Genomic DNA, 106,310 nt, shown 5'->3' on the forward strand with positions numbered 1-106,310 from the left:
CGTCTTTCTTATTCTCTTTCTTTTTTTACTATTAATTACCATAATTTTAAAAAAATAAGCAAAAATTATTTATTATGTGCCTATGCTCTATACCATTATTTTATTTTTTTGCGTAAATACCATTGTAAAGTGGCATTTCATCATTTTTTATTCGATGAGTTGGCATTTTTTCAGTAAGACTCGATACCAATCAACTAAGTTTTATCAGTGATGATATAAAAAATAATGGGCTATGGTCATGGTATTAATAATTGTTTTTTGTTAAAAAATATAGAGTATTGGGAATATGTATGATTTAAATCTATTCATGCTTTACTTATGATTCATGCTGCGGAAATTATATTTTTAATGTTTCTATGGAGCGTTAGTTGTGAATTTTTATTGTTGCTGCTTTTAATTTAATCTTAATATATATAGTTGTTATATAAGGAATTAATGCAAATATCCTATCGAGCCACAGGATGCCAAAGATTGGTTTTTTCTAACTTACCGGCTGCGATCGTATTTTCAATGGAAAAATTAAGGGGTAGTGAACTATGTTTTTATCACGAAAGTTAGAGGCATTTATGGCCGTTGTTGAGTATGGTTCATTAAGTAAGGCTGCCAGAGTCATGAATCGAACCACTCCCCCGGTAGCTAAATCAATTAAAGATTTTGAAAGTATTATAGGTAAGAAACTTTTCAAGAGAGAGAAGTTTGGCATGAGTTTAACTCATGATGGTGAAATCCTGTATAACGACCTTAAAAATCTGCACCAACAAGATAAAGATATTACCAATAAACATTTAACGGGTCATGTTTCAAATGCTGTAAATATATATTATGATTGGGGTAAAGTTGATAGCTTAACGAAAATATGGGAAGCGGCAGAAAAAAATAATATCCATGCAAGTATTATAAGGTTTAACCATGAAACGGTTGATGATATATCAGATTTTGACGGGAATACGCTAATCATCTCATCCGAAAAAATACTTTGCGATAGATTTTCATTAATAAAAGAAGTGTGTGATGCAACATTTGGTATCTACGCCAGAAAAGAAATAATAAATACAAGTTCAGATATTATTAATCTTCTTCATAGTAATATATGGTTGTGTAACCCCGTATTGTATAAAAGTGATTTTATAAAGTCATTAGAAGAAGAAGTAAAAAAGTACGTTGGTAAAGTCAGTGTTAGACAGGTTGATGATTTTAATTGCTGTCTGAAATTTATTAACTCAGGGAGATATGTATGTATCACCGACTCTATCATCGATGGATTTAACACATCCGATAAATTAGATTTTGTTAATTTAAAAGATCAGTTTGGCGATAATAAATTTTATTTCTATAAATCCAGATCTCACTCTAGTGTTTTAAACGGATTGATAGATTTTGTTAACACAATAAATTAATGATACTAGCCTAACTGGAAGAAATTGAAAAAATATGTATTAACACCTTTAATACAACTCCTCGCAGGGGGAGTTTCTTATAAGATGCTAGATAAAGAGAAAAATTATTCTGACAGCTGAAGCACTTCTGAAGCTTTACTTTTATTCGCCTTGCATGACAACCGTAAATGGCATAACCATTGGCGATTGACTTGTCTATAACCGAAAACGTTTTTTTAATCTGCCTATTAGGACTAACAATAAGGGAATCGTGAGAATGGGTAAAGTTTGGGATTGGTATGAGTTTATGAGAATGGGCGGGGTAATGATTTATTGAGATAACAAGAGTCTTAGGAAAGATGGTGGTGGGGGAAGGATAATTCGTCACTGCGTTCCTCACCCTGCGGGCCAACGCGCTGCGTTGTTGTCTCGCTGCGCTCGGCGCGAACCTTGCCGAAGGTTCTCACCTTCCCCTATGGTTACAGATGGGATAATGACTTATTGAAATTATTTGGAGTCTTAGGAAAGATGGTGGTGGGGGAAGGATTCGAACCTTCGAAGTCGATGACGGCAGATTTACAGTCTGCTCCCTTTGGCCGCTCGGGAACCCCACCACTGGCCTAACTGCTTAGAGACGGCGTCTCGGTAAGCGGGGCGCATCATATCAAATGAAACGCCACTGTAAAGACTTGATCTGAAAAAAAAGATTTGTTTGTCGTTTTTTTGCTCGCAGAGGTGTTTCTTCAAACAAAAAATAACGATTTATTGAGCAGTTACAGAATGACGGTACGATTTCCGTAAACAAAAACACGCTGCGCTAAAACACGGTAAAGAGCGCGACTCAAGACGTTTTTCTCAACATCACGACCCGCACGCATCATATCTTCTGCCGTATATGAATGATCCACGTGAATAACATCCTGCATAATGATAGGGCCTTCATCCAAACTGTCATTGACATAGTGAGCTGTAGCACCAATGATTTTCACGCCGCGTTCATAAGCTTGATGATATGGGCGTGCACCAATAAACGCCGGCAGGAATGAATGATGAATATTGATAATCTGGTACGGATAATGTTGCACAAAGGCTGGAGTCAGTACTCGCATATATTTGGCCAAGACCACATAGTCAGGCTGGTATTGATCAATTTGCGCGATAAGTTGCTGATCGTGCTGATCCCGAGTTAGGCCTTCATGGCTGATTAGGTGGAAAGGAATATCAAAACGTTCCACCAAATTTTGCAACGAATCATGGTTGCCAATGACCGCTGCAATTTCGACATCCAGCCCACCGTATGCGCTTTTCATTAACAAATCGCCAAGACAGTGAGCTTCTTTGGTGACCATGATGACAATGCGGCGACGCCCAGCAGTATGAAGTTCTCTGTTTGTCCCCTCAGGCAGAGCGTCGTCTAAATCAGCCAGTAATGTTGTGTCATTGAAAATACCTTCCAGCTCGGTACGCATAAAAAAGCGACCAGTCAGGTGGTCAACAAATTCATTGTTTTGTACGATATTCAATTGGTGTTTGTAGCAAATGTTGGTGATCTTGGCGATTAACCCCTTCGCGTCAGGACAAATGGTACGTAACACTTTTCTTTGTATATTCTGATGTGGCATTGGTAAATCCTGTCTGAAGGTTTTTCTATGTTGTGTATCAATATGATATTGCGTAATTAATGGCGTTTTACGCGCCGATTATCCGCAACATTTCTTATATTTTTTTCCTGAACTGCAAGGGCAGGGATCGTTTCTGCCAACCTGAGGACGGATTCCATCAATATAGTACCAGTGTTCATTTAAACGAAGAAAGCGAGAACGTTCATGTAATACCGAAATGTTCGTATTTTCTCCCTCGTAAAAACGAGCAATAAATTCCACGAATCCCTCATCAGGGTGTCTGCCTGGCGCTTCAGTTACGATCGTCAGACTTTTCCATCGGGTACCGATAAAGCCTTGAAGGATGTTGTCACGCCATTCTTCTGCATGGCAATCCGGATGCCAGGTATTAATCAGGTAATCGACATTTTCTTTCACGTAAGCGCTGTAGCGAGAGCGCATTAGGATACCGGGTGCCGTGGCGTATTTTGCAGAAAGAATATAAGGTTCACAGCACTGGCCGTAATACAAGCTACTTCCACATGGACAAGATTCGGACAAAATATCTCCCGGAAACATAAAGTAAGGCCATATTGAATGATAGGATGCGCGAAAAATTCAGGTTGCTAGTGGCCTGCCAACAACGATATTCGGGCATCGAAGGCAGTCAGTCTACCTAATCACCCATGGTGGTTCAAAATGGTTACTGCAAAACAGTCGTTGAAATTGTCGGTTTGTTTTGTGATAAAGATAACAAAAAATCTTGACCGCCGTTTCAGTTTAAAATAAATCATGTTTTTTGATGAAGGTCACATTAAACCATGGGAATTAAAGGATCTAAAACATAACGCTAATTAATAAAATTATTATTATGCTTGAAAGAGGCCTATCGCTTTTAGTGCATTTAATGCTTGGCTTTCACTTCTCCATAGGCAATAAAACTTTGGATATGAGATGACACAAGCTACGCAGCAATAGCCACACAAGCTAACTCCCCGATGCCTTTCGCACATCTTGCTCTTCTTTCTTGTGGTTTGCCTTATCCATATGTCTTTATATCGAGAATCCTCGTAGCTTTTTTTCTTTTTTGTAGCGATCCCATAAATTGCGTGTGAGGTGGTACGCAAATTAAGGGATGAATAGACCCGGGTTTCGTAGACACTTTTTTGCCTCATAATGGAGGCCTAATGAAGGAGTGTTTATGTCAGTCAAAACGTTCACTGAAGAATTCAAAATTGAAGCTGTAAAACAGATTAACGAGCAGGGATACCCTGTTTCTGAGGTTGCGGCACGACTTGGTGTTTCCACCAATAGCCTTTACGCATGGATCAAGCGTTACCAAAAACCCGAACCACAGCGCAAGCAGGACGATGCCCTCCAGCACGAAGTAAAGCGCCTCAGGCAAGAACTTAAGCGGGTGACTGAAGAGCGAGATATTTTAAAAAAGGCCGCCGCGTACTTTGCAAGAACGTCAGGCTGAAGTACGCCTTCATTAAAAAAATGTCGACCTTTTATGCGGTACGCCGGTTGTGTCTGGTTCTTGGCCTCCATTACAGCGGTTATTACCAGTGGCTAAAACGGCCTCAATCTCTGCGCGCCAGGCAAGATGAGCGCCAAACAGGCCTCATTAAACAACTGTGGCTTGAAAGTGGTACGGTTTATGGTTATCGAAAAATCTGGCTCGACATGAAAGACTTGGGTGAGCGAGCTGGGCGTAACAGGATCGCGCGCCTAATGAGGCTTGCAGAGTTGGCTTCTCAAACCGGATATCGGAAACGCCGCTATTACGGCGGCGGAAAAACATCAGTTGCCAACCCTAATTACCTTGAACGCCAGTTCATTGTTCCTACCCCCAATACGCATTGGGTGAGTGACATGACCTATATCAGAACGCATGAGGGATGGTTGTATCTGGCCGTTGTTCTCGATCTTTTCTCGCGTCGGGTTATCGGCTGGAGTATGGGGGGGCGAATGACAGCAGAGCTGGTGATGGACGCGTTGTTGATGGCAGTGTGGCGACGTAAACCAACGGCAAAAGTACTAATCCATTCGGATCAGGGCTCGCAATATACGAGCGAAAGATGTCAGCATTTTATGACCGCTCACAATTTAAAAAGCAGCATGAGTCGCCGAGGTAATTGCCATGATAACGCGGTGGCTGAAAGCTTTTTTCAGTTGCTAAAACGAGAACGCATAAAGAAACGGATCTATAAAAATAGAGAAGAAGCGAAGGCGGATATCTTCGATTATGTAGAGATGTTTTATAATGCTAAACGGCGTCACAGTGCCTGTGAAGATCAACCACCTGCAGTTTATGAAAGTGCCTGGTTCATGAGGCACGCAACCGTCTAGGAAACTGGGGTCTATTCAGGCGTTGTTGTTAGCAAATGGCCGTGTAGCAGAAAAATAGTGTATTAATTTGTGATCGCAATCACACTCTTAGTGAAAATAAAACTAAAAAAAGCGTGTATTTCAAGGGGATTAGCGAGCAACATAACAACTATGTAACCTGTGGAAACGCGGTTATAACCTGTATCAAATACTCAATTTTACGCCAGATTAGGTGACACAGGCTCTTGATAATGGAAGAGAAGGGATGCGAAAAATAAAAGTAGGCTTGGCCCTCGGTGCTGGTGCGGCAAAAGGTTGGGCTCATATCGGGGTGATCAATGCACTGAAAAAAATGGAGGTGGAGATCGATGTGGTTGCGGGTTGCTCAGTGGGAGCTTTAGTCGGCGCAGTACATGCAACTCAACATCTGTCGGAATTAGAACGCTGGGTAAGATCCTTTGGCTATTGGGACGTGATTAAACTCATGGATTTTTCGTGGCAAAGAGGAGGGCTTTTACGCGGTGAGAGAGTGTTTAATGCTGTCGGTCAAATCATTGGCATCCAGTCAATGGACGAGTGTTCATTGCCTTTTGGTGCGGTCGTTACCAATCTCAGTACTGGACGGGAATTGTGGTTGACGGAAGGCGATATTAATCAGGCAATTCGTGCCTCATGTAGCATGCCGGGATTATTTTCACCGGTGTTACTCGATGGATATTGGCTGGTAGATGGCGCAATAGTCAATCCTGTGCCCATCTCTCTTACCCGAGCAATGGGAGCTGATGTGGTGATTGCCGTGGATTTGCAACATGATGCGCACTTGATGCAGCAGGATCTTTTGTCCATCAGTATGCCGATTGATGAAACTCCCTCAGATGTGCGCCAAAACTGGCGTAGTAGGTTGCGCGAACGGATATCTTACCTTTCTGGTAAGCATCCGAATGCACCACCCAGTGCGATGGAAATAATGTCTACATCGATCCAGGTATTAGAGAATCGATTAAAGCGTAATCGTATGGCTGGTGACCCACCGGATGTATTAATTCAACCATATTGTCCACAAATTTCCACGCTGGATTTTCATCGCGCAGATGAGGCTATCGCCGCTGGTGAGCTAGCGGTTGAACAAAAACGTGAACAGTTATTACTGTTGGCGAAAAGAAGAGGGAAAACACAGAGTGAGATTAAATTTTGAGCAACATTCATTTCTGACAAGCACAAGTGCCCTTTTTGAGCCACTATTAGCACAACGATAGCCAAGAGATATGCTGCATGGACAAACCGTTTACAGGTAAGAACATTTTAATTGTTGAGGATGAAATGGTCTTCCGTACGCTGCTGAATAATTATCTGAGTTCTCAAGGGGCTTCGATATTACAGGCATCAAACGGTCTTGAAGCACTGGATTTATTGAAAACGAATACCCCCGATTTAATTTTGTGTGATCTGGCGATGCCAAAGATGGGCGGGATAGAATTGGTTGAACAACTGTTGTTACTGGGAGTAAAAGTGCCGGTTCTTGTGATTTCAGCGACAGATAAAATGACCGATATTGCCCAGGTGTTACGTTTGGGGGTGAAGGATGTGTTACTGAAACCGATAGAAGACTTAACTCGCTTGCGGGAAACGGTACTAGCCTGCCTGTATCCTTCGTTATTCACTTCTCCGGCTATAGAAGAGACAGAACTGATTCAGGATTGGGATGCCCTGAAGAAGAACCCATCTGAAGCTGCGCAATTACTTCACCAATTACAGCCTCCGGCACAGCAAACCCTTGCTCATTGCCGAATTAATTACCGGCAATTAACCGGGATTGAGCAGCAAGGGTTAGTATTAGATATTGCTGCACTGTCAGATAATGACCTTGCCTTCTATTGTCTTGACGTTACTCGTGCGGGAGATAATGGCGTTCTGGCGGCTTTACTGCTGCGCGTGTTATTCAACGGGATCTTGCAAGAGCATTTAGCCAGTCAGCATCAGCGGTTACCGCAAATGTCAGCTTTATTGAAACAGGTTAATCAACTATTGAGGCGCACCCATCTCGATGGGCAATTCCCTTTGTTAGTCGGTTACTACAATACGGAGTTTAAAAATCTGATTCTGGTTTCTGCTGGGTTACATGCTAATGTCAGTGCGGGGAAAAATAGAATTCAACTTAGCAATGGGGTGCCCTTGGGGACGCTGAAAACAGCGTATTTGAATCAGATAAGTCAACGTTGCGAGGCATGGCAGTGTCAAGTCTGGGGCGGTGGCAGCCAACTTCGGCTTATGCTCTCTGCCGAGTAAGTGATGGCTCTTCTCTTTTACTCTTGCTCTTAATTCTCCTTGGTTCGTAGATTATCCAACTGATAATTAATTTGTATTAAATTATATCTATTATTTACACTCATCTATTCCCGTATCTTAAGGTTTTATTAATCCTTATCTTTTAGACTATTTTTATTTTAGTCGGCTGTAAAAAAGAAAAAAACTATTTGTTAAAAATTATCGATTGTGCCGGCCGAATTTTTATCGGATTAAAAAGACAGCCAGTTCGCGTATTTAATCAGCAATGTGTTACTGAAAAACTGACAGGTGGTTGATAAGCCATTCATGCAGCTTATGCGATCATTGTGCTATGGGCATCACGACACAGCTATAGGCTACCGATTAATAATACTTACTATCTGATTTCTATCTAAAATCAAGGGTACATTTTGTAAATCGGTTTCTTTTACTGTCGAACCTATCAATGTAGCAAATATTAAGGGTGCATTACTGAATATTTGATTACCAGAGTTAATGAATTTACGCGGCTAATCGTGGATTTTGGATTGAACTAATTAGGATAAATAGTATGAAAGTGACCGTATTTGGGATTGGCTATGTTGGGTTGGTTCAGGCTGCTGTCCTAGCTGAAGTCGGGCATGATGTGCTTTGTATCGATATTGACGCGAAGAAAGTCGAAAATTTGCAAAAAGGGCATATTCCCATTTTTGAGCCGGGATTATCTCTTTTGGTAAAGGAAAATGCTGATACGGGCCGATTGATTTTTTCGACAGATGCCGAGGCTGGTGTCTCTCACGGCCAAATTCAATTTATCGCAGTAGGAACCCCGCCAGATGAAGAAGGGGCAGCAGACCTGCAATACGTACTCCGTGTTGGGGAAACTATTGCTAAATATATGCTTGAGCCAAAAATCGTTATTGATAAATCTACTGTCCCTGTAGGAACTGCGGATAAAGTTCGCGAGGCGATGGCCAAGGTTCTACAGCAGAGAAATGTCGATATCAGTTTTGACGTCATATCAAATCCCGAGTTTTTAAAAGAAGGCGCGGCGGTGGCAGACTGTAAGCGTCCAGAGCGCATCGTAATCGGTACTGATAATCCTGATGTCATTCCATTAATCAGTGAGCTGTATGAGCCGTTTAACCGCAATCATGACAGAATATTGGTGATGGATGTGCGGAGTGCTGAACTGACTAAGTATGCCGCAAACTGTATGCTGGCGACCAAAATCAGTTTTATGAATGAGATTGCCAACCTAGCCGAGTTATTAGGGGCTGATATAGAAAAGGTTCGACAGGGAATTGGGTCTGATGCACGTATCGGCTATCACTTTATATATCCAGGTTGTGGGTATGGTGGCTCGTGTTTTCCAAAGGATGTACAGGCATTAATTCGCACTGCTGAGCATATTGGTTATCAACCCAAACTGTTACAGGCAGTAGAACAAGTTAACATCCAGCAGAAATATAAACTCACCCAATTTATTAAAAAACACTACGGTAATCAGATAGTGGGAAAAACCTTTGCGGTATGGGGATTGGCTTTTAAACCGAATACTGACGATATGCGTGAGGCACCGAGCCGGATTTTGATTGAAAGCCTCTGGCAGGCTGGCGCGATTATTCAGGCTTATGATCCTGAAGCTATGGATGAGGCGCAGCGCATTTATGGGTCGAGAGAAGACCTGAGATTAATGGGAACAAAAGAATCTGCCCTTCAGGGAGCCGATGCACTGATTATTTGTACTGAATGGCAAAACTTCCGTGCACCCGATTTTGATGTTATCAAGTCAACTCTTAAAGATGCAGTTATTTTTGATGGACGTAATTTGTACGACCCAGAACGATTAAAGAGTCGCGGTTTTACTTATTATGCAATTGGTCGCGGATCATCGGTTAATCATGCTCACTCATGCGAGTAAGTGCTTCCTGAGTAGCAGTATGTTTTACAACAGCGTGCTGCTACATCATCTACTTTTCTATCCAGTGTTAAAAATGTAAATCCTTTTTTGAATAAACTCGACATGAGTAAAATCCGAACGGTGGATGTCTTAAATTCAGAATCAACTATTAAGATTGTTATAAATTAGCAGAGTATTCTTATGGATTTGCTATGTAAATGATAACGGATAGTAATTGATAGAGAAGTGTAATGAATAGTAAAGTTTCCGGGAAATCACCCGTAAATGAGGTTCATTTCTAAAGCTTAATAAAAAATACCCTCAACATAAGAAGAGGGTATTTCTCGGATAATAGTAAATAACTTAATACTATTACAGCAGGAAATCGTCCAGCGATTTACCTTGCTCTTCTATAGCTTTCTTAATCACTGCTGGAGTACGGCCTTGGCCTGTCCAGGTTTTCAGTTCGCCATTTTCATCTGTATATTGATATTTAGCCGGACGAGCGGCACGCTTGGCTTTGCTTGCAACTTTAGCCGGTGCAGCGTTCAACAGTTCATTTGGATCGATACCGTCTGCAATAAGCATTTCACGGTATTGCTTCAGTTTACGTGCACGTTCTTCAGTTTCCGCTTGTGCTTGGGAATCTTCTTCGCGGCGTTCGTTTACGACCACTTCAAGTTTCTCAAGCATCTCTTCTAATGTTTCAAGGGTGCATTCGCGTGCTTGAGCACGTAGAGTACGGATGTTGTTTAGAATCTTTAACGCTTCGCTCATTGTCCTGGTCTCAATTATAATGGTGGGGGGCGTCTGGATAATAATAGAGTGCTATTTTAATTTCTGCAATAGCCAATTTGATTAGCCCTGTGGAATTTACTCTTTTTAAAACCTAAAAGTTGTCTGTCGATACTAATAAGTGATGTATATGCTCAAATATCTTGTACAGTTCTAAGACAAATCCTCTATGCGGAGCTATAAAATGTCAATTTTGAAACATGCTTTTCTCACTAAGTTATAAGTCCGCTTTATATCAATAAAGTAAAAATAGTCAATTCTTGATCGCGTCGGTATGTTTACCTGCGTCGTGAAAAATGTAGATATAAATGTAAAAAACAGCGCGTCACTGGTTCCTTTTAAGCCAATAAAATCACTTATGCAACAAAAAATAGGTCTGACAGATATTCAATGTTAATTTTTGTTGCGGGCATTATGCGACAGATTAATGAGTAATTTGTATCTGGAGTCAGTTTGATGCTGTTGCCTTTTCTATGCCAGAGAAACGGCTCAATGTTCAAGTGAAACTTTGAGCTGCAATGATCACTGTGAACTGAATCAAGAAAATAGGGGTAATAATCTATTTTCTGTTCTGCTAAAAGAAGGTAGGGATGCTTTCACAGCATGACTCTCGTTATTAAACTTATTAATCGGTCTCATCCGACATAAACCCGCGTATAGAGTTTGTGTTACACTATGGCATACCGTTAATTTGCGTGTTTATTATACCAGTGGAGTGACGAGCCCATGGCTCAGCTTTATTTTTATTATTCTGCGATGAATGCAGGAAAGTCTACGGCTTTACTTCAGTCTTCCTACAACTATCAAGAGCGCGGCATGCGTACCTTGGTTTTCACTGCGGAGATTGATAACCGCTTTGGCGTGGGGAAGGTCAGTTCACGGATCGGGTTAACCTCTCAGGCTCAGCTTTATAATAAAGAAACTCAATTATCCAACATTATAGAAGCAGAGCATCAGGACAAAACAGTACATTGTGTATTGCTGGATGAATGTCAGTTTTTGACTAAAGAGCAGGTCAGGCAGTTATGCCACGTAGTGGATGAATATCATATTCCGGTACTTTGTTATGGTTTACGTACGGATTTTCTGGGTGAATTGTTTACCGGCAGTCAATATTTATTGTCTTGGGCGGATAAATTGGTCGAATTGAAAACCATCTGCCATTGTGGTCGCAAAGCCAATATGGTGCTGCGCCTGGATTCTCAGGGTCGAGCCGTGCATGACGGCGAACAAGTGGTTATTGGCGGAAATGAAAGTTATGTATCGGTTTGCCGCCGTCACTATAAAGAAGCGATTAATACTGCCATGACACTTCAGGCAGAATAACCCACGATTAATCCACTTTAAACGCCCCATAGGCTTATTTTCCCTGTCTGTGGGGTTGTCTCCTTCCCAACCGTTCTATTACCCCTTACTGGCTGTTTGGCGCTTATATCTCGTTATACAACACACTATTCGTTAGCCTTGAGTGCCGATGGTTATGCATTGGCAGCTTCAACTTGCCGTTGGCGATTCTGAACACGGTCAAATCGATGGGGGACACAAAAAGAAACCCCCTCAATCAGGAAGGCTGATTGAGGGGGTGGATAATCTACCTATTACCCGCCATCAGACGGGTAGGGACACTAGATTATGATCATTTCTTGGCTTTTTTTTCCACTTTGGCAACATCTTTTGCCGCAGCTTCTTCACGGTCAAACTCTTCGATATATTCGCGACCGTAGTATGTATCCATCAGAATCTGTTTCAGCTCAGAGATCAATGGGTAACGTGGGTTAGCACCAGTACACTGATCATCGAACGCATCTTCAGACAGTTTGTCAACTTTCGCCAGGAAGTCAGCTTCCTGCACACCCGCTTCGCGGATAGATGCCGGAATGCCCAACTCAGCTTTGATTTCGTCTAACCAAGTCAACAATTTCTGAATTTTCTGAGCGGTACGGTCGCCCACAGCACTCAGACCCAGATGATCGGCAACTTCAGCGTAACGGCGACGCGCTTGTGGGCGGTCATATTGGCTGAATGCAGTCTGCTTGGTTGGGTTGTCGTTCGCGTTATAGCGGATAACGTTCGAGATCAACATGGCGTTAGCCAAGCCGTGTGGGATGTGGAACTCTGAACCCAGTTTGTGGGCCATTGAGTGACAGACACCCAGGAAGGCGTTGGCAAACGCGATACCAGCGATAGTCGCGGCGTTGTGCACACGTTCACGAGCAACCGGGTTTTTCGCCCCGTCTTTGTAGCTTGCTGGCAGGTTTTCTTTCAACAGTTTCAACGCTTGCAACGCCTGGCCGTCGGAATATTCGTTAGCCAGTACAGAAACATAGGCTTCCAAGGCATGAGTTACCGCATCCAGGCCACCGAAGGCGCACAGAGATTTAGGCATATTCATCACCAGGTTGGCATCAACAATAGCCATATCTGGAGTTAATGCGTAGTCAGCCAATGGATATTTCTGACCTGTTGCATCGTCGGTCACTACCGCAAACGGCGTCACTTCTGAACCGGTACCTGAAGTGGTAGTGACAGCGATCATTTTCGCTTTCACACCCATTTTTGGGAACTTGTGGATACGTTTACGGATATCCATAAAACGCAGCGCCAGTTCTTCGAAGTGAGTTTCCGGATGTTCGTACATCACCCACATAATTTTGGCGGCATCCATCGGTGAACCCCCACCCAGCGCGATAATCACGTCTGGTTTGAAGGAATTCATCTGCTCTGCGCCTTTACGCACGATGCTCAACGTTGGGTCAGCTTCAACTTCAAAGAAGACTTCGGTTTCGATACCGTGAGATTTCAACACGCTGGTGATTTGGTCAGCATAGCCGTTGTTGAATAGGTAGCGGTCAGTCACGATGAAGGCACGTTTTGCACCGTCAGTAGCCACTTCTTCCAACGCGATAGGCAGAGACCCACGGCGGAAGTAAATAGATTTCGGTAGTTTATGCCACAACATGTTTTCTGCTCGCTTAGCCACAGTTTTCTTGTTGATCAAGTGTTTCGGACCGACGTTTTCAGAGATGGAGTTACCACCCCATGAACCACAACCCAGCGTCAATGATGGCGCTACTTTGAAGTTATACAGGTCACCGATACCACCATGAGAGGCAGGGGTGTTGATGAGAATTCGGGCGGTTTTCATTTTATCGCCAAAATACTTAACGCGTGCAGGTTGGTTATCTTGGTCGGTGTACAGACAAGAGGTGTGACCAATCCCGCCCATTTCAACCAGTTTCTCTGCTTTTTCGACGGCTTCTTCGAAGCTTTTCGCCCGATACATGGCCAAAGTTGGCGACAGTTTTTCGTGCGCGAATGGCTCGGAATCATCAACAACTTTCACTTCACCGATCAGAATTTTGGTGTTGCTTGGCACTTTAATCCCGGCCATTTCAGCAATTTTGGTTGCTGGCTGACCAACGATAGCCGCATTCAGGCCACCATTTTTCAGGATGATATCCTGAACAGCTTTCAATTCTTTACCCTGTAACAGGTAGCCACCGTGGGAAGAGAAACGTTCACGAACTGCGTCGTAGACGGAGTCAACCACGATAATGGACTGTTCAGATGCACAAATAACACCATTATCAAAGGTTTTGGACATCAGAATAGATGCCACAACGCGTTTGATATCGGCGGTTTCGTCAACAACCACAGGGGTATTGCCAGCACCGACACCGATAGCGGGTTTACCGGAACTGTATGCTGCTTTAACCATGCCTGGACCACCGGTAGCCAGAATCAGGTTAATATCTGGGTGGTGCATCAGTTGGTTAGACAACTCAACCGTAGGGGCATCAATCCAACCAATAATATCTGCTGGCGCACCTGCTGCGATAGCGGCTTGAAGCACGATATCAGCGGCTTTGTTGGTTGCGTCTTTAGCACGTGGATGTGGAGAGAAAATGATACCGTTACGCGTTTTCAGGCTGATTAATGCCTTGAAGATCGCCGTTGAGGTTGGGTTAGTCGTCGGTACAATACCGCAGATTAAACCGATAGGTTCTGCAATGGTGATGGTGCCGAAGGTTTTGTCTTCACACAAGATACCGCAAGTCTTTTCATCTTTGTAAGCGTTATAGATATACTCAGATGCAAAGTGGTTTTTGATCACTTTATCTTCCACAATCCCCATGCCTGATTCCGCAACGGCCAGTTTGGCCAGAGGGATACGGGCATCAGCGGCAGCCAGTGCAGCAGCGCGGAAAATTTTATCAACTTGCTCTTGAGTAAAGTTGGCATACTCGCGCTGGGCTTTTTTGACGCGTGCTACTAGCTCGTTAAGTTCAGCGACATTCGTTACAGCCATAATGCTCTCCTGATAATGTTAAACTCTTTTAGTAAATAAGCTGCTGAAGCAACTAGTATAGACAGGCTATCACTCGCTGCACGGCCGAATAAGAAAGACATGTTGCTCAATGTCCGGCCATCACTACCGCTGATTGACTGAAAGAGCTTCAAATACACCACTAAACATTGCGGGATATTATTAACCACTCTGGCGTTCTCAACTGTTTCACTCTTTTTCTATGTTCAGAGCTTAACTATTATTAGGTATGAATTTCGTGACTTAAATCACAAAAACATCAAGCTGACACCTTTCAGCCGTAGTGCTATAAGAATAAAAATCATTAAGTTCATAAAAACGACAGTTTGTGACGTTAAAACAGCATCAAACCCACAGTTTATTAACAATAAACCCTCAATTATACGTAAATAGTCTTGGCACACGAAAATGCTGCGTTCATCCATAGATTCCCCAGACCAATTCCATTACATTAGCGCGCATAGAGAGGCAGGCGGCAAGTCGTGTCAGTACCTTAGCGCCATAAGTTGCGGGTGTGACCGTATATTGTGCTTTCTCTATGAGTGTGGTGGCTAACGTCAGAATACGGTTATCGGCAACCAGCAACCAGTAAAACGATGGGCAATGGTCAATGATGTAGACCAACATCCCAAGATATTTTATTAGTCATTGTGCGGAGTGATGTGTGAGTCAATCACTGTTGGACCTTTCGGGTTACATCAAGTTTTTTGTTGGCTTATTTGCGCTGGTTAACCCGGTAGGAATATTGCCTGTTTTTATTAGTATGACGAGCTATCAGGCGGCGGCGGGGCGGAATAAGACAAACCTGACAGCGAATCTTTCAGTTGCAATCATCCTATGGATAGCTTTGTTTTTGGGTGATGTGATCCTGAAGATTTTCGGCATTTCTATTGATTCCTTCCGTATTGCTGGCGGTATTCTGGTAGTGAGTATTGCCATGTCGATGATCAGCGGCAAACTCGGCGAAGATAAGCAGAATAAGCAGGAAAAATCAGAAACGGCAGTGCGCGAAAGCATTGGCGTGGTTCCGCTGGCGTTGCCATTGATGGCGGGGCCGGGGGCGATTAGCTCGACGATTGTCTGGAGTTCCCGTTATCACAGTTGGCCTAATTTACTGGGTTTGACCGTGGCCATTGCCTTGTTTGCTTTCTGCTGTTGGTTACTCTTCCGCGCCGCGCCATTACTGGTTCGTTTATTAGGCCAGACCGGTATTAACGTCATTACCCGTATTATGGGTTTATTGCTGATGGCGTTAGGTATCGAGTTTATTGTTACCGGAATTAAGGCCATATTCCCCGGTCTACTTTAACCATTCATTATACCGGTCAGCGGATGATTGCTGCGCTGGCCGGTTTTTTACTTGTGCATCTTTCCACTTATTTCCCCGTTTGATTGAATTGTGCTGTTCTGCATTAACTTGGTGCAACTAACGTATGCATTTTAATCAGTTGCACTTTAATATGGCATAAATAGCTCTTTGCCTGACCTCATCATCTCTATGACCTGTTTTATCAGGTTTTCTCGCTATATTCATCTCTGTTCGCTTAAATCGAATCCATCATTCGTTGTTAAATTGTTCACATGATTCTGTAATGCTTGTATGGAATTTATCTAGATGTTATTAGTGATTAAGGCAACATACTCAGGTGTTTATTCTAGTAACAACAAAATTGTTAATTTTATGTTTCTTTGATGGGTGTTTTAATGCATCCATGCTGCTGTCTGATTTTTAATTTGTCATTTTTGTGTTTAAAATCAATTGATTATATTTGCACCTCTGAGGGTTAGTATCAGCGTTATGTAACGCCACTGACCAAGGAAAAGAGAATTGCTTAACATTTCCGTAAAATTTATTGGCGTGTATTTTCGGCTTCTGTTAGCTTTCGAATGGATTGCTAATAAAAATCTTATGCTCGTTCTACTTAACATGAGTATGAATCTTGCTGGTAAATGGATATCGCAACGCAATGTTGGCAGCAGATTGACCCTACCCATTGAAATAAACATCAAAAAATTGGCATAAGGACGGTTGAAAATGCAAATAAAGTTGAAAAGGAAGCCATTAGCATTACTCAGCACTCTTCTGGGTTTATCATTTTCAGGTATTACCGTTGCAGCAACGGTGCCAGCAACGGTTGAATTAGCCGCTACACAATCCATCACCATTAATAATGGCGCAGAGGTTTCATCACTCGATCCGCATAAAGTGGAGGGCGTAGCAGAAACCAATGTCATTTTAAATTTACTCGAAGGATTGGTCAGTAATGACGCCGAGGGGCATATTATTCCGGCTGTGGCAACGCATTGGGAAAATAACGATTTTAAAGTATGGACCTTCCATTTACGTGATGATGCCGTCTGGAGCGATGGTACACCGGTTACTGCAGAAGATTTTGTGTATAGCTGGCAACGTCTGGTCGATCCAAAGGTTGGTTCGCCCTATGCCAGCTACCTGCAATATGCTCGGATTGATAATGTTGACGATGTACTGAAAGGTATCAAAAAACCAGAAACTCTGGGTGTCAAAGCGTTGGACGCCAAAACATTGCAGGTGACTCTGAGTCAACCGGTGCCTTACTTTATCAGCATGCTTTCTCATACTTCGATGAAACCGGTTAATCGCGAAGTCGTAGAAAAATTCGGCGATAAATGGACATTACCGGGTAATTTTGTCGGTAATGGAGCCTATAATCTGAAAGATTGGGTGGTTAACGAGCGTATTGTTATTGCGCGCAATCCAACTTATTGGAATAACCAAGCCACCGTGGTCAATCAGGCCACGTTCTTGCCAATTGCTTCTGAAGTCAGCGCGGTTAACCGTTATCGCAGTGGTGAAATCGATCTGACCGGCGGAGCTATCCCGCCAAATCTGTTCGCCAAGATGAAACAAGATATTCCGCAAGAGGTGCATGTTAGTCCCTATTTATGCACCTTCTACTATGAAATAAATAACGCCAAAGCCCCGTTTACTGATGTACGCGTCAGAACAGCCATCAAGATGACGCTGGATCGCGATATCATTGCCAACAAAATCATGGGGCAAGGGCAGATACCGGCTTACGGGTTTACACCCAACTTTATGGCTGGCGCGAATTTCACACCGCCTGAATGGGCTGGTTGGACGCAGGAAAAACGTAATGAAGTGGCGAAGAAACTGTTGGCTGAAGCCGGTTATCACGATAAAAACCCACTGAAATTCAGTTTGCTGTACAACACATCGGATCAAAATAAACAGCAGGCGATTGCCGCCGCCTCTATGTGGCAAAAAAATCTGGGTGCGCAGGTCACATTACAAAATCAAGAGTGGAAAACCTCACTGGAAAGCCGCCATCAAGGGCAATTTGATGTAGCCAGAGCAACTTGGTGTGCCGATTATAACGAACCCAGTGCCTTCCTTAATATGCTGCTGTCAGACAGCAGCAATAATACCTTCTTCTATAAAAGCCCTGAATTTGACGCCATTCTGGCCAAGACATTAACCGTTGCGGATGAGAAATCCCGAGCAGCGTTATATCAACAGGCTGAGAATTTACTGGATAAAAACTCGGTAATGGTACCGGTGTATTACCGCGTGAGCGTACGCCTGATCCGGCCAACAGTTGGTGGATTTACCGGTAAAGACCCGCAAGACGCTACCGATATTAAAAATCTGTACATTCGCAAGCTGTAGTTAGCGCGAAATAGTGGTAGATATAATAATGACATGTAATAGGGGTGTATGACACAGCGCTTGGCTCCGTGTTAATGCATAAGGTGTAATTTCCGGCTGAGTCGTTCCTCTGTTGGAAATTAATAAAAAATGCCTTTTAAAAGGTGAGGCGTATTCAGTTATTGAATAACGCAATAATAAAAAATGGAGTAGAGATAAGTATGACCAACATCACGAAGAAGAGTCTCCTGGCTGTCGGTATTATCACCGCTTTGGCTATGGCGTCGGTTGGCAGCAGCTTTGCCGCTGTCGTACCAGCAGGTGTTCAATTGGCTGAAAAACAGGTTTTAGTCCGTAACAACGGTTCTGAACCTCAGTCTTTAGACCCGCATAAAATTGAAGGCGTGCCAGAGTCGAACCTATCCCGCGATCTGCTGGAAGGGGTAGTCATCAGTAGCCCTAATGGTGATATCGTTCCGGGCGTTGCAGCCAGTTGGGATAACAAAGACTTTAAAGTCTGGACCTTCCATTTGCGTAAAGATGCCAAATGGTCAAACGGTGACCCTGTCACGGCTCAGGACTTCGTATACAGCTGGCAACGTCTGGCTGATCCAAAAACCGCTTCTCCGTATGAAAGTTATGTGCAATACGCCCATATTGCCAATATCGACGACATCATTACCGGTAAAAAACCGGCTAACACTCTGGGGGTAAAAGCGCTGGATGATCATACCCTGGAAGTGACGTTAAGTGAGCCCGTGCCTTATCTGGTCAAGCTGCTGGCACATCCATCGATGTCTCCGGTGAATAAATCTGTGGTAGAAAAGTTTGGCGAAAAATGGACCCAGCCACAAAACTTCGTCGGTAATGGCGCATATAAACTAAAAAACTGGGTGGTCAACGAACGTATCGTGCTGGAGCGCAGCCCAACGTATTGGGATAACGCCAATACAGTGATTAATCAGGTTACTTATCTGCCAATTTCTTCAGAAGTCACCGATGTTAACCGCTACCGTACCGGTGAAATCGACATGACTTACAACAACATGCCGATTGAATTGTTCCAAAAACTGAAAAAAGACATTCCTGATCAGGTGCATGTTGATCCGTACCTGTGTACCTATTACTACGAAATTAATAATGTTAAAGCGCCATTTACTGATGCGCGCGTACGTGAAGCGTTAAAATTGGGTATGGATCGCGATGTTATCGTGAATAAAGTCAAAAACCAGGGCGATCTGCCAGCCTTCGGTTTCACTCCGCCTTATACCAGCGGCGCTAAAATGACTCAACCAGAGTGGGCCAATTGGACCCAGGAAAAACGCAATCAAGAAGCGAAAAAACTGTTGGCCGAAGCGGGTTATACTAAAGACAAGCCGCTGACATTCAGCCTGCTGTACAACACTTCCGATCTGCATAAGAAACTGGCGATTGCAGCCGCCTCTATCTGGAAGAAAAATCTGGGGGTGGATGTAAAACTGGAGAACCAGGAGTGGAAAACCTTCCTGGATAGCCGCCATCAGGGCAACTTCGATGTGGCGCGTGCTGGCTGGTGTGCTGACTATAACGAACCGTCTTCATTCCTGAACATCATGCTATCTAACAGCAGCAACAATACCTCACATTATAAGAGCCCTGCGTTCGACAAGCTGATTTCTGATACCTTGAAAGTAAAAACTGACGACGAACGTGCAGCACTGTATCAACAGGCTGAAATGCAGTTGGATAAAGACTCTGCCATCGTTCCGGTTTATTACTACGTGAATGCTCGTTTGGTGAAACCTTACGTCGGTGGTTACACCGGTAAAGATCCACTGGATAACTTGCACGTTAAAGATCTGTATATTATCAAGCACTAATCATCTTGAGGGCAGTTTCCTACGGGAAGCTGCCTTTATTATATCGATAATATAAAGCCGTAGTGAAAGGCTAAAGACACAGGTACGGGCAATGTTAAAGTTTATTTTTCGTCGCTGTTTGGAAGCGATTCCGACGTTATTAATTCTGATCACCATTTCATTCTTTATGATGCGTCTCGCGCCGGGAAGCCCATTTACCGGTGAGCGTAATCTTCCGCCAGAAGTGATGGCCAACATTGAGGCGAAATATCACCTCAACGATCCTATTTACAAACAGTATTTCAATTACCTTGGTCAATTGGCACAAGGAGATTTGGGGCCTTCATTCAAATATAAAGATTATACCGTTAATGATCTGGTGGCCGCGTCTTTCCCCGTTTCTGCCAAACTCGGTTTTGCGGCCTTTATTCTGGCAGTGGTGTTGGGTGTCAGTGCGGGTGTGATTGCCGCTTTGAATCAGAATACCAAATGGGACTACACCGTCATGGGGTTTGCCATGACCGGGGTGGTTATCCCCAGTTTTGTGGTCGCTCCGCTATTGGTCTTGGTTTTTGCCATCTTACTGAAATGGTTACCGGGCGGCGGTTGGAATGGGGGGGCGCTGAAATTCATGATTTTACCGATGGTCGCGCTTTCTCTGGCTTATATTGCCAGTATTGCGCGTATTACCCGCGGCTCGATGATTGAAGTTTTACACTCTAATTTTATTCGCACAGCCCGCGCCAAAGGCTTACCTCTGCGGACTATTGTATTCCGCCATGCGTTAAAACCGGCCTTGTTACCAGTGCTTTCCTATATGGGACCTGCATTCGTCGGTATTATTACCGGTTCAATGGTGATCGAAACCATCTTTGGTCTGCCGGGTATTGGTCAGTTGTTCGTAAACGGTGCGTTAAACCGCGATTATTCTCTGGTATTAAGTTTGACGATACTGGTGGGCGCGTTAACCATTTTATTTAATGCGATTGTTGACGTGTTATATGCCGTTATCGATCCGAAAATCCGTTACTGACACTGGAGCTGGCTAATTATGTTGAGCAAAAGAAATAGCGAAACGCTGGACGCTTTCAGTGAAAAGCTGGAAGTCGAGGGGCGTAGCCTGTGGCAGGATGCCCGCCGCCGTTTTATTCATAACCGCGCGGCGATCACCAGCTTGGTGATCTTATTATTTATTACCTTGTTTGTGATCCTGGCACCGATGTTGTCGCCGTTTGCCTACGATGACACGGATTGGGCCATGATGTCAGCTGCGCCAAGCTTTGAGTCCGGCCACTATTTCGGCACTGACTCTTCCGGCCGTGATTTGTTGGTTCGTGTTGCCATTGGTGGCCGAATCTCGCTGATGGTCGGTGTTGCCGCCGCGCTGGTGGCGGTCGTGGTTGGAACCTTATACGGTTCCCTTTCCGGTTATTTGGGTGGAAAAACCGACTCCCTGATGATGCGTCTGTTGGAAATCCTGAACTCCTTTCCGTTTATGTTCTTCGTCATTTTACTGGTGACCTTCTTCGGACAGAACATTTTGCTGATTTTTGTCGCGATCGGCATGGTTTCCTGGCTGGATATGGCGCGTATTGTGCGTGGACAGACGCTTAGCCTAAAGCGTAAAGAGTTTATCGAAGCCGCGTTGGTCGGTGGCGTCTCGACTCGTAACATCGTGGTGCGCCATATTGTACCGAACGTGTTGGGGGTAGTGGTGGTTTACGCTTCGCTGCTGGTACCCAGCATGATTCTGTTTGAATCATTCCTGAGCTTCCTCGGTTTGGGGACTCAAGAACCTTTGAGTAGTTGGGGCGCATTACTGAGTGACGGAGCCAACTCGATGGAGGTTTCACCCTGGTTGTTAATGTTTCCGGCTGGCTTCCTGGTGATTACGCTGTTTTGTTTCAACTTTATCGGCGATGGCCTGCGTGATGCCCTCGACCCGAAAGATCGCTGAGGAATATTGTCATGTCGATTACAAGTAATCAGTCTGCCAACCCGCAATCCGTATTGTTGGATGTAAAAGACCTCAGTGTGACCTTCTCAACGCCGGACGGTGATGTGACGGCGGTTAACCATCTGAATTTTGACCTGCGTGCTGGCGAAACGCTGGGTATTGTCGGTGAGTCAGGCTCCGGTAAGTCACAAACGGCCTTTGCATTGATGGGATTGCTGGCGAGTAACGGTCGAATTGGTGGTTCCGCCAAATTTAACGGTCGGGAAATTCTCAATCTACCAGAGAAGCAGCTAAACCGCCTACGGGCCGAGGAAATCTCTATGATTTTCCAAGATCCGATGACCTCGCTCAATCCTTATATGCGTGTGGGTGAGCAGTTAATGGAAGTGCTGCAACTGCATAAAAAAATGAGTAAAAGCGAAGCATTTGAGGAATCAGTTCGTATGCTGGATGCGGTAAAAATGCCAGAAGCCCGCAAACGTATGAGAATGTATCCTCATGAATTTTCTGGAGGAATGCGCCAGCGAGTGATGATTGCGATGGCGTTGCTATGCCGACCAAAATTACTGATTGCCGATGAGCCGACTACGGCACTAGACGTTACCGTTCAGGCACAAATCATGACATTGCTAAATGAACTTAAAAATGAGTTCAACACGGCGATAATCATGATTACCCACGATCTGGGCGTAGTGGCCGGTATCTGTAATAAAGTACTGGTGATGTATGCCGGCAGAACCATGGAGTATGGCAAAGCCCGCGACGTGTTTTATCATCCAAGTCACCCATATTCTATTGGTTTACTGAATGCTGTTCCGCGTTTAGATGCGGAGGGTGAATCCCTGATGACTATTCCTGGCAATCCGCCTAACCTGCTTCGGCTACCTAAGGGTTGCCCATTCCAGCCACGCTGCCAATACGCTATGGATCGCTGTTCAACAGCACCGGTATTGGAACATTTTGGTGAAGGCCGTTTACGTGCCTGCTTTAAGTCGGTGGGGGAATTAGTATGAATAGCGTGACAGATAAACGTGTTCTGCTCGAAGTCGCCGATCTGAAGGTACATTTTGATATTCAGGACGGTAAACAATGGTTCTGGCAGCCGTCGAAAACCTTAAAAGCCGTTGATGGCGTGACACTACGTTTATACGAAGGGGAAACGCTCGGCGTCGTGGGGGAGTCCGGTTGTGGGAAATCGACGTTTGCCCGGGCGATAATCGGCCTGGTCAAAGCGACCAGCGGCAGCGTTGCTTGGTTAGGAAAAGATTTGTTGAATATGAGTGATGCGGAGTGGCGTACGACTCGCAGCGATATTCAGATGATTTTCCAGGATCCATTAGCCTCACTGAATCCACGTATGACCATCGGTGAAATCATTGCCGAGCCATTACGCACTTACTATCCGAAAATGTCCCGGCAGGATGTACGAGATAAAGTGAAGGCGATGATGTTGAAGGTCGGCTTGTTGCCTAACTTGATCAACCGTTATCCGCACGAGTTTTCCGGCGGACAGTGCCAGCGCATTGGGATTGCCCGCGCGCTTATCCTTGAGCCGAAACTGATTATTTGTGATGAGCCGGTCTCTGCGCTGGATGTGTCTATTCAGGCTCAGGTCGTTAATCTGTTACAACAATTACAGCGTGAAATGGGCTTGTCGCTGATCTTTATCGCGCACGATTTGGCAGTGGTAAAACATATCTCCGATCGTGTATTGGTCATGTATTTGGGTCATGCCGTGGAACTTGGGACTTACGATGAGGTGTACCATCATCCTCAGCACCCTTATACCAAAGCGCTGATGTCGGCAGTACCGATCCCCGATCCGGATAAAGAACGTGAGAAAGTGATTCAGTTACTTGAAGGGGAGTTGCCTTCGCCGATCAACCCACCTTCGGGGTGTGTATTCCGCACCCGTTGCCCCATCGCCGGGCCAGAATGTGCGAAAACCCGGCCATTACTGGAAGGCAGTTTCCGCCATGCAGTTTCCTGCCTGAAGGTTGATCCACTGTAATTGTCTATGGATTTAATGGCAAAAAAGCCCCGCCATTTTGCACTGGCAGGGCTTTTTTCTTATTTTTCTCCAAGCATACCGCGTCAAACTTGTCGCATCGCCGTTAATTCATTCTTTCCACAAAATATGGCACAGCTTATGGTCTTTCTCACGGCATAGCAGCACGCGAGCAAAGACATCGTTAACCGGCTCGCCTTCGCTTTCTGCCAGCCCGATAACCACTTCGGCAAAGAAATCAGGATTCAAATCAAAATCAACGTGTTCGCTCCAATCTTCGGCTGGATCGAACAACTCTGCGGCACCGCGTTCTTCAAATTGCAGATTGAAAAGCAAAATATCTGCCGGATCCAGATTGTCACCAGCCAACTCAAGGAAAATATCGTAAGCCTGCTCCAGTGTCTCATCTTCAGTCAGGCGATTGTTGAGATCCATTATTGTCTGGTCCATTTGCGGGTTCCTATGATCGTGTTCGCGGTATGGCGCACATTAAAACATTCTATTCGCGTTTTTTACACAATTTATGGCGCTTATGGTCAATAACTAAGAACTTCTACATAAGGTCATTATTGTTAAGTAATATTATTACAGGAACGGACTGAAGAAATAGAACAAGCGCTCCATAATACGGTGCCAGAGAGGGCGTTTGGCCCAAGCATCACCATCCAATAGTACCGATCGCGCAATATAATCATTTTGCACTTGCGCCAAATCGCCACCGAAACCGTCATCATCAATGACCAAGGTAATTTCAAAATTTAGCCACAGACTGCGCATATCCAGGTTCACGGTGCCGACCAGACTCAACTGGCCATCAACCAACACGCTTTTACTGTGTAATAAACCCCCTTCAAATTGATGGATCTTGACGCCAGCCTCCAGCAATTCGGCGAAAAACGCGCGACTAGCCCAACGTACCATCATGGAGTCATTATTTTTCGGCACAATGATACTGACATCTACGCCTCTTTGTGCGGCGGTACAAATAGCGTGCAGCAAATCATCACTGGGAACAAAGTAGGGCGTGGTCATGATCAGTTGTTCGCGAGCGGCATAAACCGCCGTCAACAAGGCCTGATGAATCATTTCCTCCGGGAATCCAGGGCCGGAAGCAATGACTTGAATCGTATGCCCCGATTCCTGTTCGAACGGCATGATATTGGCATCAGGCGGCGGTGGCAGCAGGCGTTTACCGGTTTCCATTTCCCAGTCACAGGCGTAGACAATGCCCATTGTGGTGGCCACCGGGCCTTCCATCCGCGCCATCATATCGATCCATTGACCGACGCCGGCATCCTGTTTAAAGAAACGGGGGTCAACCATATTCATGCTACCGGTATAGGCGACAAAATTATCAATCAGCACTACTTTACGGTGCTGACGCAAATCCATCCGCCGTAAGAATACTCGGAACAGGTTTACTTTCAGTGCTTCTACAACCTCGATCCCAGCGTTACGCATCATGGCTGGATAAGGGCTACGGAAGAAGGTGACACTGCCAGCCGAATCCAGCATCAATCGGCAATGTACACCGCGACGAGCGGCGGCCATCAAAGATTCGGCCACCTGATCGACCAGCCCACCGGGTTGCCAGATATAAAACACCATCTCAATATTATGACGTGCCAGTTCAATATCTCTGATCAGCGCTTTTAACGTGTCATCGGTGGTGGTTAATAGTTGCAGTTGATTGCCTTTCACACCGCTAATACCCTGGCGACGTTCGCACAGTTGGAACAGCGGCTTGGCAACTTCGCTATTTTCAGTGGTGAAAATATGCTGGCATTCTTTCAGCTCGGTCAGCCAGTTGGCGGTAGAAGGCCACATGGCTTTGGCCCGTTTGGCTCGTCGTTCGCCCAGATGAAGTTCACCGAACGAGAGATAAGCGATAATTCCCACCAATGGCAGGATATAAATGATAAGTAACCAAGCCATTGCCGAAGGTACCGCTCGTCGTTTCATTAGAATGCGCAAAGTCACCCCGGCAATCAGCAACCAATAGCCGAATACGGAGAGCCAACTTATTACGGTATAAAATGTTGTCATAAAGGCGAAAAGTCCTGTTCGCTAGCGGTCATCACCGAGTGTACGCACAGTAATGAAAAGGGGAAACCTTTAACTCAATATATTCAGCTATAAATTCTATGAGAAAAAAAGGCTTATACCCAAAATATCTTTATAAGACTAGCTTGCTTCTTTCATTAAGTGAATAAAATATAGGCGGAATGGGATTAATTCCATGCCTTATTGAGCAGACGGGTACTTGGCTAGCAGGATGAAAGGTCTATAATGGCGGGGTTCTCAGCTTTGGAAGACGATTTTCATGCGACGTAGTAAAAATGAAGTTGGTCGTTGGCGGATGCTCCGCCAGAATCAACGGCGACGAAATCGCTGGTTAGAAGGGCAATCGCGACGTTATCGCCATATATATAGCGTTCGTCAGATTCACGTGAATCAACATCGCCGTGCGTTGTTGTTTAGTGTTGCCTATGAGTGGCAGTAACGGAAGAGAATAATAAAAACAGTTCTGTAAAGGGGCTGTTTTTATTTTTTCTATTTATATCGTACAAATAGCTTTTTACCCATTTAAACGGCTTTTCTACTGTTGTTTGCAGTGCTCGGGACAGAAAATAAGAGTAATCACGAATATATTGTCTTAACAGTATTTCACATCTGGCAAAAGTCGCGTTAATATATATATGGTCGCTTTGTGGCTAGAGGTCAGTTTCAGGGGGGTTACTGATTAATAGCATAAAGCGGCCACCTCTTTTTTTTTCATTTCTACCCTCCGCACCAGCAAACCTGTAATGCTTGACTCTTTCCCTGCTCAAGTGATTGTATTAATTGTTTTTTATTTTTTATATGGCGAAATTATTTATTGTGATAGACATTGCCGAGTGATGTAGACCTGAAGGTGTTACTGTAGAAAACCTATCCGAGGTTGTCGCCGAATGCCAATAATTTCGCTTGGTAAAATATACAGAATAGACTATCAGGGTGTTAAATACGTAATAATAACCGGGGGGGCACTGGGTATGGCTGATTATTAGCTGATGGCAATGATTCTGATGGGAAATTATTTTGTTCAGTATATAGACTAAATCGACAATGGACAGATGTAATCGGTGCGTCGCTGGAATAAATATATTACCTAAATTTAGGTGATTTAAAAAATAAGACTTGTAAAGTCAATTTATTAACAATTTAGCGCACCGCCCGCTTAAAATAGCCTCCGTGCTCGCTGTTGTCATGAGAACTCGTGTTGATGTTGCACAAAAATACACTATTCGCGTCCATTTGGATAAATCCGTCAGTTTGATCTGAACTTGTTTTTTGGCTAATAAGCTTTATCTCTATTTATTCCCATTCTAAAACAGTGTTATTTCAATGACACAGCGACTGTTCTGCCGTGACCATCACAGTTGTTATTATCAAATTAGCGGAAACTGTCTCTTCTATTTCAGCAAAGGGTGTATTTTCTATGTCCCGATTTATTTTGGTCAAAACCGCTTTTTTTGGCGATTTAAAGAAAAGTGATGCGCTTTACAAATATGAAATTTACAGTGATCAAATGGAAACTGTTTTTCAAACAACCATCTATGCTGAGCAAACAATCACTCAAGGCAAGCACAGCTACAGTGTGTGGGTAAGAAAAGATCACCGAATTTTGAAAGCCGCACCCCACGCCCTTGACCAAGCGGTCGATGCATGTGAAGAGCATTGGGAAAAAACCTACGGGAATCTTAAATAGCCGATAAGCATTTTATTGGCAGGAACATGCGCGTTCCTGCCAATCGTTATCTCTATTGTGCCACGCCGGATGATGCCAGCATGGCTGAGTCGCTAATCAATAAAATGAGCGAGCGAGTCAAAACGCATGGGTACGCATTGCAGACGGCTTAATCAAGCCGACCATTTAATCAAATAACTCAGACAGGAAACTCTTTCTCTTTTTCGGATACCGGTGTTTATCATAATCGCCGTGGTCTTTATCGCTATAGCCACGAGAGTCATGGCGTCGATCGGATGAAGAGGGAACCGGAGCGCTCTCAGTAGACTTTTCAATTATCTTATCCAGTTCACCACGGTCTAGCCAGACACCACGGCAACTTGGACAATAGTCAATTTCAATGCCTTTTCTTTCCGACATGACGAGCTGGGTATCTTTGCAAATAGGACAGTGCATGGTATTTCTCCGTTTGCTGATCGGTAAATCAGTAAAGCGTGAATAGCATTAAACCAGACCTTTATTGAACAACGAATCCCAGTAAATAAAAGTAAAGTTAATTAAAATGATGTAATTAATCGCCGCTATTCGGATAAATAATCCTGACTCGTTCTGCAGGCAGATTGTCGGGCGGTGAGTGAGCATATTAAATGTGCCACAATAGGATAAACAGCACATTTAATTGGGTGTTTAAAAGGACGGCGGGCTAAACGTGGTTATTGTTTAGAAGACTTTCTTAAATGGTTTTACCACCACCGACTGATAAACACCGGCTGCAACATAAGGGTCTTCCTGCGCCCAAGCTTGTGCATCGGCCAGCGTTTCAAATTCAGCAATAACGGTAGAACCACTAAAACCGGCCTGACCAGGATCCTGACTATCAATGGCCGGGTTTGGCCCCGCGGTTAAAAGACGGCCTTGATCACGAAGTGCCTGTAGTCGGGCCAGATGAGCCGGACGAGCCGCCAGTCGTTGTGGTAAAGAATCTGCCACATCGGTTGCAAAAATCAAATAAAGCATGGTTCCACCTTAAGAATTAGACCGATAAAATCACTCTGGTTTTTAATAATATTCATCTAAGTATGTTGAGTGCGACCTTGTTGAATAAATCGAACTTTTGACCGTAATCAAAATAAGATTACCACATTCCTGAAGATATTCGGTGTCACGTGGCACATTCAACATCAGCAACGGGCAGCAGCCAACCCAAAAGCATTTCACAACCGGTTTTCATTGTCCTTCTGAAACGATGCGTCGGCGATTCAAACTAAAGATGACGAGACAGAAACCTCGGTGCGGGTTTCCCCCCCAAGGTTACCGATCATTAATCGGGCAGCGGTGGGGGGAAAGGGCGGGTGACGGTTCTTGACTCCTTCCACTATTATGGCTAGATTTCATAGGAGTTTGTCATTTTGAGTAAATAATACCGCGCTCGAGGGTTGGTTGCCTCAAATAGTGATGGGTGATGAAAATCAATACAAATAGCCATAATCGGTCATAGGATGATTTTTTCTGTAATCGGTAAAAATAGCCTGTTTTAGTCCAATCTTAGCTTTAGGGAACGATATGAAATATATGCAAATGGCCATCATCGCCATGATGGCGACAGCCTTCGAACCTCAAGCTGCCTATTTAAGTGTACCGACATTGGCCACCGCCGATATCATCATTTCAGACCCACAAAGTATCAGTCATACTTTGGTTCCAGAACGAGGATTGGTTGCTGGCCCGCTAAATGAAGGCGCTCCGGTTGCTCTGGGCTACGTGCAGACTCTACCTAAAGAAACGTCGATAGCATTAGCTTGGGCTTTGGGAAAGCAAGATACGACGAATATTAATATTATCCCTTCGCAGGAAAACCCCAACAATACACTCACGGTGTCTTTTTTTAACCCAGATGGTGGGCAAGCGGCTTTTGTCAATCATTCGGTAAATGCTTACGTGCTATCGACTTCTGAGGCAAAAACTAATTGGAGGTACGTTGTGCGTGCCACTCATCTGCAAACAGTTGCAGCAGGAACATACAAACTGGCTGTTAATGCCTATTTTTATGCATTGTAAATACTGTCATGTTGAGAATGCCGTTCTGATCTTTTGATGCATTCTCCTTCCCTTATTAAGTTAAATTTAAAGAAGAAGTGTTTGATTTTATAACGGATTAGTGATCCTGTTTATCGTCAGTAACACAGAGAAAGCTTGCAATGCCATTAGACTCGACAATATAGTTGTATTTATTTATACGGTATATTGATATCAATAGGCTACTGCCAACCGTGGACATAAAAGCGGGTAAATTTACATTTAAGTTGGCTCGGTCTACCTCATCAGCGATACTCAACTCAACACCTGTGAAGGTTAAAACCAGATTGTTATCAATATCCGAGATATTGAAGAGTAATTTTCTTGCCAAATGAGCGGATACGCCATTTTCGGTCACTTTACCATTTAAGATCATAAAGCCTTTATCTTTATCAAAAGTCATCTCAACATTTGATTTTATGATGTAATTTTTATTATGGGTATAATGTATGCCATTGCAGTGAAGGGTTCTAACCGTTTTCACCCCAATTAAATAAAAATGAACAAAACAGGCTATGGCAATAAGCAAAACAGTAAAAGAAATTGTGATATATTTAAGATTGAGTTTCATCAAGTTCACCGTGATTAATGAAAATTTCCGTTTTACAGTCGTTTTGCTCGGTGTAATTCATATCATATCTGCATGATATTATTGATACTGTAGCATGTCGTTCACTATAACTAATATAAACATAAGGATAGCTTTCGCATTCCGCAGGGAGCGTTTTAACTAATCGGTTAATTTTCTGGTTATTTACTATGCTTTTCCCTTCGGTGCTGTTAAAAATACTGCACCCATTAATTTTTGATATAAATACAAAGTCTTTTGGATAGTTATTCACTCTCCAGGGGATGTTTTTATAGTCATAAAATAAAACCCCTAAGAAAACAATAATGAGAGATGTTAATAACATGGAGTAATAAGCGATGGTTTTTTTCCCGTAGTGAGTCGGTTCACTTTTCTCTGGCGTTATCTCGCTATCTTTAACGTCTTGAATATCTTCAACACAATGTTCCACGACACTAGCAACGGTAAAAATAAATCCTTTCCCCCTGAGCGTTTTCAGTGATTCGCTGGGTATGCCGGAGTCTTGAAGGGCTTTTCTTAATAGAGAAATATTTTGATATAGAGTGTTTGGTGTGACATTCACACTATTTTCACCCCAGGCGGCGGTGTATAATTCGTTTTGTGAAACTGCCACCCCCATTCTGGTGATGAAGACCTCAAATAACTGTGAGGTTGGCATATTGATTTTAATGGTGTTTCCCGTTAAAGACGAGGCAATATCCCCACTTTCGGGGTAAAATAAAACGCTATTATTTATATTATAACACTTAGTCATTCCACTCAGCTTCCAATGATACTTGCTAAAGCTCAATTATAGATAATTTTGCGTAATACGCTACAGTAATGAAGTAGTTATCGCTTGATGCTGACTTAATGGTTAACTTGATGATTAAAATTTGGATTCATTTTTTGTCCTCATACCGCACCGCGCACTAAAAAGAATCAAACCCGCATTACGCCAGTAGACCGCAGATTTTATCCCTCGATGCCTACGATATAACAATCCGTAAAATTGTCGTGCCTTGAAAGAAAATACGATGCGGTTATCTCACCGAGTCTGCTATCTAAAGTCATCGATACGCTTAAAAAACCAGTTATCGAATAGACAATGCACTGGGCTAATCTGAACCGGTACCGCCCGATATCTGCAACGCGATCTACACGACCAATATCAATACCATCACATTGCTGAACAGCTTGATCCATCAGGCGATAAGTCGTTTTATTATTGAGTTTGGCGACCACCTTTAATTCATCGGGCGGCAGTTACGCAAAGTTATCTTTGCGAACCTTAATCATGCTGAATAAAGAAGAGATAAGATAGCTACAGGGTGCATGAACAGCCGCTGCTGCGTAATCGCACAAGCCGCTGGGGTATGCTTCGGTGCATCAAACCGGGGTATTTGGGGGGGCAAAAAGCTATTTTGTGATCAATATCCAAAGAATTCACTCTTTTCTGATCTTTTTTGTGACTGATACGACAGTCACTCGGCACGCCTGGGCGGTTTAGAAAAGATATCAGGGTGCGTTGGGTAACTGATTGTTCTTGATGCCATAAACCGCTGCGATCGAGTCACTGCTGGATGTTGATAAAATTCAACTTATTGGTTTTTATGAATATTATTAAATCTTAATAATACGACTTCACTCATCATTTTGGGCTGCTTGAGGCAGTATCAATCTCGAAACCACAGTGCAGAACCAAAGATAGATATGTGTGCACCGTGGGGCGTTAAAGCGATTAGCGAAAGAAAACAAGGTTCCTGATGAGTTTCTCATTTGTTGAATGTTTTTTGCTGATTTAAGTGGTAATTGATTACTTATTATAGGGTACCAAAATGAAAAAATATGCACTTTCTCTTTTAACTTTGACTATGGCACTTTCTTCTGGCGCGGTTTTTGCTGCTGGTGTAGGTGATATCAAAACGGCAGATGTGGCTATCACTTTTGCTTCACCAAGTACCATTAGCCATGGTATTACAGCTCAAGGGGTGATGGAAGCGGGGCAAGTGCCGATGAATACTTTATTGGCCAACGGGGTTGTTACCACGGGAGATGATGTTGACAAGATTAAGGTTACTTTTGTCAATGGAGAAAGCAGATCGGGTGGTGGAAACCACGTGTTAAGGACTATCACTGGTGTCGGAGGTGAAAAAATAGTGGTGTCTTTGTATGCAGGTGAAGGTGTAACTAGTACTCAGGTTTATGGTAATGAGAGTTTGATTTTCGGATATAATGCGCCAAGCAAATCTTTTTCATATTCTCTCCAGATGGGTTCTAACCAAGCAACGCATACCGTAAAACCGGACACCTATACAATCCAGGTTTCAGCCCAACGTTGGGAAGCGTAAATATTATAGTCAAACCTAACTCCCACTCCGCGGAGCATTGGCGGAAAGCGTAATACTGAAAACGCGGTAACGGTTGTTACCGCGTTAAAATACAATCCATTCTTTCTACTAACCTGCCAGGGAAATAAATCCTTGCTACTCCCGTTTTGGACTAAAATGAATTTTTCAGGTTTTATTTAATAATCAGGTATTTTTATGTCAATAAAGCGAAATATAAACAATAAAAGGAAATTACCATTACCGGCACTAGGCATCGTGTTGAGCCTGCTGAGTGCAACGGTCGGCTCCGTTTATGCTGCCGAGCAACCGATGGAAACCTCTAGCCAACCCTTTGTGCTTAAGTTGGGTGCCAGCCGGCTGATCTATAACCCCGCTTCCAATGGTGCCACTATCGCGGTTAGCAATCAGCAGGATTACCCTATTCTGGTGCGTTCACAGGTGTTTGCAGAAAATAAGACCTCACCCGCGCCCTTTGTGGTGACACCCCCCTTGTTCCGTTTGGACGGGCAGCAACAAAGCCGGCTACGCGTGGTTAACACGGGTGGGCAAATGCCCAGCGATCGTGAAAACCTAAATTGGCTGTGTGTGACCGGTATTCCGCCCCAGAGTGATGATGCCTGGGCGGCAGATAAAGAAGGTAAATCTACAGCGCCTAAATCGGTGTCGCTGAATGTGCAGGTTAGTGTGCAGAATTGCATCAAACTGCTGGTGCGCCCTTCGAGTATCGGGCCGTTGGCGGATCGCGCCTCATCACTGGTTTGGACGCGTCAGGGGAATGCGCTCAATGTCAATAATCCGACCCCGTTCTATATGAACCTGAGCCGGGTGACGGTGGGTGGGGCGAATGTTGAACAACTGCAACATATTGCGCCTTTCTCTTCACATAGCTTTACGTTGCCCAAAGGGGCGGCCGGACAAGTGCAGTGGCAAGTGATTACCGATGCCGGTGGTCAGAGCCGTATGTATCAGGCATCGCTGTAGTGGCTCATTTCTCTATTTGTTGGCGGCAAGAAACAGTCAGGTTATAAACCCCCACGTGATGAGAGATAGATGCCATATGAAGTATTTATTGCAAGGACTGGCTATGAGTTTGGTGTGCGCTTCGGTAAATGCGCGCACTTATACCTTTGATGCGTCCAGTTTGGGCATTGATAATGCAGATGTGGCTCTATTTAACCAAGGGGGGCAACTGCCGGGGGTCTATCCTGTTGATATTCTGCTCAATGGTGAGCGGGTAGGCTCTCAGGATGTGGTATTTCGGCAGGAGAGTCATGCGCAAGGGGAACTGTCTCTGCAACCTTGCCTGAGCGTCGAGATGTTGTCGCGTTATGGTGTCAAAGTAGAAAACTATCCGCTGTTGTCTGCCGGCAAGCAGGAATCGGATTCCACGGGTTCAACCGGGGACTGTGCGAATCTATCCGCCATTCCACAAGCGACGGTGTATTTTCAGTTCTATGAGCAGCAGTTGCTGTTAAGCATTCCGCAAGCCTCATTACGACCAAAGTTAAGCGGAATTGCGCCCAGAGAATTATGGGATGATGGCATCCCAGCGTTTTTGATGAACTACCGGGCCAACACTAACCGGACAGAATATAACGGGGGAGTCAGTTCCAGCAGCGATTCGCAATTTATCCAATTAGAGCCGGGGGCTAATCTGGGGGCATGGCGTTTGCGCAACCTCAGCACTTGGCAGAAATCGGGCGAGCAGTCTGGAGAATGGCAAACGGCTTATACCTATGCGGAATATGGGCTTTATAACCTAAAGAGCCGTTTGACGCTGGGGGAGCGTTATACCCCATCCGACATCTTTGACAGTGTGCCTTTCCGGGGCGCGATGTTAGGGTCGGATGAGGCAATGGTGCCGTTTAATCAACGCGAATTTGCCCCCGTGGTACGTGGTATTGCGCGCACTCAGGCAAGGGTAGAAGTCAAACAGAACGGCTTCACTATTTATAATGCCACCGTGGCGCCGGGACCGTTTGTGTTAAACGATTTGTCGCCGGGGATGTCTGGCGGAAATTTAGAAGTGACCGTATGGGAAACCGATGGCAGCCCGCAAGTATTTATTGTGCCCTTTAACACACCAGCGATTGCGCTGCGCGAAGGCTATCTCAAATACAATGTAATGGCCGGGCAGTACCGTGCCGCCAATTCATCAGTGGATGAAGCTACCGTTGGGCAGGCCACGGTGATGTATGGTTTACCTTGGAACCTGACGGCTTATGGCGGTGCGCAAGGTGCAGACCATTACCAGTCGGCAGCACTGGGGCTTGGCGTTTCTCTGGGTGACTGGGGGGGCGTATCGGTCGATACCACCAAGGCTCGCGGGCAACGCAAAGGGCAGGAAAGCGAGACCGGGGGAGCTTGGCGGATGCGCTACAGCAAAGCTGTCGAAGCGACCAACACCACGCTGACGCTGTCTAATACTCAGTATTCTTCTTCTGGCTACCAGACACTGTCTAATGTGTTGGACAGTTATAGCCATAATAGCAATGGATATTCTGCCGATCAGGATCAGCGTAAAGCAAGCAGCACACTGACCTTGAGTCAGTCTCTGGGCGAGTGGGGTTATTTCAACCTGAATGGAACCAGGGACAGTTTCCGGGATCGGTCTGGCGCTAATGATTCATTTGGCGCTAGCTATGGTGTTGGCGTCGGCGGCGGAAATCTGTCACTCAACTGGACACAAAACCGGCGTGCAGGAACTTTCGGTGATCAGCAAAACGATCAGATAACCAGCGTGATGTTTAGTATGCCGCTGAACCGCTGGCTGGGCGGCTCCACGAATGCGAGCTACCAGTTTGTATCGCCGTCGAATGGAACTGACACACAACAAGTTGGGCTGAATGGTCAGGGGTTTGATCGCCGATTGTCTTGGGATGTGCGTCAACGTTATCGCTCAGGTGCGGATAGCGGTGATCGTAACAACAGTGCTTTACAGTTGAGATGGTACGGTGGTTACGGCCAGTTAGGGGGTAACTACAGTTATACGCCAAACATCCGGCAAATGGGCGCCGATGTGGCGGGCGGCGTCGTCATGCATCGTAACGGCGTGACCTTTGGTCAGCCGCTGAGTGATACTGTTGCATTGATTGAGGCTCCGGGTGCTTCAGGCGTTCAGGTCGGCGGGTGGCCGGGGGTAAAAACAGATTTTCGTGGCTATACGACACAGGCTTATCTCAACCCGTATCAGGAAAACAACGTGAGTCTGGATCCGAGCAATTTACCCGCGAATGCGGAAATCACTCAGACAGATATGACCGTGATCCCAACCCAAGGGGCGGTGATACCGGCGACGTTTGCCACCCGTATTGGTGCGCGCGCCTTGATGACACTGAGCCGAGAGGATGGCACTAGCATACCATTTGGGGCATTAGCCATGCTGGAAGGGCAAGCAACGGTTGCCGGTGTGGTGGATGATAAAGGTATGGTTTACCTGAGTGGTTTACCCGCCAAAGGCGAACTGTCCGTCAAATGGGGGCAGAGTGAACAGCAGCAGTGCCGTGTGAATTTCCAGTTACCCAAAGAGCGTGGCGTTGCGGATATGTATGTTATGAACTATGTGTGCCGCTAAACGGCATAAAACAGCACGCTGGCGAAGCCGGTTGCTGCATTTGAGAGGTCAATGATGTTAAAGGCGTTTACTTATTGGATTTTTGGGCTCTGGCTAGCCGTGTGTGGTGCTGGGTTATCATTGGCGCAAGCCGCGGATACACCACAGCTTAACTTGCAGATGAACAACGGCCTACTTTCAGGTCATGTCAATGGCGAGCGCCGTATCGGCCAGGGGCGGATACAGTATTACGGTAATCACCTGGGTTTTCAGGTCTGGAGTGATGCTAACAAGTCAGGGGCGCAGCCTAACAGTTATGTGCTACTTGGGAAAAATAACAGCAGTAATAAGTTACGCGTACGGATAGAGAAAAAAGATTGGCAGCCAGACCATGAAGGTGGAAAGGGGATTATCCTGCATTATGGCGGCGAAACTGCCACCTTTGATGTCGTGATTGACGGGGATCAGACGGTGGTAGCCGATCATTACTCATTGGCATTAAATGCTGCGGTGTTATTACCCTGAAGGAATGACAGGGTTTCATTTTACAATATTTGCAATCGAGCTGATAGGGGAATGTCAGTGGCATAATAGAAAACAACCTAAATGTTTTTACGTTCAATTGGTTTTTTTAAGGGCTTTTTTAATTCATGCAATATGATTGTTAAAACAACCTCATTATTAATTTCAAGAGTGAGGGTGATTAAGGTTGCCGCTATTTTAATTTTTCCATTAATTTTTATCGCCAAGTTTTTAATTAATGAAACAAATAATAAAGTAGCAAGATGCACCGCGAACGTGACCATAACCAGAGCGGGTTCTGGTCTTTCGGCTAAGGTGAAAATAGATCTTTCAATGAGTAATGAAAATGGTATTTTTTATATTGATGGGTATGTTTATAACAATGATACTTATCATGGTGAGATTAGCCGTAGGGTTTTTTTTGATGTCAACATGGTCAATGGGGAGATATTATTGACATCAAGAAGTAACTGGAAGGCAGAAGTTGATAATGTTGATATGAGTTCTTTATCCGGAACGTTATTCTCGGATTTTTATATTAAACCTAATAACTCAATTGTGCTTTCTTTGACGAAGAATAAAAAAGGATATTACTATCTTTCAACAAAAACCATGCCAATAATATACTGTGCTAAAAAATGAGATAGCGATTTCTATCATATATAAAATCATATATTCATTTGAGTTACATATTTATATATACACCTAAATACCGGCATCTCATCGTCGACCACGGTAGGGGATTAATCTGGCTTGAGCATTCTGATCCGTCATCAAGCATACGAATTCTCACCGCCGGACTGAGTCATACCGTTCACCAGCCCCATTCCACGACGTCAGATGTAAAAAATTGTCCATAAAACACCCGCTAAAATTGATGTCAGACTCTTTTATTTTTAATGCCTGGCCAATCAAGTATGAATTGTAATACTTATAAGGATAGCGATGAAAAGCAAAAAAATAATTCATATCCATCATGCCTGTGTATACACTCGAGAAGGTATTAATTTTATATTGAAGGAGTTATCTGGTGATTTAAATGTAAAATTAATTTCCAATGCAGGATACGTACAGGCTAATACGATTCATGATTCAAAAAAAGAAGATGTTGATTTTTTTATTTTAGGACTTGAATGGGGTAATAATTATGGCGAAACTTTTGATTTCTTTATTCAATGGTTACCGCTGTATTATCCTCAAGCAAAAATCATTGTTATGACGCAATGCGATTCAATAGGAATGCTGAAAAATTACTTATTAGGTCTTGGGAATGTCTCTGCAGTATTAGATAGTAAAATTGAAATACAAGAATTACGACAATCTCTACAGGCAATTTTAACAGGCTCGCTGGATAGTAAAGCCAAGAGAAAACAGACTATGCTGCTGACGAATCAAGAAGTCAAAGTATTGAAACATTTGTTGCAAGGGATGCCCGTATTTAAAGTGGCAAGAAAGCTACAGATACACTGTAAAACGGTGAGTAGTCATAAACGTGCAGCGCTAAATAAGCTAGAGGTCACCTCGTTATATGCCTTAATGAAATATGGCAATAATACACATATGGTGAGTGGATTGCTGAGAAGAGAAGGTTCCACTACCACGGAATCAGGCTAATCCTGAGAACTTATGCTTATTTTGAAATCGAACCTGACTGCCGACACGGTCAATGGAACGGGAGTAGGTTAATCAGCGCATAAAAATGATCCACTCTCCGTGCGGAAATCCCCCATTATTAACGTGGCGATAAGTAGAAGCAGCTTATGCATTGAGTATGCTGCATGGTTGTGCCGCTATTTAGTGGATAAATTTAATCGGGGCGAGGAGATTAGGTTTTTCTATCCTGAATATCAGACAAAAGCCCGTTATCAGTGATGCGATAAAATGATAATTAAATGTCAATGAAAAGTTTAATTAGTTCGAGATTGCAGGTAAAAACATCATTTAGTCGCGATTAAGGTAATTCTTTGCCACTGCTTATTGAATATGATTGCTATTTGCATTTAAACTTGGCGGCATCAGAGGATGTTGAATCACTATGCAGCTAAAAAATCTTTTATCGGTTCGTCGGCTTACATGGCCAGTCGCTTTTTCTCTTGGTTTACATGGTAGCGTGATTGCCGCGTTGCTTTATATCTCCGCTGAGAAACTACAGAAACAACCTGAAATCGAAGAGGCACCGATCGCGGTGACGATGGTCAATATCGCCCCGTTTTCCGCCCCGCAGCCCGCAGCCGCTGAACCAGAGAGTCAGCCTGAACCGGTCATCGAGGAAACGCCACCCGAGCCAGAAATTCTGCCTGAGCCTGTGCCCTTGGCGAAACCTGAACCGGTTAAAAAACCGAAACCCAAGCCGGTGAAGAAAGAAGTGAAAAAACCGGAGGTGAAGAAGGTCGAACCGCCGCCGATCGAGTCGACGTTCAAAGCGGATGAGCCGACTCCGGTGACCAAAGAAGCGCCAGTAAAATCGGCACCGGCAGCATCAGTTCCCGGCTCTTCCAATCATGACGGACCGAAAGCGTTGAGTAAGGCTAAACCGACTTATCCGGCGCGCGCATTGGCGTTGGGCGTTGAAGGGCAGGTTAAGGTGCAATACGATATTGATGAGAATGGCCGTGTGACCAATGTGCGGATCTTGGCGGCCACACCGCGTAACACCTTCGAACGCGAGGTCAAGCAGGTGATGCGCAAATGGCGCTTTGAAGCCGTTGCAGCGCAAAATTATATCACTACTATCGTGTTCAAAATTGATGGCAATATGGAAATGAACTGATTGATTGATATTCGGCTAAGATGAGTTCAGTACATGGTTTCGGTTATTAAAAAAGGGTCGCATGTGAATTTCACTGCGACCCTTTTACATTTGTCACCGTGGGTTAAAAATGGTTACTGACCGGAACCCACTTCAAAATTGATTCTACCAGCCGGCAAAGGGCGAGATTTCCCTTCATCATTAACCGCAACATAGGTAAATACGGCTTCAGTTGCCCGATAACGCTGCCCAATGGGTTCTGAGGAGACTTTCTTCACCCAGACTTCAACGTTAACCACGATGGAACTGCGTCCGGTTTTGATGCAGCGTGCGTAACAGCACACCACATCACCTACGGCAACAGGTTTGAGAAAGGTCATTCCGTCTACGCGAACCGTGACGACCCGGCCATGTGCGATTTCTTTGGCCTGAATAGCGCCGCCGATATCCATCTGCGACATCAACCACCCACCAAAAATATCACCGTTGGCATTGGTATCTGCTGGCATTGCCAAGGTACGAAGTACCAATTCCCCATTGGGTAAAAGTTGCTGTGTCATTCTCTATCTGCTTATAAAAGTCAATTCACGCCATAATGAGTCGCCCTGAAGGTGGGCGAGTATCAAATCAATCCTGGGATTTTTTTTGTTCTACAGGCATGTGGCGGTAAATATAAACGCCGCTGATCAGGGTAAAAATCAGTGTTAATGCGGTTAGACCGAACACTTTGAAGTTAACCCAAAAATCTTGTGGCAACCAAAAGGCGACATAGATATTTGCCAGGCCACAGACGAGGAAAAATGCCGCCCAAGCCAGATTCAGCCGTGACCAGACACTGTCTGGCAGCGTCAGTTCTTTGCCCAACATCCGTTGAATCAGCGGTTTCTTTAACACCAACTGGCTGATGAGCAACGCGCCTGCGAACAACACATAAATGACCGTGACTTTCCATTTGATAAATTGATCACTATGGAAAGCCAACGTCAGTGAACCGAAGATGACCACCATCGCGGCGGTAATCAGAGCCATTTTTTCTACTTTGCGATACATCACCCAACTGATGGCCAACGCCAGCAATGTGGCAGCAATCAAGGCTCCAGAGGCGACAAAAATGTCATACATTTTGTAAAACACAAAAAAGACGACCAGTGGGAGGAAATCTAATAGTTGCTTCATTAATCAATCCATTTTCTGTACATCACGTGACTATACCGGATTCGGCGCTGCGACGGTACCTTAGGCAATCCGCTATTATCCCTAATTATCAGTTGGAATGCGCCAGTTGCCCGCGTTATTTGCAGAAACTTACGTTTAACCGATGCCCAGCCCGATCTGCCGGTTGCCAGTTGTTGCATAACTCAGCATGATGGATATAGATAATTGATTTAGAGGCAGAGAAGAAGAGATGCTGAGAAAATCGGTCCGTTACTGGATGCCAGGGTTAACGCATTTGATGACTTACGAACGTGCTTGGCTGAAACCCGATTTGCGCGCCGGTTTGTCGGTCGCGGCGGTGGCATTGCCGATCGCCATTGCCTATGCCGAGTTGACTGGCGTTAGCGCTGCGGTAGGGTTGTATTCCTGTATCTTACCGATGATTGCCTATGCCTTTTTTGGCTCATCCCGCCAATTAATTGTCGGGCCGGATGCGGCAACCTGTGCGGTGATTGCGGCAGTGGTTGCTCCGTTGGCGATGGGTAATAAAGAGGTTCACTGGCAACTGACCATCATGATGACCTTGATGATGGGCAGTTGGTGCCTGGTTGCCAGCCGTTTTAAACTGGGCGCTTTGGCTGATTTACTTTCCCGCCCGATACTGACCGGCCTGCTTAACGGGGTCGCGATCACCATTATTGTGGATCAATTGGGCAAAGTGTTTGGTTTTATGACTCGGTCACCCCAGTTGATTGAGCGGGTGATGGCGCTGCCGCATAACTTACTGCACAGCCATTTGCCGACGGTGGCGATAGCGGCGCTGACATTTATCATCCTAGTGGGTGTCAAATGGTTGCGACCTAACTGGCCCGCGCCGTTATTCGCCATTGTTATTGCCACCTTGGTTACTTGGGCTGCTAACTTGCAGCAATTTGGTGTTGATGCCGTTGGCGGCTTTGATGGCGGTTTACCGATCGTCCACTGGCCAGAATTCAAGCCCGGTCTGTTGCGCGATATGGTGATCCCAGCACTCAACCTGGCGGTGGTCAGTTTCGTCAGTATGATGTTGACCGCGCGTAGCTTTGCCTCGAAAAACGGTTACGAAGTGGATGCTGATGCCGAACTACGAGCATTGGGCGTGACCAACATCGTATCTGCATTATCTCAGGGCTTTGCCATCAGCGGTGCCAGCACTCGGACGGCGGTGAATGACGCCAACCACGGCAAAAGCCAGTTAGTGTCTATCATCGCCGCCTTGGCTATCGCCGTGGTGCTGTTTTTCTTAACGGCACCTTTGCAGTTTATTCCGGTCGCCGCACTGGGCGTAATATTGATCTACGCCGCTTGGTCGCTATTGAGCTTTAAAAGCATCTGGCAACTGCGGAAAAGAAATATACAGGCATTTAGCCTAGCGATATTTACTTTTATCAGTGTGGTATTGGTTGGGGTGATCAGTGGTATCGGACTCGCAGTACTGCTGGGTTTATTGCAATTCCTACGGACGGTTTTCCGACCAACAGAGCAACTTCTGGGGGTTAACTCCGAAGGCATGATCCACTCGATGGGCAACAATAACGGCATCAAAGCCGTACCGGGGGTGATGATTTATCGCTTCAACTCACCATTAACCTATTTCAACGTGGCTTATTTCAAGCGTCGAATCCTTAATCTGGTGGATTCCACGCCGCACCCAGCGGATTGGGTGGTGATCGATGCTGTGGCTAGTTTTACCTATGCCGACATCAGTGTTCTGGCGGCGGTTGATGAACTGAAACGCGATCTTAAACAGCGCAATATCAAGCTGGTATTAGCCGGACGTCGTACCGAGTTGACCCGTTGGTTCCGTCTGAATCGTTTGAAAAGTCAGGATCATGATCTGATTCTGGTACCGGATTTGTATCTGGCATTGAAACTGATTCAAAGTAAGCAGCGGGTAGAGGAACGAACCGAATCGGAACAGTTGGAAAGTTCATCTTAAGCTCATCACTGCTGGGGAAGACCGGTAGAAGAGCCAAGCATGGTACGGAAGCCGCCGACCAGGACGAATCCACGACCTCTTGACCATCTACCGGTTTTCATCGCTACCAACACTTGTTCAGTGCCTTGCGACTTTTTTATCCCTGTTGCTGATCCCGTAACAGCATATACAGACGGAACAGGTACACCAGCAGCAACGCGGAAACCAGATTGCTCAGCGTGCTAAGTACAACTGTAGCTATCGCGGGTGGCAACACGGTAAGGTGGCTCACCAAATACAGCAAAATCAGTTTGGCAGCCAGCCACAACATCAGCGCAGGGATAACCACGCGCACGTTGGCAAAGGCTTGTTTGGCGCTGGCTTTGATCGCGGCAAAAACACCGACTTTCTCATTGGCTACCATCACGGGTGCCAAGCAAACCGCCACGGCAATCACCACACCGGGGACAATAAACAGCGCTAAACCCAATTGAATCAGCAAGGTGCAGATAAACATCAACAGCAACAGACGAGGCAGAATCGGCAAAGACAAACCGATCGCTTGCAACGCACTGACGCGACGACCCTGCGACACTGCGGAAATCAGTGTCAGCATCCCGCCCACCAACAGAACATTACCCACCAGCGCTGAAAACGTAGCAACCGCAGAAACCTTCAGCAACACCATTTGCTGCTCCGGTGTCATCTGCGACACTATTTCGCGGATACCCATACTGCTTGACGAGGAAATGTCCGTATCCGTGGCATTTAAAATCATCAACTGGGCTGTATCAGGGATAAAGGCCTGATTCAGCATGACGGTGATAAATGCAGTCAACAGCGCCAATAACAGGATTGCAGCGAGCTGATTACGGAAGAAATTAAAACTGTCACGGTACAGAGTGTTCGCCGTGATAGGCATGAAAGCTCCTTGAGATAATCGATAAAATAACGTTCAGACAAAGATTATACCCTGTTATGTCCGCTGTGTGACCCCGTCATCAACAGGCTGCTTATTTCCTCAGCAGCTAATCGCTCAAATTCTTCAACGGGTAACGGTGGCAAACCGTAATGGGCTCTGGCTCGATCGCAGGATTCATGACGTATCGCGTTGTCACCGGAATGGGTAAATTCACGACATGGCGTTGGCCGATGTGGATAAATAGCGCAAGAGACAGACTGACCAATCTCTCCACGCAAGGCATCACAACGCGGGGATTTGCTGTTGGTGCCACTCATGCAGCTCATAAAAGGGGTGATTTTTTCAGTCAATTGATCGGGAACCGATCCTTGGCCACCGGCCGCCTCCGACCAATAGAAAGAAACACGAAAATAGGCGCAGCAAGCGCCACAGCTAATGCAAGGGTTGATAACAGCGCTCATCTTGAACTCATTCGCTCCTGTATAAAGAGGACAGCCAACCGATCACGATTTCACACAACAAACAACGCCTGACAGCATCACCTACCTCACTGCTCATAAGCAATGCTTATTTACCGAACAGTGAAAACTACCGCTCACCGCCTTTCTTGATGCAGATCAATTTCAATGTTTTTAAGGAATTAAATAACATTACGAAAAGTAGTATTTTTAAAAGTAGCGATAAAAGATGTGATCCAGATTGGATCATGTATACGCATTTATAGGTATATTCTGTCTCACGATAAACCATACAAATGGAATGGATAATGAAAAAGGTATCTTTGTTATTATTGGTTGCGGCTATGCTCGCACCTTCTCTGGCTTCTGCGCATCAGGAAGGGGATTATATTTTCCGTGCGGGTACCGCCACAGTAAGACCGAATGCCAGTTCAGATAATGTGTTGGGTCATGGCTCATTCGGCGCAGACAACAATACGCAACTGGGTCTGACTTTCAGTTATCTGGTTACGGACAACATCGGGTTAGAATTGCTGGCTGCGACACCGTTTCGCCACAAAATCGGGCTAGGCAGAATGGGAGACATCGCTGAAGTGAAACAATTGCCGCCAACATTGATGGCGCAATATTACTTTGGTGATAAACAAGACAAACTACGCCCATATTTAGGTCTAGGTTTGAACTACACCACGTTCTTTGACGAAAAATTCAATAATACCGGCGGTCGTGCTCAGTTGACCGACCTCAGCGTGAAAGACTCCTGGGGTGTGGCTGGTCAGGCCGGTGTGGATTATATGGTCAGTGAAAACTGGATGGTGAACATGTCGGTCTGGTGGATAAACATTGAAACTGATGTGAAATTCAAAGCGGCTGGCGAAGAGAAAAGCATCAAAACGCGTCTGGATCCTTGGGTATTCATGTTTGGTGCGGGTTACCGCTTCTAAGCCAACGCAGCGGTTATCTGGTTAAAAAAGGGGAGGCGCATTCGACGCCTCCTTTATTTATTGTTGACGGTTATTTAATTTTTTGCTGAATCAGTTATCTGATTCTCATATCATTGGCTACCGACTTAACGCCCGGGACATGACGGGTGACCTGCACCGCTCGGTTGGCATCTTGGCTTGAACTGACAAAACCACTCAACTGTACGCGGCCTTTAAAAGTTTCAACGCTGATCTCAGTCGATTTAAGGTTCTTCTCACCCAGCAGTGCCGTTTTAACTTTGGTGGTAATCACTGTGTCATCCACATATCCGCCGGTTCCTTCGGTTTTGGTCGTTGGTGCACAGGCTGACACCGCTAATGCCATCACCGCAGCAATGCATAGGGCTGAAAGGGTCTTAAATAGCTTCATAAATTACTCTCCATGTGTCGTTAATGTGAAAAAATGACTCACGAACAAGCGTAAATTGTTGAAATGAGTTTTGGTTGAAATCAGAGCATTCAGCACGTCCAGTATCCACGCCGCGGAATCCTCTCTTCGGTGGGTAATGATACTTGGCGCGAGATGATAAGTATTGGTTATAAATAAGGATTGAGCAAATTAAACGGAAATCTTCAGTGCGTCATGACACGAATCAGGAAAAAACCGCGCCGGAGTGATTGAGTCGGGCGCGGTGACGTGTCTGCGTGATGCCGTTTCTTTGCAGCCCAGGCGCTTAACGGCGTGTTGCCGCCTTCATTTCTGTGACGAACTGTGCCAACTCGGTCAGCATATCGGCGGGTTTATCGAGGTTACACTCAATGATTTTGACAATCGCCGAGCCTGAAATTGCCCCCGCAGCGCCAGCGTCCAATGCGGCTTTGACCTGCGTGGGATCGGAAATACCGAATCCCAGTAATGTTGGCGCGGCGTGATATTCCTCAAGCTTATTCACCAAATGATGCAGTGGTTGCTGCGCCCGGTTTTCTGTACCGGTGACACCCGCACGCGAGAGCAGATAAGTATAACCGCGCCCGTGCGAGGAAATTTCCCGGAGTAAATCGTCGTCGGCGTTCGGCGGGCAGATAAAAATGGGTGCAATACCGTGGCGCATTGCCGCCATGCGGAAAGGGGCCGACTCTTCAAACGGCACATCGGCGATCAATACCGAATCGACACCCACTTCGGCACAGCGCTGATAAAAACTATCAATCCCTTTATGGAACACCAGGTTGGCGTACATCAACAGCCCAATCGGGATCTCGGGGTACTTTTGCCGAATTTCGGCCAACAGCTCAAAACACTGTGTCGGTGTCACGCCAGCGGCAAAGGCGCGCAAAGCCGCATTCTGAATTGTCGGGCCATCGGCCAAAGGATCGGAAAAAGGAATACCCAATTCAAGGGCATCGGCACCGGCGGCAATTAAAGTATCAATAATCGCCAGTGACTGGGTTGGTGATGGATCACCAAGCTGGACAAAGGGGACAAACGCACCTTCTTTACGAGCGTCGAGTTGTTTAAACAGTTGTTGATAGCGTTCCATCAAATTTCTCCCCGCGCAGCCAAAATATCGTGAACAGTGAATATATCTTTATCACCTCGCCCAGAGAGGTTAACCACCAGAATTTGTTCTTTCTCCGGCGCTTGTTTAATCATTTTCAAGGCATAGGCCAAGGCGTGGGATGATTCCAGTGCCGGAATAATCCCTTCTTTACGCGATAACAACTGGAAAGCATCTAGCGCTTCGTCATCGGTGACGGAAACATATTCTGCCCGACCAATGCTGTTCAGGTAAGCGTGCTGTGGCCCAACCGACGGGAAATCCAAACCGGCGGAGATCGAATAGGATTCTTCAATCTGACCTTCTGCGGTTTGCATCATCGGCGATTTCATACCGAAGTAGATACCCACACGGCCATGTTTCAGCGGTGCGCCGTGCTGCCCGGTTTCAATGCCCAGACCGGCGGGTTCAACGCCGATCAGACCGACATTCTCTTCATCAATAAAATCGGCAAACATACCGATAGCGTTGGAGCCGCCGCCAATACAGGCCAATACGGCATCGGGTAAACGACCTTCTTTGGCCAAAATCTGCGCTTTGGTTTCTTCACCAATCATGCGCTGGAATTCGCGGACAATGGTTGGATACGGGTGCGGACCCGCAGCCGTGCCCAGCATATAATGAGCGGTTTCGTAGCTGCCGGACCAATCGCGTAAAGCCTCATTACAGGCATCTTTCAGCGTTGAAGAACCGCTGTGTACCGGAATGACTTCTGCGCCCATCAGCCGCATACGGAACACGTTAGGAGATTGACGTTCAATATCTTTAGCGCCCATATAAATACGGCATTTCAGGCCGAGCAGAGCACAGGCCAGTGCCGAAGCCACGCCGTGTTGACCGGCACCGGTTTCGGCGATGATTTCGGTCTTGCCCATCCGTTTCGCCAACAGTGCTTGCCCCAGCACCTGATTGGTTTTGTGCGCGCCGCCATGCAGCAGATCTTCACGTTTTAGATACAGCTTGGTGCGAGTGCCTTCGGTCAGATTCTGACACAGGGTCAGCGCGGTAGGGCGACCGGCATAGTTTTTGAGCAAATCCTGGAACTGCGCTTGAAATTCGGGATCCATTTGGGCGCTGACAAAGGCTTCTTCCAGTTGTACCAGTGCAGGCATCAAAATCTGCGGCACATACATACCGCCGAACTCGCCAAAGTAAGGGTTAAGTTTGGTCATTATCCTGTCCGTTATTCGTGGGTTTATCGGGTTCACCAATAGCAAAGCTATTCTGATTAATACGCGCGTAGCCTGTGGAATACGGCGGCGATCTTGTGCGGATCTTTGATGCCCGCCGCCGCCGCGACTTCCACGCCGGAATTAAAATCCAACCCCGCGCAGCCGAGTGCCGCCGCCTCGGCGCAATTGTCACTGTTCAGGCCACCGGCCAGCAGTACATTACCCAACGCTTGACCGCGCAACAGCGACCAGTCAAAGGTTTGACCGCTGCCGCCAGCCGCGTTATCCAGCACATAACGATCCACATTATCGATATGACGAGCAGGCACAGTGTGGCTGACACTCAGCGCTTTCCAAATCTGGCAGCTTGCTGGCAGTAAGTCGCGTAACTGTCGGATATAAGCCGGATCTTCGTTACCGTGTAACTGAACCGCTGCCAGAGACAAGGCTTCTGCGCTTTGCTGTACGTTTTCCAGTGTGGCATCGCTGAATACACCGACATACTTCAATGGCGCGGCGCTGATCACCGCTCGAGCCTGAACCCTATCGATATAACGCGGCGAACTACCGACAAAAATCAAACCGCCATAGACGGCGCCCGCACGGTAAGCGGCGACGGCATCCTGTGGTCGAGTGAGTCCGCAGACCTTGTTTTCACCCAGCAATACCCGGCGCACCGCCGCATCGAGGTTTGGCTCGGACATCAAGGCGCTGCCTATCAAAAAGCCGTGGGCAAATTGGCGCAGTTCGCGCACCTGTTGGTAACTATTAATACCTGACTCGCTGATCACGATGACGTCAGCGGGCAAACGAGGAGCCAGTTGTTTGGTGCGATTGAGGTCGATAGACAGATCGCGTAAATCGCGATTATTGATGCCAACCACTTTGGCTTTCAGCTTAATGGCTCGTTCCAGCTCTTCTTCGTTACTGGCCTCGGTCAACACGCCCATATTCAGGCTGTGGGCGAGGGCGGCCAATTGCAGATAACGTTTATCATCCAGCACCGATAGCATCAGCAATACCGCATCGGCCTGATAAAAACGCGCCAGTTGAATCTGGTACTCGTCAATAATGAAATCTTTGCACAACACCGGTTGTGTCACGGCAGCGCTGACTAATGGCAGGAAATCAAAACTGCCTTGAAAATATTTTTCATCAGTCAGAACCGAAATGGCAGACGCATACTGCTGATAAACGTTGGCAATTTCTGTCGGATTAAAATGGTCACGAATTACCCCTTTGGATGGCGACGCCTTTTTACATTCCAGGATAAATACACTGTTATCACGGCGCAAAGCCTGATAAAAACTACGCTCACTTGGCGTCACCTCATGCTGGAAACTGGCCAGCGGCTGCTGTAATTTGCGGGCGACAAGCCAGATTTCCTTATCGCGTACAATGTTGTGGAGTACCGTTTCCTGCATTATTTATCCCCTTGCCGCCAGAGCAGTGACTCGTTCAAAAGCCTGCCCACTATGAATCATGTCCAATGCCTGTTGAGTGTTGTGCCGTAAGTCTTCTTGTCCATGCAATTTCAACAACATCGCCACGTTGACAGCCACTGCCGCCGCGTGTGCAGCCTCACCGTTACCTTGTAACAACCGAGCTAAAATGTCACGATTTTCTTCCGGCGAACCGCCCTGTAACGAGGCTAGCGGATAGCGGCGGATACCAAAATCTTCCGGTGTCAATGAGTAGGTTTCAACCACGCCATTGTTCAATTCTGCCACCTGAGTGGGGGCATGAATGGCCACTTCATCCATACCACCGCCATGAACCACCGCCGCCCGTTGATAACCCAATACTCGCAAGGTTTCCGCTATGGGCAACACCAACTCTGGGCTGTAAACACCGATCAGCGCCAGAGGCGGGCGAGCCGGATTAATCAATGGACCCAACACGTTAAACAGTGTGCGGGTTTTGAGTTGTTGCCGAACCGACATCGCGTGGCGAAAACCGCTGTGATACTGCGGCGCAAACAAGAAGCACACGCCCAGATCATCCAGCGCCTTACGTGATGTTTCCGCCGGTAAATCCAGCCGAATACCAAAGGCCGCCAACAGATCGGAAGAGCCTGAACGACTAGACACACTGCGGTTGCCATGTTTTGCCACTTTGATGCCACAAGCGGCTGCGACAAAAGCACTGGCGGTTGAAATATTAATACTATTGGTGCCGTCGCCACCGGTGCCGACAATATCGGCAAACACATAATCCGGGCGTGGGAATGGCTGTGCATCTGCCAGCAGCGCCTGCGCAGCACCGGCGATTTCAGCTGGTGTTTCGCCACGCACTTTCATACTGATCAACACCGCCGCCAGTTGGCTCGGTTCCATGTCGCCTCGCACGATGGCGGTAAACAACTGCTGGCTTTCCTGCTGAGTCAATGGCTCGGCGCGGAACAGTTTTTCTAATAAATGTTGCATCATAAGTTCCTTGATTCCGCCAACGCCCAGGCCAGGGTTTGTTCCAGTAGTCGCGCACCCTGAGTGGTTAAAATCGATTCTGGATGGAACTGATAACCGCATACTCGGTGCTGATCATGGCGTACCGCCATCACCATCTCGCCAAAGCAGGCATTGACCGTTAGTTCAGCGGGAATATGGCTACCTACCAATGAATGGTAACGAGCGACCGGTAACGGGTTGGGCATTCCGCTAAACATGCCTTGTTGATCGTGATGAATGGATGAGGCTTTACCATGCAGAATTTCCCCCGCCTGACCCACATGTCCGCCATAGGCTTCGACAATAGCCTGATGACCCAAACAGATACCGATAATCGGTAACTGACCACGCAGGCGTTGCAGCAATTCAGGCATACAGCCGGCTTGCGCCGGTGTTCCTGGGCCAGGAGACAACATCAGCACCGGCTGAGTCATTGCTTGCAAGCGCGCGATAATGGTGTCAGCGGCGATGGAGTTACGATAAATCACCACGCGATGACCACTGGCACGCAGTTGATCCACCAGGTTGTAAGTAAAGGAATCAACGTTATCGAGCAGCAGAATATCGGCCATTAGAAAATCTCCTTTGCCTGATGGGCAGTCGCAATCGCCCGCAACACCGCCCGAGCTTTATTGCGGGTTTCATCTGCTTCCGCCTGCGGTACTGAATCCAGCACCACACCAGCCCCCGCCTGAACGGTAGCAATGCCGTCTTCAACGTAGGCTGAACGGATAACAATGCAGGTATCCAAATCGCCGTGAGCGGTCAAGTAACCGACTGCACCGCCATAACTGCCGCGCCGAGAGCCTTCACTCTGGGCGATGAGCTGCATGGCGCGAACTTTGGGTGCACCGCTCAGGGTGCCCATATTCATACAGGCTTGATAAGCGTGCAGTACATCCAGATCGGCGCGCAACTGACCGACGACGCGAGAAACCAAATGCATCACAAAGGAATAACGGTCAACTTTGGTCAGGTCTGCCACATAACGGCTACCGGGCTCACAGATGCGCGCCAAATCGTTGCGCGCCAAATCCACTAACATCAAATGTTCGGCCAGTTCTTTATGATCGGTACGCATCTCCAATTCGATACGGCTATCCAGATCCCGATCCAACTCACCGTTGGCCTGACGACCACGAGGGCGAGTACCCGCAATGGGATAGATTTCAATCTGACGGCTATCGGCATCGTATTTCAGCGCACTCTCAGGCGAGGCACCAAACAGAGCAAATTCGTTGTCCTGCATAAAGAACATATAAGGACTTGGATTATTGTCTTTCAGGGTTTGATAGGCCGCCAAAGGAGAAGGGCAAGGTAACGTGAAGCGGCGAGATGGAACGACCTGAAAAACTTCCCCCGCCCGCACCGCTAGCTGCAAGTCACTGACGACCTGACAATATTCCGCATCAGATTGATTACAACGTAGCGTCATATCCGGTACCGCCAGCGCAGGAATGGGCTGCGGAGGCTGCTGCATTTGTTGCACGATCTGGTGTAAGCGTTGTTGCAAACGCTGATTTTCCTCGGCGTCAGGTTGAAACAGGCTGGCCTGTAACCGAGTCGTGCGGTGCTGGTGGTCCAGAACCAACAGGGTTTCAGCCAAATAGAAACAAAAATCTGGGCAACGCTGGTGTTGTTGCAGCGGCGGCAGGTTTTCAAATCCGGCGACCAAATCATAGGCAAACAAACCGCCTAATAACATGGCATCGGGTTCGTGCGCTGGCGTTTCCACCAGCGTCAGTAACCGACGCAAAGCATCGAAAACTGACAACGCCTGCAAGCGAGAATCTTCGTCCTGCACAGCATTAATGATCGGGAAAGTCAGTTCCCGGCCATCAGGACGAACCTGAATGACAACCTGCGCCGGTAAAACGGCGTCGAGTAACGGCAATAACGTTGCGCCATTACGGGTGAGTGCCTGAATACTGACCTGACGATCTTGTGCCGTTATCCGCAGTGCGCTATCGATGACCAACAGGCTTTTCAGATTTTGTTTACTGGTTATTTCAGCCGACTCCAACAACAGCGTTGCTGGGCGGTCACCACATAACTGATGGAAAAGGGCGGTAGGATCGTCGCGGTAGCAGGCTTCGGCCTTGAGTAGTTGTAAGCTGTGACGCGATCGTTGCATGGTTTTCATCCTGATTCTGTCCATAAAAAAGCCCGCTGGTGAGCGGGCTGAAGCAATCTGCATGGTCTGATGACTGGTATGCGTGATTACACCGCCCGAGAGAGGGAGCTATGCCACCAGCTAAGTAGAGAAGTCAGGTATTTATTCATCATCAGTCTCTTTATCATTACGATTGCGTTCAGTTTATCGGACACCTTGTGAGTTCATCGATTGGTCGATCTGAAACGCGTCGCTGTTCGTGAACTTGTGTACTAGTAAACTAGTTCTCGGGAGTGCTGTCAACCCCTGAATGTTGTTTTTTAACCCACTTTTTTCATCCTTCACTTTTAACGGAATAAGATTGGTTAACATCATCAGTGACTAAACGGTTATGATAGTCAGCCCAGCATATTTCGGACTGTAGCTTTGACTGACACTACCACTGAACCGACCGCTTTCACTCTGTATGATCTCCACAGCCATACCACCGCCTCTGATGGGTTATTGACCCCGACGCAATTGGTGGTGCGTGCCGCATCCATGCGGGTCGGGGTGTTGGCGATAACTGACCATGACACCACTGGCGGATTAGCCGAAGCGGCGCAAGCAATAAAAGAGCAACATCTGCCCTTGCGACTGATTAACGGGGTTGAAGTGTCGACGCTGTGGGAAAACCACGAAATTCATATTGTAGGTCTGGGCATTGATATCACTCATCCGGCGATATGCGATTTATTACGCCAGCAATCGGAACACCGCCATCAGCGCGCGCTGGAAATTGGCATCCGATTGGAGAAAGCCCGCGTTCCCGAAGCCTGGCAAGGTGCGAACCGTCTTGCCAGTGGCGGGCAGGTTACCCGAGGCCACTTTGCCCGCTATTTGGTGGAGTTAGGATTGGCCTCCAACGTGGGTCAGGTATTTAAAAAATATCTGGCCAAAGGGAAGACCGGTTACGTTCCGGCTCAGTGGTGTACAATAAAGCAAGCAATTGATGCCATTCATCAATCGGGTGGGCAGGCGGTGATGGCTCATCCTAGTCGCTATGATTTATCGACCAAATGGCTAAAACGGCTGTTGGCACATTTTGCCGAACACGCGGGAGACGCAATGGAAGTTGCCCAGTGTCAGCAGGCTCCCCATGAACGGGCGCAGCTTGCTCAATACGCGCGCGACTATCATTTACTTGCATCCCAGGGGTCAGATTTTCATCAGCCTTGTTCCTGGATTGAACTGGGCCGCAAACTGTGGTTGCCCGCTGGGGTGGAACCGGTTTGGCGTGATTGGCCGCAAGAAGCCAGCCAGACTGCAGACATATTGAAAGATGAGGTAGAGTCATGAGTCAATTTTTTTATATTCACCCAGAAAATCCTCAGTCGCGGTTAATCAACCAGAGTGTGGATGTATTGCGTAAAGGCGGGGTGATTGTTTATCCAACGGATTCTGGCTACGCGCTGGGTTGCCGTCTGGAAGAAAAAGCCGCAATGGAGCGTATTTGTCGTATCCGCCAGTTGGATGGAAACCATAATTTTACGCTGGTATGTCGAGATTTATCGGAGTTATCAACTTATGCCCACGTTGATAACAGTGCATTTCGCCTTATCAAGAATAACACGCCCGGTAATTACACTTTTATTTTGAAAGCGACCAAAGAAGTGCCTCGGCGCTTGATGAATGACAAGCGTAAAACCATTGGGCTGCGAGTGCCGTCTAACCCGATTGCCCTGGCATTATTAGACGTATTGGGCGAGCCGTTGATGTCGACCACGCTGATGTTACCAGGAAATGATTTTGCCGAGTCAGATCCCGAAGAGATCCGCGATCATTTGGGCAAACAAGTTGATTTGGTTATCCACGGTGGCTCCCTCGGCCAGCAGCCCACCACGGTCATCGATTTGACTGAATCTTCACCGGAAGTTATCCGCGAAGGGGTTGGCGACGCCCGACCTTTCCGTTAATTACTCCTGCAACCGCCATGTATTTATTAGCATCATTGAACAGAAAATTAGTGTAAAATGACCGACCACGGACTAGCCTGTTTCACCGCCTATTAGGCACATTTTTTGACATGCTTGGTTCTAAAATGTATTAAAATCATTTGGTTATGAGATTTTTTACATAAACGATTGATAAAAATATATAACACGACGCCTGTGAAGGCGACATTAGAGGTTGCTCAATGAGCGAGAAGTTACAGAAAGTTCTGGCGCGTGCCGGTCATGGTTCACGCCGTGAAATTGAAGCTATTATCCAACAGGGCCGCGTCAGCGTTGACGGTAAAGTGGCCACGTTGGGCGATCGCGTTGACGTGACGCCATCGACCAAAATTCGCCTGGATGGCCGCATTCTGCCGATTACCGAATCGGAAGAAGCGGTATGCCGGGTATTAGCCTATTACAAACCTGAAGGTGAGCTATGTACCCGTAGCGATCCAGATGGTCGTCCGACGGTATTTGACCGCCTGCCTAAACTGCGTGGTTCACGTTGGGTCGCGGTAGGTCGTTTGGACGTCAATACCTCGGGTTTATTACTGTTCACCACCGATGGTGAACTGGCTAATCGCCTGATGCACCCCAGCCGTGAAGTTGAACGTGAATATGCGGTGCGCGTATTCGGCCAGATTGATGACGAAAAAATCAAACTATTAAGCCGTGGTGTACAACTGGAAGACGGGCCTGCGGCTTTCCGCACTATCAGTTTCCAGGGCGGTGAAGGTTTGAACCAATGGTATAACGTCACTCTGACCGAAGGGCGTAACCGCGAAGTTCGTCGTTTGTGGGAAGCGGTTGGTGTGCAAGTCAGCCGGTTGATCCGCGTACGTTACGGTGATATCAATCTGCCGAAAGGCCTGCCTCGCGGCGGCTGGACTGAGCTGGATTTGAAAGCGACCAACTACCTGCGTGAATTGGTTGAGCTGGATGTAGAAACCGTCAGCAAACTGCCGGTTGAAAAAGATCGTCGTCGGGTGAAAGCCAACCAGATTCGTCGTGCGGTTAAACGTCACACCGAAGTGGCTGGACGTCAGCAAACCGCAGGGCGTCAAGGTTCAGCTCGCAAAAGTTCTACCCGCCAGAATACCGGTAACACGGCGTCTTCTGGCGCTCCGGTTTCAGGTCGCCGCCGCGCGCCCGCTAAACGCGGATAAAAAAGCGGTTAATCTGATTGCCGCAGACCGAGTGCTGCGGCAAATTTTCTCTCCGAATACCTGCTCGCCTTCCTCAATCTGCGCATCCTCTTTCCTTCGAACGTTGCCGATGGCTACCAATCAATGCCTTGCTGTGCTTTGATTCCGCTATCGAAAGCATGTTTGACCGGACGCAATTCACTCACGGTATCCGCCAGCGCCAGCAAATCCCGATGACAGCCGCGACCGGTAATGATAACCGTCTGATGTTCAGGACGAGCGTTCAGAGCAGCAATCACTTCTTCTGGCGTTAAATAGCAGTAACTCACCATATAAGTCAGCTCGTCCATGACCACTAAATCCAGCCCTGGGTCGGCCAACATCCGCAATCCATGCTGCCAAACCTCCTGACAGGCAGCGGTATCTGTGGCCTTATTTTGCGTATCCCAGGTGAAACCGGTGGCCATTACCTGAAATTCGACGCCGTGTGGTTCCAGCAAATTCCGCTCACCGTTTGGCCACTCACCTTTAATAAACTGGATCACACCAGCATGCTTACCGTGACCTACGGCGCGCGTGACGGTACCAAACGCCGCCGTAGTTTTACCTTTACCATTACCGGTCATCACAATCAGAATACCGCGTGTTTCCTGCGCTGCGGCAATGCGGGAGTCTACTTTTTCTTTCAGTCGTTGCTGTCGCTGTTGGTGACGATCGTCGGACATAAAATACTCCTGATGAATTATTCGGCCTGACCGGGTTTACGTCCCGGTTGAGCATCGAAGCTGATTCCCGTTTTTCGCCGGCTATCATCACCCATTAAATAGAGATACAGCGGCATGATATCTGCCGGTGTTTTCAGCTTGGACGGGTCTTCATTCGGAAATGCAGATGATCGCATCTTAGTCCGAGTTCCACCCGGATTGATGCAATTTACCCGCAAGTGAGTGTTTTTATACTCTTCAGCTAACACTTGCATCATACCTTCAGTAGCAAACTTGGATACTGCGTAAGCGCCCCAACCGGCGCGTCCCTGTCGGCCGACAAAATACCAGCGAGGAAGCCGTGGATTTCAGTAACAGCGGCAACAACGCCTGCGTGAGCATAAAAGTGGCATTGACGTTAACCTGCATCACATCCTGCCAAATAGAAATAGGCTGTTCAGCCATCGGAGCGACTTCACCGAGCAACCCGGCATTATGTAATACACCGTCCAAATGGGCGCTGATCGGTGCAATTTTATCGACCAGTTGCTGACAATCCGCTGGCGTAGCATGCAATAAATCCAGCGCTAAAATCGTGGCGGGCAATCCACCCGCCTGGGCAATTTCCTGCCGAACCGATTCCAGTTTACTTGCCGTGCGGCCAACCAGAATCAGACGAGCGCCGTAACGGGCATAGGTGAGTGCTGCTTCACGGCCAATGCCATCACCGGCACCCGTTACCAGAATAATACGTTGGGTCAATAGGTCATGTTTGGGTTGGTAATGCATCATAATTCCTCTTACCTTTGGCGTTTTTCTGCGGTTAATTGGGCGAGATAATCGCGGGAGCAGGCTCAACCGACGCATTATCTCGCGTGAATAGGCTTCGCAGCAGAAAACGAAGAAGGATATATGCCTGAAATAAAATGTATTTTCAACGAGCATACTTCTGAAAGTGATTTTCTGTATCACTAAACAGAAATGCGTTTGTTTCCTCTTTCTGTTGTTTAATGGTATCCGTTCTCATATTGAAAGGAAACCAACGCAATTTTTCATTAGCGCAAGACGGCAGCGCAGGGGTTCGCTAGAATGTGGAGATTCTGTTTAATAACCCATGAAGAAAGGCGGCAAGTGTGGAGTTGATTTCACTGTATGGGCTATTTTTAGCCAAAGTTATGACTGTGGTTGTGGCCATTGGCGCGCTAGTTTTGCTGGTGGTCAGTCTTGGTCAACGTAAATCAGGCGCTCGGGGTGAACTAAAGTTGGCCGATCTCGGTGAGCAATATCGTGACACCCAGCGGGAAATGCGTCTGGCGCGGATGGCTCCGGCTGAACAGAAAATCTGGAGTAAAGAGTTCAGAAAACAGCAAAAATCCGATGTGAAATTGAAAAAACAACGCGCCAAAGCCGGGGCTATCGCGGCGGTGAAACCTTGCCTGTATGTACTTGATTTTAAAGGTAGCATCGATGCACATGAAGTCACTTCACTACGGGAAGAGATCTCGGCAGTGCTGGCAGTCGCCACGCCACAGGATGAAGTGTTGCTACGGCTGGAAAGCCCAGGTGGTGTGGTGCATGGCTACGGTTTGGCTGCATCACAACTGGAGCGTTTGCGTCATGCGGGCGTGCGTTTGACTGTCGCCGTAGATAAAGTCGCCGCCAGCGGCGGCTATATGATGGCCTGCGTTGCGGATCGCATTGTCTCAGCGCCGTTTGCCATCATCGGTTCTATCGGCGTGGTGGCACAAATTCCAAACTTCCATCGACTATTGAAAAAGAATGATATCGATCTCGAGCTACACACAGCGGGTGAATTCAAACGTACCCTGACTTTATTTGGTGAGAATACCGAGCAAGGCCGGGAGAAATTCCGCGAAGATTTGAATGAAACCCATAAACTATTCAAGCAGTTTGTTAAACAACAGCGTCCATCGCTGGACATTGATGCGGTAGCGACGGGCGAGCATTGGTTTGGTACTCAGGCCAAGGAAAAAGGTCTGGTGGATGCAATTGGAACCAGCGATGATTTATTGATCGCTGAAATGGAAAATCACGAGGTTATTAGTGTTCGCTATTCTCGACGTAAACGGCTAATGGATCGTTTTACCGGTAGTGCGGCTGAAAGCATTGACCGCTTGTTATTGCGCTGGTGGCAGCGCGGTGAAAAGCCTTTGCTGTAATATTACTGGCTATTATTTACTGTCATCTTATTGGCTATTAATAGAAGAAAGCAGGGGGCTGATGCCCCCTGTTATTTTATGACGCTCTGACTTGTTTACAAAACAAGCTGACTGTGCCGATTATCCTAATCAACCAAATGATATTTAGCCGATAAAACATGAGCCAAATGTTTAAACATATTAAATACGGCGGTAGTTTTTCTCGTGGGTAATCCATCGGCGTCCAAGAAGAATTCGCCACGGAATACCAGCACTGGCCCTTTTTGTTCTACTTCAGTTGCCAACATTCCATGCAGATAATCTTCATGCTGCCGAATTATTTCATTGGCTTCTGCCAGTAATGCCTCTCGTTGAACCGGGGTTGTTTCGTTATGCATTATCTTTCTCCCTGTTAGTGAATTTATGCCGCTATTCTACTGCGGGTTAGCGTTTATCCGCAAACAGGCTAAGGTTTATGCGAGTGAACAACCGATTAACCGGGGAGATTGAGTAAATGACGATTCCGAGTTAATTAGGTTGCGCAGCGGTTTTTATCAGGTACAGTGTGGGATTTTATACTACTAGGTGGAAGGTTTTGTTGCCGCGATTAGGCTGAACTCATTGCCGAATTTCCGGGTGTAGACGAAAATCTTGAGGATGTTCGCCAGGGTTTTGGAACCTGCTGGTTGAGTAGTGGGTTAAAAAAACATGTTGATATCCTGTAAAAGTGCCGCAATATAAAAAAGAGATACAGAATGCTGCGGTACGGCGAGATAAAAACCTTCTTTTAGAAGAAATAATTTAGGTAAAGGTAATTATGGGCAAAGCTCTCGTAATAGTTGAGTCCCCGGCAAAAGCCAAAACTATTAATAAGTATTTAGGGAATGACTACGTGGTTAAGTCCAGTGTCGGTCACATTCGTGATTTACCGACCAGTGGTTCAGCCAGCAAGAAGAGCGCTAACTCAACCGAAGATAAAACCAAGAAAGAAGACAAACCCAAAAAGAAAGTTAAAAAGGACGAAAAAGTTGCGCTGGTAAACCGAATGGGCGTCGATCCCTATCACGGTTGGAAAGCTCAATATGAAATTCTGCCCGGCAAAGAGAAAGTGGTTGCTGAGCTTAAAGCCCTGGCCGAGAATGCTGACCACATCTATCTCGCAACCGACCTTGACCGCGAAGGAGAGGCTATTGCCTGGCATTTGCGGGAAGTCATTGGTGGCGACGACAAGCGTTTTAGCCGAGTCGTATTTAACGAAATTACTAAAAACGCCATTCAGCAAGCTTTTAACCAACCGGGTGAATTAAATATCAACCGAGTTAACGCGCAACAGGCCCGTCGTTTTATGGATCGGGTTGTGGGTTATATGGTTTCCCCGCTGTTATGGAAAAAAATTGCGCGCGGTTTATCTGCCGGGCGAGTGCAATCTGTTGCTGTGCGTTTGGTGGTTGAGCGGGAAAAAGACATTAAGGCGTTTGTTCCTGAAGAATACTGGCAATTGCATGCTGACCTGCTGGCAAAAGGTGAAATTCCTATTCAGATGGAAGTCACCCATGCCCACAATAAACCGTTCAAACCGGTTAATCGTGAGCAGACCCACGCTGCACTGACGTTGTTGGAAAACGCACGTTACCAAGTGCTGGATCGTGAAGATAAACCGACCAGTAGCAAACCGGGTGCACCTTTCATCACCTCAACCTTGCAACAGGCTGCCAGTACCCGCCTGAGTTTCGGCGTGAAAAAAACCATGATGATGGCACAGCGCCTGTATGAAGCGGGGCATATCACTTATATGCGTACCGATTCCACCAATTTAAGTCAGGATGCACTGACTATGGTGCGTGGTTATATTGGTGATAATTTTGGCGATAAATATTTGCCGCCTTCAGCCAATCAGTACAGCAGCAAAGAGAATTCGCAAGAAGCGCATGAAGCCATCCGTCCATCGGATGTCAATGTGCTGGCCGAACAGTTAAAAGACATGGAAGCAGATGCGCAGAAACTGTATCAGTTGATCTGGCGTCAATTCGTTGCCTGTCAAATGACACCGGCAAAATACGACTCCACCACACTGACGGTACAAGCTGGCGATTATCAATTACGCGCTAAAGGCCGTACATTGCGTTTTGACGGCTGGACCAAAGTGATGCCTGCGCTGCGTAAAGGTGATGAAGATCGCACCTTGCCAGTGATTGAAGTGGGAAGTGAGCTGGATCTGCAAAAACTGATCCCCAGCCAGCACTTTACCAAGCCGCCTGCGCGTTATAGCGAAGCGTCACTGGTTAAAGAACTGGAAAAACGTGGTATTGGCCGTCCGTCCACCTATGCATCGATTATTTCTACTATTCAGGATCGTGGTTACGTCAGAGTAGAAAACCGGCGTTTCTATGCGGAAAAAATGGGTGAGATCGTCACTGACCGTCTGGAAGAAAACTTCCGTGAGTTGATGAATTACGATTTCACCGCCCGCATGGAAAGTGGTTTGGATCAGGTTGCCAACGATCAGGCAGAATGGAAAACCGTGCTGGATGAGTTCTTTGCTGAGTTCAGCGAACAACTTGAAACCGCCGAAAAAGATCCTGAAGAAGGCGGTATGCGCCCGAACCAGATGGTGATGACCAGCATTGATTGCCCAACCTGTAGTCGCCAAATGGGGATCCGTACCGCAAGCACCGGAGTCTTCCTTGGGTGCTCTGGTTATGCATTGCCACCGAAAGAACGTTGTAAAACCACCATCAACCTGGTGCCGGAAACGGAAATTCTCAACATTCTGGAAGGGGATGATGCGGAAACCAACGCGCTGCGTGCCCGTCGTCGTTGCCAGAAGTGTGGCACTGCAATGGACAGTTACCTGATCGATACGCAACGTAAATTGCATGTTTGTGGTAATAACCCCGCCTGTGAAGGTTACGAGATCGAAACCGGTGAGTTCCGTATCAAGGGTTACGAAGGCCCGATCGTTGAATGTGAAAAATGTGGTTCTGAAATGCACCTGAAATTGGGGCGCTTCGGTAAATACATGGGATGCACCAACGACGAATGTAAAAACACGCGCAAAATTTTACGCAGTGGTGAAGTGGCTCCGCCGAAAGAAGATCCGGTTCCTTTGCCTGAATTAGCATGCGAAAAATCTGATGCCTACTTTGTATTACGTGATGGTGCGGCTGGCGTATTCCTTGCTGCGAACACTTTCCCTAAATCCCGTGAAACCCGCGCGCCGTTAGTGGAAGAGTTGGTTCGTTTCAAAGATCGTCTACCAGAGAAATTGTGTTATCTGGCTGATGCGCCAGTAGCCGATCCGGAAGGTAATAAAACCTTGGTTCGCTTTAGCCGTAAAACGAAACAGCAATATGTTTCGTCAGAGAAAGAGGGCAAAGCAACAGGTTGGACTGCTTTCTATATCGACGGTAAGTGGGTTGAAACCAAAAAGTAATTGTTAGGGTGCGCAACTTTGCGTTCTCAGCATAAAAAACCAGTCTTAGTGGCTGGTTTTTTTATGGGCTAAAGTGGGTAACGGCTTTATAGTCTTTAAAATTTACACCACTATTTACTTTTCGTAATCAATGGCGATTGCAGATTAGGCAAAACTGTATTTATTGTTAAGTGCTATACAGTGGTATGCAAAATGTTATAGTGGTTATATTAAAATTTTTCTTATCGTTAAACACTATTATAAAAGAGATTCAGACACCGTTTGCATAATAGAATTAATAAGTTTCTAGTTAATAACTATTTGGCTTACCAGGGTGATACCGATATACCAAACTGTGAGATGCTCACAGTGTTCAACCTAGGATGGTATAGATATGAAATTGCAGCAGCTTCGTTACATCGTTGAGGTGGTCAATCATAACCTTAACGTTTCTTCGACCGCAGAGGGCTTGTATACCTCTCAGCCGGGGATCAGCAAGCAAGTCCGCATGTTGGAAGATGAACTGGGTATTCAGATTTTTGCTCGCAGTGGCAAACATTTGACGCAGGTGACGCCAGCGGGTCTGGAAATTATCCGTATCGCTCGTGAAGTGTTATCCAAAGTTGACGCCATTAAAGCGGTGGCCGGTGAGCATACTTATCCTGATAAAGGTTCACTGTATGTGGCAACGACCCATACTCAGGCTCGCTATGCATTGCCGAATGTGATCAAAGGATTTATTGAGCGCTATCCTCGGGTGTCACTGCATATGCACCAGGGTTCACCGACGCAAATTGCTGAGGCGGTTTCAAAAGGTAGCGCCGATTTCGCGATCGCTACCGAAGCGCTCCATCTCTATGATGATTTGATTATGCTGCCTTGCTACCACTGGAATCGTGCGGTAGTGGTAAAACCGGATCATCCGCTGGCGGGTAAAGCCCATGTCACTATTGAAGAGCTGGCCGCGTATCCTATCGTGACTTATACCTTCGGTTTCACGGGTCGCTCCGAGCTGGATACCGCATTTAACCGAGCAGGGCTGACGCCACGCATCGTTTTCACTGCCACTGATGCCGATGTTATCAAGACTTATGTGCGCTTGGGTTTAGGTGTGGGGGTGATTGCCAGTATGGCGGTTGATCCTGTACAAGATCCCGACCTGGTTACGGTGGATGCTCGCGATATCTTTACTTACAGCACGACCAAGATTGGTTTCCGCCGTAGTACTTTCCTGCGTAGCTATATGTACGATTTTATATTGCGTTTTGCTCCGCATCTCACTCGCGATGTAGTCGATAATGCGGTCGCGTTGCGTTCGAATGAAGATATTGAGGCGATGTTTAAAGATATTAAACTACCGATAAAATAATAATAAAATCAATAGATTAAATTCACCTCTAACCATCATAGTCGCTCACTATCTGTGAATTGCGGGTCAATGAGTGGGTATGGATTTTTGCCGTGAGCTGATATTTAACAGAGGAGGGGATCAATCACCGCTTCTCTGTTTTACATTTCATTGGATCGCTGGTTTATCCACGACATGGGGAAAATGGTGCGTTTCGAAGATTAAAAATATGATGAAAATTGAAGTTAGTGAACTCAAATAAATCAGAGAAATGTTTAATTTAGCTATTAATAAAAGTAAAAAACCTCCTCAGTGAATCCCCATTTTTTAGCCTTTCTTATTGATAAACCACTTTCCTCCTACGGGGTTTTTCATTTAAAAAATAACCTATAATGAATGTTAAATTGCGCTTAAATAAAATTAACTTCTTATTTTTCAATCATAAAATTAAAAAACAGCAAGCCAATGTAAACTATTTATTCCTATCATTCTCTTTATCCGACAGACCTTGAAAAGATAAAAATCTTTAAAGGAAAATCTGCAATCGTCATCTACACTGATAGGATCGAATGGTTAGCACTTCTTAGGCAACTCGCCTATTTAGGCCGCCAAGGTGGTACTCGATAAGCCGACACAGAGTAGCAAAACTCACGATAGGAGAAAATGATGCCAAGTTTAACTTATTATGTCCCAGCAACCGGTCGTTACGGAGTAAAAGCGCCGGGTGATTTAGCCAATGCTCAAACCTTTGGCTCACAAGGTGCCAGCGTCTGCGTCATTTTGTTGCTGGTCAAAAGTGACGGTAACCTGTTTTGTGGACACATGGCTTGCGGACTATCCGGCATGCCGGCAAATGAAGACCTAGTAAAAGAAAGAGTTAACACTTTACTTAATGACGCATTAGGCGCTGGTAATAAGGGACAGGCATGGAAGATGACCTCATCGGCCAAAGATCCCACCACGATTTGGATGAAAACAGCCATGACAAATTGGTTTACCTTGGCACCAACGGAAGATAGCAGTGCAAATATGGATGGGTATTTCAGCAAGAACAACGGTGTTGTCACCTCATCCCTCAGTAATGGTATGGATGAAACGGGTGCAATAATGGTTGATACGGGTGATTTTTTAGTCCAATAACGGATGAATTAATCGCCAAGCGATCTGTTTAGCAATTTGTGTCATTCCGGTGTGATTTCTTTGATAGATACATTCAATTCCTGGCTAAAGCCTGATACCGATCGACTTAATAGAGATGGAGTCGATGTTTAAAGCGATTAAAGACTTCATTAAGTGACACCGTCACAGATTCTGGTGTTGCTTTTGCTAAATTATCCCAAACACTGGAGATGATATCCTTCGGTGTTTTTTTATGTGTACCTTCCCCAATTGGCTCCCTCTGTCTATTACTTACCGTTTGCTCACGGTTGGTTTTTCCCCATAAACATCGTTTTATTAAAGAAACTTACATATCCCTCTGCAATTATTACTTTTACTTAATTTAAATCTTTTTTACTTATCTATCTATAAGGTTTTCTTGATGAGGATCTACCAGGCACCCAATATAACGCCACAAAATAGGGTGAAAAATCAGGCTCCAGCAACGGAAGCTAAAAGTCAGTTCATTGGCAAAATTGTTGGGGTAAACACCACCACCGAGAACCGCCTCATTCAAACTAATAAAGCATGTCCGTTAGCGGCTCAAAAAACCGAAGGACTGCAAACCGCTCTGGCAAAAAAAAACTCGGTTTCACCACCAGTTAAAGCTTATATTTATGCGACTTTCTTTAATAAAGATATGATTACACAAGCCATCGAGATTAATGCATCAAGGGTGTTGCAGGGAAAAGAACCTTACCCGATATTATCTTCCGATAGCCAAAAACTAATGGAGACGGGACTGGCAAGCTATATAGAATCCAATCGTGATGCATTTAAACGGGTGGAGTCATTATCGACCAAAGTAGATAAGTATTTAAATAAGACCTCAATCGAAGCATTACATAAAAAAGCGCCGGTCAAAATAAAGGTATTGGGCGCGCTTCTGGCATTGCGCAAAACACCCATCATCTCTTTAGATAAAGCCAATCCCAAAATTTTGGAAAAAATATATATTGTCGGTCATGGATTTGCCGGAAGTAATATGATTGCGGCAACCCCCGATGGCTCTAAAAGTGTTAAAACGTCTGAAATGGTAGTCAGTGAAATTAAACAATTGATAAATAGCATCCCAGATAAAAAAATCGATATCCGAATGATGCAATGCGAAAGTGCCGATCGTGAAACCGCCATGACGATGAATAAGGCCGCTTTGGCCGAAAATGCGCAAAGCAAAGAGGGGGCGCAGCCTTTGGCTCGTTATATGGCCGATGCGCTTAGTCGCCAGGGGATTCAGGCTACCGTACAGGGGTATCATGGGCTAGGTGTCAGTTGGGCATATCAAAATTTACATCAAACACGCGCACTGGCAAGTGATTATGATACGGATAATTATAAGTTCACACCTTACCGAGCCAGTGAGTACCGCAGAGCATTCTCCTCAGAACTCAAGCCATCTGAACCAGCCAAGGCCGAAAACCGCAGCAACTCAGCAATTAATACTCAGGTAGAGAACAACGTACGCAGCGCGGATGTTTCATCCACTGATTGATCATATGGTGAAACAGCGGCAGTCACCTAGCTATCAGCCTAAACTGCCAGCCGATATCCCCAGCATAGCCATGACCGATTGCCATGGATAACTGATTTTGTTATCAAAATGTTATCATTGGTTTGTGTTATAGTTATATCAAACATTATAACTAAACGGGTTATTGTCCATTTGCTGCGCGAAAATTACCGCAAGAGACGCGCGACAAAAATTCTGGAGGCGTTATGTCGTTGGATCTACGCAAAACAAGCCTGGCTACGTTGGTCGCGTTAGGTACAGAATATCATTACTACAGCCTGCCGCAGGTGGCTCCGCTGTTGGGGGATATTGATCGGCTACCTAAATCAATGAAAGTCCTGCTGGAAAATCTGTTACGCCATCTTGATGGTGATACGGTACAAGAGGATGACCTGCAAGCGATGGTGGACTGGCTGCAAACCGGCCACGCCGAACGTGAAATAGCCTATCGACCGGCTCGAGTGCTGATGCAGGACTTTACCGGCGTGCCCGCAGTGGTGGATTTGGCGGCGATGCGAGAAGCGGTTCGACGGCTGGGCGGTGACGTCAATCAGGTCAATCCACTGTCACCGGTGGATTTGGTCATTGACCATTCCGTGACGGTGGACGAATTTGGTGATGAGGCTGCCTTTGGTGAGAATGTTCGGTTGGAAATGGAACGTAACCATGAGCGTTATACTTTTCTGCGTTGGGGGCAAAAAGCCTTTAACCGTTTTCGCGTAGTACCGCCGGGAACCGGAATTTGTCATCAGGTGAATCTGGAGTATCTGGGGCAAACGGTCTGGCACGAACAGCAGGGCAACCAACGGGTAGCTTACCCTGATACTTTGGTTGGTACTGATTCCCACACCACCATGATCAACGGACTGGGGATTTTGGGTTGGGGCGTGGGCGGGATAGAAGCGGAGGCGGCAATGTTGGGGCAGCCAGTTTCGATGCTCATCCCTGATGTGGTGGGCTTCAAACTGACGGGAAAAATCCGCGAAGGGATTACCGCCACCGATTTGGTTTTGACCGTCACGCAGATGCTGCGCAAACACGGTGTGGTGGGGAAGTTTGTTGAATTTTATGGCGATGGATTAGCGGATTTGCCGCTGGCAGATAGAGCGACTATCGCCAATATGTCGCCGGAATTCGGTGCGACCTGCGGTTTCTTCCCAGTCGATGATATCACGCTGAGTTATATGCGGCTTAGTGGCCGCAGCGATGGACAGATCGCATTGGTTGAAGCTTACAGCAAAGCGCAGGGATTATGGCGGAATCCGGGCGATGAGCCAACCTTCACCAGTACGTTGTCGTTGGATCTGAATACGGTTGAACCGAGTCTGGCTGGGCCGAAACGACCACAGGATCGCGTGGCATTACCGAAGGTTCCACAGGCATTTAATGCCTTTGGCGAACTGGAAATAGGCAGCAAAAAAGATAAGGCTGGGCAGGTGAGTTTTACCCTGAACGGCCAAAGCCACAGCTTAGAAAATGGTGCGGTGGTGATCGCGGCAATTACCTCTTGCACTAATACGTCCAATCCGAGCGTTCTGATGGCGGCTGGCTTGCTGGCGAAACACGCAGTAGAAAAAGGGCTAAAAACCCAACCTTGGGTAAAAACGTCGCTGGCACCGGGTTCGAAAGTGGTGACCGAATATCTGAATGCTGCCGGGTTGAGCGTCTATCTGGATCGTCTGGGCTTTAATCTGGTGGGTTACGGGTGTACCACCTGTATTGGTAACTCGGGGCCGTTGCTCGATCCTATTGAAAAAGCCATCAAAGAAGGTGATTTAACCGTCGGCGCGGTGTTATCCGGCAACCGTAACTTTGAAGGGCGTATTCATCCTTTGGTTAAAACCAACTGGCTGGCGTCACCCCCGTTGGTGGTGGCCTATGCGCTCGCGGGAAATATGAAACGGGATCTCACCACGAAGCCATTGGGTGAAGATATTGATGGTCAGCCGGTTTATCTTAAAGATATCTGGCCGACGGCGGCTGAAATTGCCAAAGCCGTGGAAGAAGTTAAAACCGAGATGTTCCGTAAGGAGTACGCAGAGGTCTTTAGCGGCGACAAAAATTGGCAGGCCATTCAGGTAGAAAGCTCGCCAACTTATCACTGGCAGCCAGACTCGACTTATATTTGCCTCCCGCCATTTTTTAGTGACATGACAGCCGAACCGAAACCGGTCGCCGATATTCAGGATGCACGAATTCTGGCTATTCTGGCTGATTCTGTCACCACCGATCATATTTCTCCTGCGGGTAATATCAAACTGGATAGCCCGGCGGGTCGCTATTTACGCGACCGAGGCGTCGAAGTCAGTGATTTTAATTCTTATGGTTCTCGTCGGGGAAACCATAACGTGATGATGCGCGGCACTTTCGCCAATATTCGGATTCGGAATGAAATGGTACCCGGTGTGGAAGGTGGCATGACGCGGCATATTCCCTCTCAGAATCAAATGGCTATCTATGATGCAGCCATGCGTTATCAGCAGGAAAATGTCCCGTTGGCGATCATTGCAGGGAAAGAATATGGCTCGGGTTCCAGCCGCGACTGGGCGGCGAAAGGGCCACGCTTACTGGGCATTAGAGTGGTGATTGCCGAGTCTTTTGAGCGAATTCACCGGTCTAACTTGATAGGAATGGGCATTTTACCACTGGAATTCCCCGTCGGTGTCACGCGTAAAACGTTGGGGCTAAGCGGTGACGAAACCATTAGCGTCAGTGGGTTGCCAGATCTTCAGCCCGGCCAGCCGGTTCCGGTTCGTTTGACCTATGCCGATGGGCGACAAGAAACCGTGAATATGCATTGTAGGATCGATACGGGTAATGAATTAATCTACTTCCAACATGGCGGGATTTTACACTATATGATTCGTAAAATGTTGTGATAGAGTGACACTGTAACGAAAAGGGTGGGCTGGCCCCCCCTTTTTTGCTGACAGAATTCATAAACAAAGCTATTTGTTGAGCAGGTGCCCCATTTTGGCGGCTTTAGTGGCCATATAACTTTCGTTCTTTGGATTGCGGCCAACCAACAATGGCACACGCTCAACGATATTGATCCCCGCCTCGCTGAGAATCTCGACCTTTTTAGGGTTATTCGTCAATAAACGCACGGCTTTGACGCCCAGCAATTTGTAGATATCAGCGCACAAAGTAAAATCGCGCTCATCGGCAGCAAAGCCGAGCTGATTATTGGCTTCGACAGTATCAGCCCCCAAATCCTGTAGTGCGTAGGCGCGAATTTTATTCAGTAAACCAATATTACGACCTTCCTGACGGTGATAAATCAATACACCACGGCCTTCTTCAGCAATGTGAGCTAAAGCTGCTTCCAGTTGAAAACCACAATCGCAGCGCAAACTGAACAGAGCATCGCCGGTCAGACATTCGGAATGAACCCGGGAAAGTACCGGCGTCTCACCCGAAATATCACCAAAAATCAATGCCAAATGATCGTGACCTGTTGCTAATTCTTCAAAACCCACCATCAGGAAGTCGCCCCATGGCGTAGGCAACTTGGCTTCTGCTACACGTTTTAACTGCATGTTAGTATTCATATTAATACGTCAGGCTCTTATACAATTGTTGTAGCGCATCCTACTGTCAGATCCGCGGTTTAACCAGTGAAATGGCTAAAATTAAATTTCGCTGCTTACTCTATTTATCATGCATATTTATAGTGCCATAACTTTTAATAGTTAGCTGCTCAACATTTAACCAACAATAGTTGACGCTAGAGATAATTTCACTATTTAATTAATTTTACGTATATTATCAATGAAATAGAAAACCGCAGTAAAAAAAACGGCAGCAAGACTCAGTAAAGAAAAGGAAACTTAATGTTAGACATCGCGAAACGAATCATTATTGGAACTTTACTTTTATTATTAATGCCGACTGCGGTATGGATCTCTGGTTGGCATTGGCAACCTGGTGAGCCTGCTATCTGGCTGAAAGGATTTTTTTGGCTAACGGAAACCGTGACCGCTCCGTGGGGAATCATAACTAGCATCATTCTCAGTGCCTGGTTTCTGTGGTGTTTACGTTTTCGCCTTAAACCGGCGCTGGGTTTATTGGCGATCTTGACGCTGGCTATCCTGACCGGACAAGGCGTGAAATCGCTAATTAAAGAACAAGTACAAGAACCCCGGCCTTTTGTCGTTTGGCTGGCGGAGAAAAACACGCTCAGTAGTGAACAATTTTACGCGCTCCCACGTCAACAGCGTAGCGCATTGATCGAAGAACGCATGCAGGGGCAAACGCAGGTTCCGCAGTGGTTAGTCGAGCATTGGCAGTTTGAAACCGGATTTGCTTTCCCATCAGGCCATACAGTATTTGCGGTGACCTGGGCATTACTGGGCGTTGGCCTGCTTTGGCCACGCCGTCATTACAAAACCATTGCACTGCTAATGCTATGGGCCACCGGCGTGATGGGCAGCCGGTTGGTTCTGGGCATGCACTGGCCGCAGGATTTAATCATGGCAACGTTAATCAGTGGGTTACTGGTAGGATTGGCAACCACGCTAGTGCAGCGTTGGATAGGGCCGTTGAGTATTCTACCGCAGGAGCAAAAAGAGATTGAGCATCGAGACAACGACTGATAATAAGTCAGCAATATATCCTATTGGCCACTTTGATTTGCCTTTGATGGATATCGCCCCCATATCATACAAGTAGGCTGTCATAGCGGCAGTTTCTCATTACTTTTTGAACGAAAGTGATTAAACGTCAAAAATAGCGTTGAAGATCGTTCTTTTGTACTGCTTTAGGGGTTCTTTGCTACGACGGTAAGTGTTAATTTATAACGTCATGTAGCCATCTATTTGGCATAATTCGTCGGGTCAACCCGGCCTATGGGAAAGAACGTGAAATATTTGCTGATTTTTTTGTTAGTACTGGTTATTTTCGTGATGTCAGTCACGTTAGGGGCGAATAACGATCAGGTTGTTACCTTTAACTATTTATTGGCTAAAGGCGAATACCGCGTATCAACGTTATTAGCGACATTGTTTGCCATGGGATTGGTTTTAGGCTGGATCATTTGCGGGCTCTTTTATCTGCGAGTCCGAATCTCTCTGGCTCGGGCAGAGCGCAAAATCAAACGTCTTGAACTGCAACAACCTGCTGAAGGGCATCATTCTGCCGCTCAGCCGGTTGTCGGCAAGGAATAATCCTCTATGTTAGAACTGCTGTTTCTGTTGTTGCCCGTAGCTGCCGCCTATGGCTGGTACATGGGGCGCAGAAGCGCTCAGCAGGATAAGCAACAGGATGCCAATCGCCTGTCCCGTGAATATGTGGCAGGGGTTAACTTCCTTTTATCCAATCAACAAGATAAAGCGGTGGATCTCTTTCTGGATATGTTGAAAGAGGATAGCTCCACCGTTGAAGCTCATCTGACGCTCGGCAATCTGTTTCGTTCTCGCGGGGAAGTGGATCGCGCGATTCGTATTCATCAGGCATTGATGGAAAGTGCCTCCCTGACTTTTGAACAACGCTTACTGGCGATACAGCAATTGGGCCGCGATTATATGGCTGCGGGTTTATATGATCGCGCCGAAGATATGTTTACCCAACTGATTGAAGAAACAGAGTTTCGCATCGGTGCTTTGCAGCAATTATTGACGATTCATCAGGCGACCAGCGACTGGCTGAAAGCGATTGAAGTTGCCGAACGTTTAGTCAAGCTGGGCAAAGATCGACAACGTAGCGAAATTGCCCATTTCTATTGTGAACTGGCTTTACAGGCCATGGGCAGCGATGATCTTGATAAGGCGATGAACCTGTTGAAAAAAGCGGCAAATGCTGACAAAGACTGTGCGCGGGTGTCGATTATGCAGGGCCGGGTACACATTGCCAGAGGCGATTATGGGAAAGCGGCCGAAGCATTGCAACAAGTGCTGGAGCAGGACAAAGAGGTCGTGAGCGAAGCGCTACCCATGCTGCATGACTGCTATCAGCATTTACAGCAACCACGCGTATGGGCTGATTTTCTGAAACGCTGCGTGGAGGATAATACCGGCGCTACCGCCGAGTTAATGCTGGCAGAAATTCTCGAACAGCAAGACGGGCGCGATGTGGCTCAAGTGTATATTAACCGCCAGCTACAGCGCCATCCAACCATGCGTGTATTCTATCGATTGATGGATTACCATTTAGCTGATGCCGAAGAAGGGCGAGCGAAAGAGAGTTTGCTGCTCTTACGGGATATGGTCGGTGAACAAATTCGGACTAAACCACGCTATCGTTGCCATAAATGCGGTTTTACCGCACATTCATTGTATTGGCATTGTCCATCCTGTCGTGCCTGGGCATCGGTAAAACCGATTCGAGGTTTGGACGGTCAGTAAGGTCTGGGTTTGATTGGCATCAGGGTGAGCGGCAATATGTCACCCCGATGACTCAATGAGGGCTACTTTTTCTTCTGGTTAGCCTTGACCGCATCTTTTAATAGCCATCGCAGTTTCTTCAATTCCTTCTGACTTAACGGTTGTTCAGCGTCCTCTTCGATTCCCTGATTATCAATTTCAGCCTGATGAGCCTTAGTGCCTTTACGGCCACCTTTGTTACTTTTTGCTGCGACGTCAAAACTCTGCTCTAACCGTTCACACACTTCGGTACTCAGCGAGAATTGTTTCTCCAGTGCCGCTGCGCGGATTTTCTCTTTTAACTCCAGAGGGATTTTAATGGTTAACGTAGATACTTCGCTCATCATGTCACCTTTAACAAAGGGAAAATACCAAGCTATGTGAGGTTGCGCGCGCTGTCCAGCTGACAACATAAAATTTACAAAAAATTCATATAAGCGAATGTAAAAAGAGCGACCAAGCGCTCTTTTTGTTGATGCCTACCGGATATTTACGGCTGCGTCATTATCGGACATCATGATCAATTATTGATAAATCACGGCAGTGCCATGCAATTTGTTATTCCCGCTGGCAGAAGTTATCTGGAAGGTTTTTGCACCTGAAGCTTGCGCTTTTGCTGCCAGTGCATTTTCCAGTTCCGTCAGAGTACCGGCATTACTGGCAGAAATGACGCCAATTTTATTCAAACTTACTGATTGTTGACTTTTGGCGTCGGTTGCTGCCACGCTGGTGAAGGAAACGAGGGCGAGTGCTAAGGTGGCGGCAATATATTTGATATTTTTCATGTAAAACTCCAGTCCATATTGGTCAAGTGGAAGGCGATGTCTTCCGATGGACTGAATGATATAGCATCTATTTTTAATAAAAATCACAAAATACTGAGCATCTTAATCAAATATTTAGAATGAAAATTTACCTTTATTGAAACTGATTGACTCAACATCAGCTATGACTTTCTACACGTTACTGACATAAATTGACCACGGGTTAGTGGCTTTCCTCTTTTGACTCATCCTTTGTCGCAACAGCAAAGCCAGCCTGATGACTGTAATTCCGCCGCTACGCCATGTAGAATGCGGGCGGTTAATGTTTTTGAACGGCTGTTATTAGCGGATTACGCCTCGGACAGTCATCATTTGCGCATATTACATAAGGTAGAAACATGAAGTCTGAAACTAAAAACAATAATAATGACTTAGGCTCTTCCCCGATTGTGGTCGCGTTGGATTATGCTGACAAGAATGCGGCGCTGGCTTTTGCCGACCGCATTGACCCACAGGATTGCCGGTTAAAAGTCGGTAAAGAGATGTTTACTTTATTTGGACCACAGTTGGTTCGCGATCTGCATCAACGGGGTTTTGACGTTTTCCTCGATCTAAAATTTCATGATATTCCGAATACTACCGCTAAGGCGGTAGCGGCGGCGGCTGAGTTGGGGGTTTGGATGGTGAATGTCCATGCCACTGGCGGTGCACGCATGATGACTGCGGCTAAAGAAGCCTTGCTACCTTATGGTTCAGATGCACCCTTGCTGATTGCTGTTACCGTACTAACCAGTATGGAAGGGGAGGATTTGCGTGCTATCGGTATTGATTTGGCTCCTGCCGATCATGCCGAGCGTCTGGCGAAACTGACCCAATCTTGCGGGCTGGATGGCGTAGTCTGTTCTGCTCAGGAAGCGCAGCGCCTCAAACAAAGCTGCGGCAGTGCATTTAAACTGGTCACGCCGGGGATCCGTCCTGTCGGCAGCGCCGCCGGCGATCAGCGCCGAATCATGACGCCGCAGCAGGCACTGGCCGCCGGTGTGGATTATCTGGTGATCGGGCGTCCAATCACCCAATCAGCCGATCCAGCGCAAACCCTGCGTGATATCCGCACATCCTTAGTGAGGGAGGCTTAATGTCTAATGATAACAACCGCCTGGTTTACTCAACCGAGACTGGGCGCATCAACGAGCCAGCGGCAAAAATTGAACGTCCAAAAGGCGACGGTATTGTGCGTATTCAGCGACAAACCAGTGGACGAAAAGGTAAGGGCGTTTGCCTGATTACCGGCGTGGACGCTAGCGATGAGATGCTGGAAAAACTGGCGGCGGAACTGAAGAAAAAATGCGGCTGCGGGGGAGCACTCAAAGATGGTGTCATTGAAATTCAGGGTGACAAACGAGATTTGTTAAAGCAACTGCTGGAAGCCAAGGGAATGAAAGTGAAACTGGCGGGCGGTTGAATATTGACGTCGGCCATATCCAGTGCAGATATGGCCGTTTTGCTGTGACAGAGTCAGCCTAGGCAAAAATAGATCAAAGCGCGAAGCTTATTTACCCACCTGATGGCCAATAACCCCACCAATTGCAGCACCACCCAGTGTCCCCAGTGTACTGCCAGTGAGTACGGCACCACCCACCGCCCCGGCACCGGCGCCGATGGCGGTATTACGATCTCGCTTGGACATATTGGAACAAGCGCTGAGGGATAATGCCAAAGTCACTGCTAATGCGGCAGTAGCAAATCGTTTATTGATAATCATCATAAATTCTCCTGACGTTGGCTTGGAATAACATGACAGCAGCAAAGTTGCGATCATGGTAACCATTGGAGTGCCCTTACTAAGTATAGGCGGGACTCCAAATTTAGCTTTTGTCTTATTTTATTAAATGTTTGGCATATAAAACGTTAATCTGGGCTATATACCAGATTAATTCTAATTTGTTGGCCTATTCCCCACAAGAAAGCAGTATAAGTTGCTACAAAATATTTAATAGGTAAATAGTCTTAATTTGGCTTGCCGTCATCTTTACCCATCGCCATTCGGATCCATCTTCCAAGGTGGCAGATCGGTTTCGATCTACGGGAAAATAATCAATAAAACACCTATGATGACGATCAGCGAAATTATATTCGATTAGTTTATGCTGACAGCAGGATCTTGGAACCCATACTCATTGAATCAGGAGAACCTCATGGAGCTTTATCTCGATACGGCAGATGTTACGGCGGTAAAACGTTTGGCGCGAATTTTGCCTTTACAGGGCGTCACTACCAATCCGAGTATCCTGGCGAAAGAAGGGAAACCTATCTGGGAAGTCTTGCCAGCGCTGCGAGATGCTTTGGGTGGCACCGGTAAACTGTTTGCTCAGGTGATCGCCAGTGACAGTGAGAGAATGGTGGCGGAAGCGATACTGCTATCCGAGCGCGTGCCTGGACTGGTGGTAAAAATCCCAGTGACCAGCGAAGGGCTAGCTGCGATCAAAAAGCTGAAAACCATGTCGATTCCGACGCTGGGTACCGCAGTCTACGGTGCTGGGCAGGGATTATTGGCGGTGCTGGCTGGGGCGGAATACGTGGCTCCTTACGTTAACCGCCTTGATGCACAGGGTCAGGATGGCATTGCAATGGTTGGTGAATTGCAGAAATTACTGAATTTGCACGCACCACAGGCAAAAGTGCTGGCTGCCAGTTTCCGTACTCCACGACAGGTGCTGGATTGCCTGCTGGCGGGCTGCCAATCGGTAACACTGCCGGTAGACGTGGCTGAACAATTTATCAGTACACCCGCGGTACAGGCCGCAGTGCTCCAGTTTGAACAAGACTGGTACGGTGTATTCGGTTCATCAATGCTGAGCTGAGCCTCGCTGAGGACTCACGTCGAAGACAAAATGCCTCACGGACAACATGAGGCGTTACGGTGTCACTTGGAGTAAAGCACAGGTGACGCAAGAAGTGAGCCATTCAGCAGCAAGGTTTACCCTACACTCCAAACACCCCCCCGGTATTAACTGATGGCGTAAGTTCCTTTACCGGCAGATTTCGCGCGATACATCGCGGCATCTGCTTTTGTCAACAATGCCTTGGTGGAGATCTCGCCATCTGATGAGATGGCCGCACCGATACTGGCGGACAGCTTTACTTGCTGACGATCAATCTTCTCTATCGTCGCTAACTGTGTCAGTACTTTTTCACAAAATTCACTGACTTGCCGCCGCGGTTCCGTTAGTGGCCAGAGGATAACGGTAAATTCATCGCCTGCCAGCCGTGATACACTATTGTGACTGTCACTGCAATCACTAAGCAATTTGGCAAAGGTTTTCAGAATCTGGTCACCAAAATCATGACCAAAATTGTCGTTAACCGTTTTGAATCCATCGAGGTCAATAAACAGCAAAGCCATCTGCTGCTGAGGGCCGCAATTTGACAATGTCTCACTCAACTGATGTAAAAAAGCACGCCGGTTAGTTAAGCCGGTCAATATATCGTGGGTGACATCGTATTCCAACCGCTGCTGCAATTGCTTTAGCTCGGAAATATCCATGGAAAGAATATAAAAACCCTGCGTTTTACAAGGCACCAGAGTGGTATGAACCACCAGCGCTCCTTTACGGGTTTGCAGTTCATTCTCAAAGCTCACGGTTTCACCGCGTAGCGCTCGTACAATCATCGGTTTGGCCGTCGCATAAGCTTTCTCTCCCATAAACTCACGTACAGTCATGGTTTTAAGACAAGTATCATCCAGGCCAAACCAGTTTTTATAGGCACTGTTTGCAAACAGATAATGCTCATCAACATCAATTTGGCTGATCAACGCGGGCATATTGTCGGTAATCGCGTGTAGGCGCTCTTTTTCCAAATGGAGTCGATTGACCACCACATTCAGTTTTTGAGTACGGTCTTCTATGCGCTCTTCGAGGTCATGTTGCAACGCAAACAGATCGGCTTCTGCGGCTTTGCGTTCACTGATATCCATAACCACAGAAATGAAATGGTGGGGATGTCCATTGGGGAGGCGATTTAACGCCACCGTCAATTGCGTCCAAGTGATTGAACCATCGGCTCGAAAGTAGCGTTTTTCTATCGAATAGGTATTTATTTTATTGTCTAATAACTGTTTCAATAACTCGAGATCGCTGTTTAGATCATCGGGATGTGTAATATCCTGAAAGGTGCGTTCCAGCAGCTCATGTTCTGAATACTGGAGTATTTCACAAATCCGCGGGTTGACGCGTAACCAGTATCCTTCCAATGAAACCAATGCCATTCCTACCGCGGCCTGAGAGAATGTTTGCTCAAATAAGGCTTCGGTACGCTGTAAGTCTGACTTCAGGCTATCGGTATAAATATTGAGTTCAATACCGCGCAGATATTCCTCAATAATCGCCGAGAAATCGTGTAAATCAGACGCCATATCGCGCGAGAACTCTTTTGGGCTACTGTCAATAATACACAGTGTCCCCAGCGGCAGGCCATCCAGTGAAAACAACGGTTGTCCTGCATAGAAGCCGATCTTGGGGCCAGCGGTGACTAATGGATTGTCAAAGAAGCGTGGATCGGCCGCTGTGTCAGGCACAATCAGTGCATCACGCTGCAAAATAGCGTGGCCACAAAACGAAATGTTCCGTGGCGTTTCCCGTACATCAAGCCCCGATCGTGATAGAAACCATTGGCGATCCCGGTCTATCAAAGAAATCAATGCAATGCTAACGTTAAAATACTTTGCAGCTAGCCGAGTAATACGATCCAGTTTTTCTACTGACTTCGTGTCCAGCACGTTCAGCGAATTTAGGACCGACTGACGCTCGGCTTCATTATCGGGAAAGCATGGCTCGAACATGTGTGCTCCGGTTTAATCTACCAAGGACTATTTATAGCACTGCACAATAGAAAATGACTGAGATCGCAATCAGAAAAATTTGCGGTCATCGGGCTTATCTTTACCTTACAGCTTTGAGTATATTCCAGTTTAGGCTAGAGCAATAAACGCGATTTATCGTAGTCAACTCATTTCAGCGGGGTCGTTGAAAAATACGACGTGTCAGGGAAATCAAAGCAATCGAAATAACATGTTCCTACAGCCGGTCGATGGTGGAACCTTTAGCGAGTCATTAACGGAATTATAACACAAAAAAACCGTGAGATAGTTGGGGCTATCTGCACGGTTTTTTGACAATTTACGGCCAGTATCAGGCTGCTGGTCGGGCGATCACATTGCGAGTTTCCATGCGGACTTCCGCAATAACAACCTCAATTTTATCGCTCTGACGGTAAACCACCTCACCGTTGATTTGCACGGAGCCGGTTTCCTGACTGCATACCATTTCATCACGCACCGCATGAATAAAGGGGGCGGGAATAAAGGCCACTGCACCATTATCCAGTAGTCGCACACGCAGACCACCACGAGTGATATCGATAATTTCCGCTGGGAAGCGGGTATCGGTGCCAGCGCTCGGTTGCAGGTAACGCGCATACAACCAGTCACCGACGTCACGTTCGGCCATACGGTTCAGACGGCGACGTTCGGCCAGTTGAACGGTAATTTCTGCCTGCGGTTTTTCTGCCTGCTCGCCGCTAATAATCGCTTTTAGCAACCGATGGTTGACCATATCGCCGTATTTACGGATTGGTGATGTCCAGGTCGCGTAAGCTTCCAAACCCAAACCGAAGTGCGGGCCAGGCTCGATGCTGATTTCAGCAAAGGTCTGGAAACGACGAATGCGACTATCGAGGAACTGCGTTGGCAGGGCATCCAGATGACGACGTAATTCGCAAAAGCCCGGCAGCGTCAGTAACGCTTGTGGATCGGCATCCACACCGTTGGCTTTCAGCACGGTCACCGCTTGCTCGACCAGCGCCGGGTCAAAACCGGTATGGACGTTATAGATGCCGAAGCCCAGATGCTCACGCAGTACGAGAGCAGCACAAACGTTAGCGGTAATCATGCACTCTTCGACAATACGGTTGGCAATGCGCCGTTGCTCGACGATGATGTCCAGTACTTCGCCTTTTTCGCCTAACAGGAAGCGGTAGTCTGGGCGATCTTTAAATACTAACGCATGTTGTTGACGCCATGCACTACGGGCAAGACAAACGCGCTGCAACAGTTTGATCTGCTGAGCGATATCTGGATTTTGCGGCTGCCAGTCACCCTGATCTTCCAACCAATCGGAAACCTGATCGTAAACCAGTTTGGCTTTGGACTCGACCCAGGCGGCAGAGAAACGAATATCATCGCCCAAGGTGCCATCTTTATCGACAGTTACCCGACAAATCAGCACTGGACGGCGTTCATTTGGCCGCAATGAACACAAATTGTCGGACAGACCCCGTGGCAACATCGGGATATTGAAACCGGGCAGATAGTTGGTGAAGGCTCGTTTGCGCGCAATCAGGTCCAGCTCACTGTTTTCATCAACGTAGGACGTTGGATCAGCAATAGCAATCGTCAGCAACAGGCTACCGTCACCTTTGTCTTCCACAAACAGTGCGTCATCCATATCTTCGGTACTGGCACTGTCAATGGTCACAAAGTTCAATGCGGTTAAATCTTCCCGCACCAAACCGTCCTGTTTCAATTCTGCTACGATCATTTCCGGGGCTTCACGCTCCAGATGATGGCGGGAAAGCGTCACCCACCAAGGCACGAAATGATCGTCGGCATGAGTGATAAACTCGGTCAGATCGGCGTTGAACGCGCGGTCACCTTTTAATGGATGGCGACGCATTTCAGCAACTGCCCAATCACCGTTCTGGAAATCGTGGGTTAACTCACGTACCGGGCGGCACTGGATCGCATCCCGCAGTAAAGGATGATCGGGAACAATGGACAGACGGTCATCTTTTCGCTGCACTTTACCGACAAAACGTGCCAGGAATGGCTCGACCAAACTTTCAGGTTCCGCAATTTCGCGGTCTTTTTCGGTATGGAGGGTGGCAATGATACGGTCACCGTGCATGACTTTTTTCATATACGGCGGTGGGATAAAGTAACTTTTCTGCCCATCTACCTCAAGAAAGCCAAAGCCTTTCTCAGTCCCTTTTACCACGCCTTCAACGCGCGGGGTCTGAGTGTGAAGTTGCTGTTTTAGCTGCGCCAGCAGCGGGTTATCTTGAAACATATCGTCCAGTGAAGGTGTAGTGAGTTGGGTGATTCGCGGCTGACAGTTTTACGCGAATCAACTGCATCGGGCAAGCGCCATATCACTCTGTTTTACAAAACCCCTAAATAAAACAGGACATACGGGATGCCCACGATAAGCCAAATATTATTAACTCAGGCAATACGTTGCGACAATGGCTCCTGCTATGAGCGTATCGCGATTGGCACCGATTTAGTGCTTGGGGTATGGCGTTCATCACCCAATAACCCTCACCCGCACGCGGTTTTCATCTTCTGATAATCAGTCCTGTGGATAGACCTTTTCTTTAAACTCGCACAAATCTTCGATGATGCAGGAGCCACAGCGAGGTTTACGGGCGATGCAGGTATAGCGGCCATGCAATATCAGCCAATGATGGCAATCCTGCTTAAACTCACTGGGTACCACTTTCAGCAGCTTTTCCTCCACTTGATCGACATTTTTACCCGGCGCGAAGTGGGTGCGATTACACACGCGAAAGATATGAGTATCCACCGCAATAGTCGGCCAGCCAAAGGCCGTATTCAATACCACATTGGCGGTTTTTCGCCCAACACCCGGCAATGCTTCCAGCGCTGCGCGATCTTCCGGCACTTCACCCTGATGTGTTTCCAACAGAATACGACAGGTTTTAATCACATTCTCTGCTTTGGTATTAAACAGTCCAATGGTTTTGATATAAGACTTTAAGCCATCGACGCCCAAATTTAGCATCGCTTGTGGCGTATTGGCTACCGGGTACAGTTTGGCAGTGGCTTTGTTGACGCTGACATCCGTTGCCTGTGCTGATAGCAGCACTGCAATCAGTAGTTCAAATGGGCTATTAAACACCAGTTCGGTCGTCGGATGCGGATTGTTATCGCGCAAACGACTCAGGATTGCGACACGTTTTTGTTTATTCATGGCGCTCTCTCTGCGGTGCCTGGATGGCCTATTCCCGCGGATCTCGCTGCATCAACGGCCACGGCTCGCGCTTGACGGGCTTTCATTCTTTCATCAATAACAGATTTGGCTGCCAGCAGCAGACCGAGGCCGATAAACGCACCCGGCGGCAACATTGCCAGCAGGAATGGACTATCTAAATGAACAATCTGGATACGCAGCACCTTGGCCCACTCGCCTAACAGCATATCAGCGCCATCAAACAAGGTACCGTTGCCTAGCATTTCCCGCAGGGAGCCGAGCACAAACAGAGCGCAGGTTGCGCCAAGCCCCATCGCTAGCCCGTCCAGTGCCGATAACCCCACTGGATTTTTGGCGGCATAAGCTTCCGCGCGTCCGATAACAATACAGTTGGTGACGATTAGCGGGATAAAAATCCCCAACGATTGGTATAAACCAAAGGCATAGGCATTGATGAGCATTTGTACCGTACTCACTACTGACGCAATAATCATCACGTAAATAGGAATGCGGATTTCATTCGGCACCCAGCGCCGCAGGGTGGAGACCGCCGTGTTGGTACAGACCAAAACCAGCGTGGTGGCCAACCCCAACCCCAACGCATTGGTCGCAGTAGATGACACCGCCAGTAAGGGGCAAAGACCCAGCAATTGTACCAGCGCGGAGTTATTCTTCCATAACCCTTGAACCAGCAGATTTTTGGCTTCACTCATTGCTCGACTCCACAAGTTGGCAGGCTAGATAACTTGGCAGGCAGGGTTTCCATATACAGCGTGGTATTTTTAACCGCCCGCACCACCGCCCGTGGGGTAATAGTGGCACCGGTAAATTGATCGAAAGTACCGCCATCCTTTACCACTGCCCAACGTTTATCATTGTCACCCATTACCTGTTGATCAGTAAAATGGGTCATCCAATCAGAAATACGAATGTCTATTTTATCACCCAACCCCGGGGTTTCGTGATGTTCTATTACCCGACTTCCCAGAACGTTACCGTGAAAATCGGCACCCACCAGTAATTGGATCGCACCAGCATAACCATCTGGAGCCGTGCTTTCTATTGCTGCAGCTACCGGTTCACCGTTTTTGCGCGCCAGATACAAGCGATGGGGCGCCGTGCTACCTAGCGCCGAATCAGTGACAACGTAACATTCATTCTGCATATCATTATCGTATAATTTGGCTGGAACAACCTGATCCAGCAGCGCTTTTTGTTGTAGAGCCGCCTGATGAGCAATGGTGTCCTGCGTCAGTGCATTGACTATCGCGGTCAGCCCGGTTGCCAGCGCAGCAAAGACGGCCAACGTAATACCATGACGTTTCATCGTCGTTAACATGACAGCGACAGCTCCTTATTGATGATGGCCGTAAACCCGTGGCTGGGTGTAGTGATCGATCAGTGGCACGGTAATGTTGGCCAGCAGAACGGCAAAAGCCACGCCATCGGGATAGCCGCCATACACGCGGATCAACCAGACTAGTAACCCAATCAATGCCCCGAAGATCAACCGTCCCCGTGGGGTGGTAGCAGCACTGACGGGATCGGTAGCGATAAAGAAGGCACCCAGCATGGTGGCACCAGAGAACAGATGCAGCAGGGGAGAACCAAAACTTTCCGGTGCCAGTAGCCAACTTAGCGTGGTACAAAAACTCAGAGACAGTAAGAAACTGACGGGAATATGCCAATGAATGGCTTTACGCCATAACAGCAACAGGCCGCCGATCAGAAACCCAAGGTTAACCCACTGCCAGCCGATACCGGCCAGCACACCGCCAAATAGCGGTTGTTGCAAGATCTCATGGGCTGGCTGGCTGCGTAGCGCCGTTTTAAAGCTGTCCAGCGGCGTAGCCTGACTGACACCGTCGTAGCCGAGTTGCAAGTCATGAATAGTCGCGCCCTGACTGGTATGGCCGGTAAAAATGGTCAACAACGTGTCATACACACCAATGCTATTGGCCTGTAGGCTGATTGGCGGTAACCAACTGGTCATTTGCACCGGAAAGGATATCAATAACACCACATAACCGACCATGGCGGGATTAAACGGATTCTGCCCCAAACCACCGTACAGTTGCTTGGCAATAACGATGGCAAAAAAAGTGCCCAGCACAATCATCCACCACGGTGCCAGCGGGGGCAAACTGATGCCCAGTAATAGTGCAGTCAGTAGGGCTGAATTATCGGCGAGACGGCTTTTGACCGGCTGTTTGCGTAATGCCAGCACCGCGCCTTCCGCTAGCAGAGCCGTCACCATCGCTAATGCGACCTGAATCAGGCTGCCATAGCCAAAAAAATAAGTTTGCGCGGCCATACCGGGAATGCAGGCCAGCATCACCAACAGCATAATGCTGCGGGTGCTGCGCTGATTATGCGTGAAAGGGGAACTGGCGATCTGTAACCCTTTACTGAGGGTTTGTTGTACTGCCCTGAATTTCATGAAATCACAACCCTATGTTCGAATAGGTAATCTGGGTATTCCAATGTCTTACTGTAACGCCAGTCAGCGCGTTCTAGCGCACACAAACTGGGCCTCCAGAGATAACTAAGCCGATAAAAACAGGCTGGCGCATTCTACCCTATTCATGACAATGGTAATACGCCTTAATCATAGGGGCATTCACCAATATGCGGCCACAATATTCACCCTGGGCCATCAAAACGTGATTATTGGCGTGATAAATTCCCCTTGCATTTCACATCTTAATGATGACAAACAATTCAGTATAAATGTAGAGTTATACTAAACTCACGCTCAGTTGTTACTTAAAAGTAATCAGATTGGCGACAGTAAAATAGATTTGTAAATTAATGAAAATAACCCAACATATTGTATTATAGCTGTTTTATTTCAATCCCCTTGTGGGATTAAAAAACCGTTGGTTTAATTATTAATTAATGTACTATGCAATGTAATTATATATTTGAAGATCCCAGTAATGATAAACGAAGACATATTATTTATAGAAGAACTCATTGAGTGGATTGAAATTAACCTGGAGAAAAGACCGACACTGGATGATGTTGCAAAGATATCCGGTTATTCAAAATGGCACTTACAGAGAAAATTTAAAACTATTGTCGGACTACAACTCGCGTCTTATATCCGTGGACGAGTATTGACTCGTGCAGCGGTGGCATTACGTATTTCTCGGCGTCCAATCATCGAAATCTCCGATGAGCTAGGTTTCGACTCTCAGCAGACGTTCACCCGCACCTTTAAAAAACGCTTTGGCACTACGCCAAACCACTTCCGCTTACAAGATAAATGGGTTGTGGAAGGGATGATCCCGCGCTTTAGTTTTGATGAAAACTACACGCCGGAAATCAAACCGCTGACACTGGACGATAAGCATTTGGTTGGCATCACACGCCGTTTAAATTTTGATGAACGACATCTGAACAGTAGCCATCATTCATCTTGTATGGCGATGAAAGACGAAATTTTGTTAGATTTTTTTAAAGAGATCAATTTTTCCAGCCAGCGGATTTATGCTGTTTTATCTGTTGATAAACATGAGCAACAGCAAAACATCGTTTATTACTCGACAGCGGTGGAAAAAGCACAGCGCCATGAGTTGCAGGGCAACAGCGAAGCCAACAGTTTCACGGTTCCCGGTGGACAATTTTTATCGATCTCTCATCAGGGAAGCGCGAAAGAATGCGTGAAATTCTCTACTTATCTGTTCAATAAGGTATTGCCGAAAATCCGAGCAGAAGTGAAGGGTAGCTATGAAATTGAAGTTATCGATGTTGACCATTGTCATGCCGAAGCCAAAATGCGTGATATTGACGTAATGTATCAATATTTAATTTCAGTTGATTAACCTACTAGCAAACCTTCGTTTTATCACTCATTCGTCGCCATGATATTCACCACCCTGATAGCAGGGCGGTAAATGGGAACTCATAGCCTAAGGTGTTGTTGAGTTTTCTGATACCTGACTTTGCGTCGCTTTTTTGGCTTTCACTCGTGCAATGGCAGCGGCAACCGCCGCTTTACGCGGGTCGACATCAGTTGTTGCGCTAGCAGGGTTTTCCCCCAGCGCTGGGGGATTATCGTTCTGACTTTGCGCCGCTTTTTTGGCTTTCACCCGTGCAATGGCAGCGGCAACGGCGGCCTGACGATCATCAATAGATACTGTTGCCGTCACGGTACTTTGCTGCTTTTCTTCTTGGCGGGCGCGAGCCTGTGCCTTTCTGGCTTCACGAGCGGCAATAACCGCACTGTTATCCGGTGTTTCACCGGCCTGGACAGCAATAACCGCATCAGTATTTTTTTGCCCAGCCAAACGCTCAATGGCGGCTTTTACCGCTTGTTGGTCGCTGTCCGTCAATTTTACCGCCGCTTGTTTATGGCGTTGTTCACGGGCTGATTTTTCCCGCTCCAAACGTGCCTGTTTCGCTTCAAAACGGGCTTTTGCTTCGGTGGCTCGGGCGGTTTCTAAATCCAACGCCTTAATTTCAGCCTTTTCCTGACGGTAATATTGTACTAACGGAATATGGCTTGGACAAACATAGGCACAGGCTCCGCACTCAATACAGTCAAATAAATGATGATTGCGCGCTTTTTCATGTTCTTCACCACGACTGAACCAATAGAGTTGTTGCGGCAACAAGCCCGCAGGGCAGGCATCCACACATAAACCACAGCGAATACAGGCTTCTTCCTGCTGACTGAGTCCAATCTCTGTTTCGACCGGTGCCAGAATACAGTTGCTGATTTTAACAATAGGGACATCAAGAGTTGGCAGCGTGAAGCCCATCAGTGGGCCACCCATAATCACCACCGGCTGTGGCTGCGGTTTAAAACCGGCTAACACCAGCAAATGCCGTACTGGTGTGCCAATCCGCGCCCAGAAATTGCCCGGTTGGGACAACGCATCACCAGTCAGCGTCACGACTCGTTCAATTAAAGGCTCACCATCGATAATGGCTCTTTTGATGGCGACCACGGTACCAACATTTTGCATTAACACCCCAATGGATGACGAATGCTTACCATGGGGAACTTCCTGACCGGTCAGGATTTTAGTCAACTGCTTTGCGCCGCCAGACGGATACTTGGTTGGTATCACGCGTAACAGAATGGAGGGATGACCGATGAGCGCCTGTTTAAGTGCCGCGATGGCTGCGGGTTTATTGTCTTCAATACCGATGATGACCTGTTCGGGATGCAGCAGATAACTCAGGATATGAATGCCGCTAATCACTTCATCGGCATGATCCTGCATCAAACGGTCATCGGCAGTGATATAAGGCTCACATTCAGCCGCGTTGATAATCAACGTCTTAACGCTCTGGAGGCCACTTTGCAATTTACTGGCGGTTGGGAATCCTGCCCCCCCCAGACCGGCAATACCGGCCTGATGGATTTGCTCCAGCAGCTCAGCCGGTTGTTGCTGTTGATAATCAGGTCGGGGATGACGCTCACACCAACGGTCTTCGCCATCGGGCGTAATATGCACACAAAGTTCGGGCAGCCCTGATGGATGGGCGGTTGTGTGCGGGGCAATCGCAGTAATCAGGCCAGAACTCGGTGCATGAACCGGTACTGTACGACCACGACCGACGGTGAGAGGCTGGCCTTTCAAAACCCGCTCACCCACTTGGACGCGCAGTTCCCCTTCAGGCCCCAAATGCTGTTGCAGCGGAACGATAAACTGGTCAGGCAGCGGTGCCATGCGCATCGGTACACGGCTGGATTGAACCTTCATCTCTGGCGGATGAATGCCACCGTCAAACTCCCAGATGTCATCTTTCTTACGCGGGGTAAATAACTTAAACATGGTGCTCCACGTCGATCAATTTCACTGGAATAATCGGTGATGTGATACTTTTGTCTTGGATATTTTTAACGGGAATGGTTTTAAGATCCCATTTCCAGTTCGCTGTGGTCATCGGTACCGGGATCATTTCAATACAATCCGTTGGGCATGGATCAACGCACAAATCGCATCCGGTACATAAATCCGGCAGTACAGTATGCATGGCGCGGGTCGCGCCAATAATGGCATCCACCGGGCAAGCCTGAATACATTTGGTACAACCGATACAATTACTCTCATCAATAAATGCAACTTTACGCACCGGATTGATGATGTGGTCATCACCATCCAGTGGTTGTGGCTCCACACCGAGTAAGTCAGCAAGTTTAAGCATCACCTGCTCGCCACCGGGGGCGCATTTGTTAATTTTCTCGCCACTACCGGAAACCGCCTCAGCGTAAGGGCGACAACCAGGATAACCGCATTGACCGCACTGACTCTGCGGTAGAAGGTTGTCGACCTGCTCAACGATCGGATCCTGTTCGACCTGAAAACGACGAGCGGCAAAACCGAGCACCACGCCGGAAACCAGCGCCAGGCCGCTGAGTGCGCCAATGGCAATCCATAACGACATCATTAGAATCTCACCAGACCATTAAAACCCATAAAGGCCAGTGACATCAGTCCTGCGGTGATCAATGCAATCGATGAACCACGGAAGGGAGCAGGGACATCCGCCACTGCCAACCGTTCACGTATGGCGGCAAACAACACCATAACCAAAGAGAAGCCCGCCGCAGCGCTAAAACCGTATACCGCAGATTGAAGAAAATTATGTGACTGATTCACGTTAAGCAATGCAACGCCCAATACCGCGCAGTTCGTGGTGATCAACGGCAAAAATATCCCCAGCAAGCGATACAACGCCGGGCTGGTTTTACGAACCACCAGCTCAGTAAATTGCACCACCACCGCAATAACCAGAATAAAGGCCAGCGTGCGTAAATAAACCAAGCCGAGCGGCAGTAGAATAAAGCTGTTGACCATCCATGCGCACACTGATGCTAGTGTCAGGACAAAAGTGGTAGCCAAACCCATACCGATGGCGGTCTCCAGCTTTTTGGAAACCCCCATAAACGGGCACAAGCCAAGAAACTTGACCAGTACAAAATTATTTACCAACACGGTACCAACAAATAAAAGCAGGTATTCAGTCATTGCAGAGCCTAAAAAAATAAAAGCCGCCTATTATCCAAAATTGGCGGCCGAACGACAACAGATGAAATGAAGGGTTATTGCATTTTCCCCCTTTTTTATGGGGAAATAGTGCCTTATTGCCTTAATTTTCGGTAAAAGTCCCTTTTACCCGAGTAGACTTGCGCATATAAGGCACAAATATTGCTGCAGCCAACAGCGGCCAGCCTAAGGCACGCAGCGCCACTTCATCTGAAATGGGGGAGAAGGCGAAAGCTTTCAACGCCAGAATAACCGTCAGCAGCAGCCACAGGATAAATAGCTGAGGGAACCGACGTGAGCGACTACAAAACAGCCACAACACCCACAGAGTGAAGCCCCACATAAATAAGGTCGTCACGACGGAAAAATACCATTGCAGGGTAAATGCCTGTGAGTTGGCGATAAGATACTCGCGAGATTCTGGTGTGACGATTGCCATGGCATACAATGCCAACATGAGTGTGGCGCTGAGTAGGGTGACAATCATATAGGCCATCGGGGCCAGCAACCATCCACCGATTCGCTGGTAGTCTTCGGACTGAGACATGACAAAAACCTTAATGTTCATAATTCATAAATGGCCGAATAAACCGGCCAGCAGGGTATTAGCTTAACCCGTAGATATGACCTTCGTCATCTATATCAATATGATGATAAGCCGGCAGACTGCCTAACCCCGGCATGGTCATAATATTCCCAGCATAAATGCGAACAAAGCCGGCACCGGCAGAGACAGCACAAGACGTTATCGGCAATGTAAAGTCATGCGGTACGTTTTTCTTCGCCGGATCGGCGCTGATAGACAGCGGCGTTTTGGCGAGGCAAAGCGGTAAATGACTGAATCCTGCGGCGGTTATCTCGGCGAGTTGTTGACGTGCCAATGGACTGAATTCGATGTGTTTGGCACCGTAACGTACGGCCAGGTGTTGCAGTTTTTCTTCCAATGGCAGTTGATCCGGATAAAGCAGTTGCGGTTGCTGCGTATTTTCTTCACAAGCGGCAAGGACGCTGCGTGCCAGTTGCTCGGTACCCGCACCGCCTGTGGCGAAGGCGTCGCTCACTTCACAGGCGCGCGCGCCAGCAGACAAAGCAAAGTCCTGAAGGAAAGCCAGCTCCTCTGCGCTGTCGTCAGGGAAGTGGTTAATGGCGATCACCACCGGTAAACCGTAGCTCATCGCATTATCAATATGCCATTTCAAGTTGGCACAGCCTTGAGCCAGCAGCGACACATTACTGGCAGTAATTTCTGGTGGTAAAGGCTGGCCCGGTTTGATATCAAATGCTCCACTGTTGGCTTTTAGACTACGCAAAGTTGCGACCAGCACCACGCAGGAAGGAGCAATGCCCGACTGACGATATTTGATATTAAAGAACTTTTCCATACCCATATCGGAGCCAAAGCCAGCTTCGGTAACGACATAGTCAGCCAGTTGTAGCCCCAAACGATCAGCTAATACCGAGGAATTGCCGTGAGCAATATTGGCAAACGGACCCGCGTGAATAAGAACTGGCGTTTGCTCGCTGGTTTGCATTAAGGTCGGGTGGATACTGTCTTTCATCAGTGCCGTCATGGCACCGGCGACGCCAAGATCATCGGCAGTGATGGGGTTACCCTTGGTGGAATAGGCAAGAATAATGCGACCGATACGGCGGCGCATATCCTGTAGACCTTCAGTCAACGCCAGAATCGCCATCAGCTCTGAAGCCGCGGTGATTTCGACGTGATCATGACGTTCCACACCGTTGGAACCTCCGCCAATCGCGACGATAATCTGCCGTAGTGCCCGGTCATTGTGATCCAATACTCTCGGCCACAAAATGCGCTGGGGATCGATATGCAATAATGGCAGGTCAGTTTGCTGGCAAAATGCCGCACCCAGCCGCTGTTCATGATAAAGACGGGCATCCAGTGCGGCGGCAGCCAGATTATGAGCCGCACTGATCGCATGGATATCGCCAGTCAAATGTAGATTCAGTTTTTCCATGGGTAACACCTGCGCCGCACCGCCCCCCGCTGCGCCACCTTTCACACCAAACACCGGGCCGAGGCTAGGTTGACGGATACAGGCAACACAGCACGCGCCCAAACGATTGATCCCCTGACTCAACCCAATAGTGGTAACCGTTTTGCCTTCTCCCAGCGGTGTCGGTGTGATACTGGACACCAGAATCAACTTTCCCTGCGGTTTAGTGCGATCGATACTGTCGATATCAATCTTGGCCATATATCGGCCATAAGGAATGAGTGCGTCATCAATGACGCCAAGCCTCCGTGCCACCACATTGATGGGTAACAGCGAGGAATAAAGGCCGGCAGTGGGGGGATTCGTCGTGGCTAATAAGTCTGTCATGGCGATAGATGTTCCTATTATTTGGCGGCAAGGCTGCACAAGCTGAACATAACCCGTGAATTATGTCATATGCCGCATGAGAATCCTGAGCGTAAATCAATAAAATGCGAATCCACTCGAAAAATAAACAGAAAACGGATTGAAACGTCAAATTGTATTGCTATGAAAATAGTTTTTGGACATATTTCGACCCGTTGCCATTGAACTGAACCGAGGCTCAACCCAATAGGACAATATATGTTCGAAACGTATTTATAATAATGATGTTTTTCACGCTTGGTTTCATTCGAAAACTATTTATAAAGTAAATGAAATGTTGCTGATATACATAACTTGGGGTTATTCAATGTCATCAGACTCAGCCAGACGATAGTTAACGTCGAGGGTTAATATCACTGCACAAGGTTCGGGTAGGCAGCATCATGTGGGTTGATAAGAATACTTTCTATATTAAAATCATGTGGATAATTTTTTTTTGATAGATTGCCAGTTAAAAATATATATAAAATACATCTTTATGGTTATGATGTTGCTCTTGCTCTCGCCTGTGGTGAGGTAGGCATACAATAGGCTGTTCGATTTTTATCCTTGATGAAAGGGCAGGTATTATACCGGCTAAATGATCTAGAACACCGTTATTATGACAAAATGTGAGCTGGAAATGATAAGAAAAAATCCATTTAACATCGTAATTATTGTCGTTTCGGGTCGCAATAATAGCTGTGTTCCTGAGGGACAGTGCCGATACAATATTTATACCGTGTGAATAATGAGGTTTATATGCAGGAACTGGTGAGTTACAAAAAAATGCCCGTTTGGAATAGCGATTCGCTCCCTGCGATGTTCCAGGAACGGCATAATACCAAAGAGGGTACTTGGGCTAAATTAAGGATCCTGCAAGGTGAATTGACTTTTGCACTACTGACGGAAGAAGGCGAAATGATCGAGTCTTTCGTCTTCAATCAGGCCAAACAACCGATGTTAATCGAACCGCAAGTATGGCATCGGATTATTTCGTTTTCTGTTGATATTCAGTGCCAGCTTGAATTTCTCTGCACGCCGGAAGATTTCTATCACAAAAAATATGCGTTAACGCCAACCCATTCCGAAGTAATTGAAGCTGCACGACAAATAGCCCCCTGTAAAGTCATGGATCTCGGCTGTGGTTCAGGGCGAAACTCACTGTATCTCAACCTGTTGGGTTTTGATGTTGATGCCTGTGACCACAACGCACAGTCGGTTGCCTTTATCGATGAAATCATTGAAAAAGAAGCGTTGGAGAATATTCGTACCCGAGTGTGTGATATCAATGATGTCGTTATTGATGGGCAATATGGCTTCATTCTGTCGACGGTGGTACTTATGTTTCTGGATCGGCAGAAAATACCCATAATTATTGAGAATATGCAGCAATCAACCTTGCCGGGTGGCTATAACCTGATTGTCGCCGCGATGTCCACCGACGATTGTCCTTGTACGATGCCATTCTCATTTACATTTAAAAACAGTGAATTAAAAGAGTATTATCGCGACTGGACCATAGTGAAATATAACGAAGATGTAGGCGCATTGCATAAAAAAGATGCCGAGGGTAACCGGATTAAATTGCGGTTTGCCACGCTGTTAGCGAAGAAAAATGACGATCACATCGTGCGGATTTAGCCGTTTTGACCACGGTGGAAGGGATTACCTCTTGTTCAGAATGACATCATGGTGTCAAATCGATAACGACATCAAATAAAATAAGTGTATGGCAGAGGATGAACAATGGCTGGAAAAATTAAAGTGGGGCTGGTGGGTTACGGTTACGCTAGCAAGACCTTTCACGCACCGTTGATTGTTGGCACTCCTGATATGTCGCTGGTCGCCATTTCCAGCAGTGATGCGAGCAAGGTGTTGGCTGACTGGCCATCAATGACGGTGGTTAATGATCCACAGCTGTTGTTTGAAGATCCTGCTATTGATGTCATTGTTATTCCAACCCCGAATGATACGCACTTCCCCTTAGCTCAACGTGCGTTGGCTGCCGGGAAACATGTGGTGGTCGACAAACCGTTCACCGTAACACTGTCACAAGCTAATGAGTTGAAACGTCAGGCCGATGAAGCCGGATTACTGCTATCGGTATTCCATAACCGTCGCTGGGACAGCGATTTTCTGACTGTTAAGTCCTTATTAAAGGAGGGGACGTTGGGTGATGTGGTGTACTTTGAATCACATTTCGATCGTTTCCGGCCAGAAATTCGCCAGCGTTGGCGGGAGCAACCCGGTGTGGGTAGTGGCATCTGGTATGACTTAGGCCCACATTTATTGGATCAGGCACTGCAACTGTTTGGCCTGCCGGAAACGCTTAATGTAGATCTGGGTTTACTTCGCCCCGGCGCGCAGTCTGTCGATTATTTCCATGCCACTCTTGGTTATTCGAGGAGGCGCGTTGTGTTGCACGGCACCGTACTGGCTGCTGCGGAAACGGCACGCTATATCATGCATGGTACTAAAGGTAGCTATATTAAATACGGTCTGGATCCGCAGGAAGATCGTCTGAAAGCCGGTGAATCCCTGCCGCAGATAGATTGGGGTTATGATATGCGTGATGGTGTGGTGACGCTGTCACAAAATGGTGAGCTAACCGAAACCCCACTGCTGACAATTCCTGGCAACTATCCGGCCTATTATGCTGGCATCCGTGATGCGATCCTGAACGGTGCGGCCAATCCGGTGCCTGCGGCTGACGCTATTCAGGTCATGGAATTGATCGAACTGGGTCTGGAATCCGATAAACATAAAAAAGCGTTGCCAGTACTCCCGCGTTAATTCATCTCTGGTGATTATCCCGATTATTTTAGCCGCTGACTCTAATCTAAAAAGTGGCTGAAACATTTCCTCCGGCTAATGGCTCATTGCTGATGGTTGGCTGGAGGCTATTTTGATGGAAGGAATTCTGTGGCATGTCATGGTTGCAACGGCTACGTATAGATAAGTTTCTACTGGTATTGATTTTGGTGGTCATCGTCGCCTCTTTCTTCCCTTGTGAAGGGGAAAGCAAGGTCTGGTTTGAACGTTTGACCACCGCAGCCATTGCATTACTGTTCTTTATGCACGGCGCGAAACTATCTCGTGCGGCGATAGTTGCTGGGATGGGGCACTGGAAACTGCATCTGGTGGTATTTCTCAGTACCTTTGCACTCTTCCCATTGATCGGGTTAGGCATGAATGTGTTGGTTCCTGGTATTTTGACACCGACTTTATATCTGGGTTTCCTCTATCTCTGTGCCTTGCCTGCCACGGTGCAATCAGCGATTGCCTATACCTCGGTGGCTGGGGGTAATGTTGCCGCTGCGATTTGCAGTGCTTCGGCATCCAGCATTCTCGGGGTATTTTTGTCACCGTTGCTGGTGGGGGCGTTAATGCAAACCCAGGGCAGTGATACCGATACGCTCCACGCTATCGGAGCCATTATTATGCAGTTGATGGTGCCGTTTATCGTTGGTCACTTATCCCGTCCGCTGATTGCTCGCTGGGTTGAACGCCATAAAAAGTGGGTTAATATCTCCGATCGGTCATCCATTTTATTGGTTGTGTACGTGGCGTTTAGTGAAGCCGTAGTCGAAGGAATCTGGCATCAAATTGACGGGTGGTCGTTACTGGCCATTCTGGTGTGTTCGTTGGTGTTGTTGTCCATAGTCATTGTGGTGAATACTCTGGCGGCACGCTGGCTTGGCTTTAATACGGCAGATGAAATTACCATCGTGTTTTGCGGATCTAAAAAGAGTCTGGCGAACGGTATTCCAATGGCAAACGTACTATTTCCGGCCTCAGTGGTGGGCGTGATGGTACTGCCATTGATGATTTTCCATCAGGTTCAACTAATGGTCTGCGCGGTATTGGCTCAACGCTATGCCAAACGGATGGCACGCGAACAGGCGGATACATTGCCGTGACTAAAACAGGATCGGATAATTTACGATCCTGTTTTAGCTATTTGTTTTAGCTATCAGGTTTAACCACGCACTTTATTTCGTAGCGCCTGTTTCTCGCTGTCGCTGATAAAGGCCATTGTCAGACCATTTTCTTGCGCCAGACGGATTTCTTCTCGCGTTAAACCCGCTGCGGGCGCAGCAACCTGATATTCGTGCGCGATTTCAATCCCCTGAACCGCTGGGTCATCGGTATTGATCGACGCCAGTACACCGTGACGTAGGAAAGTGCTCAACGGATGGGTCGCGAGTGAGGCAACGGTGCTGGTTTGGATATTTGACGTCATGCAGGATTCGATACCGATACTGTTTTTGGCCAGATAATCCAGTAACTGAGTATCTTCAATAGCTTTTACGCCGTGACCGATACGCTCAGCGCCCAGCTCGTGGATGGCCTGCCAGATGCTTTCCGGGCCAGCAGCTTCACCGGCATGGACGGTAATACGGAAACCGGCATCGCGCGCCCGGTTAAAGTGATTCAGGAACAGACCGCCAGGGAAGCCCCGTTCGTCGCCGGCCAAATCCAGTGCTGTAACACTATCGCGATAAGCCAGTAGACCATCTAATTCTTGCAGGCAGGCCTGTTCGCCAAAAGTCCGACTTAGAATACCGATCAAACGGATATCAATATCATGGTTGCGGCAACCAGCCTGAATACCGTCAATCACGGCTTCAACCACGCCAGCAACCGGTAATTGGTGCTTCAGTGCCATATAGTAAGGAGAGAAGCGTAATTCAGCGTAGTGTAAACCGGCATTGACCGCATCTTCCACGTTTTCATAAGCGACGCGACGGCAGGCATCCAAATCACCCAATACGGCAACGCCCCAGTCCAGCTTTTGCAGAAAACTGATGAGATCCGGCTCTGTTGCGGTGATTTGCACATGGGGACGCAGTGCTTCCAGCTCATTGGCGGGTAAAGCCATATTAAACTGGCGACCGAGATCCAAAATAGTTTGTGCGCGAATATTGCCATCAAGGTGGCGATGAATATCGGTCAGGGGAAGGCGGGGATCGATCATAGATGCACTCACTTATATTTATTAATGATAATTATTCTAGGTAAAGTGCAGAACAGTATAAAAACAAATACCTGAAAAATACTAGTGAGTTGCAGTAAAAAGTGATGATAATCACATTAAAGCGTGTTTTTGGCTACGCGGGCGCGGTTTCCTCAATGGATAACGATAAAAAAAGCCAGTCACTTTTATGACTGGCTTGTTAATGTAACGACTGGGGAATTACTCTGCGGCTGGTGCTGGCACTTCGGCCGGTGCTTCAGCCGGTTCTTCTATACCACCGCCAAACATACCGAACAGACCGGCAAATTCTTGCAGTGACATTTTCTGGCCGTTTAAGTCGATCTTATTATCAGCAAAATGGAAACTACTGTTGATAGCATCGTTTTTAGTGGTGGTCAGCTTGAACATCTGGCCCATGGCCGCAATGCCCTGAACTTGCTGCTCCGCCATTTTTGCCGCTTCTTCAGTACTGTAACCCTGCAAACGCGCAACCTGAGTGGTTAACTCGGTAGCCATTGCCATTGGGATGGTCAAGGTCGCGTCGATTTTCTTGATGGCGCGCGTCACGATCTCTTCCTGGCTGGTGATCGGCGTTGTCACTTTACTTGGATCAGCCAGCTTCACGTCCAGCGTCAGGGCGCTTTCGCCTTTGCTGTTTTTCCAGCTCAGTGGAGAAATGCTAAAGCTTGGATTGCCTTTCAGCAGGCTGGGTAATTTAGTCAGAACCAGCTCGGCCATCTGCAACCGATAAGTTTCAGTGTCAGCGCCACCTTGTTGCAGGGCAGACATGGCAATCTGGTTGTAGGACGCAGTGAAATTCTTCACGGCTTCACCATCCAGATCAGCGAAAGTAAAGTTCAGCTTGCCGGAACCAAAGTCATTTCCTTGTACTTTCAGAGAATCCAGGTTGTAGCCAACATGGCCATTCAGACTGGTACCTGATTCACCCATTTTTGACGTCAGCGTGAAACCATCCATAATCAGCGCATCTTTGTCGCCGATATTGAAAGTTATTTGCTTAACGGACAAATTCTGTTCACCGATGCTCAGATCGAACTTACCGGTTTTACTGTCGTTTTTCAGGCTAAGCCCTTTAACAACAAATTTCTCTACCTGCTCCATTTCGTTCTTCTTGAACAGAGAGATGCTTTCGCTATCTGCTTTCAGCGTCACGTCACGCATATCTTTAGAGAAACCAGCATCAATGTTAGCACCGGAGAAACTGAGGTTCAGGCCGTCTTTCTGATAATCGATCGGGATCAGTTTAATCGCTGAATCGGTGTTGCCGTTGTAACCAACACGGGAATCAGCAACGAACGGTGATTTGCCTTTGGTAACATCAAACAGAGCCTTCACTGCCGGTGTATTTTCCATTTCGGAATGGACAGAGGCCATGCTTGGAATAAGATTGAATTTCTTCAACTGTGCCAGTGGGAAAGGACCGTGATCGATAGTTTCGATAAAGGCAATTTCTTCACCGTCTTTCATTGTCGCGTTATCACCAGCAGCAGGCTGTAATACATAGCGCACGGTACTGCGGAAAATGCCGCGTTGGTAATCGGTATAGGCCAACTTCAGACCAGCCTGAGGTACCAGTCGTTTAATTTGCGAATTGGCGTTATCGACAATCTCACCCATCCGCTGTTCCATTAATTTGCCGGTGTACCAAGAGGCACCTGTCCATGCAGCGCCGAGAACGACAATAACGCTGACAGCCACTAACGATTTTTTCATGGTTCTGTTCATCCTTTTCTAATTCAGCAAATTCAATATATTGAACGCAGTCACGGGCACAATAACGCCCCAAAGCGCGCTATTGTGAAGGTAATCGCTACTCATTGGCAACCCTAAGAGTAATTTGTAATGCCAATGTATTAAAGCACATTATAGACGCGAGCGATGCGTCCGGTACCTTGCACTTTAATTGGCGACTCACTCGCGGCGATAAAGCAGGACTCACCCGGCTGTAAGATGACTTGCTGATCGTTTTTTTCCAGCACGCTTTGCCCATCAATACAGAAAATAATCGCTGCGCTGTCTTGCGCCACGCTGACAGGCTCAGCGGTGACGGTTTGGATAGCAAAGGCAAAATCTGCCACCGGAATCGGGAAGTTCTGCGTATTACCCTGTTGCTGCGGTGCCGTCAGTAACTCATCTGCTGGCTTAGGTATAAACTTCACATTGGCCATCAGCTCGGGGATATCGATAAATTTAGGTGTTAGCCCAGCACGTAATACGTTATCCGAGTTCGCCATCACTTCCAGCCCAACGCCATCCAGATAAGCGTGTGGTGTTTCAGCATACAAGAACATGGCTTCACCTGGCTGTAAGGTGATCACGTTTAGCAATAGCGGCGAGAACAGACCACTGTCGTCGGGATAGATCTGGGCAATATGACGAATAGTATCCCAAGGTTCGCCGCGCTGGTTGTTCAGCGCTGATTTAAGCACGCCCAGAGCCAATGTTTTCTGCTCGCCATCCATACTGAGCAGGCTGGCAAATAACAGAGCCAGATGCTCGGCATCCGGTTGTAACAGGAAGGCACCGATATCAGGATGGGCAGCCGACACCGGTTGCAGCAGCTCGGTCAACTGTTCAAAGGTACGAAAACCATTCATGGCATGGAAAGGCGTCAGGGCAAACACTAACTCTGGCTTATGATTGGCATCTTTGTAATTCCGCTCCGCCGCATTAAGCGGAATACCGACGGCATTTTCTCTGGCATAACCGATTTCAGCTGCTTGCTTACTGGGATGCACCTGAATAGACAAGGGTTGAGCTGCGCACAGAACTTTAAACAGGAATGGCAACTCGCCAAAACGTTTTGCCACCGCCTTGCCCAAATAGAACGAAGGATCGCTGTCGATAAGATCGCGTAACGATTGCAGATGACCCTGAGTATCTATCACCTGAGAACTGCTTTTCGGGTGCGCTCCCATCCACAGTTCGGCCATCGGAATGCCTTCTGGATTCGGCATCGTATAAAGCTGAGTTAGGGCATCAGTACTGCCCCACGCGTAATTTTGTACTGCATTGATCATTTTTTGCATGATTAAAACTCTGCCGTTTCGTCAGTTGGAATCGTTTCAGGTCAGATTAAAGAGTATGCCCTGAGAAAGAGATATGCCCTAGTAAACTAAACTATGTCCTGAGAAACAATGGGGTTAGCGGGAGACTCAGAACGATACTGCGTTGTTGAGCAGTAGTATAAAAGTCGCCAGTTGCCCAGACGTTGTGCTTTATCATCAAAAACACCGGCATTATGTTTTTTACAAAAAGTCAACATAAAAATCATTATTACTGCCTACAATAAAGGCGATCCGATCGCATCATAAGAATGATCATCATGGCATGATAATTATTCTCATCAGATGATGTCATCCTGCTGATATTTTTGATACTGACACCTGCCAGATTTCGGGTTGCCGATCTTGAACGACTAAGTCATGCCGTCGCAACTTGAATGATGCAGGGATAATCATTTCGTTTATGTGCTAAGGAGAGAGTCATGGCAGCCACTCGCATTGAAAAAGACTCAATGGGGTCGATAGATGTACCTGCTGACCACTTATGGGGAGCGCAAACGCAGCGTTCGCTGGAACACTTCCGTATTTCCGATGAGAAAATGCCCACCGCGTTAATCCATGCGCTAGCACTAACCAAACGTGCGGCCGCAAAAGTGAATATGGATTTAGATATGCTGGTGGCTGAACGGGGAAATGCAATTATTCAGGCTGTGGATGAAGTGCTGGCTGACAAGTATCCCAATGAATTCCCACTCTCTATCTGGCAAACCGGTTCTGGTACCCAGACCAACATGAACATGAATGAGGTATTAGCGAACCGTGCTAGCGAGGCTCTCGGTGGCGAACGGGGAAATGCGCGTTTGGTACATCCTAATGATGACGTCAACAAGAGCCAAAGCTCCAATGATGTGTTCCCGACGGCGATGCATGTGGCGGCAGTGATAGCCGTACGCCAACATTTATTACCGGAACTAAAAGCATTGCAACAGACGTTGGTAGATAAGGCCGAAGCCTATCGTGACATCGTTAAAATAGGGCGTACCCATCTGCAAGATGCTACTCCGCTGACATTAGGGCAGGAAATTTCCGGTTGGGCCGCTATGCTGACTTACAGTTTGCATCATATCGAAGCCTCGATCCCGCATCTGTGTGAACTGGCACTGGGTGGAACGGCGGTCGGTACTGGGCTGAATACGCATCCAGAATACGCGGAGCGAGTGGCGCAAGAGTTGGCACATCTGACTCAACAACCCTTTATTACGGCACCGAATAAATTCGAGTCACTGGCAACCTGTGATGCACTGGTGCATGGACACGGTGCACTGAAAGGATTGGCAGCATCATTGATGAAAATTGCCAATGATGTGCGTTGGCTCGCATCTGGGCCACGTTGCGGTATTGGCGAATTATCCATTCCGGAAAACGAACCCGGAAGCTCGATCATGCCAGGTAAAGTGAATCCGACTCAATGTGAAGCCATGACCATGCTATGTGCGCAAGTGATGGGAAATGATGTGGCAATAAATATTGGCGGAGCCTCCGGCAACTTTGAACTGAATGTGTTCCGACCGATGGTAATTTATAACTATCTACAATCTATTCGTTTACTGGCCGATGGTATGCGTGGCTTTAATCAATACTGCGCCATGGGCATTGAACCTAACCGGGAGCGGATTAGCCAGCTACTTAATGAGTCGCTAATGTTGGTCACGGCACTGAATACCCATATTGGTTACGATAAAGCCGCTGAGATAGCTAAAAAAGCGCATAAAGAAGGGCTGACGCTAAAAGATGCAGCGTTGAAACTTGGCTATCTGACAGGGAATCAATTCGATGAATGGGTTCGCCCGGAGGAAATGGTTGGCAGCATGAATAAGTAATACTCAATGGTATTCTGTATTTATTACACGCTGGCATTAGGATTACCAGCGTGTTTACTGCGTCTGTGGCACACCCGCGAGGTGTTGATAGTATGATGAAAGCAGCACAAGATTGATCGAAAAACCTTAACGTACGATTTTTACGGATTCTGTTGGCTCCCCTATATCCGTATAAAGATGCAGCCTTGGGATCAACAACCGTAACGGTTTCGCCTCCGGTTTATACTTATGCTTAATTTGCGCCACATCGTAATCCGCCAATTCGCCAAGCTTTGGCATCTCAAAACCTAACTCGGTCTGACACAGGGCAATTAACGGCATAGGGCAGGGATGTTGCACCTGCTTTTGTTGTTCCTGATACCACACTCGGGCAATGGGTTGCACTTTTACCGGTCGCTTGACTTTTAATTTGGCGTGCTCAGGTAACCGTTGTACATCCGCTATTTCTTTGTTGATCCATTCAGCCCATTGTTCTTTACTGTAGGGCGGCACGGCGCGTCCAGCATTCAGACTTTTATTTAACTGCGCTAGAACCTCAGCCTTAGTCATATTCTTGATAATATTTTTATTGGCCCAACCAAACCTCACAGAACTTGGATCAATCAGCGGGGTGATAGTACGGTAAGTATTTAACGTAATTAAACCGTGCAGGTGGGTATGAACAAATTCAAAACGCTGTTCGCTTGGTAAGCCGGATTCAACGGTAATAATCTGCTCCAGCTCGCGTTTTAACTGATTGATATGAGTAATCAGAGCGGTACACTCACGGAATTCAATGTTATCCAATGCAAAACAGAGCACGCCGGGCAGGCGAACCGCGGCTTTGCTACTGACATTCTGTTTATTATGATGAATAAACAGACGGCGGAAATGTTGTAATCCGCGCTCTCGCGCTTCTTCATCCAATGACTGCGTCACAGTTATTTGGTCAATTTGTTCGTTTTCCAGGCCTTTCTCAATATCCGGCAGGGTAAACACCCGCGCCGCCAACAGCGGGAATGCGCTCAATTGCTGGTGGAGTGCCTCCAATGCAGATTCCAGCTCATTGAATCGGGCATTCATTCGATATATTAGATCGTATTTATTCATCATTGATGACCTACAAAAGCCAATTTAGTTACAACATACAGTATGCTTAAACTAAAAAACAGTGCTCATTCTAACTCCAGTGCAGACTGACATATCGAGAACATACGGCTAAACAGCGATAAATCAGCGGGTTTCATTGAATCATTATTTAGAGAGGGGATTCATTTCCACTTGATCTGGTTGGCAGAGACGGGGGGCATCAATCCGTTATTGGTCACTATAGGCCTCACGCCATATCGCCACTCACCGCATTATCATCACAGCTAACAATGCGTTAATGCTGTAAATATATCCATTGAATAGATGTAAGCTCAGGGAATATGTGCGGCAAATCACATAATTAATCAAATAGTTGACGCTTAATGCCAAAAGCCCCAACATAACCGTTAATATTTATTTAGAAGCCCGAAAAATACTCAATAGAGGCAAAAAGGAGCAGGTTCTGTGATGACGGAAGGACAGCCTGGGCATATTGATCAAATCAAGCAGACCAATGCCGGGGCGGTATATCGTCTGATCGACCATTTTGGGCCGATCTCCCGAATAGAACTCTCGAAGCGGGCACAATTGGCTCCAGCCAGTATTACCAAAATTGTGCGGGAACTGGTTGAAGCCCATCTAGTCAAGGAAACGGAGTTTCAGGATGTTGGCAGCCGTGGCCGACCAGCCATCGGACTAGTATTGGATACCGATGCTTGGCATTACCTATCTGGCCGTATTAACCATGGCACCCTTACTCTGGCGCTGCGGGATCTCAGCAGCAAACTGGTCGTGGAAGACTTGCTATCGTTGCCTGATCATCATCCTGAGCCACTTCTTACCCGAATTATCAACCAGATAGACCAATTCTTTATCCGCCATCAGGATAAACTCGAGCGTCTGACTGCCATTGCGATTACCATGCCGGGCATGATCGATGCACCGGCCGGTATCGTGCATAAAATGCCGTTTTATAACGTGAGTGAAATGCCGCTTGGTCCGACACTGATGCAACATACCGGGCTGCCAGTTTATTTACAGCATGATATCTGTGCCTGGACAATGGCCGAAGCGCTATATGGCGCAGCAAGGGGCAGCCAAAACGTGATTCAGGTGGTGATTGATCATAACGTTGGCGCGGGTGTAATCAGCGCCGGACGGGTACTCCATGCTGGAAACCAACGGGTGGTGGAGATTGGGCATACCCAAGTCGATCCTTATGGTAAACGTTGTTATTGTGGCAATCACGGCTGTTTGGAAACCGTGGCCAGCATCGAAAACATGCTGGACATCGCTCAACAAGGCTAGGCGTAAGGATTCATGCGTAAATGTGTAAGATCGCCCTCTAGCCCTTACCACATAAGCTCTATCAGAATTTTATGTCATAACTGGCAGGTACTGGATAGCGTTCTTTCACCTCAGAAAGGCCAAAACGATTGATATGATGAGTTCGATATGGGCTTAGTCCGGCCAAAAGCTCCGGCGTCAACATCATACCCTCAGCTTCCAGCTCTTTCAGGGCTTGTGTCAGCGTCTGGCAATTATGAAATATCACCAGGTTAGCGACCAAATGATTGTATTTTATTACCTTCAGTTGCTCATCTCGTACGTTATCTGTGATTTTATCCGCACCAAAATGAACCCATTGGGTGAACTGGTTGAAACCTTCACATTTATTTTGCGCTGCATGAATGATGCGACGTAGCTCTTCATCACCAATATATTCCAACAGGAACAGCGTTCTGATCACCCGACCAAGTTCGCGAAATGCAAAGTACAGTTTATTTTTCCGACTGGCCGTGCCAAGTTTTCGCAGGATTGTTGAAGGCGAAAGCCGGCCCGCTCTAATGGATTGAGCTACCTGCAACATGTCGGGTAAGTGGCAGGAAATTAGCTCCCAGTCGATAATATCCTTACTGAATAGCGCCTCGATATGCTGATAAATCTCATAAGGCGAGGCTTTAAACCATTTCAGGTCTTTCCAGTTTCGAACCCTGGGCATCAGCTTAATGCCAAGCAAAAAAGCCAATCCATAGACAGGGGCACTTTGTGCCTGAGTATCTCCGTGCAGAATATCAGGTTGGATATCAGACTGATTTTTAGTGAGCCCATCCAGAATGTAGATAGCTTCCCATGCACCACACGGAATAAAGTGTGAAAACAAAGCTATATAAGTATCACTGACGTGATAATAAGCTATGCCCCCATAACCTCCGTAGCGAATATGTCGTTCGGATAACAGGTTGTTTTCATACAGATCCCACTGAGTACCATCGGCTGCAGCCCGTTTCGTATCCCCCCAATACTGAGGCAACTGGAACTTGTTATAGCCATTAATCGTGTCAAAGGTTGCCGCCTCCAGTTTTTCAGTCGTCACCTGCCGTTGATCAACAAACGAAATTTGCCGAGCGCTGATATCAGCAATAGTACGGGATGTCTGCATCGGACCAAGACCTGTGCCATAAGCAAATGCAGTAATAATTTTTCGGCGCGTCGATTTCTTTAATTTTCCCTGATGGCCACTCAATGGACCAATATGTTTGTCCCAGTGTAGCCACTGGGTCGTATCAGCAATGATATCCAGTAAAGACAGTCCTAATTTATCCAGTTTTTTACCAACGGCGATATTCAGTGCTTTAAACCCATCGGGAACAGGCTTCTTCTTCAGCTTTGCCAGCCTGGGTTTGCCATTAATAATCTGGAAAAATGCATTGTCTGGATAGAAGTCATCTGCTTTTTGCGCCGCAGCGGTAAGGAGATCCCGAACATGATCAACAAAAGGAATTGTTTCAAGAGGCAAGCCGACTTCCTGACTATATGTTTCCCGTGTTTCGGCACATTCATCCAGAGGAACTAGTTCATCACGATAGTCGGCATAAACATTCGCTCCGATCACACATAAATCGCCTGATTTTAATTCGCGCACCATTTGCGTACAGACACAGACCTCAAATTGCCGACGGGAAATTTGTTCAGGTGCTCTTCTTTGTTGATCGCCGGTGATTAACTTCCACCATTTATCGGGAACCCATGAGAGGTCGGATAAACTGAGGACTGTTTCCGCTCCGTTTTTCAGCATGATCCATTCACCTCGGCACCGGCGCTGCGACAACATTAATGTCAGAGCACGTTCAAAACTTGTATCCTGACTGGTTGAGGCAAAATTGAGAGTAGACAGAATCCGTAATAATTCAGCCCGACGCTGGCTGAATGTTTTCAGCATAAAACGGCATTCGTTCTTGCCACCAAACTCAATATGGAAACGAGAGAACTCACACAAATCAGGGCGAGAAGACACCGTTTCACGAATTATTTTTAACTGATTGTCCTCTGACTCAGCAGAATCAAGTACGGCATTAAGTAAAGCATAGCGACGGAGTATTTCGTCAGTTTTCCCCTGATTATCATTAAGATATTGTTGTAATTCAGCTTCAGCTGCGCGAGATACCTTATTCATTTGTTTACAGAAAATATCGCATAAATCATCCGTTACAACACCGAGACGTTGCCGGATCACTGCCAGTGTTATTGCATACCGTTTGGCTGGTGCCAAATCCGCCATGCTGGCTGCATCCAGCGAATTACCTTCCAGAGCCCACTGACTGACTTTGACAACTGGAATGGTTTTAATCGCGTGATTGTAGCCCGCCAAGTCAGTTAAAAGCGCAAAGCGTGCCAGCAAATCCCTCATACCATAGACAGTCGGTCTGGCCGGGTCTTGCTTCAGGTCATTCCATTTGCTGACTCGTCGGGGATCATCACCCACAATGAACAACGTATCGAGGAACGTCTCTCCTTCTTCACCCACAGCAACTTGCACTCGCGAATACAAGGCCTGATTAGCCTCCGCCCGTGTTGAACGGGCTGCTCGTACGAGAGAATCAAATGCAGGTAATTCATAACGGTGGCGTATCAGCACTTCAATGCCCACATTGATAATATCTGCGACATCTTCTTTAATCAGCGCAGCGTCTCTGAATGTGTTCAGGAGTAGCGCTTTTCCTGTTATGGAGAATGGATTTACATCAAGAAAGCGACGTATTGTGCCGACATGCTTTCGCCGGGCTTCCGATTGATCGTAACGGTGCAAGTTTTTGAGGTCGGCATTGCGCCCAATAGACTGTGCGATATGTTTGATGATGGGCTCAGGAACCTGGCTGGACAAAACAAAATAGCCCAACCGTTGAAACGTTTTCAGCAAAATGACAAAACCCATGCGCGTTGTTGGTGAACGTGCCGCGGTGACACAAAATGCCAGTTCATCCTCAGTTGGCGTATAAAACCGCTCAAGTTCAGAGGGTGTCAGGCGACTTTTAAACCTGGGATATGCCGTATCTTGGGGCTGCACGTTTTGTGGTTCCTTGTCGAAAACAGATTGACGTGTATCATTTAAAGTAATCTATAAAAGTACCGATATTCTGTCACGCAGGAATGCGGGTTGTAGGCGTGTTTTGTGAGGAGGGTTCAATTGGGACAGATTGCCGCAATATATTGCCGGGTATCGACCAGTGACCAGGATTGCCAGCGTCAGGAAACGGAACTCATCGCCCTAGCCAGTAAAGCGGGTTACTCCGTGGCGGGTATTTGGAAAGAAACGGCATCTGGCAGCAAAACAGATCGTCAGCAACGCCAGCAGGTATTAAAACTAGCTCAGGCCAGAAAAATTGACCTGATTCTGGTAACGGAACTGACCCGCTGGAGTCGCTCGACGCTGGATTTGTTCCATACGCTGAACGATTTGCAATCCTGGGGTGTAGGACTGATAGCACAAACAGGGTTACAGTTTGATTTATCTACCCCTCAGGGAAAGCTGATTGCCACATTAATGTCAGGTTTTGCCGAATTTGAACGAGATCTGCTGAGAGAGCGTGTACGTTCCGGAGTTCAGGCAGCGCAGGCGCGTGGAGTTGTTTTTGGCAGAAAGCCAGGACAGCGGATCAAGTCAGATAAATTAGCCCCGAAGGTGTTAGCGCTTGTCGCTGAAGGCCAGTCCTACCGGCAGATTGGCCGGCATCTGGATCTGAGTAAAAATACGGTACTGGGAATAGTCAAACGTGAGCGAAAAAAGCAGGTGAATGAAATGGATAGTACCAA

The 106,310-nt window shown here is 46.9% G+C and carries 91 protein-coding genes, 1 tRNA gene, 1 other RNA gene, 2 pseudogenes and 1 other annotated feature; of the genes and pseudogenes, 48 read left to right on the top strand and 47 right to left on the bottom strand.

Going from position 1 to position 106,310, the window contains the following annotated elements; translation table 11 throughout:
* Positions 1-536: 536 nt before the first annotated feature.
* Complete coding sequence (locus DJ39_RS10875) at positions 537-1,397, top strand: LysR family transcriptional regulator (protein ID WP_004719889.1); 861 nt, start codon at positions 537-539, stop codon at positions 1,395-1,397.
* Positions 1,398-1,736: 339 nt separating this feature from the next.
* Here the strand turns inward: DJ39_RS10875 and DJ39_RS17480 are convergent.
* The 4 genes from DJ39_RS17480 to DJ39_RS10890 all read right to left on the bottom strand — a co-directional run bounded on the left by DJ39_RS17480 (position 1,737) and on the right by DJ39_RS10890 (position 3,538).
* A non-coding RNA gene (locus tag DJ39_RS17480) (RtT sRNA) lies at positions 1,737-1,863 on the bottom strand.
* A gap of 42 nt (positions 1,864-1,905) precedes the next feature.
* Positions 1,906-1,990 (bottom strand) — tRNA-Tyr (locus tag DJ39_RS10880).
* Positions 1,991-2,149: 159 nt separating this feature from the next.
* Positions 2,150-2,998 carry a formyltetrahydrofolate deformylase gene (gene purU, locus DJ39_RS10885; protein ID WP_004719891.1) on the bottom strand — a complete coding sequence of 283 codons (849 nt, stop codon included), beginning with the start codon at positions 2,996-2,998 and terminating at the stop codon, positions 2,150-2,152.
* Between the two features lie 78 nt (positions 2,999-3,076).
* Positions 3,077-3,538: a YchJ family protein gene (locus DJ39_RS10890; protein ID WP_038251743.1), complete on the bottom strand. Its 462-nt coding sequence runs from the start codon at positions 3,536-3,538 to the stop codon at positions 3,077-3,079.
* Positions 3,539-4,178: 640 nt separating this feature from the next.
* On the opposite strand from DJ39_RS10890, the gene DJ39_RS10900 reads away from it, so the two are divergent.
* The 4 genes from DJ39_RS10900 to DJ39_RS10915 all read left to right on the top strand — a co-directional run bounded on the left by DJ39_RS10900 (position 4,179) and on the right by DJ39_RS10915 (position 9,497).
* Positions 4,179-5,329 (top strand): IS3 family transposase gene (locus DJ39_RS10900; RefSeq protein WP_087931031.1). Its coding sequence is split into 2 segments (ribosomal slippage): positions 4,179-4,416 and positions 4,416-5,329, totalling 1,152 coding nucleotides; the frame shifts between segments, so codons are not numbered across the junction.
* 244 nt (positions 5,330-5,573) lie between these two features.
* Complete coding sequence (rssA, locus tag DJ39_RS10905) at positions 5,574-6,503, top strand: patatin-like phospholipase RssA (protein WP_004719903.1); 930 nt, start codon at positions 5,574-5,576, stop codon at positions 6,501-6,503.
* A gap of 77 nt (positions 6,504-6,580) precedes the next feature.
* A complete protein-coding gene (rssB, locus tag DJ39_RS10910) occupies positions 6,581-7,594 on the top strand; it encodes a two-component system response regulator RssB (RefSeq protein ID WP_004719905.1) in 1,014 nt (337 codons plus the stop codon).
* Positions 7,595-8,144: 550 nt separating this feature from the next.
* Positions 8,145-9,497 (top strand): UDP-glucose dehydrogenase family protein, encoded by a 1,353-nt coding sequence (locus DJ39_RS10915; RefSeq protein ID WP_004719907.1) that lies wholly within the window; start codon positions 8,145-8,147, stop codon positions 9,495-9,497.
* 351 nt (positions 9,498-9,848) lie between these two features.
* Here DJ39_RS10915 and hns read toward each other — a convergent pair whose 3' ends face one another.
* A complete protein-coding gene (gene hns / locus DJ39_RS10920; RefSeq protein WP_004719910.1) occupies positions 9,849-10,253 on the bottom strand; it encodes a histone-like nucleoid-structuring protein H-NS in 405 nt (134 codons plus the stop codon).
* 744 nt (positions 10,254-10,997) lie between these two features.
* Here hns and DJ39_RS10925 point away from each other — a divergent pair.
* Positions 10,998-11,597 (top strand): thymidine kinase, encoded by a 600-nt coding sequence (locus DJ39_RS10925; RefSeq protein ID WP_004719913.1) that lies wholly within the window; start codon positions 10,998-11,000, stop codon positions 11,595-11,597.
* Between the two features lie 310 nt (positions 11,598-11,907).
* Here the strand turns inward: DJ39_RS10925 and adhE are convergent, their stop codons facing one another.
* Together adhE and DJ39_RS17940 are read right to left on the bottom strand one after the other, a co-directional pair.
* Positions 11,908-14,580, bottom strand: coding sequence for a bifunctional acetaldehyde-CoA/alcohol dehydrogenase (gene adhE, locus DJ39_RS10930; RefSeq protein ID WP_004719914.1), 2,673 nt, complete (start codon positions 14,578-14,580; stop codon positions 11,908-11,910).
* 435 nt (positions 14,581-15,015) lie between these two features.
* On the bottom strand, positions 15,016-15,225 hold the full coding sequence (locus DJ39_RS17940) for a hypothetical protein (protein ID WP_004719915.1): 210 nt from the start codon (positions 15,223-15,225) through the stop codon (positions 15,016-15,018).
* A 37-nt stretch (positions 15,226-15,262) separates the two neighbouring features.
* Between DJ39_RS17940 and DJ39_RS10935 the strand changes: the two genes are divergently transcribed.
* The 7 genes from DJ39_RS10935 to oppF all read left to right on the top strand — a co-directional run bounded on the left by DJ39_RS10935 (position 15,263) and on the right by oppF (position 24,053).
* Positions 15,263-15,907, top strand: coding sequence for a YchE family NAAT transporter (locus DJ39_RS10935; protein WP_004719916.1), 645 nt, complete (start codon positions 15,263-15,265; stop codon positions 15,905-15,907).
* Between the two features lie 726 nt (positions 15,908-16,633).
* Positions 16,634-18,268, top strand: a complete 1,635-nt coding sequence (locus tag DJ39_RS10945; protein ID WP_038251351.1) for an ABC transporter substrate-binding protein — start codon at positions 16,634-16,636, stop codon at positions 18,266-18,268.
* Between the two features lie 200 nt (positions 18,269-18,468).
* The gene (gene oppA / locus DJ39_RS10950; RefSeq protein WP_038242529.1) at positions 18,469-20,106 is read left to right on the top strand and encodes an oligopeptide ABC transporter substrate-binding protein OppA; all 1,638 of its coding nucleotides are present in this window, start codon (positions 18,469-18,471) and stop codon (positions 20,104-20,106) included.
* A 91-nt stretch (positions 20,107-20,197) separates the two neighbouring features.
* Positions 20,198-21,118 (top strand): oligopeptide ABC transporter permease OppB, encoded by a 921-nt coding sequence (gene oppB, locus DJ39_RS10955; RefSeq protein ID WP_004719924.1) that lies wholly within the window; start codon positions 20,198-20,200, stop codon positions 21,116-21,118.
* A gap of 15 nt (positions 21,119-21,133) precedes the next feature.
* Positions 21,134-22,042, top strand: a complete 909-nt coding sequence (oppC, locus tag DJ39_RS10960) for an oligopeptide ABC transporter permease OppC (RefSeq protein ID WP_038251353.1) — start codon at positions 21,134-21,136, stop codon at positions 22,040-22,042.
* 11 nt (positions 22,043-22,053) lie between these two features.
* A complete protein-coding gene (oppD, locus tag DJ39_RS10965) occupies positions 22,054-23,055 on the top strand; it encodes an ABC transporter ATP-binding protein (protein WP_004719926.1) in 1,002 nt (333 codons plus the stop codon).
* Positions 23,052-24,053 carry a murein tripeptide/oligopeptide ABC transporter ATP binding protein OppF gene (oppF, locus tag DJ39_RS10970; RefSeq protein WP_038242531.1) on the top strand — a complete coding sequence of 334 codons (1,002 nt, stop codon included), beginning with the start codon at positions 23,052-23,054 and terminating at the stop codon, positions 24,051-24,053. The genes oppD and oppF overlap by 4 nt, the downstream gene beginning before the upstream one ends.
* A gap of 108 nt (positions 24,054-24,161) precedes the next feature.
* Here the strand turns inward: oppF and DJ39_RS10975 are convergent, their stop codons facing one another.
* Positions 24,162-24,485, bottom strand: a complete 324-nt coding sequence (locus DJ39_RS10975; protein ID WP_004719928.1) for an HI1450 family dsDNA-mimic protein — start codon at positions 24,483-24,485, stop codon at positions 24,162-24,164.
* Between the two features lie 150 nt (positions 24,486-24,635).
* Positions 24,636-26,096: a cardiolipin synthase gene (gene cls / locus DJ39_RS10980; RefSeq protein WP_004719929.1), complete on the bottom strand. Its 1,461-nt coding sequence runs from the start codon at positions 26,094-26,096 to the stop codon at positions 24,636-24,638.
* Positions 26,097-26,373: 277 nt separating this feature from the next.
* Between cls and DJ39_RS10985 the strand changes: the two genes are divergently transcribed.
* From DJ39_RS10985 to DJ39_RS18325, 3 genes are all read left to right on the top strand, one after another.
* Complete coding sequence (locus tag DJ39_RS10985) at positions 26,374-26,553, top strand: YciY family protein (RefSeq protein WP_038242532.1); 180 nt, start codon at positions 26,374-26,376, stop codon at positions 26,551-26,553.
* Between the two features lie 978 nt (positions 26,554-27,531).
* Positions 27,532-27,801, top strand: a complete 270-nt coding sequence (locus DJ39_RS10990; protein ID WP_004719931.1) for a hypothetical protein — start codon at positions 27,532-27,534, stop codon at positions 27,799-27,801.
* A 26-nt stretch (positions 27,802-27,827) separates the two neighbouring features.
* Positions 27,828-27,953, top strand: coding sequence for a hypothetical protein (locus tag DJ39_RS18325; RefSeq protein ID WP_004719932.1), 126 nt, complete (start codon positions 27,828-27,830; stop codon positions 27,951-27,953).
* Between the two features lie 13 nt (positions 27,954-27,966).
* On the opposite strand, the gene DJ39_RS10995 is transcribed toward DJ39_RS18325, so the two are convergent.
* Both DJ39_RS10995 and DJ39_RS11000 read right to left on the bottom strand, forming a co-directional pair.
* A complete protein-coding gene (locus DJ39_RS10995; protein ID WP_038242533.1) occupies positions 27,967-28,236 on the bottom strand; it encodes a TFIIB-type zinc ribbon-containing protein in 270 nt (89 codons plus the stop codon).
* Between the two features lie 264 nt (positions 28,237-28,500).
* A complete protein-coding gene (locus DJ39_RS11000; RefSeq protein WP_004719938.1) occupies positions 28,501-28,797 on the bottom strand; it encodes a YciI family protein in 297 nt (98 codons plus the stop codon).
* A gap of 546 nt (positions 28,798-29,343) precedes the next feature.
* Here DJ39_RS11000 and DJ39_RS11005 point away from each other — a divergent pair.
* Complete coding sequence (locus tag DJ39_RS11005) at positions 29,344-29,838, top strand: hypothetical protein (protein ID WP_004719939.1); 495 nt, start codon at positions 29,344-29,346, stop codon at positions 29,836-29,838.
* A gap of 97 nt (positions 29,839-29,935) precedes the next feature.
* Here the strand turns inward: DJ39_RS11005 and DJ39_RS11010 are convergent, their stop codons facing one another.
* A complete protein-coding gene (locus tag DJ39_RS11010) occupies positions 29,936-30,427 on the bottom strand; it encodes a hypothetical protein (protein ID WP_099511704.1) in 492 nt (163 codons plus the stop codon).
* Entirely contained in the window at positions 30,411-31,199 is a 789-nt protein-coding gene (locus DJ39_RS11015) for a winged helix-turn-helix domain-containing protein (RefSeq protein ID WP_004719942.1), read from the bottom strand. The genes DJ39_RS11010 and DJ39_RS11015 overlap by 17 nt, the downstream gene beginning before the upstream one ends.
* A 1,063-nt stretch (positions 31,200-32,262) precedes the next feature.
* On the opposite strand from DJ39_RS11015, the gene DJ39_RS11020 reads away from it, so the two are divergent.
* The 7 genes from DJ39_RS11020 to DJ39_RS11050 all read left to right on the top strand — a co-directional run bounded on the left by DJ39_RS11020 (position 32,263) and on the right by DJ39_RS11050 (position 39,620).
* On the top strand, positions 32,263-32,775 hold the full coding sequence (locus DJ39_RS11020; protein WP_004719946.1) for a hypothetical protein: 513 nt from the start codon (positions 32,263-32,265) through the stop codon (positions 32,773-32,775).
* A gap of 195 nt (positions 32,776-32,970) precedes the next feature.
* A complete protein-coding gene (locus DJ39_RS11025) occupies positions 32,971-33,756 on the top strand; it encodes a fimbria/pilus periplasmic chaperone (RefSeq protein ID WP_071666906.1) in 786 nt (261 codons plus the stop codon).
* A 76-nt stretch (positions 33,757-33,832) separates the two neighbouring features.
* The gene (locus tag DJ39_RS11030) at positions 33,833-36,349 is read left to right on the top strand and encodes a fimbrial biogenesis outer membrane usher protein (protein ID WP_004719950.1); all 2,517 of its coding nucleotides are present in this window, start codon (positions 33,833-33,835) and stop codon (positions 36,347-36,349) included.
* Positions 36,350-36,400: 51 nt separating this feature from the next.
* Entirely contained in the window at positions 36,401-36,853 is a 453-nt protein-coding gene (gene afaD / locus DJ39_RS11035) for an AfaD family invasin (RefSeq protein ID WP_004719952.1), read from the top strand.
* Between the two features lie 81 nt (positions 36,854-36,934).
* Positions 36,935-37,492 carry a hypothetical protein gene (locus DJ39_RS11040; RefSeq protein WP_004719953.1) on the top strand — a complete coding sequence of 186 codons (558 nt, stop codon included), beginning with the start codon at positions 36,935-36,937 and terminating at the stop codon, positions 37,490-37,492.
* A gap of 303 nt (positions 37,493-37,795) precedes the next feature.
* A complete protein-coding gene (locus DJ39_RS11045) occupies positions 37,796-38,464 on the top strand; it encodes a LuxR C-terminal-related transcriptional regulator (protein WP_004719954.1) in 669 nt (222 codons plus the stop codon).
* A 421-nt stretch (positions 38,465-38,885) separates the two neighbouring features.
* Positions 38,886-39,620, top strand: a complete 735-nt coding sequence (locus DJ39_RS11050) for an energy transducer TonB (RefSeq protein ID WP_004719956.1) — start codon at positions 38,886-38,888, stop codon at positions 39,618-39,620.
* Positions 39,621-39,733: 113 nt separating this feature from the next.
* Here DJ39_RS11050 and yciA read toward each other — a convergent pair whose 3' ends face one another.
* Both yciA and DJ39_RS11060 read right to left on the bottom strand, forming a co-directional pair.
* Entirely contained in the window at positions 39,734-40,159 is a 426-nt protein-coding gene (yciA, locus tag DJ39_RS11055) for an acyl-CoA thioester hydrolase YciA (protein ID WP_004719958.1), read from the bottom strand.
* 67 nt (positions 40,160-40,226) lie between these two features.
* Positions 40,227-40,775 carry a septation protein A gene (locus DJ39_RS11060; RefSeq protein WP_004719960.1) on the bottom strand — a complete coding sequence of 183 codons (549 nt, stop codon included), beginning with the start codon at positions 40,773-40,775 and terminating at the stop codon, positions 40,227-40,229.
* 229 nt (positions 40,776-41,004) lie between these two features.
* Here DJ39_RS11060 and DJ39_RS11065 point away from each other — a divergent pair, with 229 nt between their 5' ends.
* The gene (locus tag DJ39_RS11065) at positions 41,005-42,732 is read left to right on the top strand and encodes a SulP family inorganic anion transporter (RefSeq protein ID WP_038251356.1); all 1,728 of its coding nucleotides are present in this window, start codon (positions 41,005-41,007) and stop codon (positions 42,730-42,732) included.
* Positions 42,733-42,868: 136 nt separating this feature from the next.
* Here DJ39_RS11065 and DJ39_RS11070 read toward each other — a convergent pair whose 3' ends face one another.
* Positions 42,869-43,633, bottom strand: coding sequence for a YciC family protein (locus DJ39_RS11070; RefSeq protein WP_004719964.1), 765 nt, complete (start codon positions 43,631-43,633; stop codon positions 42,869-42,871).
* A 44-nt stretch (positions 43,634-43,677) separates the two neighbouring features.
* Positions 43,678-44,094, bottom strand: a complete 417-nt coding sequence (locus DJ39_RS11075; RefSeq protein WP_004719966.1) for a YkgJ family cysteine cluster protein — start codon at positions 44,092-44,094, stop codon at positions 43,678-43,680.
* 305 nt (positions 44,095-44,399) lie between these two features.
* On the opposite strand from DJ39_RS11075, the gene ompW reads away from it, so the two are divergent.
* Positions 44,400-45,035, top strand: coding sequence for an outer membrane protein OmpW (gene ompW / locus DJ39_RS11080; protein ID WP_087931060.1), 636 nt, complete (start codon positions 44,400-44,402; stop codon positions 45,033-45,035).
* 94 nt (positions 45,036-45,129) lie between these two features.
* On the opposite strand, the gene DJ39_RS11085 is transcribed toward ompW, so the two are convergent.
* The 7 genes from DJ39_RS11085 to DJ39_RS11115 all read right to left on the bottom strand — a co-directional run bounded on the left by DJ39_RS11085 (position 45,130) and on the right by DJ39_RS11115 (position 52,326).
* Positions 45,130-45,444 (bottom strand): BON domain-containing protein, encoded by a 315-nt coding sequence (locus DJ39_RS11085; protein WP_004719968.1) that lies wholly within the window; start codon positions 45,442-45,444, stop codon positions 45,130-45,132.
* A gap of 304 nt (positions 45,445-45,748) precedes the next feature.
* The gene (gene trpA, locus DJ39_RS11090) at positions 45,749-46,555 is read right to left on the bottom strand and encodes a tryptophan synthase subunit alpha (RefSeq protein ID WP_038242543.1); all 807 of its coding nucleotides are present in this window, start codon (positions 46,553-46,555) and stop codon (positions 45,749-45,751) included.
* Positions 46,555-47,748 (bottom strand): tryptophan synthase subunit beta, encoded by a 1,194-nt coding sequence (gene trpB / locus DJ39_RS11095; protein ID WP_170854659.1) that lies wholly within the window; start codon positions 47,746-47,748, stop codon positions 46,555-46,557. The genes trpA and trpB overlap by 1 nt, the downstream gene beginning before the upstream one ends.
* Positions 47,749-47,801: 53 nt before the next feature.
* Positions 47,802-49,169 carry a bifunctional indole-3-glycerol-phosphate synthase TrpC/phosphoribosylanthranilate isomerase TrpF gene (gene trpCF, locus DJ39_RS11100; protein WP_004719970.1) on the bottom strand — a complete coding sequence of 456 codons (1,368 nt, stop codon included), beginning with the start codon at positions 49,167-49,169 and terminating at the stop codon, positions 47,802-47,804.
* A 3-nt stretch (positions 49,170-49,172) separates the two neighbouring features.
* Positions 49,173-50,171 carry an anthranilate phosphoribosyltransferase gene (trpD, locus tag DJ39_RS11105; RefSeq protein WP_004719983.1) on the bottom strand — a complete coding sequence of 333 codons (999 nt, stop codon included), beginning with the start codon at positions 50,169-50,171 and terminating at the stop codon, positions 49,173-49,175.
* A complete protein-coding gene (locus tag DJ39_RS11110) occupies positions 50,171-50,764 on the bottom strand; it encodes a glutamine amidotransferase-related protein (RefSeq protein WP_038242545.1) in 594 nt (197 codons plus the stop codon). Before DJ39_RS11110 ends, trpD begins: the two co-directional genes overlap by 1 nt.
* Positions 50,764-52,326, bottom strand: a complete 1,563-nt coding sequence (locus DJ39_RS11115; RefSeq protein ID WP_038242547.1) for an anthranilate synthase component 1 — start codon at positions 52,324-52,326, stop codon at positions 50,764-50,766. Before DJ39_RS11115 ends, DJ39_RS11110 begins: the two co-directional genes overlap by 1 nt.
* Positions 52,327-52,348: 22 nt before the next feature.
* Positions 52,349-52,451 (bottom strand) — a sequence feature (Trp leader region).
* Between the two features lie 262 nt (positions 52,452-52,713).
* On the opposite strand from DJ39_RS11115, the gene rnm reads away from it, so the two are divergent.
* From rnm to rluB, 3 genes are all read left to right on the top strand, one after another.
* Complete coding sequence (gene rnm, locus DJ39_RS11120; RefSeq protein WP_038251357.1) at positions 52,714-53,643, top strand: RNase RNM; 930 nt, start codon at positions 52,714-52,716, stop codon at positions 53,641-53,643.
* Positions 53,640-54,260: an L-threonylcarbamoyladenylate synthase gene (locus tag DJ39_RS11125; RefSeq protein ID WP_038242551.1), complete on the top strand. Its 621-nt coding sequence runs from the start codon at positions 53,640-53,642 to the stop codon at positions 54,258-54,260. Before rnm ends, DJ39_RS11125 begins: the two co-directional genes overlap by 4 nt.
* Before the next feature lie 221 nt (positions 54,261-54,481).
* Positions 54,482-55,447 carry a 23S rRNA pseudouridine(2605) synthase RluB gene (gene rluB, locus DJ39_RS11130; RefSeq protein WP_004719988.1) on the top strand — a complete coding sequence of 322 codons (966 nt, stop codon included), beginning with the start codon at positions 54,482-54,484 and terminating at the stop codon, positions 55,445-55,447.
* A gap of 113 nt (positions 55,448-55,560) precedes the next feature.
* On the opposite strand, the gene cobO is transcribed toward rluB, so the two are convergent.
* Complete coding sequence (cobO, locus tag DJ39_RS11135) at positions 55,561-56,151, bottom strand: cob(I)yrinic acid a,c-diamide adenosyltransferase (RefSeq protein WP_004719990.1); 591 nt, start codon at positions 56,149-56,151, stop codon at positions 55,561-55,563.
* A 17-nt stretch (positions 56,152-56,168) separates the two neighbouring features.
* Positions 56,169-56,919, bottom strand: a pseudogene (locus tag DJ39_RS11140) (YciK family oxidoreductase).
* A gap of 344 nt (positions 56,920-57,263) precedes the next feature.
* Here DJ39_RS11140 and sohB point away from each other — a divergent pair.
* The gene (gene sohB / locus DJ39_RS11145; RefSeq protein ID WP_004719996.1) at positions 57,264-58,310 is read left to right on the top strand and encodes a protease SohB; all 1,047 of its coding nucleotides are present in this window, start codon (positions 57,264-57,266) and stop codon (positions 58,308-58,310) included.
* A 125-nt stretch (positions 58,311-58,435) separates the two neighbouring features.
* On the opposite strand, the gene DJ39_RS11150 is transcribed toward sohB, so the two are convergent.
* Positions 58,436-58,687, bottom strand: coding sequence for a YciN family protein (locus tag DJ39_RS11150; RefSeq protein ID WP_004719998.1), 252 nt, complete (start codon positions 58,685-58,687; stop codon positions 58,436-58,438).
* A 419-nt stretch (positions 58,688-59,106) separates the two neighbouring features.
* On the opposite strand from DJ39_RS11150, the gene topA reads away from it, so the two are divergent.
* The 5 genes from topA to acnA all read left to right on the top strand — a co-directional run bounded on the left by topA (position 59,107) and on the right by acnA (position 68,596).
* Complete coding sequence (gene topA, locus DJ39_RS11155) at positions 59,107-61,722, top strand: type I DNA topoisomerase (protein WP_038242556.1); 2,616 nt, start codon at positions 59,107-59,109, stop codon at positions 61,720-61,722.
* A gap of 373 nt (positions 61,723-62,095) precedes the next feature.
* Positions 62,096-63,070 carry an HTH-type transcriptional regulator CysB gene (cysB, locus tag DJ39_RS11160; protein WP_004720002.1) on the top strand — a complete coding sequence of 325 codons (975 nt, stop codon included), beginning with the start codon at positions 62,096-62,098 and terminating at the stop codon, positions 63,068-63,070.
* 642 nt (positions 63,071-63,712) lie between these two features.
* The gene (locus tag DJ39_RS11165; protein ID WP_004720010.1) at positions 63,713-64,189 is read left to right on the top strand and encodes a hypothetical protein; all 477 of its coding nucleotides are present in this window, start codon (positions 63,713-63,715) and stop codon (positions 64,187-64,189) included.
* A gap of 442 nt (positions 64,190-64,631) precedes the next feature.
* Positions 64,632-65,699: a hypothetical protein gene (locus DJ39_RS11170; protein ID WP_038242558.1), complete on the top strand. Its 1,068-nt coding sequence runs from the start codon at positions 64,632-64,634 to the stop codon at positions 65,697-65,699.
* A 224-nt stretch (positions 65,700-65,923) separates the two neighbouring features.
* A complete protein-coding gene (gene acnA, locus DJ39_RS11175; RefSeq protein ID WP_004720026.1) occupies positions 65,924-68,596 on the top strand; it encodes an aconitate hydratase AcnA in 2,673 nt (890 codons plus the stop codon).
* A gap of 69 nt (positions 68,597-68,665) precedes the next feature.
* Here the strand turns inward: acnA and ribA are convergent, their stop codons facing one another.
* Complete coding sequence (ribA, locus tag DJ39_RS11180; protein ID WP_004720028.1) at positions 68,666-69,256, bottom strand: GTP cyclohydrolase II; 591 nt, start codon at positions 69,254-69,256, stop codon at positions 68,666-68,668.
* 294 nt (positions 69,257-69,550) lie between these two features.
* On the opposite strand from ribA, the gene pgpB reads away from it, so the two are divergent.
* The 3 genes from pgpB (at position 69,551) to lapB (ending at position 72,058) form a co-directional block, all read left to right on the top strand.
* Entirely contained in the window at positions 69,551-70,312 is a 762-nt protein-coding gene (gene pgpB / locus DJ39_RS11185; RefSeq protein WP_004720030.1) for a phosphatidylglycerophosphatase B, read from the top strand.
* A 264-nt stretch (positions 70,313-70,576) separates the two neighbouring features.
* Complete coding sequence (locus DJ39_RS11190; RefSeq protein ID WP_038242560.1) at positions 70,577-70,882, top strand: LapA family protein; 306 nt, start codon at positions 70,577-70,579, stop codon at positions 70,880-70,882.
* Positions 70,883-70,888: 6 nt separating this feature from the next.
* Positions 70,889-72,058, top strand: coding sequence for a lipopolysaccharide assembly protein LapB (gene lapB / locus DJ39_RS11195; protein ID WP_004720032.1), 1,170 nt, complete (start codon positions 70,889-70,891; stop codon positions 72,056-72,058).
* Positions 72,059-72,120: 62 nt separating this feature from the next.
* Here the strand turns inward: lapB and DJ39_RS11200 are convergent, their stop codons facing one another.
* Both DJ39_RS11200 and bhsA read right to left on the bottom strand, forming a co-directional pair.
* The gene (locus tag DJ39_RS11200) at positions 72,121-72,420 is read right to left on the bottom strand and encodes a hypothetical protein (protein ID WP_038251360.1); all 300 of its coding nucleotides are present in this window, start codon (positions 72,418-72,420) and stop codon (positions 72,121-72,123) included.
* 180 nt (positions 72,421-72,600) lie between these two features.
* Entirely contained in the window at positions 72,601-72,861 is a 261-nt protein-coding gene (gene bhsA, locus DJ39_RS11205) for a multiple stress resistance protein BhsA (protein ID WP_004720034.1), read from the bottom strand.
* A 377-nt stretch (positions 72,862-73,238) separates the two neighbouring features.
* On the opposite strand from bhsA, the gene pyrF reads away from it, so the two are divergent.
* Positions 73,239-73,976, top strand: coding sequence for an orotidine-5'-phosphate decarboxylase (pyrF, locus tag DJ39_RS11210; RefSeq protein ID WP_004720035.1), 738 nt, complete (start codon positions 73,239-73,241; stop codon positions 73,974-73,976).
* A complete protein-coding gene (gene yciH / locus DJ39_RS11215; protein ID WP_038242565.1) occupies positions 73,976-74,302 on the top strand; it encodes a stress response translation initiation inhibitor YciH in 327 nt (108 codons plus the stop codon). The genes pyrF and yciH overlap by 1 nt, the downstream gene beginning before the upstream one ends.
* 87 nt (positions 74,303-74,389) lie before the next feature.
* Here the strand turns inward: yciH and osmB are convergent, their stop codons facing one another.
* Positions 74,390-74,605 (bottom strand): osmotically-inducible lipoprotein OsmB, encoded by a 216-nt coding sequence (osmB, locus tag DJ39_RS11220; RefSeq protein WP_004720036.1) that lies wholly within the window; start codon positions 74,603-74,605, stop codon positions 74,390-74,392.
* A gap of 430 nt (positions 74,606-75,035) precedes the next feature.
* Between osmB and fsa the strand changes: the two genes are divergently transcribed.
* Positions 75,036-75,701, top strand: a complete 666-nt coding sequence (gene fsa / locus DJ39_RS11225; protein ID WP_004720037.1) for a fructose-6-phosphate aldolase — start codon at positions 75,036-75,038, stop codon at positions 75,699-75,701.
* 146 nt (positions 75,702-75,847) lie between these two features.
* On the opposite strand, the gene DJ39_RS11230 is transcribed toward fsa, so the two are convergent.
* From DJ39_RS11230 to rsxD, 6 genes are all read right to left on the bottom strand, one after another.
* Entirely contained in the window at positions 75,848-77,680 is a 1,833-nt protein-coding gene (locus tag DJ39_RS11230) for a diguanylate cyclase domain-containing protein (RefSeq protein WP_038242567.1), read from the bottom strand.
* A gap of 349 nt (positions 77,681-78,029) precedes the next feature.
* Positions 78,030-79,964 (bottom strand): exoribonuclease II, encoded by a 1,935-nt coding sequence (locus tag DJ39_RS11235; protein ID WP_004720048.1) that lies wholly within the window; start codon positions 79,962-79,964, stop codon positions 78,030-78,032.
* Positions 79,965-80,246: 282 nt separating this feature from the next.
* Positions 80,247-80,888 carry an endonuclease III gene (gene nth, locus DJ39_RS11240; RefSeq protein ID WP_038242569.1) on the bottom strand — a complete coding sequence of 214 codons (642 nt, stop codon included), beginning with the start codon at positions 80,886-80,888 and terminating at the stop codon, positions 80,247-80,249.
* Positions 80,885-81,601 carry an electron transport complex subunit E gene (locus DJ39_RS11245; RefSeq protein ID WP_038242570.1) on the bottom strand — a complete coding sequence of 239 codons (717 nt, stop codon included), beginning with the start codon at positions 81,599-81,601 and terminating at the stop codon, positions 80,885-80,887. The genes nth and DJ39_RS11245 overlap by 4 nt, the downstream gene beginning before the upstream one ends.
* Complete coding sequence (gene rsxG / locus DJ39_RS11250) at positions 81,598-82,227, bottom strand: electron transport complex subunit RsxG (RefSeq protein ID WP_004720053.1); 630 nt, start codon at positions 82,225-82,227, stop codon at positions 81,598-81,600. Before rsxG ends, DJ39_RS11245 begins: the two co-directional genes overlap by 4 nt.
* Before the next feature lie 15 nt (positions 82,228-82,242).
* Positions 82,243-83,328: an electron transport complex subunit RsxD gene (rsxD, locus tag DJ39_RS11255; protein ID WP_004720054.1), complete on the bottom strand. Its 1,086-nt coding sequence runs from the start codon at positions 83,326-83,328 to the stop codon at positions 82,243-82,245.
* Positions 83,329-83,827: 499 nt separating this feature from the next.
* On the opposite strand from rsxD, the gene DJ39_RS11260 reads away from it, so the two are divergent.
* The gene (locus DJ39_RS11260; protein ID WP_004720057.1) at positions 83,828-84,715 is read left to right on the top strand and encodes a helix-turn-helix domain-containing protein; all 888 of its coding nucleotides are present in this window, start codon (positions 83,828-83,830) and stop codon (positions 84,713-84,715) included.
* A gap of 87 nt (positions 84,716-84,802) precedes the next feature.
* On the opposite strand, the gene rsxC is transcribed toward DJ39_RS11260, so the two are convergent.
* The 5 genes from rsxC to DJ39_RS11285 all read right to left on the bottom strand — a co-directional run bounded on the left by rsxC (position 84,803) and on the right by DJ39_RS11285 (position 90,243).
* Entirely contained in the window at positions 84,803-86,677 is a 1,875-nt protein-coding gene (rsxC, locus tag DJ39_RS11265) for an electron transport complex subunit RsxC (RefSeq protein WP_038251362.1), read from the bottom strand.
* On the bottom strand, positions 86,670-87,293 hold the full coding sequence (gene rsxB, locus DJ39_RS11270; protein WP_004723148.1) for an electron transport complex subunit RsxB: 624 nt from the start codon (positions 87,291-87,293) through the stop codon (positions 86,670-86,672). Before rsxB ends, rsxC begins: the two co-directional genes overlap by 8 nt.
* Positions 87,293-87,874 carry an electron transport complex subunit RsxA gene (gene rsxA / locus DJ39_RS11275; RefSeq protein ID WP_038251363.1) on the bottom strand — a complete coding sequence of 194 codons (582 nt, stop codon included), beginning with the start codon at positions 87,872-87,874 and terminating at the stop codon, positions 87,293-87,295. The genes rsxB and rsxA overlap by 1 nt, the downstream gene beginning before the upstream one ends.
* Positions 87,875-87,995: 121 nt before the next feature.
* Complete coding sequence (locus tag DJ39_RS11280; RefSeq protein WP_038242573.1) at positions 87,996-88,439, bottom strand: DUF2569 domain-containing protein; 444 nt, start codon at positions 88,437-88,439, stop codon at positions 87,996-87,998.
* Positions 88,440-88,497: 58 nt separating this feature from the next.
* On the bottom strand, positions 88,498-90,243 hold the full coding sequence (locus tag DJ39_RS11285; protein ID WP_038251364.1) for a formate--tetrahydrofolate ligase: 1,746 nt from the start codon (positions 90,241-90,243) through the stop codon (positions 88,498-88,500).
* Between the two features lie 780 nt (positions 90,244-91,023).
* Between DJ39_RS11285 and tehB the strand changes: the two genes are divergently transcribed.
* From tehB to DJ39_RS11300, 3 genes are all read left to right on the top strand, one after another.
* Positions 91,024-91,905, top strand: coding sequence for an SAM-dependent methyltransferase TehB (gene tehB / locus DJ39_RS11290; RefSeq protein ID WP_038251366.1), 882 nt, complete (start codon positions 91,024-91,026; stop codon positions 91,903-91,905).
* 105 nt (positions 91,906-92,010) lie between these two features.
* A complete protein-coding gene (locus DJ39_RS11295) occupies positions 92,011-93,057 on the top strand; it encodes an oxidoreductase (RefSeq protein WP_004723157.1) in 1,047 nt (348 codons plus the stop codon).
* A gap of 134 nt (positions 93,058-93,191) precedes the next feature.
* Positions 93,192-94,184 (top strand): bile acid:sodium symporter family protein, encoded by a 993-nt coding sequence (locus DJ39_RS11300; RefSeq protein WP_004723160.1) that lies wholly within the window; start codon positions 93,192-93,194, stop codon positions 94,182-94,184.
* 59 nt (positions 94,185-94,243) lie between these two features.
* Here the strand turns inward: DJ39_RS11300 and add are convergent, their stop codons facing one another.
* From add to manA, 3 genes are all read right to left on the bottom strand, one after another.
* A complete protein-coding gene (gene add, locus DJ39_RS11305) occupies positions 94,244-95,242 on the bottom strand; it encodes an adenosine deaminase (protein ID WP_004723161.1) in 999 nt (332 codons plus the stop codon).
* Positions 95,243-95,461: 219 nt separating this feature from the next.
* Positions 95,462-96,976: a YdgA family protein gene (locus DJ39_RS11310; protein ID WP_099511719.1), complete on the bottom strand. Its 1,515-nt coding sequence runs from the start codon at positions 96,974-96,976 to the stop codon at positions 95,462-95,464.
* A 140-nt stretch (positions 96,977-97,116) separates the two neighbouring features.
* Positions 97,117-98,292, bottom strand: a complete 1,176-nt coding sequence (gene manA / locus DJ39_RS11315) for a mannose-6-phosphate isomerase (protein WP_004723165.1) — start codon at positions 98,290-98,292, stop codon at positions 97,117-97,119.
* Between the two features lie 458 nt (positions 98,293-98,750).
* On the opposite strand from manA, the gene fumC reads away from it, so the two are divergent.
* Positions 98,751-100,148 carry a class II fumarate hydratase gene (gene fumC, locus DJ39_RS11320; protein WP_004723169.1) on the top strand — a complete coding sequence of 466 codons (1,398 nt, stop codon included), beginning with the start codon at positions 98,751-98,753 and terminating at the stop codon, positions 100,146-100,148.
* A 126-nt stretch (positions 100,149-100,274) separates the two neighbouring features.
* Here the strand turns inward: fumC and tus are convergent, their stop codons facing one another.
* Positions 100,275-101,237 carry a DNA replication terminus site-binding protein gene (tus, locus tag DJ39_RS11325; protein WP_038242580.1) on the bottom strand — a complete coding sequence of 321 codons (963 nt, stop codon included), beginning with the start codon at positions 101,235-101,237 and terminating at the stop codon, positions 100,275-100,277.
* A 444-nt stretch (positions 101,238-101,681) separates the two neighbouring features.
* Between tus and DJ39_RS11330 the strand changes: the two are divergent.
* Positions 101,682-102,518: pseudogene (locus DJ39_RS11330) on the top strand (ROK family protein); the annotation flags it as partial.
* A gap of 67 nt (positions 102,519-102,585) precedes the next feature.
* Here DJ39_RS11330 and DJ39_RS11335 read toward each other — a convergent pair.
* Positions 102,586-105,564 carry a Tn3 family transposase gene (locus DJ39_RS11335; RefSeq protein WP_004723380.1) on the bottom strand — a complete coding sequence of 993 codons (2,979 nt, stop codon included), beginning with the start codon at positions 105,562-105,564 and terminating at the stop codon, positions 102,586-102,588.
* Between the two features lie 120 nt (positions 105,565-105,684).
* On the opposite strand from DJ39_RS11335, the gene DJ39_RS11340 reads away from it, so the two are divergent.
* A partial coding sequence (locus DJ39_RS11340; RefSeq protein WP_072012917.1) for a recombinase family protein occupies positions 105,685-106,310 on the top strand: 626 nt, incomplete at its 3' end.

This window comes from Yersinia ruckeri ATCC 29473 (assembly GCF_000754815.1).
Taxonomy (GTDB): domain Bacteria; phylum Pseudomonadota; class Gammaproteobacteria; order Enterobacterales; family Enterobacteriaceae; genus Yersinia; species Yersinia ruckeri.

What these genes read in the sequence shown, in the direction of transcription:
- DJ39_RS10875 (WP_004719889.1), top strand. Translation starts at nt 537, where the DNA reads ATGTTTTTATCACGAAAGTTAGAGGCATTTATGGCCGTTGTTGAGTAT.
- purU (WP_004719891.1), bottom strand. Translation starts at nt 2,998, where the DNA reads ATGCCACATCAGAATATACAAAGAAAAGTGTTACGTACCATTTGTCCT.
- rssA (WP_004719903.1), top strand. Translation starts at nt 5,574, where the DNA reads ATGCGAAAAATAAAAGTAGGCTTGGCCCTCGGTGCTGGTGCGGCAAAA.
- rssB (WP_004719905.1), top strand. Translation starts at nt 6,581, where the DNA reads ATGGACAAACCGTTTACAGGTAAGAACATTTTAATTGTTGAGGATGAA.
- DJ39_RS10915 (WP_004719907.1), top strand. Translation starts at nt 8,145, where the DNA reads ATGAAAGTGACCGTATTTGGGATTGGCTATGTTGGGTTGGTTCAGGCT.
- hns (WP_004719910.1), bottom strand. Translation starts at nt 10,253, where the DNA reads ATGAGCGAAGCGTTAAAGATTCTAAACAACATCCGTACTCTACGTGCT.
- DJ39_RS10925 (WP_004719913.1), top strand. Translation starts at nt 10,998, where the DNA reads ATGGCTCAGCTTTATTTTTATTATTCTGCGATGAATGCAGGAAAGTCT.
- adhE (WP_004719914.1), bottom strand. Translation starts at nt 14,580, where the DNA reads ATGGCTGTAACGAATGTCGCTGAACTTAACGAGCTAGTAGCACGCGTC.
- DJ39_RS17940 (WP_004719915.1), bottom strand. Translation starts at nt 15,225, where the DNA reads ATGTTGGTCTACATCATTGACCATTGCCCATCGTTTTACTGGTTGCTG.
- DJ39_RS10945 (WP_038251351.1), top strand. Translation starts at nt 16,634, where the DNA reads ATGCAAATAAAGTTGAAAAGGAAGCCATTAGCATTACTCAGCACTCTT.
- oppA (WP_038242529.1), top strand. Translation starts at nt 18,469, where the DNA reads ATGACCAACATCACGAAGAAGAGTCTCCTGGCTGTCGGTATTATCACC.
- oppB (WP_004719924.1), top strand. Translation starts at nt 20,198, where the DNA reads ATGTTAAAGTTTATTTTTCGTCGCTGTTTGGAAGCGATTCCGACGTTA.
- oppD (WP_004719926.1), top strand. Translation starts at nt 22,054, where the DNA reads ATGTCGATTACAAGTAATCAGTCTGCCAACCCGCAATCCGTATTGTTG.
- oppF (WP_038242531.1), top strand. Translation starts at nt 23,052, where the DNA reads ATGAATAGCGTGACAGATAAACGTGTTCTGCTCGAAGTCGCCGATCTG.
- DJ39_RS10975 (WP_004719928.1), bottom strand. Translation starts at nt 24,485, where the DNA reads ATGGATCTCAACAATCGCCTGACTGAAGATGAGACACTGGAGCAGGCT.
- cls (WP_004719929.1), bottom strand. Translation starts at nt 26,096, where the DNA reads ATGACAACATTTTATACCGTAATAAGTTGGCTCTCCGTATTCGGCTAT.
- DJ39_RS10985 (WP_038242532.1), top strand. Translation starts at nt 26,374, where the DNA reads ATGCGACGTAGTAAAAATGAAGTTGGTCGTTGGCGGATGCTCCGCCAG.
- DJ39_RS10990 (WP_004719931.1), top strand. Translation starts at nt 27,532, where the DNA reads ATGTCCCGATTTATTTTGGTCAAAACCGCTTTTTTTGGCGATTTAAAG.
- DJ39_RS18325 (WP_004719932.1), top strand. Translation starts at nt 27,828, where the DNA reads ATGCGCGTTCCTGCCAATCGTTATCTCTATTGTGCCACGCCGGATGAT.
- DJ39_RS10995 (WP_038242533.1), bottom strand. Translation starts at nt 28,236, where the DNA reads ATGCACTGTCCTATTTGCAAAGATACCCAGCTCGTCATGTCGGAAAGA.
- DJ39_RS11000 (WP_004719938.1), bottom strand. Translation starts at nt 28,797, where the DNA reads ATGCTTTATTTGATTTTTGCAACCGATGTGGCAGATTCTTTACCACAA.
- DJ39_RS11005 (WP_004719939.1), top strand. Translation starts at nt 29,344, where the DNA reads ATGAAATATATGCAAATGGCCATCATCGCCATGATGGCGACAGCCTTC.
- DJ39_RS11010 (WP_099511704.1), bottom strand. Translation starts at nt 30,427, where the DNA reads ATGAAACTCAATCTTAAATATATCACAATTTCTTTTACTGTTTTGCTT.
- DJ39_RS11015 (WP_004719942.1), bottom strand. Translation starts at nt 31,199, where the DNA reads ATGACTAAGTGTTATAATATAAATAATAGCGTTTTATTTTACCCCGAA.
- DJ39_RS11020 (WP_004719946.1), top strand. Translation starts at nt 32,263, where the DNA reads ATGAAAAAATATGCACTTTCTCTTTTAACTTTGACTATGGCACTTTCT.
- DJ39_RS11025 (WP_071666906.1), top strand. Translation starts at nt 32,971, where the DNA reads ATGTCAATAAAGCGAAATATAAACAATAAAAGGAAATTACCATTACCG.
- DJ39_RS11030 (WP_004719950.1), top strand. Translation starts at nt 33,833, where the DNA reads ATGAAGTATTTATTGCAAGGACTGGCTATGAGTTTGGTGTGCGCTTCG.
- afaD (WP_004719952.1), top strand. Translation starts at nt 36,401, where the DNA reads ATGATGTTAAAGGCGTTTACTTATTGGATTTTTGGGCTCTGGCTAGCC.
- DJ39_RS11040 (WP_004719953.1), top strand. Translation starts at nt 36,935, where the DNA reads ATGTTTTTACGTTCAATTGGTTTTTTTAAGGGCTTTTTTAATTCATGC.
- DJ39_RS11045 (WP_004719954.1), top strand. Translation starts at nt 37,796, where the DNA reads ATGAAAAGCAAAAAAATAATTCATATCCATCATGCCTGTGTATACACT.
- DJ39_RS11050 (WP_004719956.1), top strand. Translation starts at nt 38,886, where the DNA reads ATGCAGCTAAAAAATCTTTTATCGGTTCGTCGGCTTACATGGCCAGTC.
- yciA (WP_004719958.1), bottom strand. Translation starts at nt 40,159, where the DNA reads ATGACACAGCAACTTTTACCCAATGGGGAATTGGTACTTCGTACCTTG.
- DJ39_RS11060 (WP_004719960.1), bottom strand. Translation starts at nt 40,775, where the DNA reads ATGAAGCAACTATTAGATTTCCTCCCACTGGTCGTCTTTTTTGTGTTT.
- DJ39_RS11065 (WP_038251356.1), top strand. Translation starts at nt 41,005, where the DNA reads ATGCTGAGAAAATCGGTCCGTTACTGGATGCCAGGGTTAACGCATTTG.
- DJ39_RS11070 (WP_004719964.1), bottom strand. Translation starts at nt 43,633, where the DNA reads ATGCCTATCACGGCGAACACTCTGTACCGTGACAGTTTTAATTTCTTC.
- DJ39_RS11075 (WP_004719966.1), bottom strand. Translation starts at nt 44,094, where the DNA reads ATGAGCGCTGTTATCAACCCTTGCATTAGCTGTGGCGCTTGCTGCGCC.
- ompW (WP_087931060.1), top strand. Translation starts at nt 44,400, where the DNA reads ATGAAAAAGGTATCTTTGTTATTATTGGTTGCGGCTATGCTCGCACCT.
- DJ39_RS11085 (WP_004719968.1), bottom strand. Translation starts at nt 45,444, where the DNA reads ATGAAGCTATTTAAGACCCTTTCAGCCCTATGCATTGCTGCGGTGATG.
- trpA (WP_038242543.1), bottom strand. Translation starts at nt 46,555, where the DNA reads ATGGAACGCTATCAACAACTGTTTAAACAACTCGACGCTCGTAAAGAA.
- trpCF (WP_004719970.1), bottom strand. Translation starts at nt 49,169, where the DNA reads ATGCAGGAAACGGTACTCCACAACATTGTACGCGATAAGGAAATCTGG.
- trpD (WP_004719983.1), bottom strand. Translation starts at nt 50,171, where the DNA reads ATGCAACATTTATTAGAAAAACTGTTCCGCGCCGAGCCATTGACTCAG.
- DJ39_RS11110 (WP_038242545.1), bottom strand. Translation starts at nt 50,764, where the DNA reads ATGGCCGATATTCTGCTGCTCGATAACGTTGATTCCTTTACTTACAAC.
- DJ39_RS11115 (WP_038242547.1), bottom strand. Translation starts at nt 52,326, where the DNA reads ATGCAACGATCGCGTCACAGCTTACAACTACTCAAGGCCGAAGCCTGC.
- DJ39_RS11125 (WP_038242551.1), top strand. Translation starts at nt 53,640, where the DNA reads ATGAGTCAATTTTTTTATATTCACCCAGAAAATCCTCAGTCGCGGTTA.
- rluB (WP_004719988.1), top strand. Translation starts at nt 54,482, where the DNA reads ATGAGCGAGAAGTTACAGAAAGTTCTGGCGCGTGCCGGTCATGGTTCA.
- cobO (WP_004719990.1), bottom strand. Translation starts at nt 56,151, where the DNA reads ATGTCCGACGATCGTCACCAACAGCGACAGCAACGACTGAAAGAAAAA.
- DJ39_RS11150 (WP_004719998.1), bottom strand. Translation starts at nt 58,687, where the DNA reads ATGCATAACGAAACAACCCCGGTTCAACGAGAGGCATTACTGGCAGAA.
- topA (WP_038242556.1), top strand. Translation starts at nt 59,107, where the DNA reads ATGGGCAAAGCTCTCGTAATAGTTGAGTCCCCGGCAAAAGCCAAAACT.
- cysB (WP_004720002.1), top strand. Translation starts at nt 62,096, where the DNA reads ATGAAATTGCAGCAGCTTCGTTACATCGTTGAGGTGGTCAATCATAAC.
- DJ39_RS11165 (WP_004720010.1), top strand. Translation starts at nt 63,713, where the DNA reads ATGATGCCAAGTTTAACTTATTATGTCCCAGCAACCGGTCGTTACGGA.
- acnA (WP_004720026.1), top strand. Translation starts at nt 65,924, where the DNA reads ATGTCGTTGGATCTACGCAAAACAAGCCTGGCTACGTTGGTCGCGTTA.
- ribA (WP_004720028.1), bottom strand. Translation starts at nt 69,256, where the DNA reads ATGCAGTTAAAACGTGTAGCAGAAGCCAAGTTGCCTACGCCATGGGGC.
- pgpB (WP_004720030.1), top strand. Translation starts at nt 69,551, where the DNA reads ATGTTAGACATCGCGAAACGAATCATTATTGGAACTTTACTTTTATTA.
- lapB (WP_004720032.1), top strand. Translation starts at nt 70,889, where the DNA reads ATGTTAGAACTGCTGTTTCTGTTGTTGCCCGTAGCTGCCGCCTATGGC.
- DJ39_RS11200 (WP_038251360.1), bottom strand. Translation starts at nt 72,420, where the DNA reads ATGAGCGAAGTATCTACGTTAACCATTAAAATCCCTCTGGAGTTAAAA.
- bhsA (WP_004720034.1), bottom strand. Translation starts at nt 72,861, where the DNA reads ATGAAAAATATCAAATATATTGCCGCCACCTTAGCACTCGCCCTCGTT.
- pyrF (WP_004720035.1), top strand. Translation starts at nt 73,239, where the DNA reads ATGAAGTCTGAAACTAAAAACAATAATAATGACTTAGGCTCTTCCCCG.
- yciH (WP_038242565.1), top strand. Translation starts at nt 73,976, where the DNA reads ATGTCTAATGATAACAACCGCCTGGTTTACTCAACCGAGACTGGGCGC.
- osmB (WP_004720036.1), bottom strand. Translation starts at nt 74,605, where the DNA reads ATGATGATTATCAATAAACGATTTGCTACTGCCGCATTAGCAGTGACT.
- fsa (WP_004720037.1), top strand. Translation starts at nt 75,036, where the DNA reads ATGGAGCTTTATCTCGATACGGCAGATGTTACGGCGGTAAAACGTTTG.
- DJ39_RS11230 (WP_038242567.1), bottom strand. Translation starts at nt 77,680, where the DNA reads ATGTTCGAGCCATGCTTTCCCGATAATGAAGCCGAGCGTCAGTCGGTC.
- DJ39_RS11235 (WP_004720048.1), bottom strand. Translation starts at nt 79,964, where the DNA reads ATGTTTCAAGATAACCCGCTGCTGGCGCAGCTAAAACAGCAACTTCAC.
- nth (WP_038242569.1), bottom strand. Translation starts at nt 80,888, where the DNA reads ATGAATAAACAAAAACGTGTCGCAATCCTGAGTCGTTTGCGCGATAAC.
- DJ39_RS11245 (WP_038242570.1), bottom strand. Translation starts at nt 81,601, where the DNA reads ATGAGTGAAGCCAAAAATCTGCTGGTTCAAGGGTTATGGAAGAATAAC.
- rsxG (WP_004720053.1), bottom strand. Translation starts at nt 82,227, where the DNA reads ATGTTAACGACGATGAAACGTCATGGTATTACGTTGGCCGTCTTTGCT.
- rsxD (WP_004720054.1), bottom strand. Translation starts at nt 83,328, where the DNA reads ATGAAATTCAGGGCAGTACAACAAACCCTCAGTAAAGGGTTACAGATC.
- DJ39_RS11260 (WP_004720057.1), top strand. Translation starts at nt 83,828, where the DNA reads ATGATAAACGAAGACATATTATTTATAGAAGAACTCATTGAGTGGATT.
- rsxC (WP_038251362.1), bottom strand. Translation starts at nt 86,677, where the DNA reads ATGTTTAAGTTATTTACCCCGCGTAAGAAAGATGACATCTGGGAGTTT.
- rsxB (WP_004723148.1), bottom strand. Translation starts at nt 87,293, where the DNA reads ATGATGTCGTTATGGATTGCCATTGGCGCACTCAGCGGCCTGGCGCTG.
- rsxA (WP_038251363.1), bottom strand. Translation starts at nt 87,874, where the DNA reads ATGACTGAATACCTGCTTTTATTTGTTGGTACCGTGTTGGTAAATAAT.
- DJ39_RS11280 (WP_038242573.1), bottom strand. Translation starts at nt 88,439, where the DNA reads ATGTCTCAGTCCGAAGACTACCAGCGAATCGGTGGATGGTTGCTGGCC.
- DJ39_RS11285 (WP_038251364.1), bottom strand. Translation starts at nt 90,243, where the DNA reads ATGACAGACTTATTAGCCACGACGAATCCCCCCACTGCCGGCCTTTAT.
- tehB (WP_038251366.1), top strand. Translation starts at nt 91,024, where the DNA reads ATGCAGGAACTGGTGAGTTACAAAAAAATGCCCGTTTGGAATAGCGAT.
- DJ39_RS11295 (WP_004723157.1), top strand. Translation starts at nt 92,011, where the DNA reads ATGGCTGGAAAAATTAAAGTGGGGCTGGTGGGTTACGGTTACGCTAGC.
- DJ39_RS11300 (WP_004723160.1), top strand. Translation starts at nt 93,192, where the DNA reads ATGTCATGGTTGCAACGGCTACGTATAGATAAGTTTCTACTGGTATTG.
- add (WP_004723161.1), bottom strand. Translation starts at nt 95,242, where the DNA reads ATGATCGATCCCCGCCTTCCCCTGACCGATATTCATCGCCACCTTGAT.
- DJ39_RS11310 (WP_099511719.1), bottom strand. Translation starts at nt 96,976, where the DNA reads ATGAAAAAATCGTTAGTGGCTGTCAGCGTTATTGTCGTTCTCGGCGCT.
- manA (WP_004723165.1), bottom strand. Translation starts at nt 98,292, where the DNA reads ATGCAAAAAATGATCAATGCAGTACAAAATTACGCGTGGGGCAGTACT.
- fumC (WP_004723169.1), top strand. Translation starts at nt 98,751, where the DNA reads ATGGCAGCCACTCGCATTGAAAAAGACTCAATGGGGTCGATAGATGTA.
- tus (WP_038242580.1), bottom strand. Translation starts at nt 101,237, where the DNA reads ATGAATAAATACGATCTAATATATCGAATGAATGCCCGATTCAATGAG.